Origin of the sequence: Pseudomonas sp. NY15435 (assembly GCF_048068295.1) — a bacterium.
Lineage (GTDB): Bacteria > Pseudomonadota > Gammaproteobacteria > Pseudomonadales > Pseudomonadaceae > Pseudomonas.
This window is the reverse complement of record NZ_JBLUQA010000010.1, coordinates 1-115,343: the sequence shown is the minus strand read 5'-3', so window position 1 is coordinate 115,343 and position 115,343 is coordinate 1. Positions and strand designations below refer to the sequence as shown.

At 62.8% G+C, this 115,343-nt stretch carries 84 protein-coding genes and 1 pseudogene; 52 read left to right on the top strand and 33 right to left on the bottom strand.

The window, feature by feature from the left end; all coding sequences use genetic code 11:
• The first annotated feature begins 183 nt into the window (after positions 1-183).
• The 5 genes from ACNFH5_RS22480 (at position 184) to ACNFH5_RS22460 (ending at position 6,144) form a co-directional block, all read left to right on the top strand.
• Positions 184-1,278, top strand: a complete 1,095-nt coding sequence (locus ACNFH5_RS22480; RefSeq protein WP_416749820.1) for an NAD(P)-dependent alcohol dehydrogenase — start codon at positions 184-186, stop codon at positions 1,276-1,278.
• A 126-nt stretch (positions 1,279-1,404) separates the two neighbouring features.
• Entirely contained in the window at positions 1,405-1,914 is a 510-nt protein-coding gene (locus tag ACNFH5_RS22475; RefSeq protein ID WP_416749818.1) for a sigma-70 family RNA polymerase sigma factor, read from the top strand.
• A 5-nt stretch (positions 1,915-1,919) separates the two neighbouring features.
• Positions 1,920-2,906 (top strand): FecR domain-containing protein, encoded by a 987-nt coding sequence (locus ACNFH5_RS22470; protein WP_416749816.1) that lies wholly within the window; start codon positions 1,920-1,922, stop codon positions 2,904-2,906.
• A gap of 132 nt (positions 2,907-3,038) precedes the next feature.
• Positions 3,039-5,537, top strand: a complete 2,499-nt coding sequence (locus ACNFH5_RS22465) for a TonB-dependent siderophore receptor (RefSeq protein WP_416749815.1) — start codon at positions 3,039-3,041, stop codon at positions 5,535-5,537.
• A 121-nt stretch (positions 5,538-5,658) separates the two neighbouring features.
• A complete protein-coding gene (locus tag ACNFH5_RS22460) occupies positions 5,659-6,144 on the top strand; it encodes a DUF2165 family protein (protein WP_416749813.1) in 486 nt (161 codons plus the stop codon).
• On the opposite strand, the gene ACNFH5_RS22455 is transcribed toward ACNFH5_RS22460, so the two are convergent.
• A complete protein-coding gene (locus tag ACNFH5_RS22455; protein ID WP_416749811.1) occupies positions 6,141-7,124 on the bottom strand; it encodes a D-2-hydroxyacid dehydrogenase family protein in 984 nt (327 codons plus the stop codon). The genes ACNFH5_RS22460 and ACNFH5_RS22455 overlap by 4 nt on opposite strands.
• Positions 7,125-7,309: 185 nt before the next feature.
• On the opposite strand from ACNFH5_RS22455, the gene ACNFH5_RS22450 reads away from it, so the two are divergent.
• Together ACNFH5_RS22450 and ACNFH5_RS22445 are read left to right on the top strand one after the other, a co-directional pair.
• The gene (locus ACNFH5_RS22450) at positions 7,310-8,359 is read left to right on the top strand and encodes an NAD(P)-dependent alcohol dehydrogenase (RefSeq protein WP_416749809.1); all 1,050 of its coding nucleotides are present in this window, start codon (positions 7,310-7,312) and stop codon (positions 8,357-8,359) included.
• 55 nt (positions 8,360-8,414) lie between these two features.
• Positions 8,415-9,434 (top strand): XdhC family protein, encoded by a 1,020-nt coding sequence (locus ACNFH5_RS22445; protein WP_416749807.1) that lies wholly within the window; start codon positions 8,415-8,417, stop codon positions 9,432-9,434.
• 269 nt (positions 9,435-9,703) lie between these two features.
• Here ACNFH5_RS22445 and ACNFH5_RS22440 read toward each other — a convergent pair whose 3' ends face one another.
• From ACNFH5_RS22440 to ACNFH5_RS22410, 7 genes are all read right to left on the bottom strand, one after another.
• Positions 9,704-11,059, bottom strand: a complete 1,356-nt coding sequence (locus tag ACNFH5_RS22440; protein ID WP_416749805.1) for a DUF1329 domain-containing protein — start codon at positions 11,057-11,059, stop codon at positions 9,704-9,706.
• Positions 11,060-11,073: 14 nt separating this feature from the next.
• The gene (locus ACNFH5_RS22435; protein ID WP_416749803.1) at positions 11,074-12,924 is read right to left on the bottom strand and encodes a DUF1302 domain-containing protein; all 1,851 of its coding nucleotides are present in this window, start codon (positions 12,922-12,924) and stop codon (positions 11,074-11,076) included.
• A gap of 114 nt (positions 12,925-13,038) precedes the next feature.
• Positions 13,039-14,055, bottom strand: a complete 1,017-nt coding sequence (locus ACNFH5_RS22430) for an MBL fold metallo-hydrolase (protein WP_416749801.1) — start codon at positions 14,053-14,055, stop codon at positions 13,039-13,041.
• A gap of 60 nt (positions 14,056-14,115) precedes the next feature.
• Positions 14,116-16,017, bottom strand: a complete 1,902-nt coding sequence (locus ACNFH5_RS22425) for an acyl-CoA synthetase (RefSeq protein WP_416749799.1) — start codon at positions 16,015-16,017, stop codon at positions 14,116-14,118.
• Positions 16,017-16,970: a fumarylacetoacetate hydrolase family protein gene (locus tag ACNFH5_RS22420; RefSeq protein ID WP_416749797.1), complete on the bottom strand. Its 954-nt coding sequence runs from the start codon at positions 16,968-16,970 to the stop codon at positions 16,017-16,019. The genes ACNFH5_RS22425 and ACNFH5_RS22420 overlap by 1 nt, the downstream gene beginning before the upstream one ends.
• An 87-nt stretch (positions 16,971-17,057) precedes the next feature.
• Positions 17,058-18,161, bottom strand: a complete 1,104-nt coding sequence (locus ACNFH5_RS22415) for a VOC family protein (RefSeq protein ID WP_416749795.1) — start codon at positions 18,159-18,161, stop codon at positions 17,058-17,060.
• A 79-nt stretch (positions 18,162-18,240) separates the two neighbouring features.
• Entirely contained in the window at positions 18,241-18,855 is a 615-nt protein-coding gene (locus ACNFH5_RS22410; protein WP_416749793.1) for a TetR/AcrR family transcriptional regulator, read from the bottom strand.
• Between the two features lie 263 nt (positions 18,856-19,118).
• Between ACNFH5_RS22410 and ACNFH5_RS22405 the strand changes: the two genes are divergently transcribed.
• From ACNFH5_RS22405 to ACNFH5_RS22380, 6 genes are read left to right on the top strand one after another with little or no spacing between them, the layout of a single operon-like run.
• Positions 19,119-20,744, top strand: coding sequence for a bifunctional 3-(3-hydroxy-phenyl)propionate/3-hydroxycinnamic acid hydroxylase (locus tag ACNFH5_RS22405; protein WP_416749791.1), 1,626 nt, complete (start codon positions 19,119-19,121; stop codon positions 20,742-20,744).
• Entirely contained in the window at positions 20,741-22,387 is a 1,647-nt protein-coding gene (locus tag ACNFH5_RS22400) for an FAD-dependent monooxygenase (protein ID WP_416749789.1), read from the top strand. The genes ACNFH5_RS22405 and ACNFH5_RS22400 overlap by 4 nt, the downstream gene beginning before the upstream one ends.
• 2 nt (positions 22,388-22,389) lie before the next feature.
• Positions 22,390-22,770 carry a hypothetical protein gene (locus ACNFH5_RS22395; RefSeq protein ID WP_416749787.1) on the top strand — a complete coding sequence of 127 codons (381 nt, stop codon included), beginning with the start codon at positions 22,390-22,392 and terminating at the stop codon, positions 22,768-22,770.
• A gap of 30 nt (positions 22,771-22,800) precedes the next feature.
• Positions 22,801-23,874 (top strand): amidohydrolase family protein, encoded by a 1,074-nt coding sequence (locus ACNFH5_RS22390; protein WP_416749785.1) that lies wholly within the window; start codon positions 22,801-22,803, stop codon positions 23,872-23,874.
• Positions 23,875-23,889: 15 nt separating this feature from the next.
• On the top strand, positions 23,890-25,083 hold the full coding sequence (locus ACNFH5_RS22385; RefSeq protein ID WP_416749783.1) for an amidohydrolase family protein: 1,194 nt from the start codon (positions 23,890-23,892) through the stop codon (positions 25,081-25,083).
• A 4-nt stretch (positions 25,084-25,087) separates the two neighbouring features.
• The gene (locus tag ACNFH5_RS22380; protein WP_416749781.1) at positions 25,088-26,317 is read left to right on the top strand and encodes an NADH:flavin oxidoreductase/NADH oxidase family protein; all 1,230 of its coding nucleotides are present in this window, start codon (positions 25,088-25,090) and stop codon (positions 26,315-26,317) included.
• A gap of 7 nt (positions 26,318-26,324) precedes the next feature.
• On the opposite strand, the gene ACNFH5_RS22375 is transcribed toward ACNFH5_RS22380, so the two are convergent.
• A complete protein-coding gene (locus ACNFH5_RS22375) occupies positions 26,325-26,972 on the bottom strand; it encodes a TetR/AcrR family transcriptional regulator (RefSeq protein WP_416749779.1) in 648 nt (215 codons plus the stop codon).
• Positions 26,973-27,036: 64 nt separating this feature from the next.
• Positions 27,037-28,617 (bottom strand): bifunctional 3-(3-hydroxy-phenyl)propionate/3-hydroxycinnamic acid hydroxylase, encoded by a 1,581-nt coding sequence (locus tag ACNFH5_RS22370; protein WP_416749777.1) that lies wholly within the window; start codon positions 28,615-28,617, stop codon positions 27,037-27,039.
• Between the two features lie 485 nt (positions 28,618-29,102).
• Between ACNFH5_RS22370 and ACNFH5_RS22365 the strand changes: the two genes are divergently transcribed.
• Positions 29,103-30,155, top strand: coding sequence for a DUF2235 domain-containing protein (locus ACNFH5_RS22365; RefSeq protein ID WP_416749775.1), 1,053 nt, complete (start codon positions 29,103-29,105; stop codon positions 30,153-30,155).
• Positions 30,156-30,177: 22 nt separating this feature from the next.
• Here ACNFH5_RS22365 and ACNFH5_RS22360 read toward each other — a convergent pair whose 3' ends face one another.
• Positions 30,178-31,491, bottom strand: coding sequence for an LLM class flavin-dependent oxidoreductase (locus tag ACNFH5_RS22360; protein WP_416749773.1), 1,314 nt, complete (start codon positions 31,489-31,491; stop codon positions 30,178-30,180).
• Positions 31,492-31,972: 481 nt separating this feature from the next.
• On the opposite strand from ACNFH5_RS22360, the gene ACNFH5_RS22355 reads away from it, so the two are divergent.
• From ACNFH5_RS22355 to ACNFH5_RS22345, 3 genes are read left to right on the top strand one after another with little or no spacing between them, the layout of a single operon-like run.
• Entirely contained in the window at positions 31,973-33,658 is a 1,686-nt protein-coding gene (locus ACNFH5_RS22355; protein WP_416749771.1) for a GIY-YIG nuclease family protein, read from the top strand.
• A gap of 57 nt (positions 33,659-33,715) precedes the next feature.
• Positions 33,716-35,449: an ATP-dependent nuclease gene (locus tag ACNFH5_RS22350; protein ID WP_416749769.1), complete on the top strand. Its 1,734-nt coding sequence runs from the start codon at positions 33,716-33,718 to the stop codon at positions 35,447-35,449.
• On the top strand, positions 35,439-36,863 hold the full coding sequence (locus ACNFH5_RS22345) for a UvrD-helicase domain-containing protein (protein WP_416749767.1): 1,425 nt from the start codon (positions 35,439-35,441) through the stop codon (positions 36,861-36,863). Before ACNFH5_RS22350 ends, ACNFH5_RS22345 begins: the two co-directional genes overlap by 11 nt.
• 205 nt (positions 36,864-37,068) lie before the next feature.
• Here the strand turns inward: ACNFH5_RS22345 and ACNFH5_RS22340 are convergent, their stop codons facing one another.
• Positions 37,069-37,539, bottom strand: a complete 471-nt coding sequence (locus ACNFH5_RS22340; protein ID WP_416749765.1) for a helix-turn-helix domain-containing protein — start codon at positions 37,537-37,539, stop codon at positions 37,069-37,071.
• Between the two features lie 465 nt (positions 37,540-38,004).
• Positions 38,005-39,225 carry a GYF domain-containing protein gene (locus tag ACNFH5_RS22335; RefSeq protein ID WP_416749763.1) on the bottom strand — a complete coding sequence of 407 codons (1,221 nt, stop codon included), beginning with the start codon at positions 39,223-39,225 and terminating at the stop codon, positions 38,005-38,007.
• Positions 39,226-39,511: 286 nt separating this feature from the next.
• Between ACNFH5_RS22335 and ACNFH5_RS22330 the strand changes: the two genes are divergently transcribed.
• The 4 genes from ACNFH5_RS22330 to ACNFH5_RS22315 all read left to right on the top strand — a co-directional run bounded on the left by ACNFH5_RS22330 (position 39,512) and on the right by ACNFH5_RS22315 (position 45,261).
• On the top strand, positions 39,512-40,669 hold the full coding sequence (locus ACNFH5_RS22330; RefSeq protein ID WP_124082581.1) for an IS30 family transposase: 1,158 nt from the start codon (positions 39,512-39,514) through the stop codon (positions 40,667-40,669).
• A 340-nt stretch (positions 40,670-41,009) separates the two neighbouring features.
• Positions 41,010-41,750 (top strand): hypothetical protein, encoded by a 741-nt coding sequence (locus ACNFH5_RS22325; RefSeq protein WP_416749761.1) that lies wholly within the window; start codon positions 41,010-41,012, stop codon positions 41,748-41,750.
• Positions 41,751-41,811: 61 nt separating this feature from the next.
• Positions 41,812-42,231 (top strand): hypothetical protein, encoded by a 420-nt coding sequence (locus tag ACNFH5_RS22320; protein WP_416749759.1) that lies wholly within the window; start codon positions 41,812-41,814, stop codon positions 42,229-42,231.
• Between the two features lie 609 nt (positions 42,232-42,840).
• The gene (locus ACNFH5_RS22315) at positions 42,841-45,261 is read left to right on the top strand and encodes an autotransporter outer membrane beta-barrel domain-containing protein (RefSeq protein ID WP_416749757.1); all 2,421 of its coding nucleotides are present in this window, start codon (positions 42,841-42,843) and stop codon (positions 45,259-45,261) included.
• A 408-nt stretch (positions 45,262-45,669) separates the two neighbouring features.
• On the opposite strand, the gene ACNFH5_RS22310 is transcribed toward ACNFH5_RS22315, so the two are convergent.
• A complete protein-coding gene (locus tag ACNFH5_RS22310) occupies positions 45,670-46,842 on the bottom strand; it encodes an alkene reductase (protein WP_416749755.1) in 1,173 nt (390 codons plus the stop codon).
• An 18-nt stretch (positions 46,843-46,860) separates the two neighbouring features.
• Positions 46,861-47,277: a hypothetical protein gene (locus tag ACNFH5_RS22305; protein WP_416749753.1), complete on the bottom strand. Its 417-nt coding sequence runs from the start codon at positions 47,275-47,277 to the stop codon at positions 46,861-46,863.
• 104 nt (positions 47,278-47,381) lie between these two features.
• On the opposite strand from ACNFH5_RS22305, the gene ACNFH5_RS22300 reads away from it, so the two are divergent.
• Positions 47,382-48,308 (top strand): LysR family transcriptional regulator, encoded by a 927-nt coding sequence (locus ACNFH5_RS22300; protein WP_416749751.1) that lies wholly within the window; start codon positions 47,382-47,384, stop codon positions 48,306-48,308.
• Positions 48,309-48,776: 468 nt separating this feature from the next.
• Here the strand turns inward: ACNFH5_RS22300 and ACNFH5_RS22295 are convergent, their stop codons facing one another.
• From ACNFH5_RS22295 to ACNFH5_RS22250, 10 genes are all read right to left on the bottom strand, one after another.
• Positions 48,777-49,178 (bottom strand): hypothetical protein, encoded by a 402-nt coding sequence (locus ACNFH5_RS22295; RefSeq protein WP_416749749.1) that lies wholly within the window; start codon positions 49,176-49,178, stop codon positions 48,777-48,779.
• A gap of 2 nt (positions 49,179-49,180) precedes the next feature.
• Positions 49,181-51,184 (bottom strand): integrase, encoded by a 2,004-nt coding sequence (locus ACNFH5_RS22290; RefSeq protein ID WP_416749747.1) that lies wholly within the window; start codon positions 51,182-51,184, stop codon positions 49,181-49,183.
• Positions 51,177-52,691, bottom strand: a complete 1,515-nt coding sequence (locus ACNFH5_RS22285; RefSeq protein ID WP_416749745.1) for a site-specific integrase — start codon at positions 52,689-52,691, stop codon at positions 51,177-51,179. Before ACNFH5_RS22285 ends, ACNFH5_RS22290 begins: the two co-directional genes overlap by 8 nt.
• Positions 52,688-53,905 (bottom strand): tyrosine-type recombinase/integrase, encoded by a 1,218-nt coding sequence (locus ACNFH5_RS22280; protein WP_416749743.1) that lies wholly within the window; start codon positions 53,903-53,905, stop codon positions 52,688-52,690. The genes ACNFH5_RS22285 and ACNFH5_RS22280 overlap by 4 nt, the downstream gene beginning before the upstream one ends.
• Positions 53,906-54,045: 140 nt before the next feature.
• A complete protein-coding gene (locus tag ACNFH5_RS22275; protein WP_416749741.1) occupies positions 54,046-56,373 on the bottom strand; it encodes a TonB-dependent receptor in 2,328 nt (775 codons plus the stop codon).
• 151 nt (positions 56,374-56,524) lie between these two features.
• The gene (locus ACNFH5_RS22270) at positions 56,525-57,577 is read right to left on the bottom strand and encodes an AraC family transcriptional regulator (RefSeq protein WP_416749739.1); all 1,053 of its coding nucleotides are present in this window, start codon (positions 57,575-57,577) and stop codon (positions 56,525-56,527) included.
• 187 nt (positions 57,578-57,764) lie between these two features.
• Entirely contained in the window at positions 57,765-58,508 is a 744-nt protein-coding gene (locus tag ACNFH5_RS22265; RefSeq protein WP_416749737.1) for a class I SAM-dependent DNA methyltransferase, read from the bottom strand.
• A 152-nt stretch (positions 58,509-58,660) separates the two neighbouring features.
• Positions 58,661-59,584 (bottom strand): MBL fold metallo-hydrolase, encoded by a 924-nt coding sequence (locus ACNFH5_RS22260; RefSeq protein ID WP_416749734.1) that lies wholly within the window; start codon positions 59,582-59,584, stop codon positions 58,661-58,663.
• Positions 59,585-59,668: 84 nt separating this feature from the next.
• Positions 59,669-60,871: an NAD(P)/FAD-dependent oxidoreductase gene (locus tag ACNFH5_RS22255; RefSeq protein WP_416749733.1), complete on the bottom strand. Its 1,203-nt coding sequence runs from the start codon at positions 60,869-60,871 to the stop codon at positions 59,669-59,671.
• A gap of 284 nt (positions 60,872-61,155) precedes the next feature.
• On the bottom strand, positions 61,156-61,545 hold the full coding sequence (locus ACNFH5_RS22250) for a response regulator transcription factor (protein WP_416749731.1): 390 nt from the start codon (positions 61,543-61,545) through the stop codon (positions 61,156-61,158).
• 326 nt (positions 61,546-61,871) lie between these two features.
• On the opposite strand from ACNFH5_RS22250, the gene ACNFH5_RS22245 reads away from it, so the two are divergent.
• Positions 61,872-62,807 (top strand): LysR family transcriptional regulator, encoded by a 936-nt coding sequence (locus ACNFH5_RS22245; RefSeq protein WP_416749729.1) that lies wholly within the window; start codon positions 61,872-61,874, stop codon positions 62,805-62,807.
• 15 nt (positions 62,808-62,822) lie between these two features.
• Here the strand turns inward: ACNFH5_RS22245 and ACNFH5_RS22240 are convergent, their stop codons facing one another.
• Positions 62,823-63,836: a GlxA family transcriptional regulator gene (locus ACNFH5_RS22240; RefSeq protein WP_416749727.1), complete on the bottom strand. Its 1,014-nt coding sequence runs from the start codon at positions 63,834-63,836 to the stop codon at positions 62,823-62,825.
• 282 nt (positions 63,837-64,118) lie between these two features.
• Here ACNFH5_RS22240 and ACNFH5_RS22235 point away from each other — a divergent pair, with 282 nt between their 5' ends.
• The 4 genes from ACNFH5_RS22235 to ACNFH5_RS22220 all read left to right on the top strand — a co-directional run bounded on the left by ACNFH5_RS22235 (position 64,119) and on the right by ACNFH5_RS22220 (position 71,585).
• Positions 64,119-64,781 (top strand): response regulator transcription factor, encoded by a 663-nt coding sequence (locus ACNFH5_RS22235; protein WP_416749725.1) that lies wholly within the window; start codon positions 64,119-64,121, stop codon positions 64,779-64,781.
• A gap of 68 nt (positions 64,782-64,849) precedes the next feature.
• Entirely contained in the window at positions 64,850-70,345 is a 5,496-nt protein-coding gene (locus ACNFH5_RS22230; RefSeq protein ID WP_416749723.1) for an AAA family ATPase, read from the top strand.
• A 68-nt stretch (positions 70,346-70,413) separates the two neighbouring features.
• A complete protein-coding gene (locus tag ACNFH5_RS22225) occupies positions 70,414-70,836 on the top strand; it encodes a MerR family transcriptional regulator (RefSeq protein ID WP_416749721.1) in 423 nt (140 codons plus the stop codon).
• Positions 70,836-71,585 (top strand): SDR family NAD(P)-dependent oxidoreductase, encoded by a 750-nt coding sequence (locus ACNFH5_RS22220; RefSeq protein ID WP_416749719.1) that lies wholly within the window; start codon positions 70,836-70,838, stop codon positions 71,583-71,585. Before ACNFH5_RS22225 ends, ACNFH5_RS22220 begins: the two co-directional genes overlap by 1 nt.
• 51 nt (positions 71,586-71,636) lie before the next feature.
• On the opposite strand, the gene ACNFH5_RS22215 is transcribed toward ACNFH5_RS22220, so the two are convergent.
• Entirely contained in the window at positions 71,637-72,614 is a 978-nt protein-coding gene (locus ACNFH5_RS22215) for an alpha/beta fold hydrolase (protein WP_416749716.1), read from the bottom strand.
• 673 nt (positions 72,615-73,287) lie between these two features.
• Between ACNFH5_RS22215 and ACNFH5_RS22210 the strand changes: the two genes are divergently transcribed.
• From ACNFH5_RS22210 to ACNFH5_RS22200, 3 genes are all read left to right on the top strand, one after another.
• Entirely contained in the window at positions 73,288-74,673 is a 1,386-nt protein-coding gene (locus ACNFH5_RS22210; protein WP_416749714.1) for an APC family permease, read from the top strand.
• A gap of 101 nt (positions 74,674-74,774) precedes the next feature.
• Positions 74,775-75,677, top strand: coding sequence for a LysR family transcriptional regulator (locus tag ACNFH5_RS22205; RefSeq protein WP_416749712.1), 903 nt, complete (start codon positions 74,775-74,777; stop codon positions 75,675-75,677).
• Positions 75,678-75,775: 98 nt separating this feature from the next.
• On the top strand, positions 75,776-76,876 hold the full coding sequence (locus tag ACNFH5_RS22200) for a M14 family metallopeptidase (protein WP_416749710.1): 1,101 nt from the start codon (positions 75,776-75,778) through the stop codon (positions 76,874-76,876).
• A gap of 7 nt (positions 76,877-76,883) precedes the next feature.
• On the opposite strand, the gene ACNFH5_RS22195 is transcribed toward ACNFH5_RS22200, so the two are convergent.
• Positions 76,884-77,792, bottom strand: a complete 909-nt coding sequence (locus tag ACNFH5_RS22195) for a LysR substrate-binding domain-containing protein (protein ID WP_416749708.1) — start codon at positions 77,790-77,792, stop codon at positions 76,884-76,886.
• A gap of 158 nt (positions 77,793-77,950) precedes the next feature.
• Here ACNFH5_RS22195 and ACNFH5_RS22190 point away from each other — a divergent pair, with 158 nt between their 5' ends.
• From ACNFH5_RS22190 to mrdA, 5 genes are all read left to right on the top strand, one after another.
• Positions 77,951-79,249, top strand: coding sequence for an NAD(P)/FAD-dependent oxidoreductase (locus tag ACNFH5_RS22190; protein ID WP_416749706.1), 1,299 nt, complete (start codon positions 77,951-77,953; stop codon positions 79,247-79,249).
• Between the two features lie 67 nt (positions 79,250-79,316).
• Positions 79,317-80,408 carry a polyamine ABC transporter substrate-binding protein gene (locus ACNFH5_RS22185; protein ID WP_416749704.1) on the top strand — a complete coding sequence of 364 codons (1,092 nt, stop codon included), beginning with the start codon at positions 79,317-79,319 and terminating at the stop codon, positions 80,406-80,408.
• Positions 80,405-81,673 carry an NAD(P)/FAD-dependent oxidoreductase gene (locus ACNFH5_RS22180; RefSeq protein ID WP_416749702.1) on the top strand — a complete coding sequence of 423 codons (1,269 nt, stop codon included), beginning with the start codon at positions 80,405-80,407 and terminating at the stop codon, positions 81,671-81,673. The genes ACNFH5_RS22185 and ACNFH5_RS22180 overlap by 4 nt, the downstream gene beginning before the upstream one ends.
• 37 nt (positions 81,674-81,710) lie before the next feature.
• Entirely contained in the window at positions 81,711-82,610 is a 900-nt protein-coding gene (locus tag ACNFH5_RS22175) for a DMT family transporter (protein ID WP_416749700.1), read from the top strand.
• Positions 82,611-83,108: 498 nt separating this feature from the next.
• Positions 83,109-85,001, top strand: coding sequence for a penicillin-binding protein 2 (gene mrdA / locus ACNFH5_RS22170; protein ID WP_416749698.1), 1,893 nt, complete (start codon positions 83,109-83,111; stop codon positions 84,999-85,001).
• Positions 85,002-85,049: 48 nt separating this feature from the next.
• Here mrdA and ACNFH5_RS22165 read toward each other — a convergent pair whose 3' ends face one another.
• The 4 genes from ACNFH5_RS22165 to ACNFH5_RS22150 are packed head-to-tail and all read right to left on the bottom strand — an operon-like array spanning position 85,050 to position 90,203.
• On the bottom strand, positions 85,050-85,265 hold the full coding sequence (locus ACNFH5_RS22165) for a formate dehydrogenase subunit delta (protein WP_416749696.1): 216 nt from the start codon (positions 85,263-85,265) through the stop codon (positions 85,050-85,052).
• Positions 85,262-88,171: a formate dehydrogenase subunit alpha gene (gene fdhF / locus ACNFH5_RS22160; RefSeq protein ID WP_416749694.1), complete on the bottom strand. Its 2,910-nt coding sequence runs from the start codon at positions 88,169-88,171 to the stop codon at positions 85,262-85,264. Before fdhF ends, ACNFH5_RS22165 begins: the two co-directional genes overlap by 4 nt.
• Positions 88,168-89,727, bottom strand: coding sequence for a formate dehydrogenase beta subunit (locus ACNFH5_RS22155; RefSeq protein ID WP_416749692.1), 1,560 nt, complete (start codon positions 89,725-89,727; stop codon positions 88,168-88,170). Before ACNFH5_RS22155 ends, fdhF begins: the two co-directional genes overlap by 4 nt.
• Complete coding sequence (locus tag ACNFH5_RS22150) at positions 89,721-90,203, bottom strand: formate dehydrogenase subunit gamma (protein WP_416749690.1); 483 nt, start codon at positions 90,201-90,203, stop codon at positions 89,721-89,723. Before ACNFH5_RS22150 ends, ACNFH5_RS22155 begins: the two co-directional genes overlap by 7 nt.
• Positions 90,204-90,580: 377 nt before the next feature.
• On the opposite strand from ACNFH5_RS22150, the gene ACNFH5_RS22145 reads away from it, so the two are divergent.
• From ACNFH5_RS22145 to ACNFH5_RS22075, 15 genes are all read left to right on the top strand, one after another.
• Positions 90,581-90,949 carry a c-type cytochrome gene (locus ACNFH5_RS22145; protein WP_416749688.1) on the top strand — a complete coding sequence of 123 codons (369 nt, stop codon included), beginning with the start codon at positions 90,581-90,583 and terminating at the stop codon, positions 90,947-90,949.
• Positions 90,950-90,965: 16 nt separating this feature from the next.
• Positions 90,966-92,360 carry a D-arabinono-1,4-lactone oxidase gene (locus ACNFH5_RS22140; RefSeq protein ID WP_416749686.1) on the top strand — a complete coding sequence of 465 codons (1,395 nt, stop codon included), beginning with the start codon at positions 90,966-90,968 and terminating at the stop codon, positions 92,358-92,360.
• Between the two features lie 85 nt (positions 92,361-92,445).
• Positions 92,446-93,654 carry a DSD1 family PLP-dependent enzyme gene (locus ACNFH5_RS22135; protein WP_416750002.1) on the top strand — a complete coding sequence of 403 codons (1,209 nt, stop codon included), beginning with the start codon at positions 92,446-92,448 and terminating at the stop codon, positions 93,652-93,654.
• A 355-nt stretch (positions 93,655-94,009) separates the two neighbouring features.
• Positions 94,010-96,385: a type VI secretion system Vgr family protein gene (locus ACNFH5_RS22130; RefSeq protein ID WP_416749684.1), complete on the top strand. Its 2,376-nt coding sequence runs from the start codon at positions 94,010-94,012 to the stop codon at positions 96,383-96,385.
• Positions 96,386-96,443: 58 nt separating this feature from the next.
• Positions 96,444-99,179 (top strand): hypothetical protein, encoded by a 2,736-nt coding sequence (locus tag ACNFH5_RS22125; RefSeq protein ID WP_416749682.1) that lies wholly within the window; start codon positions 96,444-96,446, stop codon positions 99,177-99,179.
• Positions 99,180-99,731: 552 nt separating this feature from the next.
• Entirely contained in the window at positions 99,732-100,439 is a 708-nt protein-coding gene (locus tag ACNFH5_RS22120) for a hypothetical protein (RefSeq protein ID WP_416749680.1), read from the top strand.
• A gap of 1,677 nt (positions 100,440-102,116) precedes the next feature.
• Positions 102,117-102,737: a hypothetical protein gene (locus ACNFH5_RS22115; RefSeq protein WP_416749678.1), complete on the top strand. Its 621-nt coding sequence runs from the start codon at positions 102,117-102,119 to the stop codon at positions 102,735-102,737.
• On the top strand, positions 102,709-103,227 hold the full coding sequence (locus ACNFH5_RS22110; RefSeq protein ID WP_416749676.1) for a hypothetical protein: 519 nt from the start codon (positions 102,709-102,711) through the stop codon (positions 103,225-103,227). The genes ACNFH5_RS22115 and ACNFH5_RS22110 overlap by 29 nt, the downstream gene beginning before the upstream one ends.
• Positions 103,228-103,287: 60 nt before the next feature.
• Positions 103,288-103,545: a PAAR domain-containing protein gene (locus ACNFH5_RS22105; protein WP_416749674.1), complete on the top strand. Its 258-nt coding sequence runs from the start codon at positions 103,288-103,290 to the stop codon at positions 103,543-103,545.
• Between the two features lie 2 nt (positions 103,546-103,547).
• A complete protein-coding gene (locus ACNFH5_RS22100) occupies positions 103,548-104,783 on the top strand; it encodes a hypothetical protein (RefSeq protein ID WP_416749672.1) in 1,236 nt (411 codons plus the stop codon).
• Positions 104,784-104,793: 10 nt separating this feature from the next.
• Positions 104,794-108,099, top strand: a complete 3,306-nt coding sequence (locus tag ACNFH5_RS22095; RefSeq protein ID WP_416749670.1) for an ImcF-related family protein — start codon at positions 104,794-104,796, stop codon at positions 108,097-108,099.
• A gap of 247 nt (positions 108,100-108,346) precedes the next feature.
• Positions 108,347-109,390, top strand: a complete 1,044-nt coding sequence (locus tag ACNFH5_RS22090; protein ID WP_416749668.1) for an AraC family transcriptional regulator ligand-binding domain-containing protein — start codon at positions 108,347-108,349, stop codon at positions 109,388-109,390.
• 101 nt (positions 109,391-109,491) lie between these two features.
• Positions 109,492-109,944 carry a universal stress protein gene (locus tag ACNFH5_RS22085; RefSeq protein WP_416749666.1) on the top strand — a complete coding sequence of 151 codons (453 nt, stop codon included), beginning with the start codon at positions 109,492-109,494 and terminating at the stop codon, positions 109,942-109,944.
• A gap of 157 nt (positions 109,945-110,101) precedes the next feature.
• Positions 110,102-110,353 (top strand): hypothetical protein, encoded by a 252-nt coding sequence (locus ACNFH5_RS22080; protein ID WP_416749664.1) that lies wholly within the window; start codon positions 110,102-110,104, stop codon positions 110,351-110,353.
• A gap of 132 nt (positions 110,354-110,485) precedes the next feature.
• Complete coding sequence (locus ACNFH5_RS22075; RefSeq protein ID WP_416749662.1) at positions 110,486-111,088, top strand: hypothetical protein; 603 nt, start codon at positions 110,486-110,488, stop codon at positions 111,086-111,088.
• A 272-nt stretch (positions 111,089-111,360) separates the two neighbouring features.
• Here the strand turns inward: ACNFH5_RS22075 and ACNFH5_RS22070 are convergent, their stop codons facing one another.
• Entirely contained in the window at positions 111,361-114,156 is a 2,796-nt protein-coding gene (locus ACNFH5_RS22070; RefSeq protein WP_416749660.1) for an ATP-binding protein, read from the bottom strand.
• A 473-nt stretch (positions 114,157-114,629) separates the two neighbouring features.
• On the opposite strand from ACNFH5_RS22070, the gene ACNFH5_RS22065 reads away from it, so the two are divergent.
• Together ACNFH5_RS22065 and ACNFH5_RS22060 are read left to right on the top strand one after the other, a co-directional pair.
• Positions 114,630-115,040, top strand: coding sequence for a helix-turn-helix domain-containing protein (locus ACNFH5_RS22065; protein WP_416749658.1), 411 nt, complete (start codon positions 114,630-114,632; stop codon positions 115,038-115,040).
• A gap of 190 nt (positions 115,041-115,230) precedes the next feature.
• A pseudogene (locus tag ACNFH5_RS22060) lies at positions 115,231-115,343 on the top strand (hydrolase); the annotation flags it as partial.

Sequence of the window (115,343 nt, the reverse complement as noted above, 5' to 3'; positions counted from 1 at the left end):
TTGTAACCTCCATGGGCCTCGGGCGATTCCTCCAGGGACACAGGATCCCGCACACAGCCCGACCGGCTACCGCCAAGCTACGCTGGACTGGCCGGCCGATGCTCGGGCTCCAGGGTTGATGTGCATCAACGGGGTTTCGCGCCGGCCGAGCACACTGGGCCCTCCAAGCAAGGAGAAAGAACGATGGCAATGATGAAAGCGGCGATCTTCGTGGAGCCGGGTCGAATCGAGCTGGCGGACAAACCCATTCCGGAGATCGGCCCCAACGACGCACTGATCCGTATTACCACGACCACCATCTGCGGCACCGACGTACACATCCTCAAGGGCGAATACCCGGTGGCCAAAGGGCTGACCGTCGGCCACGAGCCTGTTGGCGTGATCGAGAAGCTTGGCAGCGCGGTCAAAGGCTACCGCGAAGGCCAGCGAGTGATTGCCGGCGCGATCTGCCCGAACTTCAATTCCTACGCCGCACAGGATGGTGTGCCGTCCCAGGACGGCAGCTACCTGGTCGAGAGTGGCCGTTGCGCCTGCCATGGCTACAAGGCCACCGCCGGCTGGCGCTTCGGCAACCTGATCGACGGCACCCAGGCGGAGTATGTCCTGGTACCGGATGCCGAAGGCAACCTTGCGCCGATTCCGGACAGCCTCACTGACGAACAGGTGCTGATGTGCCCCGACATCATGTCGACCGGCTTCAAGGGTGCCGAGAACGCCAATATCCGCATCGGCGACACCGTGGTCGTCTTCGCCCAGGGGCCGATCGGCCTGTGCGCCACCGCCGGCGCCCGCCTGCTGGGCGCCTCGACCATCATCGCGGTGGATGGCAACCAGCACCGCCTGGACATCTCCCGCAGCATGGGCGCCGACGTCACCCTGGACTTCACCAAGTGTGACGTGGTGGAAGAGGTGATGAAGCTCACCGGCGGGCGCGGTGCCGATTCGTCGATTGAATGCCTGGGGCTGCCGAGCACGTTCGAGCAGGCGATGAAAGTGCTCAAGCCGGGCGGGACGTTGTCGAGCCTGGGGGTTTACTCCAGCGATGTGCACATCCCGCTCTCGGCCTTCGCCGCCGGCCTGGGCGACCATCGCATCAATACCGCTCTGTGCCCCGGCGGCAAGGAACGCATGCGCCGGCTGATGAGCATCATCGAGTCGAACCGAGCCGACTTCGGCTCGCTGGTCACGCACCACTATGCCCTCGACGACATCGTCAGCGCGTACGACCTGTTCGCCCATCAGCGCGACGGCGTGCTGAAGATCGCCATCAAACCCTGACGCGGGGAGGGGAATGGCCGCCTCCCGCAGGCGGTCAAACCCTGCAGCGTTCAGCTCGATTGCGCAGGACAGGGCAAATCCAGTATTGTTGAGAACGATTATCATGTTTAACAAGACTGGACGTTCATGGACAGCGAGCGGGCATTCGAACGGGATGTTGAGCGGCTCTACATTGCCCACCACGGCTGGCTGAAGGGCTGGCTGCGACGCCGCCTGGGCGAGCACGCCGATGCCGAGGACCTGGCGCAGGATACCTTCGTGCGGGTGATGCGCTCGCGCAGCGCCATCGCCGATCTGCGTCAGCCGCTGGCCTATCTCGCCACCATCGCCAACAGCCTGTTGATCAACCGCTGGCGCCGCCAGGCGGTCGAGCGCGCCTACCTGGAAGCACTGGCCGCGCGCCCTGAAGCGGTGGCACCGTCGGAGGAAGAGCGCCTGCTGCTGATCGAGGCGTTGGTGGAGATCGACGAACTCCTGCATGGGCTTGCGCCCCAGGTGCGGGAAATCTTCCTGATGTCACAGCTCGACGGCCTCACCTACCCGCAGATCGCCCAGCGCCTGGAACTGAGCGTCAATCAGGTGCAGAAGGCGATGAGCAAGGCTTTCACTGCCTGCTATACCTGCCGGTTCGAGTGAGCGCCATGTCCCGCGATAGCGACTCCCAACCGATTTCCGCCGTCATCCGCGACCAGGCGATTGCCTGGTTCACCCTGGCCCAGTCGGGCTGCATGAGCGATGCCGAGCAGCGCCAGTTGCGACTCTGGCGCGAGGCCAGCAGCGAGCACGAGCGCGCCTGGCAGCGCTTGAGCAGCATCCCGCTCGGTCTGCAGCGTCACGCCGGCACGCTGGCCGATCCGCTGGCGCGGCAGCTGGCCGGGCGCCGCCACTACAACGAGATGGACCGGCGCAAGGCGCTCAAGGTGCTGGTCGGTTTCGGTCTGCTCGGCGGGGTTGCCTGGCAGGGCCGTGACACACAGTGGGTTCAGGGCGCCATGGCGGACTATCGCACCGGCACTGGTGAGCGAGCGCAGCGCACGCTGCCCGATGGCACGCGCCTGTGGCTCAACACGGCTACGGCGGTCGACGTGCATTACACCAATAGCGTTCGCGAACTGCGTCTGCGTTACGGCGAAATCGAGATTCTTACCGCCCACGACAGCGACGGGCGGCCATTCCGGGTTGTCAGCGGCGATGCAGTGCTGCAACCGCTGGGTACGCGCTTCCGCGTCCGCCGCGACGAAGACGGGCGCGGCACCCTGTTGGCCGTCACTCAGGGGCGTGTCGCTGCCAGTTCGCTGGCAGGCGGCGAGGCGAGGGTGATCGAGGTGGGTTTCCAGGCTCGCATCGACACGGCTGGCGTTAGCGCACCGCAGGCGCTGGAAGCGAATGACGGCGCCTGGGTCGATGGCTACCTGGTGGCCGAGCGCATGCGCCTGGGCGACTTCCTCGCCGAGCTGGATCGCTATCGCCCCGGCTTGCTGCGTTGCGATCCGGCAGTCGCGGGTATTCGCCTGAGCGGCTCCTACCCGCTGGGCGACACCGACCAGGTGTTGGCCATGCTGCAGGACAGCTTGCCAGTGACGGTACAGCGGCGTACCCGCTACTGGGTGACGGTGGGCCCGCGTTGAAGCGCAGCGCGCTGAAAACGGGCCAATGAAAATAATTCTCGAAAAGTCGGCAGGTTTTCGTTTCTCGCTTGGCCTAGGGAGAAATCCCTGCTCGCAACCGCGGGCCAACAACGAGAAACGGACCCTCTGCCCATGACGCTTCACCCCATCACTCGCGCCCTGCGCCAGTCGCTCGGCCTTGCCCTGCTGTCCTGCTCCACGTTCACCCTGCTGCCCGCCATGCCGGTGCAGGCCGAAACCGCGGCTACCCGCACTCAGCAGTACGCCATCCCCGCCGGCCCGCTGGATCAGGTGCTCGGCGAGTTCGGCCGACGTGCCGGCATCCCGATCTCGGTGAATGCGGGCCTGACCGAAGGCAAGCGCAGTGGCGGGCTGAACGGCGAGTACGGCATCGAGGATGGCTTCGCGCGCATTCTGTCCGGCACCCGCCTGACGGTGCGCCGCCTGGAGAACGGTGGCTACGGCCTGGTGCCGACACCTTCGGATGCGGTGCTGGAGATGGATTCCACCACCGTTTCCAGCCAACTGCTGGACCCGACCACCGAAGGCACCAATTCCTACAGCGCCCGCGCGGTGACCATCGGCAAGGGCGCGCACAGCCTGCGCGAGACGCCGCAGTCGGTGACCGTGCTGACCCGCCGCTACATGGACGACCAGAACATCAACACCATCGACCAGGCGATGGAGAAAACGCCCGGCATCGCCGTGTACGAGTCGCCCATGGGCGGCAAGTATTTCTACTCACGCGGCTTCATGATGCAGGGCCAGTACCAGTACGACGGCGTGCCGCTGGATGTCGGCGGCGAGTACGTCCAGGCCAACAGCTTCTCCGGCGACATGGCCTTCTACGACCGGGTCGAGGTGCTCAAGGGTGCTGCGGGCATGCTCAAGGGCTCGGGCAGCTCCACCGGTGGCGTCAACTTCGTCCGCAAGCGGGGCCAGAGCGTACCGCAGACCAAGCTGTCGCTTTCGGCAGGTTCCTGGGATAACTACCGCGGGCAGGTGGACGTGGGCGGGCCGCTGAACGACTCCGGCACCCTGCGTGGACGCACCGTGGTGGCGCTGCAGGACCGCCAGTATTTCTATGATGTCGGCAAGCGCAACGACCAGATTCTCTATGGCGCGCTGGACTACGACGTCACCCCGGACACCACCCTGGGTCTGGGCGTGGCCTACGAAAAGCTCGACGCGACCCCCTGCTGGCACGGCCTGCCGCGCTACAGCAACGGCAAGGACCTGAAACTCAGCCGCTCGACCTGCCTGGGCGCTTCCTGGAACAACTGGGAAAGCGAGCGCACCACCTTGTTCGCCGACCTGTCCCACCAGTTGAACGAGGACTGGGCCTTCAAGTTCGCCGGCGTCTGGACCCACAACGACCAGAACATGAAATACGCGCTGTCGGAGACCCCCGGCGGCGTCGCGCCAGGTGCGACCTCGGCACCTTCCTCGGTGTATTCCGGGCTGTTCGACTATGACCAGACCGACTACGGCTTCGATGCCTACCTGGACGGCAAATTCGAAGCCTTCGGCCTGCAGCACGAGCTGACCGTCGGCGCCAACGCCAGTCGCGCGAAGACCCATGATCAGTGGGCGCTGATCAACATGAGCAGCCTGCTCGGGGCTTCCCAGGATCCGTTCCATCCCGACTCGCACATTCCCGAGCCGGCGGATGATTTCTACGCGCCCAACTCCTACCGTGGCGGACCGGTGCCTACCGACTCGGATACCCGCCAGTTCGGCACCTACGCCACCCTGCGCCTGAAGTTGGCCGAGCCCTTGACCGCGGTGCTGGGGTCGCGCGTGAGCTGGTACCGCAACAGCCGCGACTCCTACACCCAGGCGTGGGACTACTGGCAACACGACCGCAGTCAGGAGAACGGCCAGGTCACGCCGTTCGCGGCGCTGATCTACGACCTCAACGATGAGTGGTCGGTCTACACCAGCTACGCGGACATCTTCCAGCCGCAGAGCACCTATACCGACGAATCCGGCAGCCCGCTGCAGCCCAAGACCGGTGCCAGCTACGAGCTGGGCATCAAGGGCGAGTTGCTGGATGGCCGGGTCAATACGGCCTTCAACCTCTTCCGCACGGTGGAAGAGCATCGCGCCGAGGCGAACTACGACACGGTCTGTGCCGGCTCATCCGACGGCTACTGCTACACCGACGTAGGCAAGGTGCGCGCCCAGGGCTTCGAGGCGGAAATCAGTGGCGAGGTCATCGACCGCCTGCAACTGCTGGCCGGCTACACCTACACCCAGACCAAGTACCTCAAGAGCGCCGAAGAGAACCCGCAGGAACCGACGTTCACCACCACCTACTTCCCGCGCCACCTGTTCCGTGCCTGGGCGGATTATCAGCTCGCCGGCGATCTCGACCGCTGGAGCCTGGGCGCGGGCGTGACGGCGCAGAGCGATACCTCCGTGCTCAGCGGCAACGTGACCTCGGTGCAGTCCGACTACGCCATCTACAGTGGCCGCGTGGGTTATCGCCTCGACGACCACTGGACGGTCGCGCTCAACGGCAACAACCTGTTCGACAAGAAGTACTACCAGAGCGTCGGCGCCGTTTCCTGGGGCAACTTCTACGGCGAGCCGCGCAACTTCATGGTCACGCTGCAGGGCTCGTTCTGACGCGGAACTGTGTTGACCTCAACCTAGGTTGAGGTCCTAGAGTCCGGCCGGGTCTGCCTGCCGCTGCTGTTTTCGAGTGGCGGGCAGGCACCTTCGGAACATGACCGCACAAGGACCCGGTATGGACACCCACGCTTCACTGATGATTTTCCAGGCCACCTGCTTCCTCGGATTCAGCCTCTGGCTGAGCATCGCGCTGATCAACAACCTGCACGCATTCCCCAGTTCGGCCGCGGCGGTGGGCGCGACCATGGCGATGGCGCACCTGCGCCAGCCTCCGGCAATCGACTTCCCCTTGCTGGCGCGTGCGCTGACTTCACCCGTTCTGCATCGCGTGGCGCTGATCGTCGTCGTGCTGCTGCAGGCACTGGCCGCGCTTGCGGCCTGGACCGGTTGCTACGAGCTGCTGCTGGGTGCCGGCCTCGACGCCGCCAGACCCTGGCTGAACCTCGCCCTGAGCGCGGCACTGGCCTTCCTCTTCGCCATGCTGCTGGGCGGGCTCTGGTTCGCGTACTGGATTCGCCAGGAAGGGCTGCAGCTGACGCACCTGGTGCTGGTCATCTGGGTGCTGCTGAACTTCCTCGTCCTCAACCTGCGCTGGAGTTAGCGGGCACGCTGCACGCTCAGGGCCTGCGGGTTCGCGACGTTCTTCGGGGTGCCCTCGAAGAACGCCACGACGTTGTCGAAGGCGTCGCCGAAATACAGCTCGTAGCCGTTCTTCTCCACGTAGCCCAGGTGCGGCGTGCAGAGTACGCGGGGATGGTTCGCCAGGGGGTTGTCAGCGGCAAGCAGCGGCTCCTGGTCGAAGACGTCGACGGCCGCGTACCCCGGCCGCCCGGCGTCCAGGGCGCGAAACAGGGCGCCGGGGGTGATCAGCTCGGCGCGGCTGATGTTCACCAGCAGGGCGCTGGGCTTCATGCCGGCCAGGTCTTCGAAACGTACCTCGTGGCGGGTGCGGTCGGAGAGACGCAGGTTGAGGCTGAGGATATCCGCCTCGGCGAAGAACGCCTCGCGGGATACGGCTGCCCGGTGACGATCGGCCGTGGCGGCCGCGCGGCTCGTCTCGCTGCCCCAGACCAGTACCGGCATCTCGAATGCCTGGGCGTAGCGCGCCAGGCGCTGGCCGATCTTGCCGTAGCCCCAGATGCCCAGCGTCTGCCCGGCCAGTGCATGACCCAGGTTGACCTGCCATTGGCCGGCCTTGTACGCCTCGATGGCCGGCACGAGTTGCCGGCGCGCATTGAGGATCAGCGCCCAGGCCAGCTCGGCGGGCGCTACGGGCGAGCCACGGCCCTCGGTGACGACGATGCCGCGTTCGGTGCAGGCGTCGAGGTCGAGATGCCCGGAGACCTTGCCCGTCTGGCTGATCAGACGCAGCTTCGGCAAGCGGTCGAGCAGTGCGCCCTCGATGCGCGTGCGTTCGCGGGTGAGCACCAGGGCGTCGGCGTCGGCGAACCGCTCGGCGAGTTCGTCCTGCGTGGCGGGCCCCAGGTCGTGGTGCAGGCTGACGTCGTGCCCGGCCAGACGCTTGAAGCAGTCGAGCGTTTGGATCGCGTGCTGGTAGTCGTCGGGGATGACGATGCGCATGTGGATTCTGCCCCTGCGGTGCGGTGAACGATCCCCGGACGATATCCGATTTTCGCAGGCAGGTGGGCAGGGCATCGGCGGTGCTGTAGCACTACAGGATCAGGCAAGTATTCCAGCGGATTGCTCTACTGGTCCCGGCGCGCTCGCCGGGAGAATGGCCCCACGAACTGCAGGAGGGTTGTTCAATGCAAGTCAACGCTTACGGTGCCCACGCGGGCCATCAGCCTCTGGAACCGCTGCGCATCAACCGCCGCGAGCCGGGCGCCCACGATGTGCAGATCGAAATCGCGTTCTGCGGCATCTGCCACTCGGACCTGCACCAGGTGCGCTCGGAGTGGGAAGGCACACAGTATCCCTGCGTACCCGGCCACGAAATCGTTGGCCGCGTGGCGGCGGTGGGGGCGCACGTTACGTCCTTCAGGCCGGGCGATCTGGTCGGTGTCGGCTGCATCGTCGACAGCTGCCAGCACTGCGACGACTGCGAAGCCGGGCTGGAGAACTACTGCGACGGCATGATCGGCACCTACAACTTCCCGACCCCGGATGCACCGGGCTGGACGCAGGGCGGCTACTCCCAGGCGATCGTCGTGCATGAGCGCTACGTCCTGCGCATCGATCATCCCGAAGAGCAGCTGGCCGCCGTCGCGCCGCTGCTGTGCGCGGGCATTACCACCTATTCGCCGCTGCGCCTCTGGAAGGCGGGCCCCGGCAAGAAGGTCGGCGTGGTCGGTATCGGTGGCCTCGGGCACATGGGCATCAAGCTCGCCCACGCCATGGGTGCCCATGTGGTGGCCTTCACCACCTCGCAGAGCAAGCGTGAGGCGGCGCTGGAACTGGGGGCGGATGAGGTGGTGGTTTCCCGTGATGCCGACCAGATGGCCGCCCATGCCAAGAGTTTCGACTTCATCCTCAATACCGTGGCGGCGCCCCATGACCTGGACGCCTTCCTGGTGCTGCTCAAGCGCGACGGGGCGTTGACCCTGGTGGGCGCGCCGGCCACCTCGCATCCCTCGCCGAATGTCTTCAACCTGATCATGAAGCGCCGCACGCTGGCGGGCTCGATGATCGGCGGCATCCCGGAAACCCAGGAGATGCTCGACTTCTGCGCCGAGCACGGCATCGTCGCGGACATCGAACTGGTACGCGCCGAGCAGATCAACGATGCCTACGAGCGCATGCTGCGCGGCGAAGTGAAGTACCGCTTCGTGATCGATAACGCCAGCCTGGCGGGTTGAGGCAAGGTGATGTAGGCCGGTCGCATCGACCGGCCAACGAGTAGTCGGAGGCATCATGGAAAGCATCGACCTGCTGGTTCTGCGAACCACCCGCGACTGGCTTGCTGCTGGCGAGCGCGTGTTGCTGGTCACGGTGGCCCGCACCTGGGGTTCTTCGCCGCGCCCGGTGGGGTCGATGATGGCCCTGCGCAACGACGGTCGGGTGGTGGGCAGCGTCTCCGGCGGCTGCATCGAAGACGATCTCATCCATCGGTATACCACCGCCTACGGCGCGGCGGGATTGCCCGATGCCCTCCCCGAAGTGGTGCACTACGGCGTCAGCGCCGACGACGCCCACCGCTTCGGATTGCCCTGCGGTGGCACGCTGGAACTGGTGCTGGAATTCAATCCGGCGCAGGAGGCCCTGGACCAGTTGCTGGGCCTGCTCGACGAAGGACGACTGGTGCGTCGCCAGCTGGACCTGGCGAGCGGCCGGGTCAGCCTGGCCTGCGCGTCCTCGCCGGACCCGTTCGGCTTCGATGGCCAGCGCCTGATCAGCACCCTGGGGCCAGGCTACCGGATGTTGCTGATCGGCGCCGGCGCGCTGGCCGAATACGTCGCCACCATGGCGCAGTTCAATGGCTTCCAGGTCACCGTCTGCGATCCGCGGCCGCAGTATCTGGCGACCTGGAGCGTCGCCGGCGTGACCTGCATCCAGGACATGCCGGACGATGTGGTCAGGGCATTCGGCGCGGACCTGCGCAGCTGCATCATCGCCCTGAGCCACGACCCCAAGCTGGACGATCTGGCTCTGCTGGAGGCGTTGCACGGGCCGTCCTTCTACATCGGCGCCATCGGTTCGCGGCGCAACAGCCGCAGTCGGCGGGACCGGCTGATCGAGCATTTCGGCGAGACGCAAGAGTCCCTTCGGCGCCTGCGTGGGCCCATCGGAATCTACATCGGCAGCAAGACGCCGCCGGAAATCGCCGTCAGCATCATGGCCGAGGTACTGGCTGCGAAGAACGCGGTGGCGCTGCCCGACGAGATGGGTGTCTCGCGCGCCAAGCACATCGAAGACCTGCGGCGCAGCGCGTGAATACCGCTGCGGTTCTGCGCAAGAACCTGCTCTTGCCGGAGAGCCGCAGCACCGCCAACGGCGGCGCCCCGCGCAACCTCATCGCCTCGATGACGGGAAGTGCTGACCGGTGCAGATCGTCGGGCCCCGGTGCGCGGGCCCGACGATGCTGTGCGAGGTGAAGCGGTGGGGGCGTGCCAGCTGATGCAACCACTCGACAGATGCTCCCAAGGCGGCTGCCGCGGCGCGGGCCTGGCGCTTCAGGTCCAAAGCCCGGCCTGCTGCAGGCGTCAGCGAATGCCCTGGTTTCTCAGGGCTGTCGGGGTGTAGTCGACGCTGCTGGCCCTGAAGCCGAACTCCACCTGGGATTTCTCCTGGTTGGTCATGCCCGACACCAGGTAACGACCATTGATCAGGTCGTAAATGGCTTCGACGCCCAGCCAGGGAATCTGCTTGTCGTAGAGCGGCGTCATGAAGCTCTCGCCCACGCGCCAGAGGGTGCCGCGGCCGTCGTAGTGGTCGGCGAGCACGGCCTGCCAGGTGTCCTCGTCGAGGAACAGCACGCGGCGAGCGTAGATGTGCCGCTCGCCGGCGCGCAGGGTGCCTTCGACTTCCCACACGCGGTGCTTCTCGTAGCGAATCAGGTCCTGGTTGAGGTGGCCGGGTTTGACCAGGTCCTCGTAGCGGTGGGCAGTGGAGTCGAGGGCGAAGCTGTTGTAGGGCACATAGATTTCCTTCTTGCCCACCAGCTTCCAGTCGTAGCGGTCCGGCGCGCCGTTGAACACGTCCAGGTTGTCCGCCACACGCAGGCCGTCGGAAGCCGGGTAGGGGCCGTCGTAGGCGATCTGCGGTGCACGCCGCACGCGGCGCTGGCCGGCATTGTAGATCCAGGCCATGCGCGGCTCGCGCACCTGGTCGAGGGTCTCGTGGACCAGCACCACGTCACCCGCCAGGCGCGCTGGCGCGGTGACCAGTTGCTTGTAGTAGAAGAGGACGTTGTTGTCCTTGTCCGGGCTGTAGTCGGTGAGCTGGTCGCGGTAGCTGAACTGCTGCTGGAAGTAAGTGGGCGTGTAAGCGCCGTTGGCAGTGGGCGTTGCCTGGACGTGCAGGCGCTGCGCGCTGCCGCCGCGATAGCGGGTGATGTGGTTCCACAGCGCTTCGACGCCGCTCTGCGGGATAGGGAAGGGGATCGCGGTCTGGAAGTCCTTCAGGCCGTTGCCGCCCTCGACCAGGCTGGCATGCCGTGCATTGGCGGCCACCGCCTGCAGCACGGTTGCCGGATAGGTCGCCGAGCGGTGCGCGGGATACACGTTGAGGTGGTAGTCGGGGTAACGCTTGAGCATCGCCTGTTGGCCGGGCGTGAGGTTGGCCGCGTACTGCGCCATGTTCTGCGCGGTGATGGTGAACAGCGGTTTGTCGGCGGCGAAGGGGTCGCTCAGGCGCCCGTCGGCGCCGCGGCTGCCGGCATCGACCGGCAGGCCGCCGTCCCAGGCGGGAATGCTGCCGTCGGCATTGCCGGCACGTTCCGCGCCCAGGGGCGTAAGGGTGTTGCCCAGTTTCGCCGCTTCCGTTTCGGGAACGGCGGCCTGGAGGCTGAAGGGCAGGGCCAGGAACAGCAGGGAAGCGCACGCAAGTTTCTTGTTCATCGGGTTCTCTCCGCTTAGAACGACACGCCAAGGCTCAGGGCAAGGAAGTCCCGGTCGGTATTCACGTTGTACTTACCGCCGAAGAAGTTGGTGTAGGAAAGGCTCATGTTGTAGGTGTTGAGGTAGGTGCCATCGACGCCGACGCTGATGGCCCGCGCGCCCTGGTTGAAACCCGGTTCCGGGGCATAGCCATGGACGTCGTGGGACCAGGCCAGGTTGGGCCGCACCGTGGCGCCGTCGATGAGGTCGGCGTACTCCCAGATGGCTCGCGTCTGGTAGCCCCAGGCGGTGCTGGTGACGAAGCCCGAGTCGTTGCAGTACTGCGGTGTGACGCTGCTGCCGGTGCACAGGCTGTTGTCGGGGTACAGCGCGCCCTGGCCGAACACCGGGCTGCGGCCATAGCGAAGATCGTCGTCGCCACCCAGGCCGCCGACATGGGTCACGCCGATCTCGCCGATCAGGGTCAGGCGGTCGGCGCCCATCACCTGGTCGAAGAAGTGCGTGGCGGTGACCTGTGCCTGGGTCACTTCCTTGCGCCGGTAGCCCTTGAGGATCGCGTCGTTGGCCGGGGCCGGCGCATCGCCGTAGACCGGTGTGAGCGCCGGTATGCCCAGGGTTGAGGTGACCAGGTCGACCGGGTTGATCTGCACCGGCATATTCGGCCGGTAGCTGATCTCGCCGGCCAGGGTGGTACCGGTGGGCAGGCTGGTGCTGAAGCTCAGGCCGTAGAGCTGGATGTCCTCGGGGTAGTCGGCAAAGTACTGGGCGCTGCCCAGGCGGTAGGCCTGGGTCAGCTGCTGCCCTGCGCTGCTGCCGATCACCGCGCCGCAGAGGGCGTCGGGGATGCCAAGGTTGCCGCACAGCTGCGGGGCGAAACCCAGGTCGGCGGCGTGCGGGCCGCTGCGTACGCTGAGGTAGGGCTGGCGGCTGTGGTAGTTGATGAAGTAGCCGGCGAACTCGCTGTCCAGCTCCGGGGCGAACCAGCGCAGCGCCGTGCCCCACTGGCCATCGTCGCGCGCTTCGCGGTCCTTTCCGCGGGGGATGACGATGCCTTCGTCGGTCAGGTTGATTCCGGCCGGCGCCAGGGCCTGCACCGCCAGCGGGTTCTGGTTGATCACCGGGCCAGCCGCCAGGCCGTTGCAGCCGTCTGCCATCACGTCGGTGGTGGAGAAGAAGGTGCCGCAGTTGTCGATCACCGTCTTCTGCCATTCCAGCTGGTAGAAGGCCTCGGCTGACAGGTGCTCGCTGAAGTTCTGCGACACGTAGAACATGTTGACCGGAATCAGCCCTTCCTTGATCTCCGAGCCGGGACGGCGGAACGCCGCGACGTCGATCGGGTTGATGGCGTTGATGCCGCCCTGGATGAAGGTGCTCTCGCCCCAGCTCACCACCTGTTTGCCCAGGCGCACGGTGCCAGGCAGGTCGGCGATGCTGTAGTTGTGGTACAGGAAGGCGTCGAGGAACTCGGCGCCGGAGGCCTTGGCGCCTTCCTCGCGGCCGTGGTCGTCGATGTCCTTGAAGTGCAGGTGTTCGTCCTTGAGCTTGAAGTCGTACCAGTACTTGCCGCGGACAAAGGCGCCGGAGTCGCCGTACTTGAGCTCCAGGTCATGGATGCCCTTGAACACCTTGGAGAAGGTGTCGCCCTCGCGGAAGTTGCGCTTGCCGTCGTCGGAGCTGTGGCTGTGCAGCAGGCCGGCGTCGGCGTTGCGCATGGCCCAGCTGGCGCCAACCGACAGGCTGGAGTCGAACTGCCCCTCGATCTCGCCGAGGGAAAAGGTGAAGGCTTGCGCGCCGTCGCCGTAGAGAGCCAGGCCGATGGCGGCGGGAAGCGCGAGCAGGTGCAAGGCGGGTGATCTGCGGTTCATCTGAAACGACCTCTTGTTGTTGTTCTGTCGTCTGCCGGCCCTTTTTCCGGGCGCAGCGGGGCCCCGCCGGCCCGCGGTGTGCAGGCCGGTTGATGAAGGTGGTTGGCGGTGGTGCTATAGGCTCAGGTCGAGGGCGTCCTCCCCGAGCGTGATCTCGCCCGAATACTCATCGGCCATGCCGCTGACGAACATCCGCCGGGCGAGGAGGTTGTCCGGAGCGGGAATCAGGTGGGTGAGAACCAGATGGCGCACGCCGGCGCCCTGGGCCATGCGTGCCAGCTCCAGGGTGTCGGCGTGGTAGTCGAGCACGCGCACGGCCTGTGCGCCGCGATCCTTCTGCCCGGTGCGTTCGAGCGCGGCGGCACCTTCACGGACGAGATGGGCGTTGATCGCCTCATGCACCACCAGGTCGGCATCGTGCATGGCTTCGAGGTAGCGCTCGCTGACGCGGGTGTCGCCGCTGATGAACAGCTTCCTGCCCTGGTAGCGCAGCACATAGCCGTAGGCCGGCTCCACCGGATGATGGTCGACGCGGTAGGCGTCGATGGTCACGCCGCCCTGGTCATAGACGCGTACCGATTCCTGTCCCTGGGCGATTTCGACCTGGCGTGGCTCGGCGAACGCCAGCTGCCTGTTGGTAGGCGGCAGGGCATGGGCGCTGCGGTAGCTGGCGTCCTGGCCGTAGGCCATGGCCAGCCCCTCGACCACCCGTTCGACACCGGGCGGGCCATAGACCAGGAAGGGCGTCTGCCGGCCATAGATCCAGCTGTGGTTGATCAGCGCACCCAGGCCATTGAAATGGTCGGAATGCCAGTGGGTGATGAATACCTGGTTCAGCGCCTGGATCGGCACGTGGCTGGTCTCCAGGTTGCGCATGGCGTTCTCGCCGGCATCGAAGAGGAACAGCCGGCCGCCGGCCGCCACCAGGGTGCAGGCTTGACCGCGAGTGGCGTTGACCTGCGGCGTACCAGTGCCGCAGAGGATCACGCGAATGGTGTTCCCGCCCTGGATCAGGGACTGGTCGGTGTGGTCCTCGACCATGGCATCCAGAGCAGCGTGCTGGACGCGTTCGCAGCCCGGCAGGGCGAGTACGAGCAGCAGGGCAAGGGCTCGGGGAAGTCGGAGTTGCATGGCACTTCCTTCGTCTTGTTCTTGTTCTGGGTGCGAGCGTTGCAGGTGGCGCGATTGGCCTCAGCCGTGCCAGTCCACCGCGAAGCTGTAGCGGCCCAGCGCGCGGGCCAGTTCATCGCGGCCAGTGCCGGCGCGCACCTGCGCTACCAGCCCGCGACGGGCATCCTGCACCACCTCCACGGCAATGCCGGCCAGGCCCTGGTTATCCGCTTCCTGATGGATCACCCGGGCGATCTCGCGTTGCTGCAGCGCGGGCTTGAAGATCTTGCCCACCGGCGTGACAGGCAGGGCGTCGAGAATCTCGATGCGCTTGGGCACCGCGGCGCGCTCGCTGATCCGCTGGTTGGCGAAGTCGAGCAGGGTGGCGCTGTCGGCACGTTGCCCGGTGGCCAGCTGCACGTAGGCCACGGGAATCTCGCCGGCATGCGGGTCGGGGCTGCCCACCGCCGCCACCAGGGCCACTGCCGGGTGTGCCTGCAGTGCTTCCTCGATCTGCTTCGGGTCGATGTTGTGGCCGCCGCGGATGATCAGCTCCTTCTTGCGTCCGGTGAGCCAGAAATAGCCCTGGGCGTCCTGTCGCCCGAGGTCGCCGGTGTTCAGCCAGCGCTGCCCGCCGATGTCGATCCACAGGCCCGTGTTGTGGCTGGCCTCGAGGTAGCCGAGGAAGACGTTCGGGCCATGGATGGCGATCACCCCGACTTCGTCGGCCTCGGCGTCGCGCAGGTAGTCGCCGTGGTCGTCGAGGATCACCGAGCGCATGCCCTGGTAGGCCAGGCGCAGTCCGATGGAGCCGATCGGGCGCTTGCCGTCTGGCGGGTTGCTCGACGAGACGCAAGCGCCCTCGGTGAGGCCGTAGCCTTCGAGGATGCGTACACCGACATTGCGTTCGAACTCGCGGAACAGCTCCACCGGCATCGGTGCGGCGCCACACAGCGCGTATTGCAGGCTGGACAGGTCGTGGCCGGCGACAGGCTGTTGCAGCAGCGCCGAGTAGACGGTCGGCACGCCGGAAAAGAAGTTGATGCCAAAGTGCTGGACCATCGCCCAGAAGGCCGGTATCACACCCTCGCCGCGATAACCCTGGGGCGTGCCGATGATCACCCGGTCACCGTGGGTCCAGGGCATCAGCCCGGTCACCAACTGGCCGTTGACGTGGAACAGCGGCAGCCCGCAGAAGATCACCTGGCCGGGCTGACGTGGCTGCATGCTGGCGGCCATGGCCCAGGCATTGAAGACTTCCGAGCCATGGCTGCGCCGGGCGATCTTCGGCAGGCCGGTGGTGCCGCCGGTGCAAAAATAGGAAGAGGGTTCTTCCGCGCGGATCACGCGGCCGCTGCTGAGCTGCTTGCCGTTCTCGCGGCGCATCAGGCGGCGCAGGTCGTGGATGCGCAGGCGTGGGTGGCGCGTGCGTTCGCGCCGGGCCATCCAGCGCAGCGCCAGGGACGCCACGCTGCCGACGTAGGGCGCCATGCTCACCCAGAGCACCTCTTGCACGCCGGGCAGGCTGTCGATCTGGCTGGCCAGCTTGGGCCACAGGTCGCTGCCCGGCGTCGGCGCCAGGGTCACCACCAGCCGTGCATTGGCGGCGCGCAGCAGGTCGCCGATCTGCGTGGCTTCCAGCAGCGGGTTGATCGCCAGGACGATGCCCGCGGCCTCGCCACCCCAGATGACGAAGTGGGTTTCCGGCAGGTTTGGCAGGAGGAAGGCGACCACGTCCTTCGGCCCGATGCCGAGCCGGTGGAAGGCGTTGGCGGCGCGGGTGATGTCGGCGAACAGCTCGGCGTAGGTCCAGTCGTGGGTGCGGCGGAAGTTCTTCGCTTCGAGGAAGAAGCTCAGCGCCGTTGCCTGGCCGTGCTGCACGGCGCAGCGACGCAGGGCCTCATAGGTGCTGGCGGGCAGTTCGCGGCGGGCCAGCGGGACGCTTTCCAGCGCCTGGATGTCCGCGAGGGTCTTCACGGCCATCAGGCTTGCTCCACCACGCGGTTGCGCTGCACACCCAGGTCGATAACGCCGTCGGCGCTGCGGATGCTCGCCTCGACCAGGTCACCCGCCTTGAGGTACTGGCTGCGCCCTGCCTGCGTCTTGAGGAAGGCCTTCCACTTGATGTGCTCGGGCAGCAACGCGGCGATGCGCTGCTTGGCCGGCGAGGGCACCGACAGCGCACAGCCGGCCGGCGTGCCGGTGGCGATCAGGTCGCCGGCGGCGAAGTCCTGCACCCCGGACAGCTCGCTCAGGGTCTGTGCCGGGCCGTGCACCAGGTTGGCGGTGCTGTCGCTCTGGCGCACTTCGCCGTTGACCGTCAGGCGCAATTGCAGCTCCTTCAGGTAGCGCATGTCGCTCTTCTGCATCAGGCACAGGTACGGGCCGACTGGGCCGAAGGTGCGGAAGCTCTTGCCCTTGTAGAACTGCATCTGCGGAATCTGGATATCCCGCGCCGAATAGTCGTTGACGATCACCACGCCGGCGATGAACTCATGCAGGTTGGCGTCGGTCACGGCGACCTTGCCGGTGATATCGCGGCGCAGCACTAGGCCCAGCTCGATCTCGTAGTCGAGGAAGCGCACCTGGCGCGGTTTGATCAGGTCGCTGTCGGCGGCGACGATGCAGCTCTGCGCCTTGGTGAAGATCATGTTGAAGTGCTTGGCGTCCGGGTCCATGCCCGACTCGATCATGTGCTGGCGGTAGTTGGCGCCCTGGCAGACGAACTGCTGGTCGCGGGTGATCGGCGAGAGCAGCTTGACCGCTTCCAGCGCCAGTTCGTCGCCACGCAGCTTGGTGAGCTCTTCGACGTCAACCTGGCGGATCAGCTCGCCGGTGCTGGCGTAGCGGCCGGGCAGGGGGCTGATGCGACTCTGGCGCAGCACGCCCCAGCGGGTTTCGTTCTGGTGTTCGAAGCGGACAAGGTGCACGGGCATGGCAACGACTCCTGGTACTGCGATGGACCGCGTCGGGGCGGCGATTGTTGTTGTGCTTTTGGTTGTGCTGCTGGTTGTGCTGCGGGCCTAGCCGAACATCCGCGCCAGCGTGATCAGCTTGCGCAGCGTCAGGTCCGGGCTGTGCCGCAGGTTGTGCAGCAGGATGCGCAGCTTCTGCAGGTTCATCGCCGGCTTGGTGAAACTCTTGGGCATGCGCTGGCCCCATTGCGACATCGCTTCGGGGCTGACGCCGTGCAGCCCGGTGGGGCGCTCGGCGGTGAACAGATCGCCGTCGCAGTAGTGCTCGTGCTTGTCGCCCCAGGGGTCCTGCCAGTAGTCGAAGATCTGGCTGCCGAGAATGTGCCGGCCCATGCCCCAGGCATGCTTCCAGCCGCGCTCGCGCAATACCCGCTGGCCCATGCCGACGGCGTCGGCATCCACCACTTCGTAGGCACTATGGCTGTAGGCGGCCATGAAGCCCTGGGCCAGGGCCAGGGTGTGGTGGTCGGCGGGCGTGTCGCCCAGGTCCAGGCGCAGGAAGGCCACCGCCGGGGAGCCATCGGGCAGCACCTGCACGTCGCTGGGAATGAAACCGAAATGCTCGGTGTACCAGGCGCAGGTGGCCTGGTAGTCGGCCACTTCGAGCACCACGTGGCCGAGCTTGATGATGTCCGGCGGCGCCACGGGCGGGCGCTGGGTAGCGTTGATCCGCGGCGCCTCGTCGACCTGGTTCAACGGCAGCGCCGGGCGGTGCGTCAGTTCGCTGGCAGGCTGCTGGCCGTGGATCGCCTCGACGACGAAGCCGGAAGGGTCACGCAGGGTCACGCTTTCACCACCGCCGGGCGTGCCCGCTTTCTGGATCGCCGATGCGCCCGGCAGGCGCGCCAGTCGTTGCAGGTCTTCACGGGTTTCCACGGCCAGGCCGAAGCCGACGAAGCGCGCCTGCGCCGCCCGCTCCACCCGATAGCAGTAGGGCGCCGGGCCGGTGCCGCGCAGGTGCAGGCAGTCGGCATCACGACGCGCCAGGGTCAGGCCGAAGTCGCCGAGAAAGCGTTCGGCCTGCTCTAGGTCCGGGCGCTCGAAGATCAGGTGGGCCAGCGCGCGGGCCCTGACTGTCGGCTGCGGATGGCGCGCCGGTTGCGGCGTCGCCAGGGCGGCGGACTGACTTGCGGAAGGGGGCTGACGGCTCATGCTTGTTGTTCTCCGTGGCTTTCGTCAGGCAAGGCTTCGCCATCGCCCCTGAAAAGGGGCGTTGGCAGGTTCGGGTGGATCAGTCCGCGGGTGGCAGCACCGGCAGCTCTCCGGTGGACAGGCTGCGCGCTTCCTCCGGCGCTACACCGAGCGCGCGCAGGGTCAGCTCCGCCGCGTCGCTACCGGCTTGGCGCCAGGTCCGGTGGCCCTCCAGGACCAGGAAGATGGAGCTGAGCACGGAGCCGGCGATCATCGAAATCACTGACGGCAGCTGCTCCTGGCGGAAGCTGTAGCGGCCGTTGGCGAGCCCGCTGAGCAGGTCGGCCGTGGGTGGGCCGAACCACATGCCGCGCAGCGATTCCTCGCTCATCGAGAAGCGGCTGATGAAGGCGCCCCAGTGCGGCTCCTCGTGGGCCCGGCGGATGAAGAAGCGGATGCCGTTGGCCAGGCGCAGGGCCGGGTCCGAGGTCTCGCCGAAGCTCTTCACCACGCGCTGGTGCATTTCTGCCGCCAGGTGGCTGGCCACGTGCTGGAAGAGGTCGTCGATGGACTGCAGGTTGTTGTAGATGGTGCCCCGCGCCACACCGGCTTCCTGCGCGAGGTCGCTGATGTTCACCTGGCTGGCGCCCTTCTCGGCGAACAGGCGCAGGGCGGCCTGGTGGATGCGGCGTTGTACGGGGTTGAGGGTTTCCATGAAAAGACGGCTCCAACGTCAAGCTTGGAGTGATTGAACACGTGCGTTCAAAATAAGTCAACAGGGTACATTGCTCGTCATTTTTCCTGTTTTCTCCTCGGTTTCCCCTGTGTTCAGGGCCTTTCCGGCACGGCGGCAGTGCTCTGGAGACGCTCTGGACAGCGGGTTCGGTTAGGCAAATGGAATCATGATTGATCTCCAGTTGACTGAATTGAACACTGGTGTTCAAAATGATTCGGCGATGTCTTCCCCTGGAGCAAGCAATGCAAGAGTCCACAACAACAACGACAACCTGTGACGTGATCATCGTTGGCCTCGGCCCCACCGGTGCCGTGCTGGCCAATCTGCTGGGCCGCTACGGCTGGTCGGTGGTCGGCCTTGAGCGCGACGAGGACCTTTACTACGCCCCGCGTGCCGTGCACTTCGATGACGAGATCATGCGCATCTTCCAGTTCGCCGGCCTGGCCGACGACATCGGCCGCACCAGCGAATCCTTCACCGACATGGAGATCATCCTGCGTCCCGGGCGCAAGCCGGTGACTCGCTCGCGCATCGGCAGCCAGGACCGCCGCTATGGCCATCCCGGCGCCTGGTGGTTCCACCAGCCGACTCTGGAGCGGCATTTCCACGATGGGCTCAAGCGCTACCCCAATGTCACTCCGGTGTATGGCTGTCGCGTGACCGGCGTCGAGCAGGACGCCGAAGGCGTGCGCGCCACCGCCGTGCAGCGTGACGGCAGCGAGCGGGTGTTCCAGGGGCGCTATCTGATCGGCTGCGACGGCGGCAAGAGCTTCGTCCGCCGCGAGGCCGGGCTACGCCTGGAGTCGGCCGACTTCGACGAGGCCTGGGTGGTGGTGGATACCAAGACCCGCTCCGGCGAGAAGGATGCGCTGCTGCCGGCCAATCACTCGCAGGTGTGCAACCCGGCGCAGCCGGTGACCTACGTGCCCATGGCCGGCCCTTACTACGAATGGCAGTTCATGGTCACCGGCGGCAAGTCCGAGCGCGAGGCAACCGATCCCTACCTGGTGCGCCAGCAACTGCGCGACTTCGTCGACCTCGACAAGATCGAGATCACTCGCATCGCCTACTACAAGTTCCACGGCCTGTGGGCCAACAATTGGCGCAACGGCCGGATCATCCTGGCTGGCGATTCGGCGCACCAGATGCCGCCATTCCTCGGCCAGGGCATGTGCTCGGGCGTGCGCGATGCCAGCAGCCTGTGCTGGCGTCTGGATATGGTGCTGCGTGGTGCCGCGCGGGAGAAACTGTTCGACGACTACGAGGCCGAACGCTCGGCCCATGTGCGCGAAATCATCAATGGCGCGATGTTCCTGGGCAACGTAATCCAGACCCGCCACCGCAGTGTGGCTTTCCTGCGCGACTGGTTGCTGTTCCGCATCGCCGGGATGCTGCCTTTCGCCAACAAGGCCTTCGCCGACAAGGCCAACCGCAAGAAGCCGCTGGCTGCCGGTTTCTGCGGCTGGGGGCACCGGCTGTCCGGTCACCTGGCCCTGCAACCGAAAGTGTTGCGGGACGAGGAGGGCGAGCGCGTACTGCTCGACGAGGCGCTTGGCCACGGCTTTGCCTTGCTTGCCCGGCGCGGTTGCCTCGATAGCCAGCGCGCCCAGCTGGAGCGCCTGGCACAACAGGTGGACCTGCGCGTGCTGGAGTTCGCCGAAGACCCGGCCGGCCCCGTGCTGGGCGACCCTACCGGCGCGCTGCAGGACTGGTTCGACGAAGCCGACATGGACTTCGTGCTGATCCGGCCCGACCGCTATGTCTTTGATGCCGGCCGCGCCGACCAGTTGGGTCGCGTCGCCGAGCGCTTCCTCGCCGGCCTGTCGCTGGTCCGTCACAGCAATCAACCCCAAGGAGTGGCGGCATGATCGACACCCCCGTTCTCATCAGCGGCGCCGGACCTGTCGGCCTGACCCTGGCGCTGAACCTCAGCCGCCTGGGCGTTCGCTCGGTGCTGCTCAACGACCGCCGGCAAACCACCAGCCATCCCAAGCTGGACGTGGTGAACTGCCGCTCTATGGAAATCTTCCGCCAGCTGGGCCTGACCGAACGCATCCGCGCGGCCGGCAACCCGACCGATGCCAACCAGTATTCGGCGATGGCGGCGTCGGCCAGCGGGCCGTTCTATAGCGTGATGTCCGACCGTCACCTGATCTACCAGCCGGTCAGTCAGGCCGAGCAGGCCATCCGCGCCTGTCGCGACGGCAGCCTGCCGCTGGAGTCGATGCAGCGCATCGCGCAGATGCACCTGGAGCCGGTGCTGATGGCGGAGGTGGAAGCCGACCCGAACATCGAACTGCGCATGGGCTGGCGCCTGTATGGCTTCGAGCAGAGCTCCACCGGCGTGGTGGCGATGGCCCACGAAGTGGATAGTGGCGAAGCGCAGCAGTTCTTCGCCCAGTACCTGATTGGCTGCGACGGGCCCAACAGCCGCGTGCGCAACTTCCTCAACATCGATTACGACGGCACCCGCGACCTGGTCGGCGAGCTGTTCATCATCCACCTGCGCTCCGACGAGATCGCCGGGCTGTTCCCCAACAACCAGCCCTACTGGCACACCTGGCTGACCCGGCCGGGCTTCGCCGGCCTGCTGGTGTCGCCGGACGCCAGCCGCAACGATTACGTGCTGCACCGACCCTTTGCGCCGCGCCCCGGCGAGTCGCTGGAAAGCGTGGTGGACGCCGCCCTCGGCACCCGGCTGCGCTACGAGATCGTCCAGTCCGGTCCCTGGCGTCCGCAGTTCCTGGTGGCCCGCTCGTTCGGCCGGCAGCGGGTGTTCATCGCCGGTGACGCTACCCACCAGTTCATGCCCACCGGCGGGCTGGGGATGAACACCGGAGTCGCCGAGGCGCACAACCTGGCCTGGAAGCTGGCGGCCTGCCTGGCCGGCTGGGGTGGCCCGCGCCTGCTGGAAAGCTACGAAGCGGAGCGCCTGCCCGTGGCCAAGCGCAACCGCGACCACGTGAAGAAATGTGCGGCGGCGACCTTCGAGGCGCAGATGCGCCGCGACGATGCGCTGCTTGCCCAGGGGGCGGCCGGGGAGGCGGCGCGCGAGGCCGCCGGGCGCGAGTTCGAGCGCAAGGTCTCAAGGCTCTACGAATCGCTGGGCGTGGAGATCGGCTACCGCTACCACGGCTCGCCGGCGATCGAAGCAGACACCGCCAGCGAGCCGGCCTACGAAGAGATTCGCTACACGCCCACCACCTGGTCCGGTGCGCGCCTGCCCAGCGCGTTCCGCGAGGATGGCACGGCGCTGTTCGATCAGCTCGCACTCGGCGCCTTCACCCTGCTGGCGTTCGACGCCGATGCCGAGTCCTGTGCGCCGCTGCAGGAGGCGGCGCGGGAGTGCGGCGTACCGCTGAGCGTGCTGCCGATCCACGAGAAATACCTGGCCAGCCTGTACGAGCGGCGCTTCGTGCTGGTACGGCCTGACCAGCATGTGTGCTGGCGTGGCGACAGCCTGCCGGTCGATTGCTATTCGCTGTTCAACCGTCTGCGCGGAGCCCGCTGACCATGAGCCTGTTCATCGATTCGCTGAAACTGCGCCTGCTCCTGCTCGCGTCCATCCCGTTGCTGCGCCGGGCCGAGCGCCGCTCGGCGCGCCTGCGTGAACTGCTCCACGAGGACTCTTTCGTGCTGCAGATCCGCACGGGCGATGGCGTCGGCGGCTATTACCAATTGCGTGGCGGGGTGCTCAGCCTGCACCGTGGCGAGCACCGCCGGCCGGACTTTACTCAGCACTGGCAGCGCAGCAGTGACGCGCTGCGGGTGATGCTCAGCCGCGACGAGACCGACATGCTGCGCGCCGTCGAAGGCGGGCAGTGCCAGCTGCAGGGGCGCTTCGCGGTGGCCTTGTGGTTCAACGAGGCCATGAAGATTGCCCGTGCTGCCTGAACCCTCCCGGATCACACAAGGACAACAACAATGACGATCCAACAAGGTCGAATCGACGTGCACCACCACATCATCCCGCCGGCCTTCGTCGAGACCATGGCAAAGAAGGGCCTGGACATGGTGGCCGGTGCACCGCTGCCGAAATGGTCGCCACAGAAGTCCATCGAGGTGATGGACCTCAACGGCATCCAGACCGCCATTACCTCGCTGTCGGCACCGGGCGTGCACTTCGGCGGGGGAGTTGAGCAGGCCCGCGAGCTGGCGATGCGCTGCAACGACTTTGCCGCGCAGATGCGCGTCGATCATCCGGGGCGCTTCGGCAATTTCGCCGTGCTGCCCACGCCCTTCACCGAAGCCGCCTGCCGCGAGGCCGTTCGCGCGCTGGATGAACTCAAGGCCGAAGGCGTGGTGCTGCTGGGCAGTACCGATGGCGTGTTCCTGGGCGATGAGCGTTTCGACGAGCTGATGGCCGAACTGGACCGCCGCGCGGCCATCGTCTTCGTCCACCCGAACATGCACGAAAGCAGCGAGAAGCTGGGCATCGCCGCACCGGGCTTCCTGGTCGAGTTCCTCTGCGACACCACCCGCGCGGCGGTGAACCTGATCCTTACCGGTACGCTGGAGAAGTACCCGCGCATCCGCTGGATTCTCGCCCACGGCGGCGGATTCCTGCCCTACGTGGCCTGGCGCGTGTCCCTGGCCAACGCCCTGCCGCAGTTCCAGGACAAGGCTCCGCAGGGGGTGATGACCTACCTCAAGCGCTTCTACTTCGACACGGCGCTGTCGCCGTCGCGCTACTCCATGGCGGCGCTCAAGGAACTGGTGGAACCCTCGCAGATTCTCTTCGGCAGTGACTTCCCCTTCGCTCCGGCGCCGGTCACCACGTTGTCCTGCCAGACGCTGGAGCAGAACACCCTGTGGTCCGACACGCAGCGCTACGGGATCAACCGCGGCCACGCGCTGAGCCTGTTCCCGCAGTACCGTGAAGCGCAGGAGCAGGTGGCCGCGGCGCCGATCTTCAGTGGCGAATCCCTCGGCAGCCGGGTGAAACGCAGCCTGACCCGGCCGCTGGGTGCCTACGTCGAACGTGTGCGAAGCCGCTGATTCGGGGAGAATCACATGAATCGTCGAGAATTCGTGATGGGCGCCGGCGTGCTCGCCAGCGCCTCGTTGCTGGCCGCTGAACTGCCCGCCCTGTCGCCGACAGGTGATCCATCCGATGCCGTTGCTCCCGTGCAGCTTCCGTCACCACCGGTGCCCGGTCGTATCGACGTGCACCACCACATCCTGCCGCCGTTCTACGCCGAAGCATTGCGTCGCCAGGGATTGGACAAGGTGGCGGGGGTCGCCTTGCCGGAGTGGTCGGCACAGCGTTCGCTGGAGCTGCTCGACGAGCAAGGCCTGCAGAGCGCAATCACCTCGATTTCGTCGCCCGGTGTCTGGTTCGGCAACGACCGTGCCGCCGCCGAACTGGCGCGCCGCTGCAACGAGTTCGCGGCGGAGCTGGGCCAGCGGCATGCAGGGCGTTTCGGCAGCTTCGCCTGCGTGCCGCTGCCGGCCACCGAAGTGGCGTGCACCGAGGCGCTGTACGCGCTGGATGTGCTCGAGGCCGATGGCCTGGTGCTGCTGGCCAGCAATGACGGCGTGTTCCTCGGCGATGCGCGTTTCGACGAGTTGATGGCCGAGCTGGATCAACGCGGGGCGACGGTTTTCCTCCACCCGAACCTGCATCCAAGCAGCCAGACGCTGGGGTTGGCCGCACCGGGCTTCCTGCTGGAGTTCGTCTGCGATACCACCCGCGCAGCAGTGAACCTGATTCTCAGCGGCACCCTGGAACGCTATCCGCGTATCCGCTGGATCCTCGCTCATGCCGGCGGCTTCCTGCCGTATGCGGCGTGGCGGGTGTCGCTGGCCAATGCGCTGCCGCAGTTCGAGGACCAGGCACCGCTGGGCGTCATGACCTACCTTCGGCGCTTCTATTTCGACACCGCGTTGGCACCGGCCGCACCGTCCATGGCGGTACTGCGCGAGCTGGTCGAGCCCGGCCAGGTGCTGTTCGGCAGCGACTTCCCGTTCGCGCCGCAAGCGTTAGTGGCCGAGCAGGTCAGCACACTCGCCGCCAGCCGCGTCTGGAGCACGGCGGACCTCGCTGGCATTGGTCGTGGGCACGCGTTGAGCCTGTTCCCGCGCTTCGCCGCGCCGGGCGAAGCGCTGGCCGTGGCATTGCCGTATGAATCCGAGTCGACCTTGCACTGGTTGGGACGCAGCGCTGGCAAGCCCTTCGCCGCCCTGGCCCAACACCTGAAGGACTGAAACCATGAGTCAATTATTCGAGCCGCTACGTCTGCCCAATGGCCAGGTGATTGGCAACCGAATTGCCAAGGCGGCGATGGAAGAGAACCTCGCCGATGCCGACCACGCCCCCGGCGATACCTTGCTGCGCCTGTATCAGCGCTGGGCCGAAGGCGGCGCCGGGCTGATCATCACCGGCAACGTGATGGTCGACCGCCGCGCGCTGACCGGGCCGGCCGGCGTGGTGCTGGAAGATGACCGCCTGCTGCCGCGTTTCAGCCGCTGGGCCGAGGCCTGTCGTAGTCACGGCGCGCAGGCCTGGATGCAGATCAACCATCCGGGTCGTCAGTTGATGGCTGATCTCGGCCAGCCGGCCCTGGGGCCGTCGGCCATTGCCGTGGATATTCCCGGTTTGAAGAACGTCTTCGCCCAGCCGCGAGCGTTGTCCAGTGCGGAAATCGACGGGCTGATCCAGCGCTATCTGAATGCCGCGCTGTTGGCCGAGCGCGCCGGGTTCACCGGGGTACAGGTGCATGCCGCGCACGGCTACCTGTTCAGCCAGTTCCTTTCGCCGCTGAGCAACCGGCGCGAAGACGACTGGGGAGGCAGCCTGGAGAATCGGGCGCGCATCCTGGTGCGCACGGTCGAGGCGATCCGCGAGCGGGTGGCACCGGAATTCTGTGTGGCGGTGAAGCTCAATTCGGCTGATTTCCAGCGTGGCGGTTTCGAGGCGCGGGACGCCGAAGCCGTGGTGCGCCTGCTCAACGAGCGGGGCGTGGATCTGGTCGAGCTGTCGGGTGGCAGCTACGAAAGCCCGGCGATGCAGGGCCAGACCCGCGACGGCAGCAAGCTGGCGCGGGAGGCCTACTTCCTCGAATTCGCCGAGCGCATCGCCGCGACGGCACGCATGCCGCTGATGGTCACCGGCGGTATTCGCCGGCGCGAGATCGCCGAACGCGCCCTGCAGGGACCAGTGGCGATGGTGGGCATGGCCACGGCCCTGGCGGTCGATCCAACGCTGCCACGGCGCTGGCAGGCCGGCGAGGGCGCGCAGGTCGAACCGATAGTCGTGGCGTGGAAGAACAAGGCCTTCGCCGCCGTGGCCACCCAGTCGGTGGTAAAGAAGCAGCTGACGCTGCTCAGCCAGGGGCGCCCGACCAACCCGCGCACGTCACCGCTGCTGGCGCTTATTGGCAATCAGTTGAAGTTGCGCAAGCAGTCGCGGCGTTATCGGCTCTGGGTGGCGCGGCCCTGAAGCGAGCTCAGTCGCCCTGTGGCAAGGGCAGGGCGGCTATCTTCCGGGCCTTGGCCGGGCTGGCGCCAAGGGCGCGCAGGAGCATTTCGCTGAGCAGAATGTCCTGGTCCTGCGGCGCGCGGCCTTCCAGCGTGGCGCGGATGGCGCCGGTGGCACCGGCGATCACCAGGTCCAGAGCGATGTCTTCGTTGGCGTAGTTGAACACGCCTTCGGCCAGACCGCCGCGCAGGTCCTCGCGCACATGGCCGGCCAGCGTCGAGTGCATGGCCTGGTCGTAATGAATGACGCGCAGCAGCGCACTGGCCCATTGCGGGTCTGACTGTGCGCGCAGAACGAACATGCGCACGCCGATGGCCAGGCGCTTCGAGCCGCTGTCGATACCTTCGCTGAGCGCCGAGATGGTTTCGGAAAAGTCGCCAGCCAGGGCAATGCCCACCGCTTCGGCGAGCTCTTCGCGGGTACGGAAATAGTTGTAGATGGTACCGGTCGAGACCTCCGCCTCCGCCGCCAGATCCTGCAGGGCGGTGGCGGCGACGTCCTGGCGGGCGAACACGCGCAGGGCTGCATCGAGCAGGCCCTGGCGCGTGCGTGCGCGCTTCTTGTGCCCACGGGTGAGCGGCACGGTGGCGTCTTCGTGGGGTTGTCGGTCGGTCATGGCAGGTATCCGTCTGCAGGGCTGCAGCGATGATACGGGATGCCCGTGGCCGACCGGTACCCGCTCATGCCCGCAGCAATGCCTGGCAGTGCCGCAGCAGCTCGCCGGCCTTCTCGGGCCTGCACTGATGCATGATGATGCGGTCCGGGCGCACCACGGCCAGTGCCGGGTCGGGCCAGGGTGCGAGCAGGGCGCCGTCGAGGCTTTCGGCGAAATCGGCGCGGCTGTCGTCGCGGGCATGGCCGATCTGCAGGAAGCTGCCGCCCAGGTCGAACCACTGCTTCTGTTGCGCCGAGTCGAGCCAGCGGCGCGGGTCGGTGCCCAGGCCGACCAGTTGCAGGCGGTCCCCCAGTAATTGGTCGCTCAGGCAGATGCGCCCCGCGCTACGAACCCAGGCTTGAGGAAACAGGCCGCCGCTGGCCACTCGGGCGCGCCGCGTGCTGCGCACGAACAGGCCACGGCGGAAGCGGTGCCTGGGCTTGATGTCCAGTTCCTCGAAGTGCCGGCGAGCCGCGGGGATGATCCGCAACGCTTTCATGAAGCTGTGGATCAGCGCGGCCGCTACTGCGTTGCTCGGCATCACCAGGCGACCCATGAGCTTGGCCAGGTCGATCATTTCCCGGGCATGGGGCTGGCGCTCCTGGTCGTAGCTGTCGAGTATCCGCGGCGTGGCGCGCCCTTGCAGCACCCAGGACAGTTTCCAGGCGAGGTTGGCCACGTCGCGCAGGCCTGCCACCAGGCCCTGGCCGACGAAGGGCGGCGTGATGTGCGCGGCATCACCGACCAGAAACACCCGGCCCTGTTGGAAGCTCTCGCAGCAGCGGGCATGGAAGCGGTAAACCGCCTTGCGTTCGATCTTCAACTGCTGTGGCTCGATCCAGGGCGCCAGGAGTCCGCGGATGCGTTCCTGATCCTCCATCTCGTCGCGCGTTTCACCGGGGCGCAGCATGAATTCCCAACGCTCGCGGCCACCGGGAGCGGGCATGTGCGGCGTCGGGCGGCGGTGGTCGCAAAGGAACTCGACATGGTCGATGGCTTTTCCCTGGCGTGATCCGGCATCGACGATCAGCCAGTCCTCCGAGTAGCTCTGGCCGTTGAACTCCTGGCCGATCAGCCCGCGTACCCGTGAACTCGCGCCGTCTGCACCGACGAGATAGCGGCAGCGCAGCGAGTGCGGCTCATCAGCTTCATCCAGCAGGACGGCGGTGACTCCGCTGGCGTCCTGGGTGAAGTCCCGCAGCTCCAGGCCGCCCCGGCAGCGCAGGGTCCCGTGCTGCTCCGCCTGGCTGCGCATGGCGCGCTCCAGGTCCGGTTGATAGAAGGTCACCAGCTTGTGATGGCCGTCGATGCGCCCGCTGGTATTGGCCTGGCCGAACTGGCCGACGATGGGGCAGTGCATCTTTACATGGGGAATGACCACGGTCTCGAAGGCGTCTTCCTCCAGTCCGGCAAGTTGGAGAATTCGCAGAGCTTCGTTGTCCAGGGCGATGGCACGCGGCAGGGGCAGGACGTCATGGGCCTTGTCGATCACCAGGCAGTCCACACCATAGCGTCCCAGCAGGGACGCCAGCGTGGCGCCGACCGGGCCATTGCCGACGACCAGGACGTCGACCGATTCGGGGAGGAACTCATTGTTGTTATGCATTGGGAGATCCGGATCCGGGAGAGGGGCCCGGATCAGTTGATCCGGGTGGAACGGAATCTATCAAAAATGACGTGTTCGTCAATATTGGTTGTTTTGTCATAATTTCCGCCGAAGTAATGAACGCCTGACGAGTGACTGGAAAGACGTACCTGGGGCTACGCGAACTCCGCGAACGTGCGCTTCTGCGACGGCAAGGGATCGGAACTGGAGGACGGTGCACGGTTCTACTTCGAGACCTTCGGTTTTCCGGTCGATGCGCAGTCCGTTGTGCGGCGATGCAGTCCTGCCGATGGGGAACTACAGTTGCCCATCGAGGGCGATACCGTCGAAGGGACTCCGGACCTCTGGTCAGAATGAAAAGTCACCCGTCGTGCATTCTTGCGAGAGCCGCCTCCACTCGTTTTTCCGGTTGGATCCTCGCCTGTGCAAGCACGTGCGAAGCGGAAGTTTCGAGCTGTCAGAGCCACTGACGTTGGAGAAAGGACATGCCCAAGAAAATCATCATTTCCTTTGACGGGACCTGGAATACGCCGGATACGAAGTCCGAGATCAAGGGCAGTAAAAGCACCAATGTATGGAAGCTGCATGCTTCCATTCTGCCTGCCGACCAGAACGGCACGACGCAGGACAAGTGGTACGACAAGGGCGTCGGCACCGCGTGGTACGACCGCCTCGCCGGTGGGGCATTCGGCGTGGGGCTTTCCGAGAATATCCTCGATGGCTATCGGCAACTGGTCAGGACCTACGAGGCCGGTGACCAGATCTACCTCTTCGGCTTCAGCCGCGGAGCCTATACGGCCCGCAGCCTGGTCGGGCTGATCCGCAACGCAGGCCTGCTCAAGCCCGAGCACATCGACTTGACCAACGAAGCCTATGGCCTCTACCGGACCCGCGACGAGGGCGCCGACTCCGACAGCGCCAAGCTCTTCAGGGACCGTTTCTCGCGGGTGATTTCCATCCACATGCTCGGCATCTGGGACACCGTGGGCGCCCTGGGCGTGCCGCTGGAGTCCTTCGACTGGTTCAACAAGGCCTACTACGAATTCCACGACACCGAGCTCAGCTCGATCGTCCACAACGCCTTCCAGGCTCTGGCCATCGATGAGTGGCGCAAGAACTACCAGTGCACACTGTGGGACCCCAGGAGCAAACCCAACCAGCGCGTGGAGCAGGTCTGGTTCTCCGGTGCGCACGCCAACGTCGGCGGCGGTTACGCAGACAACAGCCTGTCGGATATCGCCCTGGTGTGGATGATCAACAAGGCGATCGAGTGCGGCCTGGCGCTGGACACCGGCAAGACCCCGAGCCTGCCCACGACGACGCTTCCCATCACCAACTCCTACAAGGAATTCCTGGGCGGCGCTTATAGCCAGCTGACCCAGCCGTACTACCGGGATATCGGCAACACGCCCTTCGGGCAGGAAGCGATCGACCCCAGCGTGGAGGAACGCCTCAAGCACGACGCCCAGTACAAGCCGAAGAACCCGGTGGGCGGCCATCTCACCGGTAACTTCACACCGGTCGGCAAGATCAGGTGACGGCCAGCCACGCCGGGCGTTCCTATCTCCGTTCCGGCCGGCGCAGGCCCAGGTGGTCGCGCAGGGTGCTGCCGCGGTACTCGCGACGATACAGCCCGCGCTTCTGCAGCTCCGGCACCACCAGCTCGACGAAGCTGTCCAGGCCGCTGGGCAGCAGCGGCGGCATGATGTTGAAGCCGTCGGCGGCGCCGGCGCTGAACCAGGCTTCCAGGTGGTCGGCGATCTGTTTCGGGCCGCCGACCAGCGTGCAGTGTCCGCGCGCGCCGGCGACCCGCAGGTAGAGCTGGCGAAGGGTCAGGTTCTCGCGGCGGGCCAGGTCGATGAACAGTGCCTGCCGGCTTTTCATGGCGTTGCTCGGGGGCAATTCGGGCAGCGGGCCGTCCAGCGGGTAGCGAGACAGGTCGAGCCCGCCGGCCATGCCCGAGAGCAGGGCGAGGCCGAGCTGCGGTTCGATCAGCTCCTGCAACTGGGCATAGAGGTCTTCAGCCTCGTCCTGGGTGCGCCCCAGCACCGGGGAAATGCCAGGCATGATCTTCAGTTCGTCCGGCTCGCGGCCATGCTCGGCGAGGCGTCCCTTCAGGTCGACATAGAACTCGCGCGCACCTTCGAGCGTTTGCTGCGCGGTGAACACCACCTCGGCGGTGCGCGCCGCCAGCACCTTGCCCGGCTCCGACGAGCCGGCCTGCACCAGTACCGGATGGCCCTGCGGTGAACGCGGCTGGTTCAGCGGGCCGCGCACCCGGTAGTGCTCGCCGCGATGTTCGAGCGTGCGCAGCTGCTGCGGGTCGAAGTAGCGGCCGCTGACCTTGTCGCGCAGGAAGGCGTCATCCGCGAAGCTGTCCCACAGGCCACGGGCGACATCGATGAACTCTTCAGCGCGGGAGTAGCGATCGGCGTGTTCGAAGTGCTGGTCGAGGCCGAAGTTCTGCGCTTCCTGGTCGGTGGCGGAGGTCACCAGGTTCCAGCCCGCACGGCCGCCGGAAAGGTGATCGAGCGAGGCGAAGCGACGCGCCAGCAGATACGGGTCGTTGTAGCTGGTGGAGACCGTGGAGATCAGGCCGATGCGCTCGGTGGACGAGGCCAGGGTGGCGAGCAGCATCAACGGGTCGAGCACTTCGCCGTGGGTGGTGTGCGCGGCCAGTTCGTTGCTGCCGAGCAGCGCGAGGTTGTCGGCGAAGAAGATCGCGTCGAACAGGCCGCGCTCGGCGGTCTGCGCCAGGCGCCGGAAGTGCGCGAGGCCGAGGGCGCCGGAGGGTGCCTGCGGGTGGCGCCAGGCGGCCAGGTGATGGCCGCTGCCCATGAGAAAGGCGCCGAGGCTGATCTGTGCTTGGCTCATGTTCACCTCAGAAGTCAAGTGGATATCAAGCAGATGATGGTTTTGGGTGATTAGTAAAAAAGCGTATATAAATCAATTGTTTGGATTATTGCTTCGTGCAAAAACAACGAAAACGTAAAGAAAAACGTAGCGTATTCTCTATTTCTGGCTGCTAAAATTTACATTTTGCATCGAGTTCGGACGACTTTTACACACCCTACACAGAGGACACCCCGTATCCACAGTTGGCTGATTTTCGCAAGGCAGCTTTCGGTGATCCTAGCTCTCCAACAGTTTCTACGAGACTTTGGAGCCTTAAGCGTGACAGTGTGTAGTCTGCACTACTGGCGATCATGGCTCAGCGAGATGCTCCCAGGTTGGTGGTTGCGAGTTCGTGCTGGGGAGGGCTTGGTAGAGAGCCTTCATCTTCGACCGAAGGTTGAAGCTTAATGGCCTCGAGGCAAGTATTCCGTTTGAGTCTTACCAACTAAATCTATTGCCGATGCCCAAAAAGCTCACACAAGACGAAATTATTGAGGCGTTTACCCGTGCTCATGGTTCGCGCTATGACTACAGCTTGGTTCGTTACATTAGTAGTGCCGCCAAGGTCACCGTCATTTGCAGAGAGCATGGAGCTTTTGACATCGCGGCTGGTCACCACAAGAACGGTGTGGGATGCCGCTATTGTTACTTTGATAGCAATCGGCTTGGTGTCGATCAGTTCATAAAGGCATCCTCTAAGGTTCACGCTGGCCGTTATGACTACAGCGCTGTCTCTCCAGATATCAAGGTCACCGATAAGGTCTCTATCCGCTGCATTCAGCATGATCAGGTATTTTTGCAGCTCGCCAGTGCTCACATCGCCGGCCACACGGGCTGTAGGGCATGTCAGTCCAACAAGATGACAGGCCCTAAAGAGCTCCTTGGCCAGTATAAAGAAGACAGCCTCCCGCTGAAGAACTTCATTCAGCGTGCAGTGGCCCAGCACGGACCTGCCTACGATTACAGCAGGTTTGTTTACCAGGGGGCCGGCGTGAAAGGCGAAATTGTCTGCCCTGAGCACGGGGTGTTCTGGCAGTCTCCTAGCAATCACCTCCGCGGTACGAGATGCCCCCAGTGTGCCAAGGCGCTTGCGCATCAGGATTCTTTCAAGGCGATGTGCAAGACCCTTGGGGTTGATTACTGGCGGGCGCTTAAGCGCCGAGAAACGGGTATGGGTGACGAGAGGGTATTTGAGGAAGCCTTGCTCCGCTCTGAGCGCGTCGTGAACCCAGTCACCGTCCATGGGACAACATACCCCAACATGGAGTCCGCCGTTCGTGCCCTGGACCCTCCGGCATCGAGCGCTACCATCTCGCGCTGGATCGCTGATGGGGTTAAGCCCGAAGATGCCTTCGAGAAGATACCCAACCCTGGCTATGCCAACGGAACCATCTATCTAGTGGAGCACGAAGCCTCCAGCCGTAAATACGTTGGGCTCACTATTGTGTCGATCCAGGAACGCTGGCGACGCCATGTGGAGCAGGCCGCAATGGGGCGTATCAAAGGTTCTGATTCGCTGCATGCTGCCATTCGGGAGCATGGTCCCGATCAGTTCAGCATTCGCGAGATTGATCGCGGCACTACCAAAGCCGGGCTGGAGAATAAGGAGCGGGAATGGATTTCTAGGCTCAACACTCGATCCCCCAACGGATTCAACATTTCACCGGGAGGAGGCAGTGGTGGGGCGCACGGTCGCCAAATTACTATCGACGGGATTCCCTTTCCTAGCGTCCGCGCCGCTTCCGAGCATGTCGCCAAATCTCGTGGAATCACTGTCGCGGCTGCAAAGGGGCGCATTCGCGTCGGGCGCTTGGATATTCAGGCCCCATCCAAGCCCGGTGAGGCGGTCAGTAAAACGGCGGCGTACAAGGCTTGGAGTTGGTTGGTCCACTGTTTGTTGAACCCCAAAAGTAGGGACTATGCACCAGGCATCGAACTGCATAAGCCCTGGCTGGACTTCCGAAAGTTCCTCGGTGACGTCGGCCAGCCGCCAAAGGCCGGGATGGCGTTTTCCAGACTGGACAAGGCTCAGGGGTTCTTTCCCGGCAATTGCAGGTGGATGACGAAGAGCGAGGCGTCCAAACTAAATGCTGCACAAATGGCAGCGTCCGGAAAATTAGTGGGACGGCGCAAGAAGGAGTCCTAAGCGACCTGGGATCGACGCGCATTACGGAGCAGGTCATGTCATCAAAGGAGGTGGTGCGTGGTTCGGATTCGCAAGATAGAGATTCAGAATTTCAGGTCCATACGCTCTCTCACCTGGCTCCCATCGCCGGGTCTGAACTGCCTGATTGGTCCTGGTGACAGCGGCAAGAGCACTATCTTGGATGCCATCGACCTGTGCCTTGGGGCTCGCCGGAATATTACGCTGGGGGACACCGATTTCTTTGGCCTCGACGTGAGCCAGCCCATCCAGATCACGCTGACCTTGGGCCAGCTACCTGACGCACTGAAAAACCTGGATGTCTATGGTCAGTACCTGCAAGCGTTCGATGGCACAACTGGCCAATTGCAGGACGAACCACTGCAAGGGCTCGAAACCGTGCTCTCGCTACGCCTGACAGTGGACAGCGAGCTCGAACCAGTCTGGGCGTTGGTGTCCCAGCGCGCCCAGGCTTTGGGCCAGGAACGCAATATCGCATGGAAAGATCGACTCCTGTTGGCGCCGGCACGACTGGGTACCTACGCCAACTCTAATCTGTCGTGGACTCGTGGATCCGTACTCAACCGGCTTACAGAAGAACGCCCCAACCTGGGCGCAGAGCTTGCTAACGCCTCTCGTGAAGCTCGTGCCACGTTCGGCAACCAGGCAGGTGCTCAACTGGCTGAAACGCTGCGAATCGTCACCCAGAAGGCTACCGCCTTAGGCGTTCCCGTCGGAGAGCAGGCGCAAGCGCTATTGGATGCCCATGCTGTCTCCATCAGCGACGGCGCCATCGCCTTGCACGATGAGCAAGGTGTGCCATTGCGTTCACTGGGTACAGGCTCTTCCCGTCTGCTGGTAGCCGGGCTGCAGCGAGCAGCTGCACAGCGCGCCTCAATCGCTCTGGTGGACGAAGTCGAGTATGGGCTCGAGCCGCACAGGCTCGTCCGACTACTTGACTCACTGGGTGCTAAGGAGACTCCGTCACCGCTGCAGGCATTCCTGACAACCCACTCACCGGTGGCGGTCAGGGAGCTTCGAGGCGACCAGATCTTCGTAGTGCGAAAGGCACAAGACGGGGCTCACCAGGTGCTCGAGGTGGGTGTCGAGGATGATGTGCAGAGCACCATTAGAATGGATCCGGAAGCGTTTCTAGCTCGCAGTGTCATCGTCTGCGAAGGGGCCAGTGAAGTCGGACTCATTAGAGGTTTGGATCAGTATTGGACGGCGCAGAATTACCGCTCACTTCTGGCTGCAGGCACGGCTTACGTAAACGTGGGGGGAGGTGAGCCGGACCGGTGCTTTGTTCGAGGCCTTGCTCTGCTTAAGCTGGGGTACCGCGTCATGGTCCTTGTCGATGCTGACAAGCCTCCGACTCCTGAAGTCGTAGAGGCCTATCGCGCAGCGGGAGGAGAGTTCATTACATGGAGAGAAGCACGAGCCCTGGAAGATGAACTGTTCCTCAGTCTACCGGATGCTGCAGTGGACACCATGCTCCAGCGCGCCGTGGAGTTTCTCGATAGAGAGCTGGTGGCCGCTCATATCAGTACGCAATCTCAGGGGCGCACTACCCTGGACGATATCCTGCAGATACGCCAACAACAGCAGCCATACTCTCCTGAACTGCGTTTGCTGTTGGCCCTGACGTCCCGGAACCGAAAGAACGGTTGGTACAAGTCGCTCACCAAATTCGAGATCCTTGCTCGGGAAATTGTCGGTCCCAACTACCAAGCAACGGAAGCCGGGTTTACTGCCTTAATCCACCAGTTGTTCGGGTGGGCCCATGCCGCCTGAGTACGATTTGTTCGCCGTCCGCAGAGGAGCCGTGACTGCGCCAGCCGGCTGCGGCAAGACACAACTCATCGCGGACACGCTTACCCAGCATGCCGGCGCCAAGCCTGTTCTCATTCTGACCCACACCAACGCGGGTGTGGCCGCACTACGCCTGCGTATGCAACGCGCCGACGTTCCAGCATCTGCTTATCGCGTAGCAACCTTAGACGGTTTTGCCATGCGCTTGGTCGGTCTCTTCCCAGAGCGAAGCGGCATACCCGCCGCCACTCTTGAGCTGGGAAACCCAGGCACCGACTATCCCGCAATCCGCTTGGGAGCCTTCGCTTTGGTACAAGCGGGGCATGTGAGCGATACGCTGGCGGCAACTTACGCTCACCTGCTCGTCGACGAGTACCAGGACTGTAACTTGGTGCAGCACGACTTGGTCAACGCACTCTCGGCAGTACTACCTACCTGCGTGCTGGGTGATCCTATGCAGGCCATCTTCGGCTTTGCCGGCAACCAACTGGTGGACTGGGACGCACACGTGCTTCAGCAGTTCCCGCTCATCGGTGAGCTGAATCAACCATGGCGTTGGATAAACGCAGGTACCCGCGGGTTTGGCGAGTGGCTTCTGAACTGCCGGCGAGTGCTGCAATCAGACGGGAGTATCGATCTGAGCCAGACGCCTGCCGAGGTCAACTGGATTCAATTGCTACCCGCCACCGCCGACCGTCAGCGCATGGCGGCAGCGCTTACAAGGTCAGTAACACCCGAAGGGCAAGTCCTGGTGATAGGCGACAGCCGCAACACCCGAGGGCGCAGACAAATGGCCAGTCAGACCCCTGGCGCTACTGCTGTCGAACCCGTAGATCTAGGGGACCTCACGAGTTTCGGCCGGACATTTGACTTGCAGGCAGCGGATGCCACTACGCGACTCGTCAATTTTGCCGCCGAGACGATGACACAAGTCGGCGCTGCCGCATTACTGCCACGCCTGGACACCCTGCGACGAGGTGCTGCTCGCACGCCGGCTACTCCGGTGGACGCCACATTGGTGGCATTCGCCGCGACTCCAACCTATCAGCTGGCCACGGAAGCGCTAAGAGCTTTGATGCGCCAAGAGCATGCGCGCGTGTACCGACCTGAGGTGCTGTATGGGTGCCTGCGGGCCATGGAGACGGCGGCCGGAGGTGGTTGCACCTTTGCGGAGGCCACCGTCCGAGAGCGCGAACGCAATCGTCATGAGAGCCGACAGCTAGCTCGGCGTGCTATTGGCAGTACCTTGCTATTGAAGGGATTGGAGGCACAGGTTGCGGTGATTCCCAACCCTGAAAACATGGATGCTCGCCATCTCTACGTGGCGATGACGCGTGGCTCGAGTCGATTGGTCGTGTGCTCTGCTACACCGAATCTTGTCCCACGAGCGGGATAGTACTGGCGAGACCGAATGGATGTGCGAGCCGGGTCTCAACCCGGCATAAGGTACTTTCCGTCGGGTTTCTCAGTCAGGCTTCCCATGTAACTCTGCAGCGCGTCGATCTCTGATTCTTGGGAACTAGCAACAGCTCCTCTATGCCCTGCTCGTAACACAAACAATTTTTTGCTTTAAGTGGTCTTTTAGCGCTTAACACAAAGAATTATTTGCCTTCTCTATACCCCATCCGCAGCTTTTGAGCTTGAGCCGCAATTTCATCCATGGCTGCGCGGCTAGCAGCGTCGCGCTGCTCTTGGTAGGCCACCAGATCCGTGAATTTGACTCGACGATGGCTGCCGGCTTTCGTGTGCGGCATCACTCCTGCATCCAGCAATTTCACAAGAGTTGGCCGCGATACGTCGAGAAGGTTAGCCGCTTCCTGAGTGCTCAGCTCTGCATGGATCGCGACCACTCTTACGGCATGGCCCACGGCGATTTCGCTTAGGATTTCTCCGAACAGGCGTAGTGCGAGTGCCGGCACCTGCAGGATCTGCTTGTCTCCAGATTCCGAAACCAGTGTCAAACGGTGAATCCCTGCTCCCTTCTCCAGAAGCTCCTGCATCTGGAGAAGGGATTCGACAGCGGCAGCAGCCTCTTGCTTGTCGGGTAGCCGCAGTGAGAAGGCTTTTGGCATGAGTGGCTCCAATGCTTCGGGCGGAGATGTAGTCCGGGGAGAGCCAAGCATCTCCTTGGACTACTCGTACGAAAGGTGGATAAGTGGAATTATGCGGAATTATGGAAAATTCCATAATTTTCGAATGCTGAGTTGGCATGCTGCGTAATTGCACTCATCTGACCACGGATCGCATCGACCTGACCAACGAGTTGTGGATAGATGAGGGCAGAAGTTGACCCAACCGGTGAGAAATAGCAGAGCGCGTACATCATCTGCTCCCTCTAGAGGCAGCTACCGACCCATAGCAGCCGATCGCGGCAGGCTACGACCGGCTAGTAGCGAACAGCATCACGGTTAAATGGCTAGCGTCCGCTGACCTCCATTCTCGCTGTTTACGGGATGGCGGACGCTGAGGGGAGCATGCGTTTAAGCGGTACAGACGGTTAAACTCAGAGTACGCTACTCCGCGTACCATTGATTCCTCTACTTCAATGTGCTCCACAGTGCGGTTTTGAGCTTATCAACCATTGCATTGGAGTAGTCATAAGGGATTGACTGGATGGTCACTACCCTCCAGAAGGGGGCGCCAACCTGAGTGATTTGGACATTGAGGCGATTGTTGTCGGTAGAGACCATCTCTCCAGTGCCCTCCCAGAATTGATGTCCCTCTCTCTCAAAAATACGCCCGCCATCTGAAAAACTCATAGTGGCTGCGGTTCCTTTTTGGAAGGCTTGTGCGTATTGACTCAGTGAATAGCCAGGGAACTCTTCCATGGCCAGAATGACCACAGCATAACCAGCAGCCTCGGTGAATATATATCCCGGCATGCCGTTTTTGATTGGCTGTGTGGTGAGTTTCCACCGGGAATCAACCTTGATGCTCCGCAAGGTTTTGGGATTCTCCCAAGAGTAGTCTTTCTGCATGGTCATAAGTCTCGACTCTCGCTCGGACTTTTTCTCGACCTCATTAAGAACGGCTATGAATCCGAAAAGGCATATGAACGCTATCCCGAAAGCGATTTTTCTAATCCAGTTTGGGGATTTTGATCGAACAGTAAAACCTGAAGATTCGTCGTAACTTGCTTCTAAGCCCTTGCTAAGCCTGGATGATTGGACTGACATTGTGATGAGGTTGAGGAGAGGAATACCAAACGCCAAGCCCTTAATCCAAACTGAGAAGTTGCGAATAAGATATTGGGTGAAGCCCAGGGTTTTTCCGTCAAGGGTTATAACTCTTATCCCCAGTAGAGATTTGCCGGGGGTATTGCCGAGGGCTCGATGGATAATGGCATCTAAGATCAGCGCAAACGGCATACATATAATACCGAAAATCTGGCTTGATCCGTAGGAATTGACCCACTCAACGAAGTGAGCCGAGTACCTACCTAAGAAATAAGTGGAGACCGTCGCGACGAGTAGAGTTTCCCACCAAACATCAAATAAGCGCGCAAAAAATCTAGACCACCGATTTGTCATTGGGAAATCTATCGGATTGACTTCTTGCTTAGACGGAAGTGGTGGGGGAATGACTGATATTGCTGGGCGTAGCTCTTCCACTTCGTCGATGGATTTCCAATCCTCCATTCCCTCCCGCCATACTATCGTTTTAACGCCTACACTCCCGGACTGTATTAATTTCTTAAGCTCTTCGATATCAATCGGGCCTTTCTTTTTGCCCTTGATCACATACCACCAAGTATTCATTTTTATTCCTTTTTTAAGTTGATACTTATCTGTTAGTGGCTTTGAGATTGAGCTCTCATGAACAAAATGAAAGTGATCAAGAACTACCCAATTGATTTGAGTATAGAATTGCTGTTTCTTAGGTCAATCGCAACCACATGCGACAGATCGCTTTGGGTCGAAATCGGCTTCTCGCGAACGGTGCTATTGCCCGGAAGTAGCCGCTTATGAATGACTGCTTCTGGCTGTGGATTCAACCGGTGAACGCAACACACTGAACCCTGTGTAATCAGGAGGAGTGTTGCAGATGAAGCAAAGGCCTCGGATCTACTACACCGAAAGCCAGAAAGCACTGATGTGGGATCGCTGGAAGGCAGGTGATTCCCTCCAGCAGATTGCCCAGCTATTCGACCGGAATCATTCCTCGATCCAGCGGATTCTTGCGGAGACAGGCGGTATTCGCCCAGCTACTCGACGACGTTCCAGGTTGGCGCTCACACTAGTTGAGCGCGAGGAGATTTCGAGAGCACTTGCTGTTGGCCAGTCGATTCGGCATATAGCGATGCGCCTGGAACGAGCTCCATCCACCATCAGCCGCGAGATCAGCCGTAACGGTGGTTGTCGAAGCTACCGTGCCAACCAAGCTGAACAGGCGGCATGGGATAGGGCCCGTCGCCCCAAGCTTTGCAAGCTTGCCCAGTCCCCAAAGTTGGCGCAGCTTGTTGCGGAGAAGCTTCAGATCCAGTGGTCGCCCGAGCAGATCGCTGGATGGTTGAAGCGTACATATCCGGACGTGGCCGACCAAGTGTCACACGAGACCATCTACCGTAGTCTCTTCATCCAGGCCCGCGGCGCATTGAAGAAAGAGTTACTGGAGTATCTGCGCCGTAGCCGTGCGATGCGTCGGTCGCGTCACCACACCCAGAAAACCGACAACCATGGCCGCATCAGCGATACGCTTTCCATCAGCGAACGGCCGGCCTGCGTTGAGGATCGTGCGGTACCAGGGCACTGGGAAGGCGATCTGTTGTGCGGCAGTAAGAACAGTCAGATTGCCACGCTGGTTGAGCGCCGCAGCCGCTATGTGATGCTGGTGAGAGTAGATGGAAAGGACACCGAGACAGTGGTGAATGCACTGATCGAGAATGCCCGGCGATTGCCTCAGGAACTCTACCAATCCCTGACCTGGGATCGAGGCAAAGAGATGGCTGCTCACAAGCGGTTCACTCTGGCGACGGATATCCAAGTCTATTTTTGTGATCCACAGAATCCTTGGCAACGCGGGACGAATGAGAACACCAACGGCCTGCTACGGCAGTACTTTCCGAAGGGAACTGATCTCTCGCGGTACTCGCAGGACGCGCTGGATAAGGTCGCTCGGCGGTTGAACGAACGACCCAGAAAGACCCTGGGGTACTCGACTCCCGCCGAGTGTTTTAATCAGGCTGTTGCGTCGATCGGTTGAATCCACAGCCGATTTCCGCCGCTGGTGAGAGGCAGCTACCGACCCATTGCAGCCGTATTTGATGACCTGAGCCGGACAAAACTGAGATCCAGGCATCTGCTTTACTGGGGACTAGGTAATCTCAGTTCGCGAAAGTCTGAGCCGTGCTGAGTGAACAGCGGATCCTAGCTGCCTTTCTGCTATCTCTGGGATGGGCCAACCTGGCTGAAATCGGATTTGAACATGGGCCAATCTCCACTAGCCTTAAATTGGCTCACAGCCCGCGTAGCCGCCAGAGGTTGGTGACAGTCTGCTAATGCGATAAAGCGCTCAGAAACAGATCCAGGTACTAGGAGGGTTCATGAAGGCGCTACTTACTGTTGTTGCAATTGGCCTGTTTGCAATGGGGCTGCCGGCACTTGCCGATACTCAGACCATACCTGTGCATTTCAACAAGGGTAGTAGTTCGACGACCGTCAACGGTACCCTCAAGGGCGGCAAGATCATCGACTACGTCCTGCGCGCTAAAGAGGGCCAGACAATGAGCGTTGTGTTTAAGCCCAGCAACAATGCCGCCTACGTCAATGTGTTACCCCCGGATTCGACGGGCGCTGCCATCTTCATTGGCTCCATTGATGGTAACGAGTGGACAGGTACCTTACCTTCAAGTGGTGATTACAGGGTACGTACCTACCTCGTGGGCAGCGCGGCAAAACGCAACGAAAGCAGCAACTACACGCTGACGATCAGTATCACTTCAAGCAACAACAGCAACTCTCGAGCGAGTCACTCTGAGCGTGCCGGGCAAGGTGTATTCGATGCCCGTGGAACTATTCCTTGCGCACAGGGCGAGGGGCAACCCATGAGGACATGCAGTTTTGGCGTCGCTCGTGATTCGGGGGGGGATGCGTCAGTCAAGATAACGTTTCCGGATGGGCATTCGCGCTTCATCTCTTTCGCAAATGGACAGGCAACTGGTGCGGACTTGAGCCAGGCTGACGGCGATATGAGTTTCTCTGCTACCAAGGAGGCTGACTTATATAAAGTTCAGGCGGGACATGAGCGATTTGAAATACCCGAGGCAGTGATATTTGGCGGGTAACTGGCGACTATTCTGAGTGTTTTGTTTGCGCCCTATATTTGTACAGATCAGGAGTCAAGAAATGTATAAGAATATTGTTCTAATTGCTATTTCAACGGTGCTGCTAAGCACGAACGCACATGCCATCGATGATAAGTATCGCGGAAAATTAGAGCGATCAGGATGTACTCAAGTTACCGAGATGCAGGGTTGTGACATTAATAAGAGCAAGGCCGAGAACGCGAAAGCGGGATTTGGAAAGCCTGCTGGCGCGGCATCCACGCAAGCGCCTAATTACAAAGACTTGGTTGGAAAGGATTCGATTGGCGCTCTTGACAGTATGACTGAGCGTGGGTTTAAAAGCGTCGACTCGATGGAGAGTGGAAATACGCAGTACGGTATCTATTACAACGCAAATAGTCGTCTTTGCGTCCAGCTTACAATGGCAGATGGAAAGGTGTTAGCAGCGGACAACATTCACACCCACCCAAAGTGTCATTGAAAGTGGCTTTGTTCCTACTGAACATGAACAGTTGGCGTGATCACTCACTCAAGCCAGAAAAGCCTCGAAACCGGGCTTGACGCAGTTATCCGCCTGACGATGGTTTGTCTTGATAAGATGAGCCATCGTCTGCTATCGGCTGCGGACTCAATCGTTCGATGCAATAGCGTCGTCAAGGCTGTCGGCAGGTATCGATTAGTCTAAGGCGACTTTGTGGCGCTCGTTCACTACCTAACAACCCCATCTATCTTGTCGTGTGCTTAGATCGAAAGTCCCGTTCCTTCCGGGAAGTACTGCCCGTTGGTCTGCTCATTCGTCCCGAGTTACCATGGCCCCTATAGAGCGCAAGAGCAGGCTTGGATATCCATTGTCCAGTTGAGTCGCTTATGAGCGGCCACCTCCTCGCCTTGAACCCAGGTATGGGATCGTAAGAGCTCCTGCAGCACTACTCTTGATGAGGTCAAAGAGGCTGGACGAGTACTGGCAAAAAGCAACCGCCAACCGAGTGCGTGATGGTGAGTCAGGTGCCAAGGTGCATCTGGAATTTCTTGTGATTCATACACTTCAAGCTAAGCTAATCGAAGTTTTCGTTCGGATGGGGCGCGCCGTTTGTCAAGTGGTTTCAGTTGGCGCAATCTGAAGATCGCGGATATTGCTAGCAGCTCTCAAAGGATAGAGAAGGGCATTCTGAATATGAAGATAAAATCTTGCAGTACTACGAGGAATGGTTCAAAACCTCTCGTCAACGCACTGGCAATTGGCGTAACCGTTGCCTACATGCAAGCTGCACACTCACAGACATTAACGTGGGGAGGCTCTGGCGCTACCACACAAACGTCAGATTATTCTTCGCAAAGCAACTGGTCGAAAAGCACCTCCAACATAACGCCTAGCAGTCCAGGCGATATCGCCATTTTCACGAACGCAGGTAGCAGTAGCGTCGATGTAAGCTCACGAATCGCCCCTACCACCTGGCAGTTTTTCTCCTCCAAAGACTTTGTATTCACAGGGTCAGACGTAAATTTTGATGCAGTTGGCGCGGTTCCACGTGGGATATTGATAGCATCTTCCTCAAGCGGAACTATCTCTATTGCCAACAATATTCAAGGTGCCGGAGTGAATATTGCTGTTGGCGGAAATACTGGCTTGATTCTGAGCGGAAATAATACATTCAGCGGTACAGTAAATATATTTACTGGTTCGACACTGTCTATCGTGAACGGCGCGCTACCCTCGACCGGGGTAGTGCTCACTTTATCAGGTGGCACATTGAATACCAGGGAGTCAATTGCGCTGGCGAATTCTGTAGTACTCACTGATCAAGACGGTATTTTCACCCAGATTGCCGGAACTAGCCTCACCCTCGACCAGCTAGCCTCGGGGCCAGGCGGGATCACTCAAGCAGGGCCAGGGACGCTGATTCTCAATGCTGCCAACTCCTACGTCGGTGCGACCTTTGTCAACGGAGGGAGTCTTCTGGTAAATGGCAGCATTGTAGACTCGGGGGCTTTGAATGTTGCCCAAGGTGGTTTGGTTGGTGGTATCGGAACTCTGCCCGTAACCTTTGTCGATGGCACTATTGCGCCCGGGAAAAGCTCCGGGCAAATCGGTACTCTTGCAGTGAGTGGAGCTCTAACGCTGGCCGATACCAGTATCTATCAAGTCGAGATTGGCGCGTCAGGTGTAAGTGATCTTATCCGCGTTGATGGTGCGGCGATCCTTAATGGCGGCGGAGTGAACATTGCCAATACCAATCCTGTATTCACGGCAGGATCTACTTACACCATCCTTACGGCTACTGAAGGGGTCAGTGGAACATTCGGCAACCCAGTGCAACACTTGCCATTGGTCGATCTGTCTCTATCCTATGATATCAATAACGTCTACTTCAACGTCACGCCGAATCAAGCCACTATTCCCAGCGTGATCCAGCCGAGCAATCCAAGCTCGACTCAAGTCCAAACGGCTGCTGCGGTTCAGTCTTTGCCGATTGTAGACACATTACGGGGTGCCGTTCTTGTTCAGCCGACCGTTGCAGATATTTCCAGCGCCCTCGACCAGCTTTCCGGACAGACATACGCATCCGCTCGCTCAACCTTCATAGAGGACAGTCGATTTATACGTGACGCAATCAATGACCGGCTCACGACCCCTGTAGCAACGGAGTATCTAGGCAATGAACTGTATGTGGCAAACTGGATCGATGGATCCTTCTGGCTAAAGGGATTTGGTTCTTGGGCAGACCGCGACGAAGCCCATGGCGCCGCCGAACTTAAGCGAAATATCGGTGGTATGTTTTTCGGGGCTGATAGGCCAGTCAATGAGAATGTCATAGCTGGACTCTCTGTCGGCTACTCTCGCTCTCGAATAGATATCGATGATCGACACTCCACTTTGGATAGCGATAATTATACGCTGGCTGCATACAGTGGCGCTCATTTCGGTGCATGGCGAACCCGCATGGGAGCTGCTTATACTTGGAGCAACATCGACGCCGAGCGCGACGTCAGTTTCACCGGACTTAACGACACCTTGAAGTCCGATTACTCTGCCGATACCGGGCAGATTTTTGGCGAATTAGGCCGTCAATCCGACTTGGGTAGTTTATTGATGGAGCCTTTCCTTGGATTGGCATGGGTAAATCTAGATTCGGACGGATTTACTGAAAAAGGTGGGGCTGCGGCGCTCAAGGTTGACCACAGCAGCGATAATGTGACCTTTAGTACCCTCGGCCTGAGAGCTTCCGGCACACTTGCCATAGTCAATGACATGCAATTGAGCGCCAAGAGCATGCTCGGTTGGCGGCATGCTTTCGGTGATCGCGACCCAAGTGATGACGTGCGCTTTATTTCCGGAGGGTCAGCATTCGGTGTTGATGGGCTTCCGGTCGCACAAAACTCTGCCGTGCTTGATGCAGGCGTGGAGTTGGCTATTTCCGCTGGAGTGAGGCTTGGCGCGTCTTACAGCGGTCAAATTGGTGATGGTGCAAAAGATAGCGGTGTCAACTCTCAACTGTCTTTAGAGTTTTAAGGGAATAACAATAACCTCATAACTAAATCCGCAATCTGCCGATTACTTTTGTGCCGAAGTAGCCAGCAGATAAGTATTGGAATTGGAAAGCCAAAATTTAAGCTATTACTGTTTCTGTCGGCCACTGCTGTAGATTAGCTTTTTTTGCTTCCAGCCTCTCTATGGAACAATTTCAGCCGTTTCCAACAGGCAGCTATTGGCCGGCTGCTGACGCTGGTAAGAGGCAGCTACCGAGCCGAAGCGGGCATCGTGGTCTGCAGTGCTCGTCGTGTGCGGCATTAGGCGGCACCCGCTGGATCGGCGCGAAGCCATGGGCTTCCCTGGCAAATCTATGACGCCGCGTTCGGCGGCGTCTGGATTCAGTGGGCAGGGGACGCCTTCCTCGGCGCCGCCCCTGGCCCGTGCCGACTATGACTCGGCCTGGGTGGGCAAGCTTTCCTGGACGGCCGAAGGTCGAGATGTCCCGTCGTCGATAGCGAGCTCTTCGGCGTAGGTCGCGTAGTCGCTGTAGCCTTTCTCGTTGCCACCGAACAACTTCGTGGGATCGAATGAAGCCAGCGGCCAATGGTTCAGCAAGCGAGCAGGAAGGTCAGGGTTGGCGACGAAGGGGCGGCCAAAGGCGATCAGGTCGACCAGTCCTGCCTGCAGTAGGGCCTCGGCACTGGCCTGGTCGTATCGACCGGCGACGATGATCGCGCCGCCGAATACCCGACGCAGATCGTGGCGAAACTGTTCCGGAATCTGTGGCGCATCGTCCCAGTCGGCTTCGGCCAAGTGGATATAGGCGATTCCCAGGCCTCCTAGGCGCTCGCTTGCCAGCAGAATGGTGGGGATCACGTCCGGGCAATCCATACCTCGCGCAGTGATGTAGGGCGCGAGGCGTACGCCGGTGCGCTCTGCACCGATCTCGTCGGCCACGGCGGCCACGATCTCCAGGAGGAAGCGGATGCGGTTCTCGCGGGAGCCACCATAGTCATCTTCGCGTCGATTGGAGGTGGTGCGCAGGAACTGGTCGATCAGATAACCGTTGCCGGCGTGAATCTCGACACCATCGAAGCCGGCCTCCCGCGCATTGCGGGCGGCCTTGCGATAGTCCTCGATGACGGCCTGGATGTCCTGCCCACTAAGGGCGCGTGGCTCACTCACATCGACCATCCGGCCTACGCCGTCATCACCCACCACCCAGACCTGGGCGTCGGCACGCAGGGCCGAGGGTGCAACCGGATAGCCATCGGCCTGGAAGCTCGAATGGGACATGCGGCCGACGTGCCACAACTGCTGGAACATGCGACCTCCACGCGCATGCACCGCCTCGGTTACCAGCCGCCAGCCGCTGATCTGCTCGGCACTGTAGATACCTGGCGTGAAGCTGTAGCCCTTGCCCTGTGGGCTGATTTGCGTCGCCTCGCTGACGATCAGGCCCGCACTCGCTCGCTGGGCGTAATAGGTTGCCATCAGCCCGTTGGGGATGTCCCCGGGCTGGTCGCTGCGCGAGCGGGTCATGGGCGCCATGACGATGCGGTTGGGCAGCGTGAGCCGGCCAAGTTGAAAGGCGGTGAAGAGAGCGGAATGACTTTGCATGTTCAGGGCTCCATGGGCTCAGGCGGGCGCCTGCTGGTTTTGTTGGTAATCGTGGGTGATTTCAACTTCGCGACCTGGCATGGGCGTATCCAGCTCCAGTACCAGTCCTCCGGGTAGCGTCACGAAGATCTGACAGGTCATCTCCTGCGGCACGACAGCGACCCGGTAATGCAGTCCGCTGGCTCGCACGCGTTCGAGCACGGCGCTCGCCGGATGGTTGGTACGCAGCGCCAGGTGGCTGAGCTGCGCGTCGTGGAGGTCGTCGCGTTGGATCAGATGCACCAGTGCCTGGTCGTCCTGATACAGCCATTCACCAGGAAACGGGAACGGCGGGCGCGGCCCCGGCGCGACGCCGAGGAGTGTCTCCAGCGAGGCTTGCAATACGCCGCTGGGGGTGTTGAAGGCGATGTGGTCGAACTGGAGATCAAGGGACACGATCGAGTCCTCGATGGAATGTGAATCGGTGTAGCTATCATCGATGTTTGAAAAAAAGAGAAAAACAGGCTTAATCCAGAATCACTTTTAAAGAAAACTTATAAATGAGCTCCCTATTCGACCTTGAGGTATTCGTCCGTACGGCAGAGGCGGGAAGCCTGTCGGCGGCGGCCCGCCTGCTGGACATCAGCCCGGCTGCCGCCAGCATGTCGCTCAAGCGCCTGGAGTCGCGCCTGGGGGCGCGGTTGTTCGCCAGGTCGACACGGCAGCAGCGTCTGACTTCTGAAGGGGAGCGCTATCTGGAGGCTGCCCGTCTTGCGCTCGGGGCACTGGAGGAGGGGGAGCGAGCGCTCAGGTCTGGCTCGCACGGCCTGGCAGGAGTGCTGCAACTGGCCGCGCCCTCCGATTTCGGACGCAGCGTGCTGCTGGGTTGGTTGGACGAGCTACGGGTAGCCAATCCTCGATTGCAACTGCACTTGCTGTTGAACGATCAGCCGAATGATCCGTTCCGCGAGCCTGTGGACGTGGCGTTGCGCTTTGGCGTGCCGGAGGATTCCAGCCTGGTGGCGCTGCCAGTCCTGGAGACGCATCACCGTGTCGCCTGCGCCAGTCCGGAGTATCTGGCGCGCCATGGGGTGCCACAATCGCCTCAGGATCTGGTGAGCCATCGGGCAGTGGTCTATCAACGTCACGGCCGTCCTTACAATCTGTGGCGTTTCACTCGAGACGCCGAGACTCTGGAGGTAAGGGTGGATGGCGACTATCGCTGCGATGACGGCGAAGTGGCGCGGCGATGGGCGCTGTCTGGCAACGGCATTGTTTACAAGGCTTGGCTGGATGTCGCAGCCGACATCCAGGCCAAGCGCCTGACACCACTGTTCGAAGGCTGGCAGGGAGAATCCGTTCCGGTTTACCTGCTGTGCCCGCACCGGGCCCAACTCAGCGAACGGGTCAGGGTACTGCAGGCTTTTCTGCGGGAGCGCTGTAGCGCATTGGGTTGCACAATTACACAGCGATCTGACGAGGATTGATGCACGCTACCTGACGATGGTCGCTTAGCCAGCGACTGTTTCTGACCGATCTCCGCCGCTGGTGAGGGGCAGCGACCGACCCATAGCGGACATCCTCACCCCAAACGGCACGCCTCTGCATGCTGCAGCTCAGACCGCCCTTGGCTGGATCAGGGCGGGGCTCACGTGAGTTTGCCCTCACCGCTGCAAGGTTGTAGCCGCTTCGGTGTGCCTGGGTAATGCGATGGAAATGACCGCCGCCAACAGGACGAAGGCCGTCGATATCCAGAGGCAAGCCGCCAGGCCATAAGGGGCGTCCTATCGCCCCTTGTGCCCATCTATAAGGGATGTTTTTCCAGCAGCCGGATGCAGAAGACTTTCTTGTATGGCTGCAACTCGATCTCAGCGTAATACACTGACAATTTCTTCGCGCAGTGAGTAGCCCAAATTCGACTTCAGTGGGTGTCACTATTTATATCTTGGTTATGCTTATGACGAGTCTCGGTCAATCCTGGGCAGGTCAGCGTCCAGCTTTTCTTTTGAAATGCCATGCTTATACGCGTTGTATTGCCATTTTATAAAGCGCACCAAAAGCTCAGAGTTTTCGGATTTTAGGCGGTCAATTTCGCTTTCCAAGCGCCTGATACGTTGTTCTGCAATGCGTAAGCTTGGAGGCCTTTTTGACGGAACGAAACCATCCTTCTGCTGGCCTTTCTTGTGTCCGAACGCGGTTTTTATTCGGGCATGCGAGTTGAGTGTCTGCCGAGTAGGTCGCGTTCCAATCATAGGTAGCGCTGCATCACACAGTATTTCCCATGTCAGCTTCCCTTCCCAAGAATCGATTAGGTTGATTAGAGTCACGACGTCTTTGCTGGTCAAATGTTTAGCCAATGCTACATCCCCAAGAGCGACCGAAGTTCATCAAGGTCCGGTGTGGTTGAGACGTCCGCGAGTTTTGGAGTAGCTGACCGAGCGGCAATCTCGCGCCTCAGAGGGCTGAACTCCTGATCGACACCCAAACGAATTACCGAGCCATCAGCAATGTCTGATGACTCCAAAATCGCGATAAGCTGTTCGACTCTCTCCAGTGTCTTATGCTGATGTAGACTCCAGCGGTTTGCACCATAGACGCCATCTTCGCAGGCTTCCTGGGCCTTTCTGAGCTGTAAACGAATTCCATCACGCTGCGATTTTAGGCGCTCCAGTTTTCCATCATCCCCCTTGATGCAGACATGCTCGGTACAGTTTAAGCAGTCTCGATGCTTCTGACAGGGCAGCATGGAGAAATCATGCACACAAAAGCCGTACACAGTTACATGAGCAATGCCATCGCCCAATGCCTCTAAGTCAGAAAGACTGACTGGAGCATTGATCTTGATTTTTTCAAGTAGATTACCTATCCCTGCTTGTCGGGAAAGTTCAACGTACTCGTCGTCAGTCATGTGATTGTACGTTGGATTCTGGTGAATGTTAGCTCGGCCAGACCACCTAGCAATATCGAGTTGTCCGAGATTTCCACGCTGTGCCGCTGTATTCAAGAAGTGGCGAATCTGGTGTGAGTTCATGCGAATGGCAGACTTGTCCGGATACGTGTAGCCATGGCGCTCCCAGATGCTTCGGGACTTCTTTGTTCCCCTGAGGTAAAGTCCCACTACACCAGTCGACGGAGTCCAAGGCGAAATTGGACTTGTATTTAAGCCCTCGCGAAACTCAAGAGAACGAAAGCAATAGAGTGCATTCGAATATTTTAGGTGGCGCTTTTTGTTCTTCCAGGGCCATCCTTTAGGCAGCCGACTATGACAATATGTGTTCAGGAACGCCAAGGTTAATGGTTCATTGTTGGCGCGTAGTGTTTGATAGGGCAGATAATCTTCAAAATATTCCTGAAGGGCTTGTTTGTAGATTTTGGATTTCAGGCCGAGCGCGGCACATGCCTGTTTTTCCGTGAGCGAATCATTCTCACCGACCTCCGGGCACTCGGCATGCCGATAAAACTTATCAGGATTTTCTTCGTACCATTTTGCAAGCTTGCGACCTTCGGCCGACAGCTCGGAAAGACGACGCACGGCCTCACGTGCAATATCGTTGAAATCAGAAGGTATATACTTGATGTCAGAGCCGTAACCCTTGCCAGCATAAAATCTCAGCCCCAGGCATTCTTTACCTTTGCTATCGCGCTCTGTGTGCAGGCAGTTCACCGGGAGGTCTAGAACTTCTGATATGCGCGATGGGGCGCACATCAACAAGGCAAAAGTAGAAGTAATAAATCGATCTTTAGGAACTTGCAGGTCATTGGCAAACATTTCCGCCATGAACTCCAAGCAAGCCCCGTCTGGTAGCTTAGTCGCGCGTAGCTTTAGAGATTTGGTGTTGGAATTGCGCGTCGCGTTTCGGGAGGCTATTGGGCATTGCCAGCTCAGTTCGTGAGGTATGATGCCGCTTTCCCCAAGAAACTTGACTAATTTGGTCAACTCAATTCCAGTCAAATAGGCGCTTGATGTGTATGCCTCCCGCGCAATCTCCGCTGCCGCATCCATGACATGATGATCTGTCTGCGTGATATCCGCTTTGCCCTTGGTCTGAAGGAGCGCCTTTTCAATGCAGCGAACAGCCGACAATTCCTTGTGCTTGTTTTCTGTTGGTCGATGCCCTTGCTGATAGCGCACAAAGGCTTTTGCGAACTGAATAATGTCAGCGGATAATAGCTGATCATCAGTGAATGCTCGACCTCGCGTGCCGAGTTTTGTGAAATTACAAACGCCAGGCCACTTATTGCTATCCCAGTCTAGATCGGCACCAAATACCGTGAGCCGATCACGACACACCGCAATGAACTCGTCTAGGTTTATTTTGCAGTTACGGTCGTGCTTCCGAGTAAACAAGAGAACTTCAGTCACGACTCATCCCGCATTTCATCGAATTGCAACGGTTAATCACATCACTGACCGCTAAAATCAGGCGGTCGTTGATCGCGGCGATTTTTCTGTCCTGTGTCTGCTCCAGTATGCTGTCACGTTCCAGAATCAATCGATCTAGGACGGCCTCATGAGGGCCATCTAACCAGGGCTGGAAATACTTGCAGGAATAACAAGCCATGGGTGCCAGGGCATTGCAGAATCCATAACTGCCACAGGTGCCAAGGTTTTCTGTCTCATTCGAAATACGGCTGGAGGGGTCGGAGCCGCGCGAAGCTTCACTTTCAGCTTTAACCAGAATTCCCCGGAACGCCTGAGCCAATGGGGCCAGTTGCAAGGCTACCGCTTTATCAATGCGCTCAACAATTTCCGGGATATTTCGTACATAGACGCCGACATTTTGTGTGTCTGAGTGATCTAGCGCCTCGGCAATGATATATACACCTTTACCCTCGCGAGCAAGATTGGTTCCTAAGGTATAGCGAAAGCGGTTTGGATTTAGATGAACCGGCTGTCCAGTACGCTCGCTAATCACATTAACCGCTTTCTCAACCCGCGCCATCGCACGACGTACCGAATCATTGGGGACATGTAAACGATCACCAATGAGCTGTTCTTTCAGTTCGGACTGGACGTCGAACGCTTTCCAGGCCGGAAACAACGGCAAATCGGGTGCCAACTCTTCTGGTATTTCAGTCCCCATGCGGTGGGCAAATGTTTGCTTAACTGTCAGTACCTGCTGCTGCAGAAGCAGCCATAAGTCTTCTGCAATTTCTAGCTTTTTGAATGTGCTACGCCAAGGCTGGTTACGCTGTTTGGCACGCGGGAAATTAATGAAGTACCTGTTCGGCTGTTCGATCAGGTCAATCAGCTTCAATCCGGTAATTTGGGCCGGACGTCGCCCGGTCATGATCAGAGTCATTGCGTAACACGCGTCGGTTAGCTCCAGGCGATTCTCGCTGTATGCCGTGATGATCGTTGCAATAACGCCTTCCATTTCGATATCGGTCAATGGCCCCCTGTCCGGGCACATGGACTGAACGGCATACCCCTTCTCATTGCCTTTGAGCGTCCATTTATCCAGCAGCACAAGGGCTTCGCTGGGAATACCGGTATACCCAAGAGCAACCCATTGCCTGACGAAGCCACGCAGCGTTCCCAAATACCATTCGGTCTTTGTATCCAACGTAGAGCGATAGGAAATCAAGGATTCAACACTGAACGGAGACTGCTCGACGGTTGATTCGAGGTAGTCCTTGCAGCGATAAAACAAATTCTGAAGGTGTGAAGGAGAGCTAGATTTTGCGTAAAAGGCAAATACATTCCGAAACGCTAGGTACTTGTCGATGCTCAGCTTGTCGGTTAGCGAGGAAATTGGAATATCCACATCCTTGCTCAGCTTCCAGCGTTCATCACTCAGATTGACCCGATAACCTTCGCGAGAGTAGAACTCTTGGGCGGCCGATGCTTCTACTGCAGGCATGTTCATGCGTTGCTTTCCTTCTGTCCTTTCCGCAATTTCTTGTTTTGCAGTTCAAGCACAGCTTTGCGGGCTTGTTCTTTAATGTGCCTACGATTGTAGGTTGCGGCGGTGCCCGAAGTTTCACTCCACCCCATCAGGTATGAACGGACCTTTTCCTCGCGCTCGGGCGTCATGCTCTGTGCCTCACAAAGTTTCGAGAATGAATAGTTCCAGTGATGGCGCAGTGAATGGGCATGAATGTCGTTGTGGCTATCGATGATATATCTTAATTCGCCCATGAATTTGCCAAACCCGGAATTCGATAACGGCCTCCCCTGCGACGTACCCGCCTTATGGGTTACAAAGAGATAACCGTGCCTCTTGGCACCCGGCACCTTATTGCGATGAGCGAGTACATAGCGATGAATTTGAACTACAAGTTCGGGCATCAGCGGGAACGTACGCTCTCGCGTTTTGACCACAGGCTGATAGACTCTTGTATCTCCCTGTGAATCCGCACGCCTGACTACTTTCAGTGTATTTTTTGCAAAGTCGATATCCTCGACTCTCAAGTTCAGTAATTCCCCACGCCGCAGTCCTGTTGCGCGCAGAATGGAGAACATCAAAGCGTTGCGAACCTGGGCAGCATATTCATGAACGGGATTCCTCTCCGAACCAGGCTTTAAAGCTGCTTCAAGCGCATCCAGCACCGCGTCATCCAGGTGCTTTTCGTCCCTGTCAACATTGGACTTGGTCGATAGCTTCGGACGGTTGGATTTGATCTGTAAAACCATGCGCTTGATATTTTCACTGCCCTGCGTAGATGGTGCCTGTAACTGAACCGCGAGAAAGCCGAGGTAATCGGCAATCACGGACATGCGCGCGTATTGGTTACTGGTCCCGACTGTTTTGGGGCGATGGGATATCGAAACGACCTTGCTGCCATTCGGGGCAGCCAATGGTTTTTGCATGAAATCGCGTAAGGAATGGACTTCATGAGCATGCAGTAGCTCACCGCGTGAAAAGCGCGGCTCGAGATCAATGCTGTAGTAGCTCAACCAGGCATACAGGGCTTTGATCGCATTGAGTGCGTTCTGGATGGTGTTCACCGCCAACGAGCGCCCGCGCATCTGCACGCTGACGTAGAGTGCCGGGTAGAAAAGAGGCATGCCTGCCTCATCGACAAGCACGGTGAATCGCTCTCCGTTCGACGACTTGATTCTGCGCGCTGACAGCTCCATCGCTGATCTATTCCTTACAATTCTGCATGGTAGGAGATTACATTTTCCCAGCATTGCATTTTTTACACTAGGAGGAACGAGAAACCCCCGCAGAGCGGGGGTTTCAAGCCGAAACATTACAAAGATATCTAAGGTATTACCTAGAAGTCGTAGCGCAGGGTCACGCCGGTGACCCGCGGCTGGCCGGGATAGCCCACATAGAGGCCGTTGGAGGAGGCGATGACCGCCTGGTAGTACTCCTTGTCGAACGCGTTCTTCACCCACAGGGAGGCGTCCAGCAGCCCCTCGCCGACCTCGCGGCGCAGGCCCACCGAGAAGTTGGCCAGGCCGTAACCGGGAATCTTCGACAGGTTCGAGTTGTCCAGCGTGCCCTCGGCTTCGGAGCGGTACGCATAGCTGGCGGTGACGTAGGGTTCGAAACGGTTTTCCAGCTGCCACTTGTATTCGCCGTTGAGGTTGGCGATCCAGCGGGAGGCGCCCATCACGCGTTCGCCGGAGAGGTCGCAGGTGGTTGGTGCGTTGGGCTGGCTGCTGACTTCGGCCGGGCAGGGCGCGTCCTTGAACGACAGGTAGGTGACGTCGTTGAACGAGCCGTTGAAGTTCAGGGTCAGGCCGCGCAGCGGCAACGCCGTGGCCTCGAACTCCACGCCGCGCGAGCGCAGGTCGCCGGCATTGGCCAGCACCTGGTAGCCGGTGAGCGAGCCCGCCGGCTGGTAGTAGGTGGTGGCCTGGTAGCCGGTGATACCGGTCCAGAACAGGTTGGCGTTGAGTTGCAGGCGGCGGTCGAGCAGGGTGCTCTTGAACCCCAGTTCGGCGTCGTTGGCCCGCTCCGGGCCGACCAGCAGGGAGTCGGCGCCGGCGCTGGGCGCACTGCCGACGCTAAGGTTGACCCCGCCGGACTTCTCGCCGTGGGACAGCGAGGCGTAGCCGAGCAGGTTGTCGTCGAACCTGTAGCTCAGGCTGATCAGTGCGGAGGGGGCGGCGTTGTGCAGGCTGAGGTCGCCCGAGTCGTAGGCGCCGGCCTGGCTCGCACGGATGGCCGCCGGAATGCCGCTGACGGCCGCGCCGCCTTCGGGCGCGTGACGTTCGACCTGCGCCTGCTTCTCCTCGTAGGTGCCGCGCAGGCCGAGGGTGAAATCGAGCTTGTCGGTCAGGTGCCAGGTGCCCTGGGAGAACAGGGCGAAACTGTCGGTGTCGATCCAGCCCTTGCTGGTGCTGCTGACGTTGTTCAGCGCGTTGAAGTTGGCGCCGATCAGGTTCAGGTCGGCCAGTGGGCCGAGGTCGACGAAGTAGCGGTTGTTCAGGCTCTGGCGGAAGGCATAGGCGCCCACCACGTAGTCGAAGGCGCCGCCGGTAGGTGAAGCCAGGCGGATTTCCTGGGAGAACTGGCGGTCGTGGATCTCGTAGCCGAGGTCGCTGATCACCGGCACGTCCAGCTCGTCCGAGTCGTTGGCCGGGTTGAAGTGCCAGTAGCGGTAGGCGCTGATGGAGGTGAGGGTGAAGCCGCCGCCCAGCTGCCAGTTGGCTTCCAGCGAACTGGCGTTCTGGTGGACGCTGACGTTCTGCCGGCCATCGATATTGGACTTGCCCTCCACCGGATTGGCGCCAACCAGCGCGGCGCGGCGCCAGAACTGGCTGGAGGCGCCGTAGATCACGCCGCTGCCCTGGCTGGAATTCTCGCTGTTGTACTCGTTGATCCAGCGCAGGCTGAGGTCGTCGTTGGGCTGGAACAGCAGTTGCCCGCGAACGCCTTCGCGCTCGCTGCCGAGCAGGGTGCGGCCATCGGCCAGGTTGTTCAGGTAGCCGTCGTCGCGGGTGCGGTAGAGCGACAGGCGCCCGGCGAGCGTCTCGGTCAGCGGTCCGGAGAAGCTGCCCTTGCCCTGGAAGTAGCCGTTCTCGCCGCCGGAAGTTTCGATGCTGCTTTCCGGGGTGAAGGTCGGCTTGCGCGTGGTGATGTTCAGCACGCCGGCCGTGGTGTTCTTGCCGAACAGGGTGCCTTGTGGGCCGCGCAGCAGGTCGAGCTGCTCGATGTCCATGAGGTCGAACACCGCCATGCCCGGGCGGCCGAGGTAGACGTTGTCCAGGTAGATACCGGCGGAGCCCTCCAGGCCGTCGCTGGCCGGGTTGTTGCCGATGCCGCGTACGGCGATGCTCGACTGGCGCGCATGGATGTAGGCGACGTTGACGCTGGGCAGGGCCTGCTGCAGGTCCTGGACCTTGTAGATGCGTTGCTTGTCGAGGGTGTCGCCGCTGAGCGTGGTGATCGGCGTCGGCACGTCCTGGGCATTTTCTTCACGGCGGCGGGCGGTCACGGTGACGGTCTGCAGGGCGTCAGCGATTGGCTGGTCCTCGGCGGGGGCGCTGGCGGGCTCTTCCGCCACGGCGGCGGCGCTGGCGAGCAGCAGTGCCAGGGTCAGTGGATGCAGCGCCAGGCCGGGGCGGCGGGCGCGCAGAGGGGTTCTTTGCATGGCTTGTCCTTGCAGCAAGGCCGTGGCACACACGGCTGGAAGTCGGCGGAGCGGGGGCTGGTCACCCCTCTGGGGGCCGATGCTAGGCAAGCGGAAGTGAAGGCGATGGGCTTTGGCGGACAATCCATGGTCCGCCGCGGACAGGGCCGCTCTACAGCGCCAGGGCGAACCCGGCACCGGGCCGGGCGGTTGCCGGCTGCTCGACCACGCCCAGCTCACGCTGGCGCCATTGGCCGGGGCTCTGGCCGGTCCAGCGGCGGAAGGCGCGATTGAAGCTGCTGGGCTCGTTGAAGCCCAGGCGATAGCACACCTCGTTGACCGAGCAGTGCGCCTGGCGCAGGTAGCTGAAGGCGAGTTCGCGGCGGGTTTCTTCCAGCAGCTCGCTGAAGCTGGTGGCGTGGCGCAGGAGATGGCGATGCAGGTTGCGCGTGCTCATGCCCAGCTCCGCTGCCACCAGTGATTGCTGCACTTCGCCGCTGGGCAACTGGCGCATGATCGACTGCCGCACCTGCTCGGGCAGGTCGTGCCCGGACAGGCGCTTGAGGTAGTTGTTCAGGCTGCCGTCCAGGGTCTGCGCCAGTTCGCGGTTGCCGCTGCGCAAGGGCACGTCGAGCAGCGACGCGTCGTACTCCACGGCATTGTTTGGCGCGTCGAAGCTCAGGCGCTGGCCGAAGCGTCGCTCCCAGGCCGAGGAATCGGCTGGCCGCGGGCGAACCAGGTGAACGCAACGTACCACGCCCAGGCCCCAGATCGAGGTGGCGTGGTGCAGGCCCGAAGCAAGCAGCGCCTCGGTGGCCATCTGTTCGACCTGGGCGCGGGCGATACGCCGGTAGACCAGGCGGCAGAAGCCCGGGCCTCGCTCCAGGCTCACCTGGCCTGAGGTGCTGACCACCGGGGAAAACCTCACCACACGCTCCAGCGCTTCGCCCACCGTGGCGCTGCTCTGCAGGGCGAAGAGCAGGCCGTGGAAGTCCGTGGGCAGGCTGTGCGCGGCGACTTCCAGACCGAACCCCGGATCACCGGTGGTGCGCTCCACCGCCCGCCAGAGCGCACTCATGCGGTCCAGCGGAATGCGCAGGTTGGCGTCGTGCAACTGCGTCGGGTCTATGCCGGCGGTGCGCAGCAATGGCTGGGGATCGTGCCCGTGGGCGCGCAGAGCGCGGGCGATGACCTGGGCCCAGGTCGCAATGGTATCGGCATGCATGTGCGCTACTCGTTGGGCTATCTGCCGGGTGCGCGACGCGCTGGCGCCGTTGGTCGTACGGTAGCTGTCGTCGAAGTCGAGACAGCATGATCGGTATTTTTCTATAACTCCTGAAGGAATTGTTTTTGTTATTTAAATAACCATAAGAAATAAAAAGGGCGTGGCGCCGCCACCTCGCAGCGCTCTCTCAGCGCTTCACGCAGACGAACAAGGCATTGCCGGAACTGCCGGCCCAGGGCGTGATCCGCTCGTAGTCGTGTTCGAACATCTGCACCTCGAAGAGCGGCTCCAGCAGTCGCTGCAGCTCGGCGAAGGTCAGTGCGACCATCGCGTGTTCGTCCTGCCAGGCCTGGGTCTCGCCGGCTGTGGTCTTCTCGATGCTCAGGCGCAACGCCTGCTGCTCGCCCGCGCCGCTGTAGTACCAGCCCGAGCCGAAGGTGAACTGGCTGCCTTCGTGCTGTACCGAATGACGTACGAAGGAGCTGTTGTCGATCAGGCCCTTGTCCACGCTGTTGAAGCACAACACCCCGTCGTCCGCGAGAGCACCGTGCACGCTCGCCAGGCACGCCTGCAGCTGCTCCACGCCAGGGTTGTAGTGGATCGAGTAGAGGAAGCAGGTGATCAGATCCTGCGGCTCGTCGACGCGGAAGCTCGCCATGTCCTGCCGGCTGAAGTGCGCCTCGGGGCAGCGCTGCCGGGCGATGTCCAGCATTGGCTGGTTGATGTCCAGGCCGGCGCTGCGGTAGCCGAAGTCGAGGAAGTGGCGCACGTGCGGCCCGGTCCCGCAGGCGAGGTCCAGGTGCCGCTCCCCCTGGTTGCCGAACAGCTGGTGCAGGCGGCGCACACAGTGGCTCTGCGCCTGGTAGTCGATGTCGGCGCACATCAGGTCGTAGTAGGAGGACAGGTCGGTGTACAGCGCGTTGGAGGACATAGGCAGCCAGGCAAAGGGTTCGCCGCAGGTTTGGGCGCGGCATGGTACATCAGCTGTGGGTCAGTCCTGCGGAAATCGGACTGGCGCGCAGGGGCTGATTGCGCAATCAAACCGCCCGGTGCGAGCCGGGCGGGGTTGCCTGGCGCTGGCTGTCAGTAATCCCAGAATCCGGCGATCCAGCGGAATGCATCACCATCGATGGCTACGCGGCCAACCGAAGGGAAGGGCAGGTGGGTGGCGACGAACAGCTCGCCGCTGGCCGCCGCTTCGCGCAGCAGGCGCACCCGCACGTGAACCGACTCCTCCGGATCATGCTCGAAGCCGTTGTGCCATTCCGGATGGTCGAAGGCCACCGGGAACAGCGCGTCGCCGGCAAAGGTCAGGCGCTCGCCGGCGGAATCGACGTAGACGATGCAATGACCGGGAGTGTGGCCGCCGGTGAGCTTCGCCACCACGCCCGGCGCCACCTGGTGTTCGTCCTCGAAGATGCGCAGCCGGCTTTCGTAATGCGCCATGAATTCGTTGGCAGTGCGCCGCAGGACGTCCGGCACAGGCTGCGGCATTTCGGTCAGGCTGAAGTCCGGGATCTTCCAGAAATCGACTTCGGTGGCCGTGACGTGGATGCGCACCTCAGGGCTCAGGCCGTTCTTCACGGTGTCGGTCAGCAGCCCGCCGATGTGGTCCATGTGCATATGGGTGATTACGATATCGGTGATCGATGACAGCTCGATGCCGGCATCCTTCAGGCGCTTGGGGAACTGCCCGGCGCGGGGGAAGCCGGGGAACTGGTTGCCCAGGCCGGCGTCGACCAGGATGGTCTGCTCGCCGCTGCGCACCACCAGTACGTTCAGCGCCCAGTCGAACATGTCCGGGCCCAGGTACATCTCCTTGAACCAGGCTGCGCGCTCTTCCGGGGTGGCGTTGGTCGACATGGTTTCGGTCGGCAGCGGCAGCACGCCGTCGCTGACCACCAGCACGTCGATCTCGCCCACGCGCAGGGCATAGCGCGAAGGCACCAGCTCCTGGGCTGGGGTGGCGGCATCGGGCTGGGCGAAGGTATTCAGGTGCATGGTCATGGTCGTTCTCCTGTTGCTTGTAGGTCGAGTCCATCAGGCGAATGGCGCTCCCTCGGGGGCGAGGGAGTGCGGGCAGAGCAACGATCAGGCCACCGGGATCAGCGGGTCGGCGGCCGCCAGGGCAGAGCGGCGGTCGGCGGCCGGCGGGTAGATCCACACGGTGTTGATCTGCGTCTTGAGTTCCTTGGCCTCGGCCTTGACCAGCTTCAGCTGGCGGTCCCAGCCTTCGGTGTACACGGCGCCCCAGGCGCCCAGGTCCAGGCAGGTGACGTACTTGGGCTGGCGGTACTGGGTTGGAGCGACGCCCAGCAGGTCGGCGGCGGCGTTGTTGCCGGCGTGACGTCCGAGGCTGATGGCGTGCTGGCAGGACATCGCGGCGAAGTTGCCGATGTCATCGGTGGCGGCGTAGGCGACGTCACCGGCGGCGAAGACGTTCTGCAGTCCGCGCACCTTGAGGTTGCCGTCCACGTGCAGGCGGCCCTGGCCGTCGCGCTGGGCAGTCAGCTGCTCGGTCAGCGCGCTGGCGCGGAAGCCCACGGTCCAGATCACCGTGTGGCTCTCGATGTGGCGGCCGTCGGCGAGGGTGACGCCGTTGGCGTCCACGGCGGAGACCGTGGCGCCGGTGATCCATTCGATCCCCAGGCTGTCGGAGGCCTCGATGATCGACGGGCGGATGCCGTCGCCCATCACCGCACCGATGCGCTCTCCACGATCGACGATGATCACACGTACGTCCTGGTCTTCACCCAGCACAGCACGCAAGCGCGCCGGCATTTCGGTGGCGGTCTCGATGCCGGTGAAACCGCCGCCAGCGATCACCACGGTGTTGCGTGCGCGGCTGGCCGGCTGATTGCGCAGTGACATCAGGTGGCTTTCCAGGTGCGCCGCCGATTCGATCTGGTCAACGTCGAAGGCATATTCCTTCAGGCCTGGCACCGGCGGGCGGGACAGCTGGCTGCCGCTGGCTAGTACCAGGCGGTCGTAGCTCAGCTCGCCGGCGCGGCCAGTTTCGTCGCGGTAGCCGACCTTGCGGGACTGCTCGTCGATGCTCTCGGCTGTACCCTTTACGAAGCGCACGCCCACGGCTTCGAACAGTTCGGTCAGTGGAGCGAACATGCTATGTACGTCGGGTTCGTAGAAGCGCGGGCGGATGCGCAGCTCGGCCTGCGGCGCCAGCAGGGTGATTTCCACATCGTTGCGGCTGTGCATGTCCAGCAGGCGGGCGGCGCTCAGTGCGCTCCACAGTCCACCGAAGCCCGCGCCAATAACCAGAAGTTGCTGTTTCATCATGTGCTCCTGACTCGAATGGATGATTTGCCTTGAAGTAACTGCTTCAAGTTCGGCGTGACGCTGACGGGGTTTAGCAAACTGTGGTTCGCGTTGTTCTGTCTGCAGTCGTCCGCTGTAAATCCATGCTAGGGAGGAGAACTTCCGGATGCACTTCTACATCGGTGTGCGGGAATTACGCATGTGTGGAAGGGAACTATACGAAGGTATCGAGTGAGGCCGCGTGCAGTGCTCTTTCGCGCGGGAATGCGTGGGCGCAGTAACTTGGCGGGGAATTCTGAAACTCAGGGTTTGGGCAGCAGGGCGGTCTCGATGCAGTCCAGCAACTGGTCGGCTTCGAACGGTTTGGGCAGGCAAGCGATGACGCCGGGCGTTTCGGTGCTGATGCGCGGCTTTTCTCCGGGGTAGGCGGTCATGAAGATCACTGGGAGTTCCAGGCCACGGCTGCGCAACGCTTGGTAGAGTTCGACGCCGCACATGCCTGGCATCTGGATATCGGAGATCAGGCAGCCGGCCAGTTCCGGGCCGTCGGAGTCGAGAAACTCGTGGGCACCGCCATAGGTGAGCGCCAGGTAGCCGGTAGCGCGCAGCAAGCCTTCCAGCGCGGTGCGCAGGGATTCGTCGTCGTCGACTACTGCAATGACAGCCTTATTGCGCATTTGCGTATTTTGCATCCTCTGGGGCGCTCCTGGCGGCGCCTGCCGTACTTGCAAGATACGCCGTCGAACAAGTCGGAGAAGTATACCTAGGTATAGTCGGGCAACACCTCGGTATGGATATTTCGGCTTGCAGTCTAGTCTCGATGATATTTATGTCGGCAAGTTTTCCGGAGCAATACCCAGGTATTAGTCCGCATAACCAATGGGTGGCGATAGTGCACCCATGTACAACTGACTCGAAGGTTACGCCTGAATAATCTGCAATCACATCGCAAGCCTGGAGAAGTGAGCGGGCCCAGCGAAAGGCTGTTCGGATGCAACTTCACCAGGCGGGCGAAACCATGAACAGAAATGACCTGCGACATGCTGACATCAACTTGCTGGTTGTCTTCGAAACCATGATGCGCGAGCGCAACGTGACCCGGGCGGGCGAACGCCTGTTCCTCTGCCAGACCACCGTCAGCAGTGCGCTGAACCGGTTGCGGACTATGTTCGACGACCCGCTGTTCATCCGTAGCGGGAGAGCGATGGAGCCCACCGCGCGGGCCGAGGAAATTCACGTGCGCCTGGGGCCGGCCCTGGAAGGCATTGCCCTGGCCTTGAGCTGCGCGCGGGAGTTCGACCCACGCACCAGCGAAGAGACTTTCCACGTCGGGCTCTGCGACGAAGTCGAGTACGCATTATTGCCCCGGCTGATGCAGCAACTGCGCGCCGAGGCGCCGAACATCACCCTGGTGGTGCGCCGGGTCGATGCCTGGCAACTGCCGCAACTGCTCGTCGCAGGGGACATCTCCCTGGGCATCGGTCAGGCGCAGGAGCTGCCGGCCAGCGCCCATTGCCGCAGCCTGCGCCCGGTGCAGCCGATGCTGCTGCGCGCGGACTCGGCGGCGGGGCCAGTGAGCCTCGATGAGTTCTGCCGACGGCCCCATGTGGCGGTATCCGCGCTGGGCAAGGTGACCGACGATGTCGACCGCGCGCTGGCCCGTCATGACCGGCAGCGCCGGGTAGTGCTGGCGGTGCCGCAGTTCAGCGCCTTGCCGGCACTGCTGGCCGGCAGCGACATGCTCGCCATCGTGCCCGACTATGTGGCGCAGGCGATGGCGCGGGTGGAAGGCCTACGCGCCGAATACGCACCGCTGCCGCTGTCGAGCCCGGACCTGTCCATGGCCTGGCGCGGCACGAGCCATGCCGACCCGCGCGAGCGCTGGCTGCGCGGCTGTTTCGCCCGTCACCTGGAGCTGCAGCCGGAGCGTTCGCTGGCGCTGGCCGTGGCCTGAGCACGGCTGAAATGCTCAGCGGGTGAAGCGGCTGCGGTAGTCGCGCGGCGAGATCGACAGGTGGCGCTGGAAGGTGCTGCGCAGCCGCTCCTCGTCGGCGAAACCGCAGGCGCGGGCGATCTGCTCGATGTTGCGCGAAGAGTTTTCCAGCAGGCGTTTCGCCGCTTCCAGGCGAAACAGTTCGATGGCTTTGGCCGGGGTGCGCCCGGTGCGTTCCTTGTACACGCGGGAGAAGTTGCGCAGGCTCATCTTCGCCTGCTCGGCCAGGCGTTCCACGGTGAGCTCCGCATCGCCCAGATTCTCCGCCAGCCACAGGTGCAGCTCGTCGAAGGCCGGGCTGTCCTGGGTCTGCAATTGCAGCAGGGTGCTGTACTGCGCCTGCCCGCCAGGGCGCTTGAGGTACACCACCAGTTCACGCGCGGCCTGCATGCTGACCTCGCGACCGCAGTCGGCTTCCACCAGCGCCAGTGCGAGATCGATGCCGGCGGTGACACCGGCCGAGGTCCAGACCGCGCCCTGCTGGATGAAGATCGCGTCGGCATCCACCTCCAAGGCTGGGAAGCGCTGCTGCAGGGTTTCACACATGGCCCAGTGAGTCGCGGCGCGACAGCCGTCGAGCAGTCCGGCCTTGGCCAGCAGGAAGGCGCCGCTGCACACCGATGCAACTCGGCGCACTCTGGGCGCCGCATCGTTCAGCCAGGCCGCCAGATCGCCGTGGCTGTCGAGGGTTTCGCAGATGTCCGGGGCGCCGGGGACAACGATGGTATCGATTTCGGCGAGGCCGAGTTCAGCCAGGGCGCTTGTATCCACCGACAGTCCTTCGACGGTGCTCACCAGCCCACCGCGCAGGCTTGCCGTCAGCAGTCGGTAGCCCGGCAGGCCGCGCTGTGCCAGGGCCTTGCTGGCGGCCCAGAACACAGTCTGGGCACCGCTCAGGTCGAGCAGACCCATCTGTGGGTAGGCGACGAAGGCGACGGTGATCGGTGTCGTCGCAGGGAGTGGGTAAGGAGGAGCAAAGGAGCTTGCCATCGGGGGTCTGCCTGTTCGGGTGGGCCGGGTGGAAGATAGACAGTGGCCGGCGCTTCAAGGGCCAAAGGTGTGGCCGATATTCAGGGTTTTCTGGCCTGGCGGCGTGTCGCTTCGCCAGGCTAGCCTTGCTCGCAGCAGCGGCGTGGCGCGCGCCATGGCCGAATCTGCAGGCACCTCTCCGGCCCCCATGACCATTGGGCTGGCATTTTGCCGCGGGCCCCATCATGGACTAGATTTTTTGACCTGCACACCGCGAGTGTCGCGGTCCCCAAAGGAGGCAAGATGATCTCGTCGTCGCATTCCAACCCGCCGCAAGGCCCGAAGGAGCCGGTGGTCTATGTGGTCGATGACGACGAGTCCATGCGCCTCGCTCTCGATGGCCTGCTGCGCTCCATCGGGCTGCAGGTGCAGACCTTCGATTCGACCCAGGCTTTTCTGTCCTTTGCCCGGCGTAACGTTCCCAGTTGCCTGGTTCTCGACGTGCGCCTGCGCGGCGAGAGCGGCCTGGCGTTCCAGGAACAGATGGAGAAAAGCGGAGTGCGCATGCCCATCGTGTTCATGACCGGTCACGGCGATATCGCCATGACGGTCAAGGCCATGAAGGCCGGAGCGGTGGATTTCCTGGCCAAGCCCTTCCGCGATCAGGACATGCTCGACGCGGTGGCCAGTGCCCTGGCCCGCGATGGTGAACGGCTGCAGGCCGAACAGTCCGGCGCGGTGTTGCGTCAGGCCTTCGAGGCGCTGACATTGCGTGAACGCGAGGTGCTGCGCTTTGTTGTGGCCGGGTTGATGAACAAGCAGATCGCTGCCGAACTCAACCTCAGCGAAGTGACCGTGAAGGTTCACCGAGGCCAGGTGATGAAGAAGCTGGCAGCGCGTTCGGTCGCCGACCTTGTGCGTATGGCCGAGGCCCTGGGCGTCGAGCCATTGCAGCGGACGACCTGAACCGATTGCAAGACAGTCGCTGACCGCCACTCGGGGGCAGCAGAAACCCCTGAGAGGTTGCCGAGCCGATGGCCAGCAAACAGAAGATCCTGTGGGACGACGGCGAGCGGGTGTTCTGCCGCGCCCGCCCATCCAGTGATGGTGGCGCCAGCGTGTTGCTGGTGCGGCCTGCCGCCGAACATCCCTTGCCTGCCACGCTGGAACGGCTGGCCCACGAGTACAGTCTGCGTGACGAACTGCACAGCGCCTGGGCGTTGCGCCCACAGGCGCTGCATCGTGAAGGCGGCAAGACCCGCCTGCTGCTCGATGATCCCGGCGGCGAACCGCTTTCACGCTTGCTGCGCCAGGCCCTGGACACTGGAACCTGTCTGCGCCTGGCCGTGGACATCGCCGTGGCCCTGCGTCACCTGCACCAGCGTGGCCTTGTGCACAAGGACCTCAAACCCAACCACATCCAGGTAAACTGCACCGATGGCCAGGCACGCCTGACCGGCTTCGGCCTGGCCTCGCGGTTACCTCGCGAGCGCCAGGCGCCCGAACCGCCGGAGACCATTGCCGGCACGCTGGCCTACATGGCGCCGGAACAGACCGGGCGGATGAACCGCTCCATCGACTCGCGCAGCGACCTCTATGCCTTTGGCGTGGTGCTCTACCAGATGCTAACCGGCACGCTGCCGTTCATAGCCAGCGACCCGATGGAGTGGGTGCACTGCCACATCGCACGCAAGCCGCTGCCGCCCGGTGAACGGGTTGCCGGCGTGCCGCCGATGCTCTCGCAGATCGTCCTCAAGCTGCTCGCCAAGACCGCCGAGGAGCGTTACCAGAGTGCTGCCGGCGTCGAGCACGACCTGCGCCGCTGCCTGGACGACTGGCAACGGGAAGGACGCATTGAGCCCTTCAGCCTCGACGAGCAGGGCACGCCGGATCGCCTACTGGTCCCTGAGAAACTCTACGGCCGCGAACATGAGGTCGAGGTGCTGGTGGAGGCCTTCGCGCGCATCGTCGCCAGCAGCACGCCAGAGCTGGTGCTGGTATCGGGCTATTCCGGGATCGGCAAGTCGTCGGTGGTCAACGAGCTGCACAAGGTGCTGGTGCCGCCGCGCGGGTTGTTCGCTTCCGGCAAGTTCGACCAGTACAAGCGCGACATTCCTTACTCGACGTTGGTGCAGGCCTTCCAGGGGCTGGTGCGCACGCTGCTGGGCAAGAGCGGTGACGTGCTGGAGGGCTGGCGCAGTGCACTGCTGGAGGCATTGGAGCCCAACGCCCGGTTGATTACCGATCTGATTCCCGAGCTGCGGCTGATTATCGGCGAGCAGCCACCGGTGCCGGAGCTTGAGCCGCAGCAGGCTCAGCGTCGCTTCCTGCTGGTGTTCCGCCGCTTCATCGGGGTGTTCGCCCGCGCTGATCACCCGCTGGCGCTGTTCCTCGACGACCTGCAATGGCTCGATGCGGCGACCCTCGACCTGCTGGAAGATCTACTCACCCATTCGGAGCTGCGCCACCTGATGCTGGTGGGCGCCTACCGCGACAACGAGGTGGACGCCAGTCATCCGCTGACGCGCAAGCTGCAAGCCATCCGCCAGGCCGGCGTGCGCATCGACGAGATCCGCCTGACACCGTTGGCCCGCGCGCACATCGAACAGTTGATCGCCGAGGCCCTGCGTTGTCCGCCGCCAAGCATCGTGGCGCTGGCCCGGCTGGTGCAGGACAAGACCGCTGGCAACCCGTTCTTCGTCATCCAGTTCCTCCAGGCGCTGGCCGAGGAAGAGTTGCTGACCTACGACCATGAAGCCCGGCGCTGGCGCTGGGAGCCTGAGCGCATCCACGCCAAGGGCTTCACCGACAATGTCGTCGACCTCATGGTCGGCAAGCTTGCGCGACTGCCTCTGGAAACCCGCGAGGCCCTGCAGCAGTTGGCCTGCCTGGGCAACATGGCGCAGATCGATACCCTGGCGACTGTGCTCGACCTGCCGTCGTCCAAGGTCCACTCGATACTCTGGTCGGCGGTGCGCCAGGAACTGGTGGAGCGCGTGGAGGGCGCCTGCGCGTTTGCCCACGACCGCATTCACGAGGCAGCGTATTCACTGATCGCCGAAACCTCCCGTGCCGAGGCGCACCTGCGCATCGGTCGTCTGCTGGCCGAGCAGACGCCGGCGGAGCGGCGCGAAGAGGCCATCTTCGAAATCGTCGGCCAGCTCAATCGCGGCGCTGGGCTGATCGAAGCCCGCGCCGAGCGTGAACAACTGGCCGAGTACAACCTGCTGGCCGGGCAGCGCGCCAAGGCCTCCAGCGCCTACAGCTCGGCGCTGGCCTACCTGGGCGCAGGCGCGGAACTGCTCGATGCCGATTGCTGGGAACGCCGCCACGACCTGTGCTTCGCCCTGGAACTCAATCGCGCCGAGTGTGAATTCCTTACCGGCCAGCTGGCGCTGGCTGACGAGCGCCTGACCGCGCTGACGCCACGCGCCGCCACCACGGTGGAACAGGCGGCAGTGGCCTGCCTGCTGATGGACGTGTGCCTGTTGCAGGATCGCAGTGACAAGGCTGTCGCCGTGTGCCTGGCGTACCTGCAGGCAGTCGGCATCCACTGGTCAGCGCATCCGGACGATGATCAGGTGCGCGAGGAGTACCAGCAGATCTGGACACAACTGGGCGAGCGCAGCATCGAACAGCTCATCGACCTGCCACTGATGGAGGACGCTGCCTCTCTGGCGACACTGGATGCCCTCTGCAAGCTGTTCGCGCCGGCGCTGCAGAGTGACGCCAACCTGGCCAGCCTGACCATCTGCAAGGCCGTCAGCCTGAGCCTGGAGCGGGGCAACTGCGACGCCTCCTGCATGCTCTATGCGAATGTCGGACGCATCGCCGGCCGCCGCTTTGGCGATTACGAGGCCGGCTATCGCTTTGGTCGCCTGGGCTGCGAGCTAGTCGATCGGCGCGGCCTGAATCGCCATGAAGCGCGAACCTACCTGTGCTTCTCGATGTTCGTGGCACGCTGGATGCGGCCGGTACGCGAGTGCCGGGAACTGCTGCGCCGTGCTTTCGTCGCGGCCAACCGCGTCGGCGACCTCGCTTACGCCGCCTATGCCGGCAACGGTCACAACTCCGATGTGCTGTTTCTCGGCGAGCCACTGGCGCAGGTGCACGAAGAGGCCGAGCAGGGTTTGGCCTATGCGCAGAAGGTGCGCTTCGGCCTGGTGGTGGATTTCATCAGCACACAACTGGCGCTAATCCGTACGCTTCGCGGGCAGACCTCGACCTTCGGATGCTTCGACGATCCGCAGTTCGACGAGGCGCGTTTCGAAGCGCACCTGGAGAGCACACCCGACCTTGCGCTGGCAGCGGCCAAGTACTGGACGCGCAAGCTCCAGGCGCGCTACATGGCGGGGGACTACACCGCGGCCATGGACTGTGTGAGGCGGGCGAAGGCGCTGCTGTGGGTGGTGGAGTCCTTCACCGAGGAGGCCGAGTATCACTTCCACGCGGCGCTGACCCTGGCCGCCAGCTTCGATGTCATCGAGGCCGGCGAGCGGCCCGGCCTTTTGCACGAGCTGACCGGCCATCACGTGCAGTTGCAGGTGTGGGCGCAGCAGTGCGCTGAATCCTTCGCCTGCCGCGTTGCACTGGTGGGCGCGGAAATCGCCCGCATCGAAGGGCGGCTGGTTGACGCCGAGCTGCTCTACGAAGAGGCCATCCGCCAAGCGCAGGACAACGGCTTCGTGCAGATCGAGGCGCTGGCCAACGAGCTGGCGGGGCGTTTCTACGGCAGTCGCGCACTGGCCAAGATCGCCCGCGTCTACCTGCAGGACGCGCGCTACGGCTACCTGCGCTGGGGCGCCGACGGCAAGGTACGTCAACTTGAAGGACGCTATCGCTATCTGCGCAACGAGGAGCCCGCGCCTGGCCCGACCGCGACCATCGCCACCCCGGTGGAGCACCTGGACCTGGCCACGGTGCTCAAGGTGTCCCAGGCCGCCTCGGGGGAGATCGTCCTGGAGAAGCTGATCGACATGGTGATGCGCACCGCCATCGAGCAGGCCGGCGCCGAACGCGGCGTGCTGGTCCTCGCCGAAACGGGGGAGCCGCGCATCGCGGCGCTGGCGACTGTCGGCGATGGGGCGATGCTGTTGTGCAACGAGCCGATCAGCGCGGCCGCGCTGGCTGAAACGGTGCTCTACCAGGTGCTACGCACCGGCGAGAGTCTATGCCTGGAAGACGCCATGGTCGATCCGGGACTCACCACCGACCCCTATGTCCGCCAGCACGGCGCGCGTTCGATCCTCTGCATGCCACTGATGAACCAGGCCAAGCTCACCGGCGCGCTGTACCTGGAGAACAACCTCTCGGCCGGCGTGTTCAGCCCGGCGCGGATCGCCGTGCTGCGGTTGCTGGCCTCACAGGCGGCGATCTCCCTGGAGAACGCGCACCTGTACCGCGATGCGGCGGAGCGCGAGGCGAAGATTCGTCGGCTGGTGGACGCCAACATCATCGGCATTATCGTCTGGAGTGCAGGCGGCGAGATAGCCGAAGCCAATGACGCCTTCCTGCGCATGGTCGGCTACGAGCGCGACGACCTACTGTCCGGCCGCGTGCGCTGGCACGACATGACCCCGCCCGAATCCCTGGCACTGAGTCAGGCGCATCTTGCCACGGCTATTCGGACTGGGCATGCGCAGCCCTTCGAGAAGGAATACATCCGCAAGGATGGCAGCCGCGTGCCGGTGATCGTCGGCCTGGCCGCCTTCGAGGCCAGCCTGCAGGAGGGTGTGGCCTTCGTGCTCGATCTCACTGAGCGCAAGCGGGCCGAGGAGCGCGTGCGCGAGGGCGAGCGCCGCTATCGCGAGGTGCAGACGGAACTGGCCCACGCTAACCGCGTGGCGACCATGGGGCAACTGGCGGCGTCCATCGCCCACGAGGTGAACCAGCCGATTGCCGCTACCGTGACCAATGCCAATGCCGCCTTACGCTGGCTGGGTGCGCAGCCGCCGGAGCTTGGCGAAGTCAGCCAGGTGCTGGGGCGCATCATCAAGGACGCCAATCGAGCGGCCGAGGTGCTGGGGCGCATCCGTCAGCTGATCCGCAAGACCCCGCCGCAGAGGCAGCCCGTGGACGTCAGCGCGGCGCTGCGCGAGATGGTCGAGTTCACCCGCGGCGAGGCGGCCAAGTGCGGCGCCGTGGTGCGTGTCGAACTTGCCGACGGCCTGCCGGAAGTGGAGGGCGATCGGGTCGAGTTGCAGCAGGTGATGCTCAATCTGATCGTCAATGCGCTGGAAGCCATGGGCGGTGTTCCTGCCAGCGAGCGCCGCCTGCTGGTCAGCTCCGAGTACGACGAAGATGGTGTGCGGGTGAGGGTGTGCGACAGCGGGCCCGGCTTCGCCGAGAGCAATGCGGACCTGCTCTTCGCCCCGTTCTACACCACCAAGGCCACCGGTATGGGCATGGGCCTGTCGATCTGCCGCTCGATCATCGACAGCCATGGCGGTCGTCTCTGGGCCAGCGCCAACCAGCCCCGTGGTGCGGTGGTGCAGTTCACCCTGCCGGCGCATCCCGCGAAGGACGCCTGAAAAAGCCAAAGGGGGCTTGACCTTGACACTAGCGTCAAGCCCTCAGAGTTCTCCCATCGGAGGTCAACATGCAAATCGGAGAGCTGGCCTTGCGCGCCGGCGTCAGTACACGGGCGCTGCGCCATTACGAGTCGCGGCAGTTGATCGAGTCGTCGCGGCTGGACAATGGTTATCGCGACTATGCCTCGTCCATGGTCCAGCGCGTGCTCTGGGTTCGTGAGCTGCTCGAGTGCGGCTTCAGCACCCGGCAGATCCACGGCCTGCTGCAGTATCTGGAGGAAGAGGAAGATAGCGAGGGCTTCCTCGCCTGCCTGCAGCAGCACCTGGAAAAGCTGGTAGCGCTGGATGCACTCCAGGCGCAACTGGCCGTGCGCCGCGAGCGCCTGGCGGAGAAGATCGAGCGTTATCTGCCCCTGCACGAGAGCCTGGTGCGCGCCCCCGATCTGCGACCTCTTGAACGAGCTCATGCACAAGCCACGTTGGAGAGATGATGGGAAAGCTAAGCAACAAGGTCGCCCTGGTCACGGGCGGCAACAGCGGTATCGGTCTGGCTACCGCACAACGATTCGCCCTGGAAGGTGCCGAAGTGGTCATCACCGGGCGCCGCCGGGATGCGCTGGAGGAGGCGGTCGGCCTCATCGGTAAAAGCGCCGTTGGTATCCGCGCGGACGCCAGCCGGCTGGCGGATCTGGACGCGCTGTATCAGGAGGTGGGCGAGCGCTTCGGTCGCCTCGACGTGTTGGTCGCCAATGCCGGCATCATTCGCCCGGCTCCGGGGGATCAGGTTGACGAACAGCAGTTCGACGAGCAGTTCGACATCAACGTCAAGGGCGTCTTCTACACCATCCAGAAAGCGCTGCCGCTGCTGCGCGACGGCGGCTCCATCGTACTGGTGTCGTCCATCGCCCACCTGAAGGCACTGGAAGCTCATGTGGTCTATGCAGCGACCAAGGCGGCGGTGCGCTCTTTCGCCCGTAGCTGGGCGGCGGAACTCAAGGGCCGGAACATCCGTGTCAACTGCCTGAGCCCTGGCCCGGTGCTGACGCCGATCATCGGCAAGATGGGTGTTGACGAGGCGCAGTTCGATGCTTTCGAAAAGCAGCTGGCAGGGCTGATCCCGCTCGGCCGCCTTGGCCGTCCGGCGGAGCTGGCGAACGCGGCGCTGTTCCTCGCATCCGACGACAGCAGTTTCATCACCGGCGTCGACCTGTGTGTCGATGGCGGTTTGTCACAGCTCTGAACCGCAAAAGGCCCGATGCGATCGCGCCGGGCCTTTTGCGTTATGCCGCCGTCAGCTTTTGATGAAGGCCAGCAGGTCCGCGTTGATGGTGTCGGCGTGGGTGGTGCACATGCCGTGGGGCAGGCCGGGGTAGGTCTTCAGGGTGCCGTGCCTCAGCAGCTTGATCGAGAGCCGCGCGGAATCGTCGATGGGGACGATCTGGTCGTCCTCCCCGTGCAGCACCAGGGTCGGCACCGCGATCAGCTTCAGATCCTCCGTGAAGTCGGTTTCCGAGAAGGCTGCAATGCAGTCGTAATGAGCCTTGGCACCACCATTCATGCCCTGGCGCCACCAATTGTCGATCACCGCTTCGGAGACCTTCGCACCTGGTCGGTTGAAGCCGTAGAAGGGGCCTGCCGCCACGTCGCGGTAGAAGTTCGAACGGCTGGCGGCGAGTGCCTCGCGGAAGCCGTCGAAGACCTTCAGCGGCAGTCCGCCTGGGTTTTTCTCGGATTGCAGCATGATCGGCGGTACAGCGCCGATCAGCACTGCCTTGGCAACGCGGCCGGCACCATGGCGCGCGACGTAGCGTGCGACCTCGCCACCGCCAGTGGAGTGGCCGATGTGCACGGCATTCTTCAGGTCCAGGTGCGCAGCTAGTTCCGCCAGGTCGGCGGCATAGGTATCCATGTCATTGCCTTGCGCCGTCTGCGTGGAGCGGCCATGGCCACGGCGGTCATGGGCGATCACGCGGTACCCCTTGGCGAGGAAGAACAGCATCTGATTGTCCCAGTCGTCTCCCGAGAGCGGCCAGCCGTGGTGGAACACGATGGGCTGCCCGCTGCCCCAATCCTTGTAGAACAATTGGGTGCCGTCACGCAGTGTGAGGTATCCCGACCCTTGCTCCTTGCGGCGTGCGCCCGTGGCGGCCGGTGCCTGGGCAGCGCTCGCCGGGCTTGCCAGCATGGGGACGGCAACCGCCAGGGTCGCGGCGGCTACGCCCGCGCTCATCAGGGCGCGGCGGGTGGTTCCTTTGGTCTCGTCGGTCATGGTGAAAGCTCTCGTCAGGGTACCGCTCGCGCGGCGAATGGGACCGGCCCGTTCCGGACTCGAAGCGACTGTGCGGTCGTTACGAAGGCGGATCGCCGGTAGGCAAACCCTATTCGCTGGCCGGAGGCTCCCACCATCGTCCATGGGTATCGCGCCACCATACTTAGGTTTTGCGGGATTGCACCGGAGTGTGCCGGCGTCAGTACAAGCCCCTGATTCGAAGCGCAGCGAGGCGGCGCGCAAGCAGGTGGCCAGCAGGGATGGAAAAATTCCTGCGCGACACTGGGCGGGTCGACGGGGCCGCAGCGGACGGCCATTTTTTTCATTGGCCTCGAAGATATTTTTACTAATTTTCCTCGGCGACGAGCTGAAGCACCATGCGGCCCCATTCGAACAACAACGTCCTTCGAGGCGGCCAGCAGGAGTGCCCAGTGCAAGCGTTCAACGAGTGGCGGCAGTGTTTTGCAGCACAGACTTTCATCGATGAGACCTTGAACTGCGGCCAGCGGGCCAGCGCCTTGTCCGACCTCAGCTGAATCCTCCGGCAGCGGCTGCCCGAAGCTTCGCCCCGGCTGAAATCTCCGGGCATCCGACCGCTGCGCAGGAAGCCTTGACCGGCATCACGCCGTTCCTGTCCAACGAGCGCCCGCCGCTCGCAGTCCATGAGTCAGCCATGAAAAAAACAACAAGCGTCTCCGATACTTCCTTGCCTGCCCATCAACACCCCAACCCCTCGGCGTCGTCACGCAGTTTCCGCAAGTCGCTGGGCATTCCGGCGCTGGTGCTGTTCGGCCTGGCCTACATGGTGCCGCTGGCGGTGTTCACCACCTACGGCCTGGTCACCCGGATGAGCAAGGGCCACCTGCCGACGGCCTACCTGTTCACCCTGGCGGCCATGCTGCTGACCGCCTACAGCTACGGACGCATGGTGCAGGCGCACCCGTACTCGGGGTCGGTCTACAGCTACACGCGCAAGACCTTCGGCGCGGCATTCGGCTTCATGGCGGGCTGGACACTGCTGCTGGACTATATCTTCCTGCCGCTGCTGAGCTACCTGCTGATCGGCATCTACATGACCGATTACTTCCCCTCCGTCCCGCTGTCGGTGTGGATTCTCGGCTCCATCGCCCTGGTGACCCTGCTCAACCTCGTCGGCATCGAATCGATCACCCGCGTCAACTGGGTACTGATCGTCGCGCAGATGGTGTTCGTGGTGGTGTTCATTGTGCTCTCGCTGAGCCACCTGGGTGCCCAGGCCGAGCCGGTGGCGCTGGCCCAGCCCTTCTATGACGAGCACTTCAGCCTGCCGCTGGTGATGTCGGGCGCGGCTGTGCTGTGCTTGTCCTTCCTCGGTTTCGACGCCGTGTCGACCATGGCCGAGGAGACCCCGGAACCGCGCCGGCAGATTCCCGCGGCGATCATGCTGGTGACCCTGATCGGCGGCGTGCTGTTCATCGTCATGGCCTACTTCGGCCAACTGGTATTTCCCGAATGGCAGGCGCTCACCGATGCCGACTCCGCGTCGCTGGACGTGCTGCGCCGGATCGGTGGCGAGTGGCTGGTGACCTTCTTTACCGCCACCTACGTAGCCGGCTGCTTCGCTTCGGCGATGGTGTCCCAGGCCAGTGTCTCCCGCGTGCTGTTCGCCATGGGCCGGGACGGCGCGTTGCCCCGCGTATTCGGCAAGCTGGTGACGAAGAAGCGCGTGCCGGCCACGGCGATCATGCTGATCAGCCTGCTCTCGCTGATCGCGCTGTTCGTCACCCTGGATACCGTGGCCAACATGATCAGCTTCGGCGCGCTGTTCGCCTTCTCGGCGGTGAACCTGGCGGTGATCAAGCACTACCTGATCGACGAGCGCCTCACCGGCAGGGGCAACTACCTGCGCTATGGTGCGCTGCCGGCGGTGGGCTTCCTCAGCACTATCTGGCTCTGGTCGAGCCTGTCGGGGATGTCCTTCATGATCGGCTTTGGCTGGATGTGCCTGGGCTTCGTCTGCCTGGCCAGTGCCACGCGGATGTTCCAGCAGCAACTGCCGGACCTGAACATGGCGGAGTGACCGCCAACCCTTGGCGAAGCCGGGCCTGGCCCCGGCTTCTTTCAAGCCGGCTCGATACTGGTTAAGGTGGCGCGCATTCGACGAGTCGGTTGGATTTCGCCATGAAACTGCATCAACTGCGCGCCCTGCGCACCATCGCCGAGAGCGGCAGCCTCCAGGAGGCGTCGCGGCTGTTCGACGTCACCCAGCCCTCGCTGTCCAAGGCGGTGAAGGAGCTGGAAGGTGAGCTCGGCGTACCGCTGCTGGTGCGCTCCAACCGTGGAGTGACGGTCACCCCGTACGGTGAGCGACTGGTAAGCATGGCCCGGCTGGTCACCGAGGAAGTGCGCCGCGCGCGCGACGAGATCGACACGCTCAAGGGCGAAACGGCTGGCCGTGTGGCCATTGGCGTGTCGCCGGTGACGCCCAACCGTGCCTTCGCCACGTGCTTCAAACGTTACCGCGAGCTGTACCCGAACGTGCAGTTGCAGATATTCGAGTTGCGTTCGGTGCAGCTGTTCGAAGGGCTGAAGGAGGGACGGCTGGACCTGGTGCTGACCACCCAGCCGATGGCGGAAGGCGCCGACGGGCAGGTCTGGCGCGAGCTGGCGCCGCAGCCTTCGGCACTGGCGGTGCGCAAGGGCCATCCGCTGGCGGACGCGAAGTCGCTGCACGAATTGCTGGACCTGGAGTGGTTGCTGTCCGACCCGCTGGAGGTCGCCCTGGCCGGGCAGTTCTTCCGTGAACGCCAGGTGGCGCCGCCCAGACACATCACCGAGTGCTCCTCGTCGCTGCTCTACCTGGAGCTGGCGGCCAACACCGATGCGGTGAGTTTCTGGTCGCAGCGCATGCTCAAGCTGCCGATGGTGGCCCAGGCGCTGGTGCCGTTGCAGATCGCCGAGGCGACGCCGGTGGCGAGTATTTCCCTGGTCACCCGGGCGCAGGAACTGATGACCCGCGAAGCGCTTCTGCTGGCCGAGGAAATGCTGGCGGCATTCAGCGCGGAGCACGCGCCGCTGGCATAACCAGCCTCAATGCTCATGTGCAGAGATCATTACTCCGCGCTTTCGCGCTGATGCATCCTGCCGGCCGCCATCTGCCTCAGGAAACGGCCGGAGTCTCCATGAATGCATCGTCGTATTTCTCCCAGAGTTACGCCCAGGCGCGCAGCAAGTTCCTCGATGCCTGTGCGGCCGCCGGTCTGCCGGTGGAGTCCCACATCCACCCACTGCGCGGGCGCGACGGTGAGACGCTGGCGGTGGACGTCGCCCGTGAAGGTCCGATGGATGCGCAGCGCCTGCTGATCATCAGCAGCGGTTGCCACGGCGTCGAAGGCTTCTGCGGCTCGGGTGTGCAGAGCGCGCTGCTTGCCGACACCGCATGGCGCGAGCACGCTCGCCGCAACCATTGCGCAGTGCTCTACCTGCATGCCGCCAACCCTTTTGGCTTCTCCTGGTGGCGCCGCTGGACCCAGGAGAATGTCGACCTCAATCGCAACTTCCGCGACTTCGCCCAGACGGCACCGGAGAACCCCGGCTATGCGCGCCTCGACCCGGTGCTCGCGCCGCGACGCTGGCCCAGCCCACTGGGGCGTCTGCGCCTGCTCGGCTATGCGCTGCGCCACGGTCGCTGGGAGTTGCAGAAGGCGATCTCGTCGGGCCAGGCCAGTCATCCCGACGGCCTGTTCTTTTCCGGCTCGCAGCCGACCTGGAGCAACCGTACCGTGCGCGAGGTCTTGCGCGAGCATGGCCGACACTGCCGCGAGATGGCCTGGATCGACGTGCACACTGGCCTCGGTCCGAGCGGCTACGGCGAGTACATCTACTCGGGCGACCCGCGCCCCGAAGCGCTGGCCCGCGCCCGCGCCTGGTGGGGTGACGACGTGCGTTCGACGGAGGAGGGCAACAGCGTTTCGGTGAAGCTCAGCGGCAAGCTGGTCCATGCCGCGTTCGAGGAATGCCCGCAGGCCCTGCTGATTTCCATGAGCCTGGAGTTCGGCACCGTGCCCGGCCCGCAGGTACTCGAAGCGCTGCGCGCGGACCAGTGGCTGCATCGCACACCCGATGCGCCGGCGGCCAAGGTGCGGCGGATCAAGCAGCAGCTGCGCGATGCCTTCTACATCGATACGGACGAATGGAAGAATGCGGTGCTGACTCGCTCGCGGGACACGGTCTGGCGGGCGGTGGAAGGGTTGTGCAGCGAGATTCCGGCGCCGCTGCGTTAACCGGGAATCAGCCTTCCAACGGGTTGCGCTGCTCCTCGAACCAGTCGAGCACCGGCTGGCAGGCCGGATGCGCGGCACCGCTGTCGCGCAGCCACAGCGCGTAGCGGCCGCCGGTCTTCAGCGCTTCGCCGAAGGGAACGATGAGGTCGCCACGCTGCAGGGCGTCGTGGGCCAGCATGCGGTCGGTCATGGCCACTCCCAGGCCTCGGGTGGCGGCGTCCAGCGCCAGGTCGTCGAGGTTGAACAGCATGTGCTTGAACTGCGTGGGCGGTGGCGCGTCCTGCGCGCGCAGCCACTGCGGCCACTCCAGGCCGCCGCTGGAGGCGTGGATCAGCGGATGGCGGGCCAGTTCCTCCAGAGAGCGGGGCGGCTGCTGGCCGTCGTCCAGGCGCGGTGCGCAGACCGGAATCAGGTATTCGTCATACAGCGGCGTCAGTGCGCGGCCCTGCGGATCGCTGCCACTGGGCAGGTAGAGCACGTAGGCATCGCAGTCGCCGCCGTCGTCCACCACTTCGCCGCCCACCGTCTCGATGGACAGGCACAGCTCCGGGTGACGGCTGTAGAAGGAGCTCAGGCGCGGCAGCAGCCAGCGCACCGCCAGCGAGACGAAGATGCGGATGCGGAAGGGCCGTTCCGCCGAGGCCGGGGCGAGGCGCTCCTCCAGGCGCAGCAACTGCTGGAGCATGCCCTCGGCCACCGCGTAGACCTCGCGGCCGGCGTCGGTCAGCGCCACTTTGCGGCTGGTTCGGTCGAACAGCGGCACGCGGTAGTACTCCTCCAGTTGCTGGACCTGCCGGCTGATGGCGCTCTGGGTCAGGTGCAGCTGTTGCGCGGCCGCCGTGAAGCTGCCGGCCTCGGCAACCTGCACCAGCGCCTGCAGTGCTTGCAGGGAGGGAACGCGCAGCAGTTTGTCCATGAGTCGCCCATCCGCAATCTATGCGTTTTGAGAATACGAGGATGAAAAATCAGCGTTGGTGCGGCCAGCGCAACTGCCCGTAGATTCTGGTCATGACGCGCCATCGGGGAAATCGCTTGGATACGCCCGGCGCATGGATTGTGAAGGAGTGCCGGGCAATGAACAATCACTGCGGCTGGATCGCCCTGGCGGGCGAGTTGCCCGCGCGGCCGACGCTGAGCGGAACCCAGCGGGCGGACTGGCTGATCATCGGTGGCGGTATTACCGGGCTGTCCGCCGCCCACACACTGGCCGCGCGTTTTCCGCAGCAGCGCGTGGTGCTGCTTGAGCGCCAGCGTATCGCCCAGGGCGCCTCGGCGCGCAATTCCGGCTTCGTCGTCGCCCACGAGTTGCCGGCGGCCAGCGAACGCCTGGGCCAACCCGGCCATGCTGCCTACCAGGTGGCTTCGCGCATCGGCATCGCGGCAGCGCAGGAAGTCCGCCAGCGCATTGCGGACCTGAACATCGACTGCGAGCTGTTCAACGACGGCTATCACTTCGCCGCCCACCGCCCCGAGCACCTTGGCGACATCGACTCCATCCTCGCCACGCTGGCCTCGGTCGGCGCCAGCGCGCGCTACTACGAGGGCGCAGCACTCGAGCAACGGCTCGGCAGTGCCTTCTACGCACGGGCCATTCATTGCGCGGGCGGCAACGCGCTGCTGCAGCCGGCGCGCTATGTGAAAGGGCTTGCCGACAGCCTGCCGGCGTCGGTGGAAGTCTTCGAGCAGAGCGGTGTCACCGACCTGCGCCGCAGTGGCCAGGGCTGGGTAGCGCGCACTGCGCAGGGCGAAGTCCATGCGTCGCAGGTGCTGGTCTGCCTGGGCGCCTTCATCGCCCGCGCCGGCCTGCGCGACAGCGGGGCTTTCCCACTGGAGCTGAGTGCAAGCATTACCCGCCCACTGGATGAGCCGCGCTGGCAGTCGCTGTTCGGCGAGCGCCAGTGGGGCGTGCTCGCGCCGCTACCGGGCGGCGGCACCGTGCGCCTGCTGCCGGGGCGCCGCCTGCTGATCCGCAACACGGTCGAATACCGCCATCGCGACCTAGACAGCAACGCGCTGGGCGAGCGACGTCGCCGTCATCTCGGCGGCTTGCAGAAGCGCTTCCCTGGCATTGTCGAGGCCGATATTGCCTACACCTGGACCGGCCACCTGAGCGGCACCCGCTCCGGTGAGCCGTATTTCGCCCGCGTCGACCAGGGCCTGCATGCCGTGGCCGGCTGCAATGGCTCAGGCGTGGCGCGCGGCACCTTGTGGGGCCGCCTGCTGGTGGAGATGGCGGCGGGCGACAGCTCGCCTGTGCTGGCCGATGTGCTGGCGCAGGCCACTCCCGGCTACCTGCCGCCAAGCCCGTTCTTCGATATCGGCGCCTCGCTGCGCATGGCCTGGGAAGTTCGCCGCGCGCGCGCCGAGGCCTGATCCATCGCTTTACCCACGCACGACGAACCATGACGACCATCCCCGAAAACAAAAAACCGAGGGCAGCATGATCACCCGTCCCATGACCCTGGCAGGCCTGGCCCTGTCGCTGTTGGCTGGTACTACCCAGGCGGCGCAGACCGTCACCATCGCCAACTGGAGCGGCTATATCGCCGACGACACCCTGGCGCACTTCACCAAACAGACCGGCATCCAGACCACCTACGACCTGGTGGACAGCAACGAGACTACCGAAGCCAAGCTGATGACCGGCGCCAGCGGCTACGACCTGGCCAGCCCGTCCAACCACTTCCTGCCGCGCCTGATCAAGGCCGGCGCCATCCAGGAACTGGACAAGAGCAAGCTGCCCAACTGGAACAACCTCGACCCCAAGCTGATGAAGATCCTCGAGGTCAGCGACCCGGGTAACCGCTACGCCATTCCGTACCTCTGGGTGACCGTCGGCATCGGCTACAACGAGGACAGGATCAAGGCCATCTTCGGCAACACCGATGTCACTCACAGCTGGCAGTTGCTGTTCGATCCGAAGAACGCGGAAAAGCTCGCCCAGTGCGGCATCGCGGTGATCGACAACGCGACCCAGATGGTGCCCATCACCCTCAAGGTGCTGGGGCGTGACCCGGCCAGCCAGAACCCGGACGACTTCAAGGCCGCCGAAGCCGCGCTGCAGGCGGTGCGCCCGTCGATCCGCTACTTCCACCAGTCCAAGTACGTCAGCGATTTGGCCAACGGCAACATCTGCGTCGCCATCGGCTTCAGCGGCGACGTGCTGCAGGCCATGACCACTGCCCAGCAGGCCGGCAACGGCGTGAAGATCGGCTACAGCCTGCCGCGCGAAGGCAGCACCATCGCCGTGGACACCGTGGTGATTCCCAAGGGTGCGCCGCACCTGGAGAACGCCTACGCCTACATGAACTACCTGCTGCAGCCCGAGGTGATCGCCAACATCACCAACGCCGTGCAGTACCCCAACGGCAACGCCGCCGCGACCCAGTACGTGACCCCGGCACTGCGTGCCAACCCGGCTGTCTACCCGCCGCAGGAAGTGCTCGACACCCTGTTCCCGATCAAGACCCTGTCGCCATCGGGGATGCGCATGAGCACCCGCCTGTGGACCCGTGTGATGAGCGGCAAATGACCCAGCCCAACGACCTGCGCCGCCACGCCCTGGTGGTCGGCGCCGGCGTGGTCGGCCTGGCCACCGCGCTGCAACTGCAACGCCGGGACTTCCGCGTGACCTTGCTGGACCGCAATCCGCCGGGGTTGGCAACGTCATTCGGCAACGCCTGCACCTTCGCCACCTACTCAGTGGAGCCGGTGGCAACACCCGGCATCTGGCGCAAGGCGCCGGGCATGCTGCTGCGCCCGGACAGCCCGCTGGCCATCCGCCCGGCCTACCTGCCGCGTATCGCCCCCTGGCTGTTGCGGTTCCTGGCGGCGTCCCGGCGTGATCGCGTGGAAGCCATCGGCCACGATCTCAACACTCTGCTGCGCCCGTGCATGGACGCGTGGCAGGGGTTGTTCGACGAGGCCGGCGCCAACGACCTGATCCGCCATGACGGCTCGCTGTACATCTTCGAGGAGCATGAGCGCCGCGACGCCGAGGCCATGGTGGATTACCACCGGCGCTTCGACGTGCCGATCCGTTTCGTCGAAGGCGGTGAATTACGCGAGCTGGAACCTGCACTCAACGCCCGCGCCAGTTGCGCGGTGGAGCTGCCCGGCGTGAGCCGCACGCTCGATCCCTACGCGTTGAGCCTGCGCCTGTTCGAGCGCTTCGTTTCCATGGGTGGCGAGTTTCGTCGCGGCGAGCTGCTGGGCCTGGAACCGGCCGGGCAGGGCAGGGACGCGGTGCAGGCGCAACTGGCGACCGGCGAGCGCCTGGCTGCCGACCGCGTGGCGCTGTGCACCGGCGCCTGGTCGCGCACGCTGGTGGACCAATTGGGCGATGCCGTGCCGCAGGACACCGAGCGCGGCTATCACGTGCTCTTCGGCCATGCCGGCCAGGTGCTCAACCGCCCGGTGTGCTGGGGCGCTGGCGGCTTCTACATGACACCCATGGCGCAGGGCCTGCGCGTGGCCGGCACGGTGGAATTCGCCGGGCTGGAGGCGCTGCCGAGCCCGGCGCGCTACCGCTTCCTGACCCGTGGCGCGCGGCGCTTCCTGCGCCTGCAGCACGAGCCGGTATCGCAGTGGATGGGCTTCCGCTCCTCGGTGCCGGACAGCATGCCGGTGCTCGGCCCGTCCCGGCGGCTGCCGCAGGTCTTCTACAACTTCGGCCACGGCCATATCGGCCTGACGCTGGGCGCCATCAGCGGCCAGTTGCTCGCCGAGCAGGCCAGCGACGGCATCACCAGCGTGCCGGTGACGCCCTTCCTCGCCAGTCGCTTCAGCTCGCGCTGAAGCGCTTGTACCCACCGCCGCCAAAGGAGATCACGACATGCCCCAGCTGACCTTGGTTGTCCCCCGTAGCCATGCCATGCGCAGCGTGGGCCTGATGCTGTTGTCGATGTTCTGTTTCGCCGTGGTGGATGCACTGGCCAAGATGGTGGCGTTGAAGTACCCGGCCAACGAGGTGACCTTCTTCCGCATGGCCTTCGGCGTGCTGCCGGCCTTTCTCCTCTGCCTGCGTGGCCGGCCGCTGGCTGAGCGCTGGCGGCAATTGGACGTGCGTGGCCAGACCATCCGCGCGGTGACGCTGCTGGGGTCGTCCGCGCTGTTCTTCGCCGGGTTGCCCTACGTGCCCCTGAGCGAGGCGATTTCCATCGCCTATTCCGAGGCGCTGCTGGTGATCGTGCTGGCGCCGCTGCTGCAGGGCGAGCGCCTGCTGCCGCGCAACGCGCTGGCGGCGGTGCTCGGTTTTCTCGGCGTGCTGATGGTGGTCAAGCCCGACAACGCCGAGGCCAGCCTGGTCGGCCCGGCGCTGCTGGTCGCCAGCGCGTTCTTCGGCGCGTTGTCGATGATCCAGATTCGCCGTATCCGCGTCACTGACGACTCCACCACCACGGTGCTGTATTTCACTGTGGTCGGCACCCTGGTCACCGGGGCGACGCTGCCGTTTTCCTGGAGCACGCCGAGCCTGCCGGACCTGGGCCTGATGCTCGCCCTCGGTCTGCTCGCGACTCTCGGGCAACTGCTGTTCACCATTGCCGTACGCCGCGCCCACGCCGCCACGCTGGCGCCGTACACCTACACCAGCATCATCTGGGCGAGCCTGCTCGGCTACCTGATCTGGGGCGAGGTGCTCAGCCTGCTGTCGCTGGTCGGCATCGTACTGATCGTCGGCAGCGCGGTGGTCGTGGCTGTGCTGGAGCAGCCGCCGGAAGGCTCGGTGGTCTGATTTTTCAGCAACGAACACACTCCGTAGCGTCCGGCGCTCTGGCTTTCGGTGCCGCGAGTCTTGTCCGCAATCCTGGGTGGGCCGGGTGCGAGGGTAGGCCAATCGCGGACGGAGTCCGCTCCTACGCGGGTGCATGCCGTTGGCGTTTTCCGCAGGGTTGGCAGATATCGTGGACAAGGCCCTCTCCTGCAAAGGTGTCAGGCTTCGTAGGAGCGGACTCCGTCCGCGATTGGCATCACCCCGCAGAGGAATACCGGGAACGGTTGCGGCGCCTGGCACGAGGGAGACGCCTCGACTGTCGGTCAGAATCCGGCCCGTCGGTCTGGTACCATGCCGCGCCGGCATACCCTATGACGCGTGATTGCACCGCGCCAGGCGCTGCCGGCTTCTTCCGCCCAACTGCGCTGTAATCAGGCCGCATCGATCGGAAAGCCCCCGCGCTCGGCGTGGTTGAAGCGCTTTTCCGCAGGATCGATGGGGACCTTCTGGAATCTCCCGATGCACGATCCGATCAAACTCAAGGACCACCAGCAGGAGTCGACGCTGGTCAACCGCCGGCTGATCGCCTGCGGCGCGCTGGTGGCCCTGATGAGCGTGACCCTGGTGGCGAGGCTGTACTTCCTCCAGGTCACCGACTACGCGACCAACGCCACCGTCTCTGAAAACAACCGCATCCACGTCCTGCCGATTCCCCCGGAACGCGGGCTGATCTTCGACCGCAATGGCAAGGTGCTCGCCGAGAACCTGCCCAGCTTCAACCTTACCCTGACCCGCGAGCGCGCCGGCAATTCCCAGGCGGTGCTCGATCAGGTCACCGATATCCTTCACCTGAGCCCCGAGCAACGCCTGCAGTGCGGCAAGGCGCTGAAGAAGAGCCGCCATCCCTTCGAGCCGGTCACCCTCCTGCATGACCTGAGCGAGGAGCAGATCGCCCTCATCGAGGTCAACCGCTACAAGCTGCCGGGCATCGACGTGGATGCCGAGTTCGTGCGCCACTATCCATACGGCGAGCATTTCGCCCACTCGGTCGGCTTCGTCGGGCGGATCAACGAACGCGAGGCGGCGCGCCTGGACAGCACCGAGTACCGGGGCACCGAATACGTCGGCAAGACCGGTATCGAGCACTTCTACGAGCCGCAACTGCATGGCCACGTTGGATACGAGGAAGTCGAAACCAACGCTCAGGGCCGCGTCATGCGCGTGCTGAAGAAGGTGCCGCCGGTGGCCGGCGAGAACATCGTGCTCGGCCTGGATGTGGACCTGCAGGTCGCCGCCGAGAAGGCCCTGGGCGATCGCCGCGGCTCCGTGGTGGCGCTGGACCCGAACACTGGCCAGGTGCTGGCAATGGTGAGCAACCCGAGCTTTGACCCGAACCTGTTCGTCAACGGCATCAGCTCGGCGCAGTACGCGCAGTTGCGCGACTCCATCGACCGGCCGCTGTTCAACCGGGCGCTGCGCGGGCTGTACTCGCCGGGCTCGACCATCAAGCCGGTGGTGGCCATCGCCGGGCTGGATACCGGCACCATCACGCCGGCTACGCGGGTCTTCGATCCGGGTTACTTCCAGTTGCCCAACTACGACCACAAGTACCGCAACTGGAACCACAGCGGCGACGGCTGGGTGGACCTGGACACGGCCATCAAGCGCTCCAACGACACCTACTTCTACGACGTCGCGCACAAGCTCGGCATCGACCGCATGCACGATTACCTGACGCGCTTCGGGCTCGGCAGCAAGGTGTCCATCGACATGGCCGAGGAAGCCCCCGGCCTGATGCCGTCCCGCGAGTGGAAGCGCGCTACCCGGCGCCAGGCCTGGTTCCCTGGCGAGACGGTGATCCTTGGCATCGGCCAGGGCTACATGCAGGTGACGCCGCTGCAACTCGCCGAAGCGACCTCGCTGATCGCCAGCAAGGGCGCCTGGCACCGTCCGCGACTGGCCGAGTCGGTGGGCGGCGAGGATGTCGTCGACAGCCATCCCATGCCTGACATCCACCTGAGCAATCCCCGCGACTGGGACGCGGTGAACTACGGCATGCAACTGGTGATGCACGATCCGGGCGGCGGCGCGCGGGCCGCGGGGCAGGGCGCGCAGTACCGCATCGCCGGCAAGAGCGGCACCGCGCAGATCGTCGCAATCCGCCAGGGCGAGCGCTACAACCGCCTGAAGACCCAGGAGCGCCACCGCGACAACGCGCTATTTGTCGGTTTCGCCCCGGCCAGCGAGCCGTCCATCGTGGTCTCGGTGACCATCGAGAACGGCGAAGCCGGCGGCCGCGTGGCCGGGCCGGTGGTGCGCGAGATCATGGATGCCTGGCTGCTCGATCAGGATGGCAAGCTCAAGCCGCAGTATGCGGTCCCGGCCGAGAAGGATTCGGGCAAGCACGCCTGAGGCGCTGTCGGAACCCAGCCTGCGCGCCGGGCTGGTTTCCGCAGTCGGCTAGGCCACTCTTTCGGTCAACGCCGCCCGCACCAGTGCATGCAGTTCGGCGCCCGGGTTCTGCTCCTGCCAATCGCTGAGCTCGCGGCGCATGGCCGGCGTCCAGAAGTTCTGCAGGTGTTGTCGAACGCCGTGAACCGCCAGGTCGTGATCCGACTCGGTGGAGAAGTACAGGCCGATCTGGTTGGCCATCTTGATCAGGTTTTCGACGCTCATCGGCGCACCTCGGCTTTCTCGGCTCTCTCGGTTTGCGCGTGGCGGCGGTCCTTGAGCAGGCGCCGTTGTTCGTCACTGAAGGCCTGGTAGCGCTTCTGCCATTCCGAAGGCTGGAACACGCGCACCACTTCCACCGCCGTGACCTTGTACTCCGGGCAGTTGGTCGCCCAGTCGGAGTTGTCGGTGGTGATCACGTTGGCGCCGGACTCGGGGAAGTGGAAGGTCGTGTAGACCACCCCCGGCGCCACCCGCTCGCTGACCTTGGCGCGCAGCACCGTCTGCCCGGCGCGACTGCCCACGCCGACCCAGTCGCCATCGCTGATGCCACGGCTTTCGGCGTCGCTGGCGTGGATTTCCAGGCGGTCTTCCTCGTGCCAGGCGACGTTGTCGGTGCGCCGGGTCTGCGCGCCGACGTTGTACTGGCTGAGGATGCGCCCGGTGGTGAGCAGCAGCGGGTAGCGGGCGTTGACCTTCTCCTCGGTGGGCACGTAGCCGGTGAGCATGAAACGCCCCTTGCCGCGCACGAACTGCTCGATGTGCATGGTCGGCGTGCCGTCGGGCGCGGCGTCGTTGCACGGCCATTGCAGGCTGCCATGGCGGTCCAGTTCGGCATAGCTGACGCGGGTGAAGGTCGGTGTCAGGCGGGCGATCTCGTCCATGATCTGCGCCGGATGCTGGTAGTCCATCGGGTAGCCCAGGGCGTTGGCCAGGGCCACGGTGGCTTCCCAGTCGGCCTTGCCGCCCAGTGGCTCCATGACCTTGCGAACCCGCGAGATGCGCCGCTCGGCGTTGGTGAAGGTACCGTCCTTCTCGAGGAAGGAGCTGCCCGGCAGGAATACGTGGGCGAACTTGGCGGTTTCGTTGAGGAAGATGTCCTGCACCACCACGCATTCCATGGCGGAGAGGGCGGCGGTGACGTGCTGGGTGTTGGGGTCGCTCTGGGCGATGTCCTCGCCCTGGCAGTACAGCGCCTTGAAGGTGCCGCCCAGCGCCGCTTCGAACATGTTGGGGATGCGCAGGCCGGGGTCCGGCTGCAAGGTCACGCCCCAGGCCTCTTCGAACTGGCTGCGCACGGTCTGGTTGGAAATGTGCCGGTAGCCGGGCAACTCGTGGGGGAACGAACCCATGTCACACGAGCCCTGCACGTTGTTCTGGCCGCGCAGCGGGTTCACCCCGACGCCCTCGCGGCCGACGTTGCCGGTGGCCATGGCGAGGTTGGCGATGCCCATCACCGCGGTGCTGCCCTGGCTGTGTTCGGTGACGCCCAGGCCGTAGTAGATCGCCGCGTTGCCGCCGGTGGCGTAGAGGCGCGCGGCGGCGCGGATTTCCTCGGCGGGCACGCCGCACACTGGCCCGAGCACTTCCGGGGCGTTGTCCGGCAGGCTGACGAAATCGCGCCAGCGGATGAAGTCGCTGGTCTCGCAGCGCGCATCGACGAAGTCCTGCTTGACCAGGCCCTCGGTGACGATGACGTGGGCCAGGGCGTTGAGCATGGCGACGTTGGTGCCGGGGCGCAGTTGCAGGTGCAGCTCGGCGCGGGCGTGGGGCGAATCGACCAGGTCGATGCGCCGCGGGTCGATGACGATCAACTGCGCGCCCTGGCGCAAACGGCGCTTGAGCTGCGAGCCGAACACCGGGTGCGCGTCGGTGGGGTTGGCGCCCATCACCAGCACCACGTCGGAGTGCATCACCGAGTCGAAGCTCTGGGTGCCGGCGGATTCGCCCAGGGTTTGCTTGAGGCCGTAGCCGGTGGGCGAGTGGCAGACCCGCGCACAAGTATCGACGTTGTTGTTGCCGAACGCCGCGCGCACCAGTTTCTGTACCAGGTAGGTCTCTTCGTTGGTGCAGCGGCTGGAGGTGATGCCGCCGATGGAGTCGCGCCCGTATTTCGTCTGGATGCGCCGGAACTCGCTGGCGGCGTAGGTGACCGCCTCGTCCCAGCTGACTTCCTGCCAGGGGTCGTTGATGTGCTGGCGGATCATCGGCTTGGTGATGCGGTCCGGGTGCGTGGCGTAGCCCCAGGCGAAACGGCCCTTGACGCAGGAGTGGCCGTGGTTGGCCTGGCCGTTCTTGTCCGGGACCATCCGCACCAACTGGTTGCCCTTCATCTCGGCACGGAAGGAGCAGCCCACGCCGCAGTACGCGCAGGTGGTGATGACGGCGCGCTCCGGCTGGCCGATCTCGACCACGCTCTTTTCCATCAGCGTGGCGGTGGGGCAGGCCTGCACGCAGGCGCCGCAGGAGACGCACTCGGAGTCGAGGAAGTTCTCGCCGCCGGCCGCCGCCACGCGGGACTCGAAGCCGCGCCCTGAGATGGTCAGGGCGAAGGTGCCCTGGGTTTCCTCGCAGGCGCGCACGCAGCGGTTGCAGACGATGCACTTGCTCGGGTCGTAGTCGAAGTAGGGGTTGGAGACGTCTTTCGCATCGCTCAGGTGGTTGGCGCCGTCGTAGCCGTAGCGCACCTCGCGCAGGCCGACCTGGCCGGCCACGGTCTGCAACTCGCAGTTGCCATTGGCAGAGCAGGTCAGGCAGTCCAGCGGATGGTCGGAGATGTACAGCTCCATCACGTTGCGGCGCAGGTCCGCCAGCTTCGATGTCTGCGTGCGCACTACCATGCCTTCGCTCACCGGCGTGGTGCAGGAGGCCGGATAGCCGCGCATGCCGTCGATCTCCACCAGGCACATGCGGCAGGAGCCGAAGGCTTCCAGGCTGTCGGTGGCGCAGAGTTTCGGGATGGTGGTGCCCAGCAGGGCGGCGGCGCGCATCACCGAGGTGCCGGCGGGCACGCTGATTGCGCGGCCGTCGATGTTCAGGCTGACCTGCGCGGCGCTCTCGCGGGCGGGCGTGCCGAAGTCGATGTCGCGGGTGTCGCCACTGGACGTGGAGGGATCGAAGTAGTTGATCACTGGTCGGCCTCCGAAGTCGCCAGACCGAAGTCGGCGGGGAAGTGCTTGAGGGCGCTGGCCACGGGGAAGGCGGTCATTCCGCCGAGGGCGCAGAGCGAGCCGTATTGCATCGTGTCGCAGAGGTCGGTGAGCAGTCGCGCCTGTTCCTCGCGGGCGCTGATGTCGGTGGCGGCGATCAGCCGGTCCACTACTTCCACGCCGCGGGTCGAGCCAATGCGGCAGGGCGTGCACTTGCCGCAGGATTCCTCGGCGCAGAACTGCAGGGCGAAGCGCGCCATGCGCGCCATGTCCAGGCTGTCGTCGGCGACCACCACGCCGCCATGGCCGAGCATGGCGCCGACGGCGGCGAAGGCCTCGTAGTCCAGCGGGGTGTCGAACTGCGATGGCGGCACCCAGGCGCCCAGCGGGCCGCCGACCTGCGCGGCCTTCAGCGGACGGCCGCTGGCGGTGCCGCCGCCGTAGCCTTCCACCAGCTCGCGCAGGGTCAGGCCGAAGGCGCGTTCCACCAGCCCACCGTGGCGAACGTTGCCGGCCAGCTGGAAGGGCATGGTACCCAGCGAGCGGCCCATGCCGAAGTCGCGGTAGAACTGCGCGCCTTTGGCCAGGATGATCGGCACCGAGGCCAGGGTGAGTACGTTGTGCACCAGCGTCGGTAGGCCGAACAGGCCTTGCAGCGCCGGCAGCGGCGGCTTGGCGCGGACCACGCCGCGCTTGCCTTCGAGCGAGTCGAGCAGGGCGGTTTCCTCACCACAGATGTAAGCGCCCGCGCCGACTCGAACTTCCAGCTCGAAGGCGCGGCCGCTGCCGCAGATATCGTCTCCGAGGTAGCCGGCTTCGCGGGCGGTCTTCAGGGCCTGATTCAAGGTGGCGATGGCGTCCGGGTATTCCGAGCGCACATAGATGTAGCCCATGGTCGCGCCGACGGCGAGGCCGGCGATGGCCATGCCCTCGATCAGCAGGAAGGGGTCGCCCTCCATCAGCATGCGGTCGGCGAAGGTGCCGGAATCACCTTCGTCGGCGTTGCACACCACGTACTTCTGCGGGCCCGCGGCGTCACGCACGGTGCGCCACTTGATGCCGGCGGGGAAGGCGGCGCCACCCCGGCCACGCAGGCCGGAATCGAGCACCGCGGCGACGACGTCGGCACCGTCCAGGCCGATGGCGCGGGTCAGACCCTCGAAGCCGCCATGGGCGCGGTAGTCGCCCAGCGACAGCGGCCGGGTGATGCCGGCGCGGGCGAAGAGCAGACGCTGCTGGGTCTTCAGGTAGGGCAGCTCTTCCACCGGCCCGAGGGCCAGCGGATGGCTGGTTGGGTCGTCGCAGAGGGCATCGAGCAGGGCCGGCACGTCGTCGACCAAGAGCGGGCCGAAGCCCAGCCGGCCGGCGTCGCTGTCCAGCTCCAGCAGCGGCTCCAGCCAGTAGAGGCCGCGCGAGCTGGTGCGCTGGATATCCAGCGGCAACTGGCGGCGCTCGGCCTCGGCGACCAGGGCGTCGGTCACTTCGTCGGCGCCCACCGCGCGGGCCAGCGAATCGCAGGGGATGAACAGCCTCAGCATGCGGCGTCCTCCCGGCAACCGTTCACCAGCTCGCGCAGGCGGTCGGCGGTAAGGCGGGCGTGCACGCGGCCGTCCAGCTCCAACGCCGGCGAGCAGGCGCAGGCGCCCAGGCAGTAGACCGGGCGCAGGCTGATGCGGCCGTCGGCGCTGGTGCCGTGGTCGTCCAGCTCGAGCTGTTCGCGCAGTTGCGCGGCGAGGGCGTCTGCGCCCCGGCTCTGGCACGACTCGGCGCGGCACAGGCGCAGCGTATGGCGCGCCGGGGGAGCGGTGCGGAAGTCGTGATAGAAGCTGATCACCCCGCGTACCTCGGCGATGCTGAGGTTCAGGGCATGGGCAATTTCGGGGAGGGCATCGTCGGGGATGTAGCCGACGCAGTCCTGGATGGCGTGCAGCACCGGCAGCAGGGCGCCGGGCGTGGCCTTGAGACGTTCCAGCACATCGTGGATCAGGGGCAGGTGAAGCGAATCATCAGGCATACAGCGCACCTCGACATCGCGGGCGCCTGCGATGGGCGGCGACCCGGAATCCTTCGGCGGCGGCGTACCGGCCACGTCACGGTATGCGTGGCTCTGCGGGGCGCCATCGTTCTTATGGGGTGTTGCGGTCCGGCCAGGCATCTGTGCGCGCCTGATCCTCGAAGATTGCCATTCCCCTGAATTAGGGATAGCACTCGAACGACGCCCCGCATCCTGAAACCGACAGGCAACCCAAGTCGTGACGTTGTCCGCTCAAAGCCCCCTGGTTGGCCGGCAAAGTCCTCGGGGGTGGAGTGCGCACGAATTAACCTGACCCCTGCCCATGAAAACAAGAATCCGCACCGCCTGCCGGGCGCGGTAACAAGAGGGGGAGCAGCATGGTGAAACCCGCAAGACTCTGGCAGCCGGCGGCCTTGCTGGCGCTGGTCGGCCTGCTCGGCGGCTGTGGCGATGATGCAGCGCCGCCCGCCACCGCCAATGCCGCCGCGCTGGCGCCCGCCGACCCCGCGTTGGCGAAGATATACGACAGCAGTTGCAAGCTCTGCCACGCCAACCCGGCCTCCGGCGCGCCACAGAGCGGCGACGCGAAAGCCTGGCAGCCACGCGTCGCCCAGGGCGCCGACAGCCTGCTGGACCACAGCATCAATGGCTACAAGGGCATGCCGCCGATGGGCATGTGCATGCAGTGCTCGGAGGACGAGTTCCTCGCGCTGATTTCCTTCATGTCCGGCCAGCCGGTCCAGTAAGCACGGGGTTCCTTCGATGCCTATTCACCTTACCCGGCGCCGGCTCCTGCAAAACGCCGGTATTGCCGGCGCCTTCGCCGCGCTGTCGACCAGCCCGTTGGCAGCCGAGCTGGCTCGCGCGCCACGGCTGATCCCCTGGCGCAACTGGTCCGGTGGGCAGAGTTGCCTGCCGGCGGCGCGCCTGGCGCCGCAGAGCCTCGACGAGCTGGTGCAGGTCATCCGCCAGGCCCAGGGCAAGGTGCGTCCGGTGGGCTCGGCGCATTCCTTCAGCGCCCTGGTACCCACGGACGGCACGCTGGTCTCGCTGGCGTACTTCAACGGCCTGCTCGGCCATGACGCCGACACCTTGCAGGCGGAGTTCGCCGCCGGTACGCCCATGTCGCTCATGGGGCCGGCACTGAAGGAGATCGGCCAGGCGCTGCCGAATATGTCGGACATCGACTACCAGACCCTGGCCGGGGCGATCTCCACCTCGACCCATGGCACCGGCGTCGGCTTCGGCTCCTATTCCACCCGTGTGACCGGCCTGCAACTGGTGACCGCCAGCGGCGAGGTGCTGGACTGCGACGCCCAGCACCACCCCGAGGTGTTCAACGCCGCGCGGGTGTCGCTGGGTGCGTTCGGTATCGCCACCCGCGTGCGATTGCAGAATCGCGCGGCCTTCCGCCTGCGCGAACGGCAGTGGATCGCCAGCACCGAGGAGCTGCTGGAGGACGTGGAGAAGAACACCCGCGAGAACCAGCACTGGGAGATGCAGGTGCTGACCCATTCCGACTACGCGCTGTCCATCGCCCTGAACGAGACCGAAGACCCTGCCACACCGCCGCTGGACCCGGCCGAGGAGGGCGGCAACGGTTATGTCAGCATCATCGAGAATCTCGACAAGTACGGCAGCGACTTCCCTGCCGCGCGGCGCTTCCTGCTCAACAGCCTGCGCCATGTCGCCAGCTTCGACGACCGGGTCGGCGACTCCTACGACATCTTCGCCAACGTGCGTAATGTGCGCTTCAACGAGATGGAATACTCCGTTCCCGCCGAACACGGCCCGGCCTGCCTGCGCGAGATACTCAAGCTGATCAACGACAAGGACCTGCGCACCTGGTTCCCCATCGAATACCGCTACGTGAAGGCCGATGACATTCCGCTGAGCATGTTCGAGGGTCGTGACAGCTGTTCGATCTCCGTACACCAGCACTACAGCATGGACCATCACAACTTCTTCGCCGCCGTCGAACCGATCTTCTGGAAATACGCCGGCCGGCCGCACTGGGGCAAGCTGCACACGCTGAACGCGCGCACGCTGCAACCGCTGTATCCGCGCTGGAAGGAGTTCACCGAGGTACGTCGCGAGCTGGACCCACAGGGCAAGTTCCTCAATGCCCACCTGTCATCGATCCTGGGCGTGGCCTGACAAGGAAGAACAATCCATGAAACGACGCAATTTCCTCGTCGGCGCGGCGGGCGCGGGCGTCCTGCTCGCCGGTGCCGGCGCCTGGCTGCGCCCGGGCGACCACGGCGCCCCTTACGACGACTACTTCGCCCAGCTGAACCGCGAGCTGCGCGAGCATGGGCCAATGCGCCCGGTGATGCTGATCGACCTCGACCGGCTGGACCACAACGTCGACGTGGTGATGCAATCGGTAGCCCGCGGCGGCAAGCACCTGCGCGTGGTGGAGAAGTCCCTGCCATCGCCGCAATTGCTCGACTACATCGCCAAGCGTGCCGGCACCCGGCGGATGATGTCGTTCCACCAGCCGTTCCTCAACCACGATGCCGAGCGCTTCCCCGATTCAGACCTGCTGCTGGGCAAGCCGCTGCCGGTGGGGTCGGCGCAGCAGTTCTACGAGAACCTGCGCGGCCCCTTCGACCCTACCACCCAGCTGCAATGGCTGCTCGATACCCCCGAGCGCCTGCAGCAGTACCTGGCGCTGGCGCAAGGGCGCAACACCCGGCTGCGGATCAACATCGAACTGGACGTCGGGCTGCACCGCGGCGGCGTGGCGGATCACGACACCCTGGACCGGATGCTCACGATCATCGGCGCCAACCCGCAGCACCTGGAGTTCGCCGGCTTCATGGGCTACGACCCCTTCGTCGGCATGGGCGTACCCGAAGTTCTTGGCTCTTCGGAGGAGCTTTTCGCCAAGGTCATGACGCTCTACAACGGCTTCGTCGATTACGCCCGTACCCGCCATGCGCCGCTGTGGAAGCCCGGCCTGACGCTCAATACCGCCGGCAGCCCGAGCTTCCGCATGCACGAGAATGAGCGCACCAGCAGCGAAGTATCGGTGGGCTCGGCGCTGGTCAAACCGACTCATTACGACCTGCCGTCCCTGGGGGAGCACCAGCCGGCGGCTTTCATCGCCACGCCGGTGATCAAGAGCACCGGCGCGGTACGGATTCCGGCGTTGGACGATAGGTCGAAGCTGTTCTCCTGGTGGGACCCGAACCAGCGCGAGACCTTCTTCGTCTACGGCGGCAACTGGATGGCCGAGCCGGAATCGCCCAAGGGCTTGCAGTTCAACGGGCTGTATGGCCGCAGCTCGAACCAGGAAATGGTCAACGGCTCCAGCGCCGTCGGCCTGAAGGTGGACGACCAGGTGTTCCTGCGGCCGACCCAGTCCGAGTCGATCCTGCTGCAATTCGGCGACCTGCTGGCCGTGCGCGGAGGGCGCATCGTCGAGCAGTGGCCGGTTTATAGCTGAGCGGCGCAGCGCTGGAAGAGAGAACTCAGGTCATCGGCCTGAGGCGCTTTCATGTGGATACTGGCTTGCGCCTCGATTCATTCGAGCGCGAGTGTATTGCTATCGGTAATCGTCAGCGAAGTTCCTATCACATGGATGGAATTTTGCCGACGATTGCTGTCAATCGCAGAGTGTGATCGGTTGTAGCTTGAAGCAACCTGAAAGGCCGCAGAGGGAGGATTTATTCGATTCTCCGAGCCTCGTAATAAAACCCCGCGTTATAGCGACTAATCAGACAGCTTTTTGGGGGCAGTCCTAACGACAGAGCCATCACCTGACTGGTGGGATTGACGTTCCTCTGGAACGGATGCCCTCCATGCTCAGTGAACTCCGCACCTTCTTCGACCACAGCCGGCATACCGTCACGGTAGACGGCCAGAGCGCATTGCTGGACGTGCTCGCCTTCTCCGGTACCGAAGCCCTCAGCGAAACCTTCTGCTTCGCCATCGAAGTCACCAGCCCGAACCTCGACATCGCTGCCGATACGATGCTTGGCAAGGACGCCACCTTCAGCCTGCGCGCCGCGCCGCCTTCGCTGACTATTCGCGGCTTTACACCGCCACCGGTGGCGCCGCTGCGTACGCTGCATGGCGTCATAACCCGCTTCAAAAGACTCTCGGCATCCCGTGACGAAGCGCGCTATGAGCTGACGCTTGAGCCGCGCCTGGCCCTGCTCGACCAAGGCTGCCAGTACCGCATCTACCAAAACCAAAGCGTGCCCGAAGTGGTGGAAGCCATCCTCCGCCGCCACGGCCTGCGCGGGCAGGATTTCCTCATTGACCTGGGCAGAACGTACAAACAGCATGAGCAACTGCTGCAGTACGGCGAAACCGATCTGGCCTACATCAAAAGGCTCTGCGCCGAGCGTGGCATCTGGTTCAGCTTCAGCATGGATGCGCGCCTGAAGATCGACGTCGTCGAGTTTCATGACTCGCCCATGCACTACCAGCGCGACCTTACGCTACCGCTACACCCCCTGAGCGGCCTGGAAACCACCGGCCAGGATGCCGTGTGGGACCTGCAAGCCAGCCACCAGGTCGTCCAGCAGTTGGTCAGCTCGCGCGCCTACTACTCTCGCGACGCCGGCGCCAACCTCGACGGCCAGGCCGACCTCACTCGAGGCGCCACGACCACCTACGGCGAGGCCTACCATTACGCCGACGAGCCCTACCAGACCCTTGGCGATCCCCTCGCTCGCGGCGACGAAGAAGGTCATGCCGAAAGCGGCGTGTTCTACGCGCAGCTGGCCCACGAACGCTACCTGAACGACCAACTCCGCCTCGACGGCGCCAGCAGCAGCGCCGCCTTGGCCCCCGGCCACGTGCTCAAGGTTAAAGGCGGCGCTCCCGCCGCGTTCAGCGAAGGCGCGCTGATCGTACGTACCCATTGCACCGCCGCCCGCGATCGCAGCTTCGAAGTGCACTTCGAAGCCATCCCTGACGGCAACATCGCCTTCCGCCCAGCAGTACCGGCCAAGCCGCGCATCGCCGGCACCGTCCCGGCGCGCGTCACCAGCCCGCAGCGGAACGACCCCTACAGCCACATCGATGGAGAAGGGCGCTACCGCGTCAACTTCCTCTTCGACCGTGACACCTGGCCTGCCGGGCGCGAAAGCATGTGGCTGCGCCTCGCGCGGCTCTACGCCGGCGATACCTATGGCCTACATCTGCCGCTGCTGGCCGGTACCGAAGTCGCCGTTGCCTTCGAGCAGGGCGACCCGGATCGCCCGTTCATTGCCCACGCCCTTCACACGAATCTGCAGCCCGATCACGTCACCATCCAAAACTACAAACGCAACGTCCTGCGCACGCCGGCGAACAACAAGATTCGCCTGGACGACACCCGTAGCCAGGAGCACATCAAGGTCAGCACGGAATACTCCGGCAAGAGCCAGCTCAACCTCGGCCACCTGGTGGATGCCAAACGACAGAAGCGCGGAGAAGGTTTCGAACTGCGCACGGATGGCTGGGGCGCGGTGCGTGCCGGCAAAGGTGTGTTCATCAGCGCGGACGTACAACCCGGTGCCCAGGGGCAAGTCCTGGCCATGCAGGAAGCCGTTGCTCGGCTCAAGCAGGCCGGTGATGAACTCCAGAAGCTCTCCGCTGATGCCGAAACCGCCAAAGCTGATCCAGCAGATGTCCAGGCGCAGTTGACTCTACTCAGCGATCGCCTGGACAAGCTGCAAGCCTCGGTCGCGCTGATCAGTGCCCCGAAAGGAATCGCCCTCACCAGCGGCCACCACCTGCAACTGGCTGCCCAGCGCAACCTGATGCTCAACGCCGGCCACGAAGCGGACGTCAGCGTGGTCAAGCGCCTGTTCATTGGGGTAGGCGAGGGCATGAGCCTGTTCGTACGCAAGCTCGGCATGAAGCTCATTGCCAACCAGGGCGCTGTGCTGATCCAGGCGCAGAACGACCGCATGGAAATCCTCGCTCGGCAAGGGCTGGACATCACCAGCACCGAGGACGAAATCCACATCACTGCCAAGAAGAAGATCGTCCTCAACGCTGGCGGTACCTACATCACGATGGACAACTGCGGCATCGAATCCGGCACCCAGGGCGACTACCTGATCAAGTCCGCACATTTCGATTTTCAGGGGCCGACGAAGCAGTCGGTTGAGTTCCCAGAGGTGGCGCCGCTCGCGGACTTCCCGGTCGGGCAGGCTAACGGAAACCTTTACTCCGACTAACAAGCGACAGGTTCAGACATCGCCCTGCGGTGAAGCCTGAACAGAGGAATGGATATCCATGCTCGATTACATCAGTGCCGTTTACGAAGGTCTGAAGGACGAATACCGCCGGTGGCGTGACGGTCCTCCACCAACACAGCCGCTGCTCGCCGCCGCCAACCCGCCAGCCCCTGCTGCGAACAATATGGCGCCACCATCGGCGCCGCACCCGTCGGCACGCAACGCTTTGCCGCCCTTGAAAAACTGGGCCCACCCCGTGGGCGACAAATCCAACCCGTTGGTGCAGTTGACCAATCTAGCCAAGGCTACCGCCGGCTATTACCCAGTCGGGCGCTATGGCATGTGGCACGGCGGAGTGCACTTCGACAGCGGCACGGCGGGGACGCTGGATCAGTCTCACGTGCGTTGTCTGGCCGACGGTGAGGTTGTCGCCTACCGAATTGCCTCCAAGACGCCGATCACCACCTATTACACCCTTGAGAAAAACCTGGTTCAGGCGCAGTTTTCCGTGGGCTTCGTCCTGATTCGCCATCACTTGCAGGCACCCAATCTTGAGAACAGTACGGACACGCCGCCCAGCCTGATCTTCTACAGCCTCTACATGCACCTGCAGGATTGGCAGATTTACAAAACCTTCCCGGAAATTGGGCGTCCTGCCTTCTGGAAGGCCAACAGCTACAGGATCAAGGTTGATGTCGCCGACCCCGGCCCCTTGGGCTTAACCGTACACGCGCAACCCAAGCCCGGTAACAACGTCATCAGGGAGTTGGAACGTGGCCAGCGCGTCACCATTCGCGGCACCAAGGGATACGTTGAGTTGCGCAGCGTGGACGGTGTCGCGCTGTCAACGCCCGGTTATGTGCGTTTCGATGCGCTGGAATCCACTAGCGGCGAATACCGCGTCCGGCAGGACGCACTGGGGCAAGTGAAAGGCCAGCATCTCAACGTACATGCCGAGGCAAAGGCAAAAAGCACTGTACTGGCCACACTCCCGCGCGGCACTGAGGTGGTGATCAGTGGCGAAGGCGAGTACCGCAAGCTGGAAAGCGTCCTGGCTGTGGAGTCTACCGGCCCTGCCTCGGACGACTTCAAGTCTCCCCAGGGCTACCTGCGCTTCAGCGCGCTGGAGCCGGTCATCGCACCACAGCAGTTAGATGTCATCGTCATCCCCGAGCAACCCATCCCGATCAAGGCAGGCGCCCTGATTGGCCATATCGGCCCTTATCAGACCGATGTCGGTCAACCCCAGTACAAGCTGCACCTGGAAACCTTCACGGCCGAAAACCTGCCCAAGTTCCTGGAGGCCAGCCGTGATTGGGTGAAGCGCTTGCCGGAGAAAGACAGGACCTGGCTCAAGCTGGCCAAGGGAACACCGGTCGTGACAGCACATCAAGGCAGCGGGCCACCTTCGGTCGTCGCCGCCGGTACACCCAGTGGTAATGACCTGCTGGTTCCCCGCAGCCTGCTCGACGGTCTGCGCGCAGAGGACAAGCGCGTGGTCGCAGGGGAGAAGTTCAACTGGTACCGCCTGACGGGGCTGCTGAACGACGATGCTGGTAAACCATTGGATGGTTGGGTCTGCGAAAAGGTCGGTGTTACGCCTTGGGTCAGCCCCTGGCATTGGGATGGCTATGCCATCATCCATGACTACGGACCGCTGCAGGATGGGCTGGCCTACAGCCTAAACCTCCGGGGCCTGCTAATGGATGCCGAAGTAGAGCGCCTCCGTCCTCGCATTGATCGGTGGGACCAGGGGCCAGTGCAAAGCCGCCTCTACGACATCATCGACAGCAACCGTGACGGCAAGCTGGACGCTAGTGAAATTCAGACTGCCCTGGGCATCCCGGCGAAGGCGCAATCCATTGCGCAGTTGGTGATCGAATACGAAAGCGAATGGCATTACCGCCAGGCGAAGTGGGATGACCTGGATGAGGTGCTGGGCCATACCTCCTCGACACCGCTATTGAACTGGATAGCCGAGAAAGAGCGGATACGAGAGTTGAAGTGGTGGAGTGATGTGGCGGGGAGGGTGGGACTGCCGGAGGGTGGGCGGGTTTATCACTTGCATCCTATTGGATTGGTGGGGGCTCTGTCAGTCGATAATAAATTGGCGATTACATTATCTCAATTGAAGATTATATTTCCTGCGGCAAAAGATGATGATATCGAATTGGCATTGGGTGAGATAAATCCAAGGCTGGAGTATTTTAAACTTGATACTAGGTTGAGGCAGCGTCATTTTTTTGCACAGATAAAGGGTGAGGTTAATGTGTATTTCAAAGGAGTTACGGAGGAGTGGGAGTATTCACCCGAAACCCTGAAGTCGTTTAGCTCGTACTATAAGTCTCATCCGGCGGAGGCTGTGTCTGATGGGTATTTAAAAGATGCTCGCGGGAGGATTGTTCGGTCGGCAAATCAACAGGAGATTGGAAGGAAGCACTTTCAGAAATTAAATGGGAATAGAGCTTCTCACCCTGATGATGGATATAATTTCAGGGGAAGAGGCTTGATTCAGATTACTGGCTATGAAAAATATAATGGTTTTATGGTTGACTATAATAAGCACTGGGTTGGGGTTGCGCCAGATACAGTGAATTATCCGGAGTTGATTAATTCTACATTGTCGGCTATTAGGAGTGCTTTGTGGTTCTGGTCGAAATATAAGGTCTATGAGGCGGAGCACGGACGAGGGTATGCAGACGTTGTGTCTGTTACAAAAGTGGTAAATGGAGGCAGTACTGGGCTAAAAGAAAGGCAGGAGGCTTATGTTCTGGCTGAGAGTGTGCTGAAATGAATATCTCTAGAGCGCTTTTGGCTTGCTGGGTAATTTTTCCATCGTGTATTGGTGCGGCGGCAGAGTTTGGCAAGGGCTTATGCCTTCAGAGTGAGACTGTGATTGCGTCGTGCAGGATTGGGGGGAAAGAAATATCATTTTGTTCAGCGCAAAGTGGGGGGTATGTTGCGTATAGATATGGTGTTAAATCCAATATTGAACTGCGTGTGAAGTTTGATAAGAAATATCCTCTCAGTCGTTGGGTGGATTTGGCGACATATACTACATATCTAGGGTTTCGGCGTGGTAGATACACTTATTCTTTCGGTATACCGCAAGAAACTTTGGGGGTTAGGGCATTTCTAGATATATCTAGAGATGATTTGTTGGTTGCTAGTTTGTCGTGCGCGGAAAACTCTTTTGGTGAGAAAGGCTTGGTTTCTGATGCAGTTGTGGAGGTGCGTGATGATTTAGTAAGATCTAATGGGTTTGTATTTCCTCCAAAAGCTGGGCTCTGATTGTGCAGTAATATAATATTGTGAGTTATATTGGTTTGTATCGGGGTATTTAAGTATGCCTGTGCCTCTCTTGGGTGAGCTTGATAAGTTGACTTGTATAGCTGTGCTATTAGTAAGCGCTTCGACCAAGGCCGCAGATTGTCGAGAAGGGAGTTCCAATTCTGTCGTAGATCAGAAAGTTGAGCTAAATGGAGGGCAGGTATGCTTGGTCGAATCTGGTCGAGGGGTGCAGGTTGTTGCGCTCCCCTCTGGTGGTGGAGCTATATTGAGGAATTCAGCGCTGGTAGATAAGAGTGATATTATGGATGGTTCAGTACATATGGAGTCAGTTGGAAGCATGGTTAAGATTTATTTTGAATATCCTAACAATGTATATTCGATTGATTTTGATGTGAAGGATTTTTCGGTCGAGGAATCCTTGGTTACTTTGGTTTTGCGTGATTCGGGCGATGTACCTCCTGATAAAATTGTCTTGAAGACAAAGCCTGAGATTGTTGAAAGGGCAAAGTTTGAGTTTGTTGATAAAGATGAATTATTTGGTAGTCATAATCTGGTTCTTGATGGGGAGGTTGAGGTTAGAGTTGCTGTAAGTAAGAGTAAGATATTTCGGTTGCCAAGCCTTAATGCCGATCGCGGGATTTACCTTGTTGAGGGCGATTTGATAAGAGTTTTATCATACCGTGACGGATGGTTGGAGTTTGTCTATAAAATGCGAAATGGGAGAAGTGTTAGAGGGTGGATTCCAATGTCTGACGTTATTTGAGGGTCAATTGCTTCGGTGTTAGGTGATTTGAATATGCCATTTATTTGGGTGTTGCTGGCTGTCGTGTATCTGTTTATTGCACCGAGAAGCTTTGAGAGTTCTGCGATAGAAAACTCCTCGCTGAAAAGGGTTTCTTTGGGGGTTTATAGTTAAATAGCTGAGGGCTATTCATTTTCAAAGTTTAAAGAAATAAATTGCAAGGTGGTTGGGCGCAGTATAGGCAAGGTTGGTTCTGGGGTGCTGGTTTTTGCTACCACTGAGAACGCCTGCGGATGGGGCGCAAACATAGGGCCAATTTGGCTGGTATTAACGGGGAGTGGAAAGAATACGTTAGTCCTTAGGGGTGGCGGTTATGGAATTTCTGTGGCGAAAGTTTGCAAGGCGGATCGAGTTATAATAAGTTCGAGTTTGGGAGGACGAGTGGTTTTAAAAAGATTCTTATATCGTGAGGGAGGATATGTGCCCGCCCCCTACGTTAAGGCTGGATGTGACCCCCAGTGAGCATGATGGAGAGTCAAATTTGTTTAAGTTGCCTGCTGGAGGATTGGGAGGTTGCATCTGCCTAATGTGATTGGTTTTATGCAAATAAGCCGAAGTCATTGATTAAGACTTTGGGGGCTCCGGTGAAAGGATTATTTCTTGTGGCTTTTCTACTATTGCCTGTCGCCTCTGTGGGTGGTGATCAATGTAATAATTTAAATCTTGGCTCCTTCAAAAAAGAGTCAAGGATATGTCCGGAAGGTATGGTGTATGTTGTAAGGAAAGGTGGTAGGACCCATTTTTATAGTGGTCCTGATGGTTCTTGTAGGAAGACTCAATTTATTATTCGCGGCGACAAGGTTCAGGCGTACACTCAATACAATGAGTTTGTTTCGGTTGTTTATTTTAAACGCGATGGAGGAGTTGAGGCTGGGTGGGTCTTGAAAGAGAGTTTGTTGAGGACCAGTGAGAGTTCTGTTCATCATGAATAATAATGGAGCGGATTTGTTTCCTCTTCTCCAAAGCTATGTGTGGAGTTAGGGTTAGAGCACCTAAAATAAATCTGCCCCTTTTTTCTCTCGGATATCACTTTTCTGGTGGTTGGGGTCTGTCTATAACGCGCGCAGTGGCAGAATCGTTAGAGGGTGGGCTCCAATGTCTAGCGATATTTTAGCGTCAATTGCATCAGTGCTAGGTGTTTTGAATATGTCATATTGGATTTTTTAAATAACCCTGATTTGATTTCGGATAAAATAGAATATGCAGTCGAGTCTGCTTTTGTTTTTTGGTTTACGGAAAAAATTCATCAGGCGTCCCATTATCGCAAATTGCGAAGCGTGGAACGGTTAGTGATGGGCCTCCTACAGTCTCAGGCTTATATGGCTCGTACTTCGCTGGGCGGGGTGGTAGTGAAACGTCAACTTCTAGAGTGCTAAATTACTTGATGGAGGGGACAACATTCAGCAATGCTCTGGTATGCGATCCGCCGAAGAGTTCTAATAGGGAAAGCTACTCGAAGTTGCTTGAGTTGTTACCTCGTGATGGCGATGTGATGAATTATAGTATTCTGCGCTCAGTGATGAGAGGGCATAAAAATAATGTGATTGTGTTTTTCGAAAATCGTGCTGTAAGTTCTTTTTTGAAAACAAGTCTGTCCATTTTAGGGTGCTGGCTGCTTGGACTGTCAGGTAGTTTAAAATGTCAATTATCCGAATTTTGTTTGCTGTCCTGTCATTATTTTTCTCTTCGATAGGTTTTGCGTTGGGTGCGCCGCCTTGCCTAAGTTTGTCTGAGTGTAATGATGAGGGTGGCAAGGCATATAGGAAGAAAGATTACCTCGCGGCCATCGCTCTGTACGAATGGCAGTTGCGTTACGCGGAAATGCAAAAAGGTGAGGCAAGTCAGGATGAAGAACTGGCACTGAATAATCTGCTTGTTACCAATCTGAAAAATGAAAATCTGGCTAAGGCGCGCGCCTGGATGTGGGTTGCATTAGATCGCGGATTTGGCGGCAAGGCTACGAGGTTCAATGTCGAGAGAACTATTCAAGCGTTTGATTATCGTGGCATGCCCGGCATGCAGGGGCACTACGAACGCTATGCCGGTATGGGAGAGTGGGAAACGTTAGATATTGAACCTAATGAGCAGGGCGTCGAGATGGCGATTTTTTCACTAATGCGTATAGGAAATCCAAACACTCTTGCTCAGTCTGGGCCTGCTGCAATCGGTGATCTTGGTGTTCGGCTTGCCGGGACGAAAGATTATCGCACTGCTATTTCCGAGGATCTGGATGTGGGGTGCAGTATTGCAAATACTTAAAGAGGGGTTTGATATTACCGTTGTTGAAGATTTCAAAAAGGGTTGTCAAAACTACGGAGGTATGGGGATTCATGCCGCAGGGACGTGGCGAAAAATTGGTCAGATTGTCATGAATAAAACTGCTGAATCTTGTGTGAGAGTTCGGGATGGGGCGGACGGATCAGGACCTACAGGCGGATCGGTTTGTATGAAGTTCAGCTACGAGCAGAGACGCGCCGCCCAAGTGCTAAGCCTAGGCCTAGGTGAATCCTATGCAGCTACAGTGGAAAAGTTATCCAAAAACGGCTGGAGATTCGACGAAAAATGGTTAAGCGAAAAGTCGGCTGAAGAAATCGGAATTCACAAGTTGCCGGTTTGCGGCCAAGGATGGGATGCAATCTGTCAGGTGGTCATGGATAAAGGAAGTTCGCGTCTTCAGTTGGTCTTTAGTGGTGCGAACGACGGATTGCCTTTGATTTATATTAATCAGTTGGCATCTGGTGAAATGTAAAAAGTACAGCGTTAGTTAGTAGTTCTTTCATATATGCAGCAAAGCAAAAGGACCATTGCAATGAAAGGCATCATCCGCATCGGCGACAAAACTACCAGTGGCGGCAGCGTGCTGACTGGCTCCCCCAATAGAAATTTTCACGGCATCGGCGTGGCCCGCGTGGGCGACCGGGTGAGTTGCCCGGCCCATGGGCCGACGGTGGTGAACGAGGGGCACCCGACGTTCAACGATAACGGTGTCCCCATTGCCTTCCATGGCCATCGCTGCGCCTGCGGATGTGCATTGATCACGTCACTGCCCGAAGCGACTGCGAGCTGATCATGGTGGTTCGTCTGGATAAGGTGCCGCCACCGGCCAAGCCGCCGGTGCCTCCCAGTGCGTGGGTCTGGCTGGGCCTGTTGCTGCTGGCCTTGCTGATTGGCATGGGCCTGACCCTGGCGCTGGGCGAGCAGTCGCTAGGGGAGCAGCCCTTGCTGTTCTGGGGCCGCGCGCTGGGGATTCCCCTGGTGGTCTGGAGCCTGCTGCTGTTCGCGCGGTTCCTGCTGCATATCAGCCTGCTCAGTAGCGCCGAAGGCTGGGATGAGGCGCGCGAGGCGGATTGGTTGGCCAAGCTGCGCAAGGGGCGCCGTTCGCAGCAGGTGCTGGCGGTGAGTCTCTACACCGCGTTGCGTGACGAGGGCGATGGACAGGGTGATGCGCAGTTCGAGGCGCTGACCTGCGGCAAGAGTGAGCTGAAAACCCAGCCAGTGCGCGGAAAGGGGGAGCTCACGGCTCGACACACCGCGATGTTGCCGGTGATGGACGATGTGGGGGAGACGCTGGATGACGCGACGATGCTATTGCGCCTGTACCGCCAGGTGTTGGGCGAGATGGCCGTGGCACTTCTTGCTTTCCCGGCCGAGCAGCCGCTGATGCTGGTGCAGGAAACCGACAGCAGCGTTCCCCCGGCGGAGCAGCAGGATGCCTGGCAGCGCGCCTGGGCGGAGTCCGGTATCCGTCAGTCGGTGACGCGCCTGGAGCGCCGGGGCCTGGACGCCATTGACCATTGGTTGGACAAGCGCATCGCCGATCCGGCGTTGCTGCTGGTGGTGGCGCTGTGTGTTGCGTCGGAGCCGCTGGAGGACTCGGCGGAGGTTGCGGTGGCGCTGTTGCTGGGCAACCGCCTGACGCAGACGACGTCACGCGCGGTGGCTTATCTGCACCGCCCGGAGCAGGAGCACGGCACTACTGGCGAAACCCTGCGCTATGCCGTGCATCAGGCGCTGGACTGGGTGCCGCTGAAGGCCGAGGCGCTGAAGCGGGCTTGGCTAGTGGGAATCCCCGCCAAACGCCAGGGTGACATCAACACGGCGGTGCAGGAGCTGCTTAAGCCGGAACCAGTCGTGCGCGACCTGGGCGCCTGCCTGGGCCACCCCGGCTGCGCGGCGCCATGGCTAGCCATTGCCGCCGCGGTAGAGGCGGTGCGTCGTGAGGGCCAGCCGCAAATCATCTTCAGTGGCAACACTGTTGCCGACTCCGCGTTGTGGAGTTCGGTGGCCACGCCGTCGTCGCCATAGGGAAATACCCATGCGTTCTGCTCGTTTGCTGGTTCTGCTCGCTTCGCTGGTTGTGCTGATCGCCGGAATCGTTGCGGTGTTGCTGTGGCGGCATCCGGAGTTGCTGGGGATGCGCTCTGGCAGCGAGGAGCAGTCCTCGGGGCTGTTCTGGACGGCGATGCTGGGCTCGGCGCTTGTGCTGGTCCTGGGGCTCTGCCGATTCCTGGGCAGGAGGTCCGGACAGTTCGATTACCGGGCGAGCAGTGCCGATGATGTGGAGCCGGTTGCACAGGTGGAGGTCGATCCGGCCCAGGCCGTTGCCCAGGGTGATTTGCGTGCCATCCGCGACCACATGTCCAGTGCCTACGGCTTTGCCTGGCGCAACAAGGTTCGCCTGCTGTTGGTGGTGGGCGAGCAGACGGAGGTCGATGCCATCGCGCCCGGGCTGTGTGCCGCCCGCTGGCAGGAAGGCGAGGGCGTCGTGCTGCTGCACGGCGGTAGCCTGTGCGGTTCCTGGAGGGCTGGCGTCGTCGGGTTGCTGGCGCAATTGCGCCCAAGGTTGCCGCTGGATGGCGTGGTCTGGGCCTTGAGCGAAAGGCAAAGTCCCGATGCTCAGGCATTGAGCGTGGGCGTGCGGCAATTGCGTGGCCTGGCGCGGAGCCTGCGCTGGCAGGCGCCCTTGTACCTCTGGCAGGTGCATGGCAGCGAGTGGGTCCAGTACGACCGCACGCTGCCAGCGGTGGGCTGTCTGCTGCCGCCCAAGCTCTCGGTGGGGTGGATCGAGGAGTCCCTGTGCAAGCTGCTGCCGCCGCTGCGCAAGCAGGGGCTGGCTCGGATGAAATCGTCCACCAGCCATGACTTCCAGCTGCGCCTATCGCGCGACCTGGGCAAGGAGGGCATTGCTCGCTGGAGCCAGACTCTGGATCGGCTCAAGCCAGATTTCGCCCGAGGCGTGCCGCTGCGCGGATTGCTGTTCGGCTTGCCGCAGCAGCCTGTCGGCGAGGGGCACGTCGGTAACACCTGGTGGCCGGTGCCTGCCTGGGACGCCATTCGTGAGGATCGTCGTGCCCGTGGGCAGCGTTTCGGCTGGACCTGGCAACGCGGTGTGCAGCATGTAGCTCTCGGGCTCGCCGGCCTCTGCGTGCTGGCCTTGCTGCTGTCCTACGCCAGCAACCGTAGCCAGGTCGTTTCAGTGGACGCGATGTTGGCGACGGTGAGCACCGCCGATGACCTCGATGCGCGACTGACGGCTCTCCACAAATTGACCCGCACCATGACCACGCTGGAGCACCGGCAGGAGAGCGGTGTGCCCTGGTACCAGCGCTTCGGCCTGAGCCAGAACGATGCGTTGCTGGCCGCGCTTTGGCCTCGCTTCACCCAGGCCAGCCTGCCGCTGCTGCGCGATGAGGCGGCGCGCAGCCTGGAGCAGCGCCTGGTGGCGCTGGCGCACTTGCCGCCAGGGAGCCCGGAGCTGGGCAGCGGCGCCGCCAGTGCCCGCGATCAACTCAAGGCCTACCTCATGCTGGCGCAGCCAGAGAAGGCCGACGCTGGCTTCCTCGCTGCGGAGCTGGGAAAGGCGACCGCCGCCCGCGTCGATGTAACGCCTGCTCGCTGGCAAGAGCTGGCACCCGAACTCTGGGCGTTCTATGCGCGGCATCTTTCGGCGCATCCGGATTGGCGAATCACACCCGCTACCCAGGTTGTTGCCAGGGCACGCCAGCTACTGTTGGCCCAACTTGATCAGCCGGCGGCGGAGCAGGCTCTCTACCAGCGCCTGCTGGAGGAGGCGGGCAGAGCGTACGTTGACCTCCGGCTGGCTGCGCTGGTCGGAGATGCGGACGCTTCAAGCCTGTTCGATACCCCTGCCAGCGTGCCCGGAGCGTTCACCCGGCAAGCCTGGGACGGCTATCTGCGCGAGGCGATCGACAAGGTCGTCGAGGCGCGCCGTGAAGAGCTCGACTGGGTGCTCAGCGATCCGCAACACCCGCTGGCCCCTGAAGTGCAACCGGCAGCGCTGCAAGCCCGCCTGACTTCGCGTTACTTCCTTGACTTCAGCCAGGCCTGGCTGAGCTTTCTCAACAGTATTCGCTGGCGCAAGGCAGATGGCCTGTCGCAGGCCATCGATCAGTTGGGGTTGCTCGCTGATACGCGCCGTTCGCCGTTGCTGGCGCTGATGAAATCGCTGTCTTTTCAGGGCACTACCGGGTCACGTGAGAGGCAGACCTCGGACAAGGTTACCGGGGCTGCCGACGCGGCGCAGACATTAACGGATTGGGCGCCCATGGAGCAGACCTTTGGCCCGCTACTGGCTTTGCAGGGAAAGCTTGCCCCTGCGACCGGACAGCAAGCCAGCCTTCAGGCCTATTTGGTTGGGGTGAGCCAGGTACGCAGCCGTCTGCAGCAGGTCGATAATGCCGCTGATCCAGCGGCGATGGCCCAAGCCATGGCGCAGGCTACCTTCCAGGGCCGGACCATCGACAAGCAGGGTTATGGCCAGGTAGTCGCACAGAGCCTTGGAAAGCCACTGACGGCCTTTGCACAGAACCTCTTCGAGCTGCCCTTGGACCAGGCCTGGCTGGGGGTGATACAGACATCGGCCGAGAACCTGAATCGCCAGTGGCAACGGGAAGTGGTTGCAGACTGGCAGCGTGCTTTTGCCGACCGCTATCCCTTTGTCGCCGGAGGGGCGGATGCTCCGTTACCTTTGCTGGGGCAGATGATCAAACCCGGCGGGCGTATCGAACAGTTCATCGAGCGCCAGTTGGGTGGGGTGCTGCGCAAGCAGGGCAAACATTGGGTGCCTGTGACGGGTAACAGCCAGGGGGTACGGATTAGCCCGGCTTTCCTGAAGGCGATCAATCAGCTGGGGGAGTTGGCCGACGTTCTGTACTCCGATGGTGCCATGCGCATGACGATCGCCCTTAAGGCAAAGCCGGTACGCGATCTGGTGGAGACGCAACTGATCATCGACGGTGAGCGGCTGGAGTACTTCAACCAGATGGAAAGCTGGAAGTCTTTCGCCTGGCCCAGCTGGAACGATCATCCGGGTGTCATGCTGACGTGGAGCAGCGTGAGGGCGGGGGATCGACTGTATGGCGACTATCCCGGCCCCTGGGCGTTGTTGCGCTTGCTGGAGCAAGCCAGGGTTACACCGTTGGCGGGTAATGCTTCGACCTATGGGATCGTGCTGGTGGCGCCAGATGGGCTGCCGCTGACCTGGGAGATGCGCACCCGGGGCGGCGGGCCTTTGGCAATACTGAAGCTGCGGGACTTCAAATTGCCGCAGGATATCCTGCTAGGCGCACCGGCGTCGGAGCGGAGCTATGCCGCGCAGTAGATCGGCGCATCGCTATTTCGCCCTCTCTGGAGCCGGCTTGCTAGCCGGCCCGAAGGGTGAACCTGGGCCTGGACGTCCGTGATCTGTCGTGGAGGTGGCGCAATCGTATCGGCAATCTGGAGAGAGGGTGGTCTGTAATATTCTGTTACGCCTGCTCTTGGCGGGCCTGCGAACGCGTTATGATGCGGCCATCGTGCGCCAGCCACATAACAAGAATCGCTGGCGCCCCCGATCGAGAGCAGCCTACATGCCCAGCACAAGCATCGACGCGCAGTTCGACCTGGCCCTGGTTTCGCCCTTTCTGCTGCAGACCCTGGCCGAAGTCGCCAGTGACCAGGGCGTGAGTAGCGAGCGCCTGTGTCGCGGGCTCGGCTTTACCGCCGAGGAGCTGCAGGACCCGGCTCAGCGCGTGACGTACCGGCAGACGGTGACCATGATCCAGCGTGCCCTCGCGGCGCTGCCCGACCGTGGCCTGGGGCTTTGGGTCGGTCACCACAACGTGCTGGGTACCCTCGGCCTGCTTGGCCACGTGCTGTCCCTGTGCAAGACCCTGCGTGACGCCTTTGAGGTCGGTCGGCGCTTCCAGCACACCACCGGTGGCATAGCGCTGTGCAACCTGATCGAGGGGCCCGAGGAAAGCTTCATCGAAGTCGAATGCCGGCTACCCTACGCCGACATCCAGGTATTTGCCGTGGAAGAGTTCTTCGCCAGCCTGCTGGTCTACAACCGCACGCTGATCGGTCCCCAGTTCCAGCCCCTGCGCTTCGAGTTCACCCATGCCGTGCCGGGCTACGAGGCTGAGTATCGCCGGCTGCTCGGGCCGAACCTGCAGTTTGGCTGCCTGCACAATCGCGTGGTCATCGCCAGCCACTGGCTGGACGTGCAACTGCCCAGCCACCATCCCGTTGCCCTGCGCCAGGCGCTCAACCTGCTGGAGACCGAGTCTGCCCAGGTGCAGCAGAAGACCGGATTGCTGGAAACGGTGGAGCGCGCCATCGCCCGTGACCTGGCCAACGGCAGCCCGATCGACAAGGTTGCCAGCCAGCTGAACATGAGCAGTCGCACCCTGCGTCGGCGACTGAGCGAGCATGGCATGACCTTCGACGCATTGCAGGAACAGGTGCGCCACGCGCGAGCCATGAGCCTGCTGGGCAATCCCGACATGGCCATCGAACGCATCGCCGAAGCCCTCGGCTACAGCGACGTGCGTGGCTTCCGTCGGGCCTTCAAGCGCTGGACGGGGCAAAGTCCGTCGGCCTGTCGCGACGAGGTGGCGGCTTCGGCGCACTGAGCCTGGAGCCTGCCGGCCAGCGCGATTCCATTGACACGGCACAAGGGCGTTTCCAGGCTGGGCAGCTAAGGTCTTACTGCCCAACCAACGAGGAGCACATCATGTACGAGCACGTACTGGCCGCCGTGGACGGCAGCGCCGTTTCCTTCAAAGCCCTGGCCGAAGGCGCACGGCTGGTCCGCATGAGCGGTGGTGAACTGCATGTCATCACCATCGTCGATCGCCCTCTGGGGCACCTGCCTTATTACGCCAAGTACTATGACGCCGAAGCCTTGCAGGCTGCTGCGCTCAAGGCCGCCGACGACATCCTGGGCAAGGCGCGGGAGGTGGTCGCGGAGTACGGCGTGCCCGCCACTTACCAGCGGGTCAGCATGGAGACGACCGGTGAAGAGGTGGCCGACCGCATCGAGATCGAGGCCGACGCCGTCAAGGCCGATGCCATCGTCATGGGCACCCACAGTCGCCGTGGCGTGCATCGCCTGATGTTGGGCAGCGTCGCCGAAGGTGTTCTGCAGTCAAGCAAGCGCCCGGTGCTGCTGGTGCGCGATCACTGAGTCGGCTCAGTCGGCTGCAGGGCTCCGCCCGCCTGTCGTCGCAGCCGCCATTGCCTTTCGTCGATCAGCGCCGGCAACCCTGCGCCGGCGCCTGCAGGCCCGAGGGAAATCGGCTGTACTGGATAGTCCTGATCCTTGCGCTGCAGGAGGTGATGCCATGACTCGTTCCCTGTTCACTGCGATGGTGGCAGCGGCTTTCCTCGTTGCCTCGGCGGGTTCCGCCTGGGCCACCGAGCAGGGCAACCAGCGTCGCCAGGCGCGGGATGTACGCCAGGAAACCCGCCAGGACGCGCGCCAGACCAAGCAGGATTGCCGCGCCGCCGATCAGCAGTACAACGCCCAGTGCCGCCAGGATAAACGCCAGACCAAGCAGCAAGGGCGGGAGCGGGCGCGCGACATCAAATACTGAGCTGCGGACGGCACGGTGTGATGTCGGGCAACTGCTACGCTCGGTAAATCCGCGCTGCCATGCAGGAGCGGCGTGCGCGTAGGTCTTGCGCGTGCCCGCAGGCGCAAACACCCTGACGCAAGGAGTCGCCCGATGAGTGTGTCCCGTTGGATCTGCCTGTCCCTGGCCGCCGGTGTGCTGGTCGGTTGCCAGAGCCCGAAGAACGATGAGCTCAGCTACCAGTTCGATAGCACCGAGTCGGTCGCCAAGGGCGTGCCGGGCGGCGCGATGACCGAGACGGAGGAGATGCAGGCCAGCGTCAGCGCCATCGATCGGAGCAAGCGTACCTTCACCCTCAAGGACGACCACGGCAACAGCCGCACCCTCCAGGCTCCGCCGGAGATGCGCAACTTCGACCAGCTCAAGGTCGGCGACAAGGTCCGCGCCATTGTCGCGCTGGAGCGCCTGGTTTACCTGCGCGAGCCGGGCCAGGAGACCGGCAGCGGCACCGCCGGCCTGCTGGCGACTGCCCAGCCTGGCAACAAGCCGGGCATGCTGGCGGCCGATACGGTGGAGATCACCGCCACGGTCAAATCCCTGGACACCGCCAAGCGCACCGCCACCCTGCAATTCGCCGATGGCAGCCAGCACACGGTCAGGGTCCGCCCGGATGTGGTGATGAAGCCTGAATACGTGGGGCGCCAACTGGTGATGCGGGTGACCTCTGCGGTCGCCGTCAACGTCCAGCCGCAGTAGGGCGTCCGCCTGCGCCTCTCAGGGTCAGCGCTCCCGCCGGGGAACAGAGGAGCAATTGTCTTCATCTGAAGGTTCGTGCCGGGGCGCCCCTCTCCCTGAAAGGAGAGGGGACCGGTTCGCTGCCGGTTGAAACCACAGTGTCAGCCGGTACGGATAGCTCCCTCGCCCTTCAGGGAGAGGGCGGGGCTTGCGTAGAGTTTCCAGGTGGAAGCGGACAAGGTCCGCACGTGCAGGCCGGCTCTGTCATTCGGTTTTGATCGCCGATACCACGATCAGTGGCCGCAGTCCTCCAGGCACCGGCGTGCCCGTAGCTGGTCAGGCAAATCGAATCCCTCGGTGAAGCGTCGATACACCGGTGCCAGCAACTGCCGCGCAGGGGCCTGCTTGCCCTGCGCGCTCCACAGTTCCGCCAGGCAGGTAGCCGAGCGCAGTTCCCAGGCCAGCGCGCCTTGCTCCTGCGCCAGGAGCAGGGCGCGGGTCAGCAGGGTTTCCGCGCCAAGGAGGGATTCGCGGTCGCCGCGCTGCTGTAGAGCCAGGGCCTCATTGCGCAGGATTTCCGGTGCGCACCAGCCTGCTGCGCCGGTTCGTGCGCGCATCAGCTGGGCCTGGTCGGAGGGCAGGGCGCGGCCGCCGAGGGTCTGCACGATGTCGCGCACCAGCCCCACGGCGGGAGCCGTGGCGCTGGCCGACTCAGTAAACCGCATGGCCCAGGCGTAGTGCCGCGCCCAGTCGGTGAACAGCGGCACACGGTGGCGCTCGGCGACTTCGATCATCTGCCGCAGGCGTTGGTGGGCCTTGTCCAACTCGCCGTTGTAGAAGGCGATGACGCAACCGGCCACTGCCAGGCTGTAGGCGATGGAGGCGCTGTGGTCCATCTCGCAGGCCAGTTCGATGGCCTGCGTGGCCATGCGCTCGGCCTGTTCCGGCAGGCCGCGCAGCCACAGCGTGCGCGCCTGGGTGGCGAGGGAGGCGACCTGCTGGTCGTACTGCACGCCCAGGCAGGGGGCGAAGCGATTGGCCTGGCGTTGCCACTGCAGGCGCTGCAGCACTTCTTCGCCGACGGCCTGGGCGCGCGTCTGGTCGCCCGAGTAATGCAACGCCAGCACCTTCAGGCGCAGGGCGCTGGTGGCGAGCATCTCGCCGTGGCCGTCGCTCAGCCGGTCGAAGTGCCGGCTCTGCTCGGCTGCCTGCTGGTACTGGCCGGCCCACAGCAGCACCGCCAGGCCGCCGGACAGCGCGGTGAGTTCGCCGTTGCGGTCACCGATCTGCTGGGCGAGGAAGCGCGCACTCTGGAAGGCTTGGTCCGCCTGGCTGTTGCGCACATCGTGGTAGGTGGTATTGCCCAACGCCAATTCCAGGCGCATGGCCAGCTCCAGCGACGACGCGGATTCGGCACTGAGCAAACCCAGCGCAGCGCTGACGTAGGGACCATATTCATGCAGCAGCGAGAGTTCCTGCCATAGCGGCGAAGAGCAGGCCGCAAGGCGGATTGCCTGGGTGTGCCGCACCTCGGCGTGCAGGCCCCAGTCGAGGGCTGCGCGTACTTCCGCGAGCCACGGCGCATGGCGCTGCAACCAGCCTTGGGAGGCAGACCTCTCCCACTCGCTTTCCGCGGCCTGCATCGCGCTCTGGCAGAGCGCCAGGTGCCGCTCGCGCGCCGCGTGCCATTCACCGGCGGCCTGGAGTTTTTCCAGCGCATGGAGACGGGTTGGTTCGAGCAGCCGGTAAGTGACTTCGTCGCTGCGAATCTCTGTGGTCAGCAGCGACTTGGCGGTCAGTTGGTTCACCAGCAGGAAGGCCGCGCCCAGGTCTGCAGGCTGGTCGAGGACGGCGGCGATGGAACCCAGCGTGAAGCTGCCGCGGAACACACTCAGGCGACGCAGGCAGGACTGTTCCGCCGGGCGCAGCAGCGCGTAGCTCCAGTCAAGCATGGCGCGCAGGTGTTCGTGGCGGTTGGGCGACTCATCCGACTGCAGCGGCAAGTCCAGGTAGCCGCCCTGCAGCAGCGCATCGATGCCGCCGTCGGCCTGGCCCAGGTGCCCGGCGGCCAGCTCCAGGGCCAGCGGAATGCCCTCCAGGCGCCGGCAGATTTCGCCGACCCGCGCCAGGTGCTCGGGGCGGAATTCGAAGTCCTCGTGGGTTTCCTTCGCGCGTTCGATGAGCAGCGCGACGGCGGAGTAGGCGAGGGCATCCTCGACACTGCCGACCTGCTCTGGCGGGCAGCTCAGTGGTCGCAGCGGCAGGATGTGCTCGCCGGTGGCACGCAGGCTTTCGCGGCTGGTGGCGAGAATGTGGATCTGCGGCGCGTGGCGCAACAGGCATTCCACCAGATGTGCGGCGGCTTCGATCAGGTGCTCGCAGTTGTCGATGAGCAGCAGCATCTGGCGGTCGGCGACCTGGGTGCAGATGTGCTCCAGCGCTTCCCCCGCCAGCCCCGGAATACCCAGCGCGCCGGCGAGCGTGCTGTTCAGCGGTCGCGCGTCCTGCAGTTGGGTGAGGTCGAGCATGCGGATGCCATGGGGATACCGGCCGATGCAACGCTCGGCGGCTTGCAGGGCGAGGCTGGTCTTGCCGATGCCGCCGCTGCCCACCAGGCTGATGCAGCGACGTCGCGGCAATTCGACAAGCAGGCGCTCCAGTTCCGCCTCCCGGCCCAGCAGGCGATTGCGCCGGGGCGGCAGGTTGTGGTCCGCCGTCTGGCCGCCACTGGTGGCCGGTGTGGCCTGTGCCGAAGTCGCCAGCGGCTCGACGAAGCTGTAACCGCGCAACGCGATGGTGACGATGAAGCGCCGGCCGTTCTGGCCGTCGCCCAGAGCCTTGCGCAGGGCGTTCATGTGGACCCGCAGGTTACCTTCGTCGATATCCTGCCCAGGCCACGCACGAGCCAGCAGCTCGCGCTTGCTGACCACATCGCCGGCGCGCTCCAGCAGCGCCAGCAGGATGTCCAGCGCGCGTTGGCCCAGGCGCAGCGGGCGGCCGGCCTCGAGGATCACGCGGGACGCCGGGAAAATCTGATAGGGGCCGAAATGAAGCACGGTTTCGACCGCGGCCGCGGGCTCGGGAATCATCGTCTGGTAGTCGTTTCGCACGCTGGGGGCAGGTTTCGCGCCGGCCCAGGCGTCAGCCCGGGTGGCGCATGTCCATCGACTCTGCGGTCGATTGGCCATTCACTGGTCATCGGACATCAGGGTAAACGACGCTTGCACGTTCAGCCATCCCGCGCCGGGCGGGCATCAGCGGGCGGCGCGCTTAATAACGATTAACGCCGGGTTCGCTCACGGGGCGCCGATCGAGATGGCAGCGGTGTGCCGCGTCCTGCGCTGTTTCCCGTGCAGCCTGCGCCGCGCAAGGCTTTGCGCAGGGTTGCCAGCCGCCTGCACCGCGTTGGCAGGCTGTCACGCGCGGCCTGGAAATTCCGATCGTGTTTCGTTGCATCGCTGCTTTCCCGCTCTCACCGGTTAATGCGGTTTAACCAGCTTTAACTCGCCGCCACCCCTGCGCCCACAAAAAATGGTCGGCAGATCGCAGGGGAGGGACCAGCATGCTTCAGAGACTCATCAGCCAGATTCCGGTGAACGCCGCCAAGCGCGACCTGGCCCCCTGGCAAAAGGAGCGCGCCCAGGCGTTGCTGCTCAAACACCTGGATACCGGCATCACGGTGAGCGACCTCGCCGCAGCCTGCGCGTTGTCGCGCAGCGATTTCACCCGCAAGTTCAAAGTCACCACCGGGCATTCCCCCCAGGCCTGGATGCGGCTCCAGCGGGTGGAAAAGGCCAAGCAGCTGATGCGTGAGTCGGCCTACGCGCTGGCTGAAATCGGCTTGCAGTGCGGCTTCTGCGACCAGGCGCATTTCTGCCGGATCTTTTACCGCATCGAGGGCGTCACGCCCCTGAGCTGGCAGCGCCGCTTCTTCGACGGGGAGCGCGAATCCACTTGGCGGCACGCCGGCTAGCGCCATCGACTGGTGACACCCTTATGGTTTTTCGTTCCAAAAATGGAACGCTAGAAGCGATTTTTGCCATCTGGCGCAGCAAGGGTGTCGAAATTAATCTCTCTTCCCATGCAGTGACGCACTGCAAACGAGTCCAAACCCTTCCGGCCCAGCCGGCACCCACTGAAAGCAAATCGAGGATTTCACCATGATCAACGCCACCTACAACCGCCTGGACAAAGACAACGCCGCCGTACTGCTGGTCGACCACCAGGCCGGTCTGCTCTCGCTGGTCCGCGACATCGATCCGGACAAGTTCAAGAA

Bases quoted from the DNA above. Each gene is read 5' to 3' on its own strand.
- ACNFH5_RS22480 (WP_416749820.1), top strand. From the start codon at position 184: ATGGCAATGATGAAAGCGGCGATCTTCGTGGAGCCGGGTCGAATCGAG.
- ACNFH5_RS22475 (WP_416749818.1), top strand. From the start codon at position 1,405: ATGGACAGCGAGCGGGCATTCGAACGGGATGTTGAGCGGCTCTACATT.
- ACNFH5_RS22470 (WP_416749816.1), top strand. From the start codon at position 1,920: ATGTCCCGCGATAGCGACTCCCAACCGATTTCCGCCGTCATCCGCGAC.
- ACNFH5_RS22465 (WP_416749815.1), top strand. From the start codon at position 3,039: ATGACGCTTCACCCCATCACTCGCGCCCTGCGCCAGTCGCTCGGCCTT.
- ACNFH5_RS22460 (WP_416749813.1), top strand. From the start codon at position 5,659: ATGGACACCCACGCTTCACTGATGATTTTCCAGGCCACCTGCTTCCTC.
- ACNFH5_RS22455 (WP_416749811.1), bottom strand. From the start codon at position 7,124: ATGCGCATCGTCATCCCCGACGACTACCAGCACGCGATCCAAACGCTC.
- ACNFH5_RS22450 (WP_416749809.1), top strand. From the start codon at position 7,310: ATGCAAGTCAACGCTTACGGTGCCCACGCGGGCCATCAGCCTCTGGAA.
- ACNFH5_RS22445 (WP_416749807.1), top strand. From the start codon at position 8,415: ATGGAAAGCATCGACCTGCTGGTTCTGCGAACCACCCGCGACTGGCTT.
- ACNFH5_RS22440 (WP_416749805.1), bottom strand. From the start codon at position 11,059: ATGAACAAGAAACTTGCGTGCGCTTCCCTGCTGTTCCTGGCCCTGCCC.
- ACNFH5_RS22435 (WP_416749803.1), bottom strand. From the start codon at position 12,924: ATGAACCGCAGATCACCCGCCTTGCACCTGCTCGCGCTTCCCGCCGCC.
- ACNFH5_RS22430 (WP_416749801.1), bottom strand. From the start codon at position 14,055: ATGCAACTCCGACTTCCCCGAGCCCTTGCCCTGCTGCTCGTACTCGCC.
- ACNFH5_RS22425 (WP_416749799.1), bottom strand. From the start codon at position 16,017: ATGGCCGTGAAGACCCTCGCGGACATCCAGGCGCTGGAAAGCGTCCCG.
- ACNFH5_RS22420 (WP_416749797.1), bottom strand. From the start codon at position 16,970: ATGCCCGTGCACCTTGTCCGCTTCGAACACCAGAACGAAACCCGCTGG.
- ACNFH5_RS22415 (WP_416749795.1), bottom strand. From the start codon at position 18,161: ATGAGCCGTCAGCCCCCTTCCGCAAGTCAGTCCGCCGCCCTGGCGACG.
- ACNFH5_RS22410 (WP_416749793.1), bottom strand. From the start codon at position 18,855: ATGGAAACCCTCAACCCCGTACAACGCCGCATCCACCAGGCCGCCCTG.
- ACNFH5_RS22405 (WP_416749791.1), top strand. From the start codon at position 19,119: ATGCAAGAGTCCACAACAACAACGACAACCTGTGACGTGATCATCGTT.
- ACNFH5_RS22400 (WP_416749789.1), top strand. From the start codon at position 20,741: ATGATCGACACCCCCGTTCTCATCAGCGGCGCCGGACCTGTCGGCCTG.
- ACNFH5_RS22395 (WP_416749787.1), top strand. From the start codon at position 22,390: ATGAGCCTGTTCATCGATTCGCTGAAACTGCGCCTGCTCCTGCTCGCG.
- ACNFH5_RS22390 (WP_416749785.1), top strand. From the start codon at position 22,801: ATGACGATCCAACAAGGTCGAATCGACGTGCACCACCACATCATCCCG.
- ACNFH5_RS22385 (WP_416749783.1), top strand. From the start codon at position 23,890: ATGAATCGTCGAGAATTCGTGATGGGCGCCGGCGTGCTCGCCAGCGCC.
- ACNFH5_RS22380 (WP_416749781.1), top strand. From the start codon at position 25,088: ATGAGTCAATTATTCGAGCCGCTACGTCTGCCCAATGGCCAGGTGATT.
- ACNFH5_RS22375 (WP_416749779.1), bottom strand. From the start codon at position 26,972: ATGACCGACCGACAACCCCACGAAGACGCCACCGTGCCGCTCACCCGT.
- ACNFH5_RS22370 (WP_416749777.1), bottom strand. From the start codon at position 28,617: ATGCATAACAACAATGAGTTCCTCCCCGAATCGGTCGACGTCCTGGTC.
- ACNFH5_RS22365 (WP_416749775.1), top strand. From the start codon at position 29,103: ATGCCCAAGAAAATCATCATTTCCTTTGACGGGACCTGGAATACGCCG.
- ACNFH5_RS22360 (WP_416749773.1), bottom strand. From the start codon at position 31,491: ATGAGCCAAGCACAGATCAGCCTCGGCGCCTTTCTCATGGGCAGCGGC.
- ACNFH5_RS22355 (WP_416749771.1), top strand. From the start codon at position 31,973: ATGCCCAAAAAGCTCACACAAGACGAAATTATTGAGGCGTTTACCCGT.
- ACNFH5_RS22345 (WP_416749767.1), top strand. From the start codon at position 35,439: ATGCCGCCTGAGTACGATTTGTTCGCCGTCCGCAGAGGAGCCGTGACT.
- ACNFH5_RS22340 (WP_416749765.1), bottom strand. From the start codon at position 37,539: ATGCCAAAAGCCTTCTCACTGCGGCTACCCGACAAGCAAGAGGCTGCT.
- ACNFH5_RS22335 (WP_416749763.1), bottom strand. From the start codon at position 39,225: ATGAATACTTGGTGGTATGTGATCAAGGGCAAAAAGAAAGGCCCGATT.
- ACNFH5_RS22330 (WP_124082581.1), top strand. From the start codon at position 39,512: ATGAAGCAAAGGCCTCGGATCTACTACACCGAAAGCCAGAAAGCACTG.
- ACNFH5_RS22325 (WP_416749761.1), top strand. From the start codon at position 41,010: ATGAAGGCGCTACTTACTGTTGTTGCAATTGGCCTGTTTGCAATGGGG.
- ACNFH5_RS22320 (WP_416749759.1), top strand. From the start codon at position 41,812: ATGTATAAGAATATTGTTCTAATTGCTATTTCAACGGTGCTGCTAAGC.
- ACNFH5_RS22310 (WP_416749755.1), bottom strand. From the start codon at position 46,842: ATGCAAAGTCATTCCGCTCTCTTCACCGCCTTTCAACTTGGCCGGCTC.
- ACNFH5_RS22300 (WP_416749751.1), top strand. From the start codon at position 47,382: ATGAGCTCCCTATTCGACCTTGAGGTATTCGTCCGTACGGCAGAGGCG.
- ACNFH5_RS22285 (WP_416749745.1), bottom strand. From the start codon at position 52,691: ATGAACATGCCTGCAGTAGAAGCATCGGCCGCCCAAGAGTTCTACTCT.
- ACNFH5_RS22280 (WP_416749743.1), bottom strand. From the start codon at position 53,905: ATGGAGCTGTCAGCGCGCAGAATCAAGTCGTCGAACGGAGAGCGATTC.
- ACNFH5_RS22275 (WP_416749741.1), bottom strand. From the start codon at position 56,373: ATGCAAAGAACCCCTCTGCGCGCCCGCCGCCCCGGCCTGGCGCTGCAT.
- ACNFH5_RS22270 (WP_416749739.1), bottom strand. From the start codon at position 57,577: ATGCATGCCGATACCATTGCGACCTGGGCCCAGGTCATCGCCCGCGCT.
- ACNFH5_RS22265 (WP_416749737.1), bottom strand. From the start codon at position 58,508: ATGTCCTCCAACGCGCTGTACACCGACCTGTCCTCCTACTACGACCTG.
- ACNFH5_RS22260 (WP_416749734.1), bottom strand. From the start codon at position 59,584: ATGACCATGCACCTGAATACCTTCGCCCAGCCCGATGCCGCCACCCCA.
- ACNFH5_RS22255 (WP_416749733.1), bottom strand. From the start codon at position 60,871: ATGAAACAGCAACTTCTGGTTATTGGCGCGGGCTTCGGTGGACTGTGG.
- ACNFH5_RS22250 (WP_416749731.1), bottom strand. From the start codon at position 61,545: ATGCAAAATACGCAAATGCGCAATAAGGCTGTCATTGCAGTAGTCGAC.
- ACNFH5_RS22245 (WP_416749729.1), top strand. From the start codon at position 61,872: ATGAACAGAAATGACCTGCGACATGCTGACATCAACTTGCTGGTTGTC.
- ACNFH5_RS22240 (WP_416749727.1), bottom strand. From the start codon at position 63,836: ATGGCAAGCTCCTTTGCTCCTCCTTACCCACTCCCTGCGACGACACCG.
- ACNFH5_RS22235 (WP_416749725.1), top strand. From the start codon at position 64,119: ATGATCTCGTCGTCGCATTCCAACCCGCCGCAAGGCCCGAAGGAGCCG.
- ACNFH5_RS22230 (WP_416749723.1), top strand. From the start codon at position 64,850: ATGGCCAGCAAACAGAAGATCCTGTGGGACGACGGCGAGCGGGTGTTC.
- ACNFH5_RS22225 (WP_416749721.1), top strand. From the start codon at position 70,414: ATGCAAATCGGAGAGCTGGCCTTGCGCGCCGGCGTCAGTACACGGGCG.
- ACNFH5_RS22220 (WP_416749719.1), top strand. From the start codon at position 70,836: ATGGGAAAGCTAAGCAACAAGGTCGCCCTGGTCACGGGCGGCAACAGC.
- ACNFH5_RS22215 (WP_416749716.1), bottom strand. From the start codon at position 72,614: ATGACCGACGAGACCAAAGGAACCACCCGCCGCGCCCTGATGAGCGCG.
- ACNFH5_RS22210 (WP_416749714.1), top strand. From the start codon at position 73,288: ATGAAAAAAACAACAAGCGTCTCCGATACTTCCTTGCCTGCCCATCAA.
- ACNFH5_RS22205 (WP_416749712.1), top strand. From the start codon at position 74,775: ATGAAACTGCATCAACTGCGCGCCCTGCGCACCATCGCCGAGAGCGGC.
- ACNFH5_RS22200 (WP_416749710.1), top strand. From the start codon at position 75,776: ATGAATGCATCGTCGTATTTCTCCCAGAGTTACGCCCAGGCGCGCAGC.
- ACNFH5_RS22195 (WP_416749708.1), bottom strand. From the start codon at position 77,792: ATGGACAAACTGCTGCGCGTTCCCTCCCTGCAAGCACTGCAGGCGCTG.
- ACNFH5_RS22190 (WP_416749706.1), top strand. From the start codon at position 77,951: ATGAACAATCACTGCGGCTGGATCGCCCTGGCGGGCGAGTTGCCCGCG.
- ACNFH5_RS22185 (WP_416749704.1), top strand. From the start codon at position 79,317: ATGATCACCCGTCCCATGACCCTGGCAGGCCTGGCCCTGTCGCTGTTG.
- ACNFH5_RS22180 (WP_416749702.1), top strand. From the start codon at position 80,405: ATGACCCAGCCCAACGACCTGCGCCGCCACGCCCTGGTGGTCGGCGCC.
- ACNFH5_RS22175 (WP_416749700.1), top strand. From the start codon at position 81,711: ATGCCCCAGCTGACCTTGGTTGTCCCCCGTAGCCATGCCATGCGCAGC.
- mrdA (WP_416749698.1), top strand. From the start codon at position 83,109: ATGCACGATCCGATCAAACTCAAGGACCACCAGCAGGAGTCGACGCTG.
- ACNFH5_RS22165 (WP_416749696.1), bottom strand. From the start codon at position 85,265: ATGAGCGTCGAAAACCTGATCAAGATGGCCAACCAGATCGGCCTGTAC.
- ACNFH5_RS22155 (WP_416749692.1), bottom strand. From the start codon at position 89,727: ATGCTGAGGCTGTTCATCCCCTGCGATTCGCTGGCCCGCGCGGTGGGC.
- ACNFH5_RS22150 (WP_416749690.1), bottom strand. From the start codon at position 90,203: ATGCCTGATGATTCGCTTCACCTGCCCCTGATCCACGATGTGCTGGAA.
- ACNFH5_RS22145 (WP_416749688.1), top strand. From the start codon at position 90,581: ATGGTGAAACCCGCAAGACTCTGGCAGCCGGCGGCCTTGCTGGCGCTG.
- ACNFH5_RS22140 (WP_416749686.1), top strand. From the start codon at position 90,966: ATGCCTATTCACCTTACCCGGCGCCGGCTCCTGCAAAACGCCGGTATT.
- ACNFH5_RS22130 (WP_416749684.1), top strand. From the start codon at position 94,010: ATGCTCAGTGAACTCCGCACCTTCTTCGACCACAGCCGGCATACCGTC.
- ACNFH5_RS22125 (WP_416749682.1), top strand. From the start codon at position 96,444: ATGCTCGATTACATCAGTGCCGTTTACGAAGGTCTGAAGGACGAATAC.
- ACNFH5_RS22120 (WP_416749680.1), top strand. From the start codon at position 99,732: ATGCCTGTGCCTCTCTTGGGTGAGCTTGATAAGTTGACTTGTATAGCT.
- ACNFH5_RS22115 (WP_416749678.1), top strand. From the start codon at position 102,117: ATGTCAATTATCCGAATTTTGTTTGCTGTCCTGTCATTATTTTTCTCT.
- ACNFH5_RS22110 (WP_416749676.1), top strand. From the start codon at position 102,709: ATGTGGGGTGCAGTATTGCAAATACTTAAAGAGGGGTTTGATATTACC.
- ACNFH5_RS22105 (WP_416749674.1), top strand. From the start codon at position 103,288: ATGAAAGGCATCATCCGCATCGGCGACAAAACTACCAGTGGCGGCAGC.
- ACNFH5_RS22100 (WP_416749672.1), top strand. From the start codon at position 103,548: ATGGTGGTTCGTCTGGATAAGGTGCCGCCACCGGCCAAGCCGCCGGTG.
- ACNFH5_RS22095 (WP_416749670.1), top strand. From the start codon at position 104,794: ATGCGTTCTGCTCGTTTGCTGGTTCTGCTCGCTTCGCTGGTTGTGCTG.
- ACNFH5_RS22090 (WP_416749668.1), top strand. From the start codon at position 108,347: ATGCCCAGCACAAGCATCGACGCGCAGTTCGACCTGGCCCTGGTTTCG.
- ACNFH5_RS22085 (WP_416749666.1), top strand. From the start codon at position 109,492: ATGTACGAGCACGTACTGGCCGCCGTGGACGGCAGCGCCGTTTCCTTC.
- ACNFH5_RS22080 (WP_416749664.1), top strand. From the start codon at position 110,102: ATGACTCGTTCCCTGTTCACTGCGATGGTGGCAGCGGCTTTCCTCGTT.
- ACNFH5_RS22075 (WP_416749662.1), top strand. From the start codon at position 110,486: ATGAGTGTGTCCCGTTGGATCTGCCTGTCCCTGGCCGCCGGTGTGCTG.
- ACNFH5_RS22070 (WP_416749660.1), bottom strand. From the start codon at position 114,156: ATGATTCCCGAGCCCGCGGCCGCGGTCGAAACCGTGCTTCATTTCGGC.
- ACNFH5_RS22065 (WP_416749658.1), top strand. From the start codon at position 114,630: ATGCTTCAGAGACTCATCAGCCAGATTCCGGTGAACGCCGCCAAGCGC.